This window comes from Microvirga sp. M2, assembly GCF_047497095.1.
In the GTDB taxonomy this organism is placed as follows: Bacteria; Pseudomonadota; Alphaproteobacteria; order Rhizobiales; family Beijerinckiaceae; genus Microvirga.
Map to the genome: position 1 here is coordinate 1054569 of NZ_CP134063.1, position 115343 is coordinate 1169911.

Sequence of the window (115343 nt, forward strand, 5' to 3'; positions counted from 1 at the left end):
CTGTCGCCGGCCCAACGTCCCATCCAGATCACGCGCGACCTGCCGGGGTTCTGGCGCGGCTCCTGGGCGGCTGTGCGCGCGGACATGCGCGGGCAATATCCGAAGCATCCCTGGCCGGACGACCCGCTGACCGCGCCGCCGACGCGGCGCGCAAAGCCGCGCGGGACTTGAGTTCTCGCCATTCGGCGCTCGTCCTCACCCGGAGAAGGGCGCGCAACGGCCGTCTCGGAATCGGAGCCTATTCCCGGAACGACTGGATCAGACGCTCGGCCGTGGCGCGGTTGAGGGCCATCGGGATGTTATAGACGAGCGCCAGACGCATCAGCGCCTTGACGTCGACATCGTGCGGGTGGGGCGAGAGAGGATCGACGAAGAAGAACAGGGCATCGATCCTGCCCTCCGCGATCATCGCACCGATCTGCTGGTCGCCGCCGAGCGGCCCGCTCTTCAGGCGGGTGACGGAGAGGGCAGGGCAGCGTTCCATCACCCGGCTGCCCGTCGTGCCGGTGGCGAAAAGATTGAAGGGGCGAATCTCGTTCTCGAACATGGCGACGAAATCGGCCATGTCGTTCTTCTTGGCGTCGTGGGCCACGAGCGCCAAAGTCAGCTTCTTCATGGGAGGGACTCAATTGCTCCAGCGGTCGCGCCACTGCATCTCGCCGGCCAAGCAGTTCGTGGCGGGCGCGCTCTGGACGCGGTTGATGAGGGGGGGCTTCTCGGGCATGAGACTGGCGACCTCGAGCAGGATCTTGGTCTTGATGGCCTCGACGAATTGATCGCGCTCACGGACGGGAACCGTGAAGGCCCCTTGGCCGCCGATCACGCAGTCCCTGTAATAGAGATCGAGCTCGGCAATGTCGAGATAGCCGGGCTTGCGCATCATGATCGGCAGCCCATTGATGATGATGCCCTTCGCCACCGCGTCGTCGCGGGCCTGCACGATGGCCCGGCCCTGGTTGTTGGGGCCGTCTCCGGAAACGTCGATCACCTGCCGGACCGCCTCGATGCCGCTCTGTTCGAGGAGCTTCACGCCGAAATCGACGGCGCTGGAGATCGACGTGCGCTGAGCCCGGCGCAGGGGTGTCGAGGCAATCTTGTCCGCGAAGGCCATCAGGCTTTCGGAATTGTCGAGGATCGTCCAGGGAATGATCACCTTCTGGTCGGGGGAGCCTGCCCATTCCATGTAGGTGACGGCGATCTTACCCAGCAATCCGCCCCGGATCGCATCATGGACCTGCTGTGAGCGGAACGCCTGCGCGAAGCCCTCGCGCTGCAGGGCCTGCTCGTCCGTGTCCATGGAAAAGGAGATGTCGACGGCGATCACGAGGGCGAGGTCGACCTCGTTGTCGTTCTGCGCCGCGGCCGGCCACGGAAGGCACGTCCAGAGCAAGGCTAGTCCTGCGGCCAGATGGGCGATCGCTGAGCGAACCATCGTAATCTCCTCGGAAAGGGAGGCGGACTGGTTCGCTCAGTGTGCCACCATCTGAGCGTGGCGCAAGGTTGCGTTCTGTTCAGGAACGCCTGGCTTGGACGAGGTCGAGGGCCTTCCGGAAGGCCGCATCCGCGTCGAGATGGGTCGTATCGAGGGTGACCGCGTCGGCCGCCGGCTTCAACGGGGCCGTGCTGCGGTTCATGTCCCGCTCGTCCCGGCGGCGGATATCGTCCAGGATCGTCTCGTAGGCGATCTGCTCGCCTCTCTTCTGAAGCTCGAGATGCCGGCGGCGGGCCCGCTCCTCGGGAGCGGCCGTGATGAAGAGTTTCACATCCGCGCGAGGGCAGACCACGGTGCCGATATCCCGTCCGTCAAGCACCGCCCCGGGCGGCTGCTCGGCGAACTGGCGCTGGAAGGCCAAAAGGGCGTCGCGAACCGGCTGGTAGCCGGAGATGACGGAAGCCGCTTCGCCCATCTGAGCCCCCCGCAGGCGGGGATCGTCGAGATGCGTCACGTCGAGGTCGAGGGCCACCTGATGGGCGGCGTCCCGGTCCGTCAGGTCGAGCTCCCGGTCGAGCATGACCCGGGCGACGGCCCGGTAAAGCAGGCCCGTATCGAGATGCGCGAGGCCGAAATGATCGGAGAGGCGCTTGCCCAGGGTCCCCTTGCCCGAGGCGGCGGGACCGTCGATTGCGATGATCATGGCGGACTCAGTCCTGGATCGTGGCGCCGAGTTCGCGCATGAGGGGGATGAAGGACGGGAAACTCGTCATGATCATCGCCCCGTCGTCCACGGTCACGGGCTCCCGCGTCGCCAGACCCAGGACCAGGAAGGACATGGCGATGCGGTGGTCGAGATGGGTCGCAATCGGGTTGCCGCCGCCACGCACCGTCCTGGAGCCATGCACGATCAGGTCGTCGCCCTGAATTTCGTGCTCGACTCCCGCCTCCGCGAGGCCCGCCGCGACGGCCGCGAGGCGGTCCGATTCCTTCACGCGCAGCTCATGGAGGCCCTGCATGCGGGTGCTGCCTTCGGCGAAGGAGGCTGCGACGGCGAGGATCGGGTATTCGTCGATCATGGCTGGCGCACGCCCATGAGGAACGGTCACGCCGGTGAGCCTGCTGTAGCGCACGCGCAGGTCCGCCACCGTCTCGCCACCCTCGTCACGCTCGTTCAGGCGCTCGATCGATGCACCCATTTCGAGAAGGGTGGTGATCAGGCCCGTGCGGAGCGGGTTCATCATCACGGCTTCGATCACGATGTCCGAGCCGGGGGCGATCAGCGCGGCCACAAGCGGGAAGGCGGCGGAGGAGGGATCGGTCGGCACCACGATGTCGGTTGCGCGAAGCTCGGGCTGGCCATGGAGGGTGATGGCGCGGCCATCCTCCCCATGGGGGACGACATCGACGGTTGCGCCGAAATGGCGCAACATGCGCTCCGTGTGGTCGCGGGTCGCCTCGCGCTCGATGACCGTGGTTCGGCCGGGGGAATTGAGGCCCGCGAGCAGGATCGCCGATTTGATCTGGGCGGAGGCGGCGGGGGTCTCGTAGGTGATCGGGAGAGTCTCCTTGGGGCCGCGCAGGGTGAGGGGCACGCGGCCGCCCTCCGCCTCGCTCACCACCGTGACGCCCATCTTCACCAGCGGGTCGAGAATACGGCGCATGGGGCGCTTGCGCAGCGAGGCATCGCCATCGAAGGTCGAGGTGATCGGGTGGCTCCCCGCAACGCCCATCATGAGGCGCGAGCCTGTGCCCGCATTGCCGAAATCGAGGACGTCCTTCGGCTCGACCAGGCCGCCGATGCCGGCACCTATGACCCGCCAGCGGCCGGGGGCCTCCCGTGTGATGGTGGCGCCGAGGGCTCGGCAGGCTTCCGCCGTGCGCAGAACGTCATCCCCTTCGAGAAGGCCCTCGACCCGGGTTTCGCCGATGGAGAGGAGCCCGAAGATCATGGAACGATGGGAAATGGATTTGTCCCCGGGAACGCGAATGCGTCCTTTCAGGGCATTTCCAGATCTGCTGGAGACGGGGGCGGCCGGGCCATGGGCGTGGGACATTCTCGGATTCCTTGAGCCTTCTCTTTGGGGCGGGCTCTAACACGACCTCCTCCTGTCGTCACGCGCAAGGTGCGCGGCATGAGCCCTCCGGCGCAATTTCTCATTTGACAAGCCTTTCCCTCATGACTAACGGGTGCCTTCCCGATCATTCACTTCCATGAAGGCAATCACCCGTGGCCAAACCGGAACTCGGCTTGAAGCGCCAGTGCATGAGCTGCGGCGCGAAATTCTACGATCTTAACAGGGACCCGGCGGTCTGCCCGAAATGCGGCACCGTCTTCCAGGCCGCGGCTCTGAGCCGCGTCCCTGCTCCCGCAGTCGCTCGCGCCTCCAATGACGAGGAAGACACCGAGCTGGAAACCACCGGTCCGGAGATGGTCTCCCTCGACGAGGTCGAGGCTGGCGAGAACGAGAAGGACATCCCGGTCGATGACGACATCGACGTGGGCGAGGACGACACCGACGACACCTTCCTCGAAGACGAGGAAGAGAGCGACGATGACGTTTCGGATCTGATCGATAGTGACCTGGAAGACGACGAAGAGGCTTGAACCTCGCGTCGGACCTGATTATAGAGACGCCGCGGTGCCCCAAACACCGCGGATTTCAAGTGGGGCTGTAGCTCAGTTGGGAGAGCGCGTGAATGGCATTCACGAGGTCAGCGGTTCGATCCCGCTCAGCTCCACCAAAACTTTCTAAAACAGAACTTTCTAAAAACAGCCGCCTTCGGGCGGCTTTTTTATTGTTCCGTTTCGATTGTGCGCACCAGCCGCCCTTTGCCTCAGGCGAAAGGAGGGCATCTTCATTTTTAGGCGCAGCGCCTTAAGCTAAGGCCAGGAATGTTCACTCCACGAAAGCGGGAACAATGAATCGCGTTCAGACGCATGGGCTGTCGGTAGCGGCGGCTCTTCACGATTTTGTGGTTCGGGAGGCGCTTCCGGGCACGGGGATAGCGGCGGACGCGTTCTTTGCCGGCCTGGCCGGGCTGGTGCGGGATTTCGCGCCGCGCAACCGGGCCCTTCTGGCCACCCGTGACCGCCTCCAGGCCGAGATCGACGCCCATTACCGCGCCCGCGCCGGCCAGCCGCTCGACCCGGCCGCCGACGAGCGCTTCCTGCGCGAGATCGGCTATATCGTGCCCGCGCCGGACGAGGTGGCGGTGTCGACCGCCCCTGTCGACGACGAGATCGCCCGCATCGCCGGCCCGCAGCTCGTGGTGCCGGTCTCCAATGCCCGCTACGCGCTCAATGCCGCCAATGCCCGCTGGGGCAGCCTGTACGACGCGCTCTACGGCACCGATGCGATCCCCGACGAGGGCGCCGCCGCCCGGGCGGCCGGCTACAACACGGTGCGCGGCGCCGCGGTGGTGGCCCGCGCCCGCGCGCTGCTCGACCAGGCCGCGCCGCTGGCGCAAGGCAGCCACGCCGCGGCCGCCGGCTATGCCGTCCGCGCCGGGGCGCTGGTGGTGCGGCTGCAGGACGGGCGCGCGACCGGCCTCGCCGACCCGGCCCGGCTCGTCGGCTACCAGGGCGCGCCGGACAGCCCCTCCGCGGTGCTGCTCGTCCACCACAACCTGCATCTCGAGCTGCGGATCGACCGCACCGACCCGATCGGGGCCGCCGATCCCGCCGGCGTGGCCGATCTCGTGCTCGAGGCGGCGGTGTCGACGATCATGGACCTGGAGGATTCGGTCGCGGCGGTGGATGCCGCCGACAAGGTCGCGGTCTACCGCGCCTGGCTCGGCCTGATGAAGGGCGATCTCGTCGAGAGCTTCGCGAAGGGCGGCCAGACCGTCACGCGCCGGCTCGCCCCGGACCGGGTCTACACCGCGCCCGGGGGCGGCGCGGTGCGGCTTGCGGGCCGCAGCCTGATGCTGGTGCGCAATGTCGGCCATCACATGTTCACCGATGCGGTGCGCGACGAAGCCGGCCAGGAGATCCCGGAGACGCTCCTCGATGCGGCGGTCACGGCGCTGATCGCGCTGCACGACCTCAAGGGCCCGGGGCCGCTGCGCAACAGCCGCACCGGCTCGGTCTACATCGTCAAGCCGAAGATGCACGGGCCGGACGAGGTGGCGTTCGCCGACGCGCTGTTCGCCGCGGTCGAGGACATGCTCGGGCTTGCCCGCGACACGCTCAAGATGGGCATCATGGACGAGGAGCGGCGCACCACGGTCAACCTCAAGGCCTGCATTGCGGCGGCGGCCAGGCGGGTGTTTTTCATCAACACGGGCTTTCTCGACCGCACCGGCGACGAGATCCACACCGCGATGGAGGCCGGCCCGATGCTGCGCAAGGCCGACATGAAGGCGAGCGTGTGGATCCAGGCGTACGAGGACCACAACGTGGATGTGGGGCTGGCCTGCGGGCTGCCGGGCCATGCCCAGATCGGCAAGGGCATGTGGGCGGCGCCCGACCGGATGGCCGCCATGCTGGCCCAGAAGATCGCCCATCCGGAGGCCGGCGCCAGCACCGCCTGGGTGCCGTCGCCGACCGCCGCGACGCTGCATGCGCTGCACTATCACGCGGTCGACGTTTCGGCGCGCCAGGCGGCGCTGCGGGCGCGCGCGCGCCGGCCCCGCTGGCCGCGCTCCTGACGGTGCCGGTGGCGCAGTCGAACTGGGCGCCGGCGGCGGTGCAGGAGGAGCTCGACAACAACTGCCAGGGCATTCTCGGCTATGTGGTGCGCTGGGTCGACCAGGGGGTCGGCTGCTCGAAGGTGCCGGACATCCACGATGTCGGGCTGATGGAGGACCGGGCGACGCTGCGGATTTCGAGCCAGCACATCGCGAACTGGCTGCGGCACGCCATCGTGACGCGCGCGCAGGTGGAGGCGAGCCTGCGGCGCATGGCGGCGGTGGTCGACCGGCAGAATGCGGGCGATCCGCTCTACCGGGCGATGGCGCCCGGCTTCGACGGCCCGGCCTTCCAGGCCGCCTGCGCGCTGGTGTTCGAGGGCGCCGCCCAGCCCAACGGCTACACCGAGTGGATCCTCCATAAATACAGAAGAATGGCCAAGGCCGCGGGCGCGGCGGACCGTTCCGACGAGAGCGGCGTCAAGACCAGGTGAGACAAAGGAGCGCCCGCGAGGCGCTCCAATGCTTTCAGTCCGTGTGATCGGGGATTTTGGGGGCGTGCGCGTCCACCATGCCGCCGATCAGGTTCGTGCTGAGAAGATGTTCCGTCGTGAGTTCGAAGCGCAGCGGAACGAGGGCTGAGGGAAGTGCCCCCAGCCATTCCTTCTGCCGGCGTGCCGCAGCCACGGCTTCATCCCGCGAGACGGCTCGAAAGCGAACAGGGGAGCCGGGGCGCATCTGCGCGAAGCGTCCAAGATCGGCGCTGATGATCGTGGCGATCTTCGGATAGCCGCCTGCCGTCTGACGATCGCGCATGAGCACGATGGGCAGGCCGCTTCCCGGCACCTGGATGTGCCCGTCCACGATTCCGTCGGAGACGATGTTGAAGCCCCTCCCGTGCTCCAGCCGCGGGCCGTCCAGCTGGAAGCCCATGCGGTCGGCCTGAGGGCTGATGGTGAACTCGGCGCTCAGGAAGGTCCGGATCGCCTCCTCCGTAAAGTAGTCGTCCTGCGGCCCCATGATCACACGGATCGGGCCGGGCTCCTCGACCGGCTCGAGCGGCAGATGCGTCGGAGCGCCCTGCTGTGCATCCGGCCGGCAGGGAAGGCGATCTCCAGCCTTCAGGGCCGCTCCGTTCAGCCCGCCGAGACGGGAGCGCGGGTGAAGGGACAGGCTGCCGAGCTGCGGCTCGACCAGGAAGCCGCCTGCGACTGCCAGATAGGCGAATGTGCCGCTGCGCGGATGGCCGACCTGCAGCGTGTCGCCCTCGTTCAGGACGATGGTCGTGTTGGGTTCGAGAGGCTTGCCGTCCAGGCTCGCCGTGCAGCCCGCGCCGACGAGGGCGACATGCAGGCTCCCGCCGTCGCAGGTGAAGCTGCCGCCAAGATTCATGAACTCGATCGCCGCGACCTCCGGCGCATTGCCGACGAGCGCGTTCGCCATGGCAAGGCAACGGCGATCCATGGCGCCGGACGGCGAGACGCCGAAACGCTGATAGCCGATGCGCCCCCAATCCTGCAGGCTCGTCATCGGCCCGCAATTCTTGACGACAAGGTTCGTCATGCCTGCACCGGCTCCGCGACGGGCTCGCCCGCCAGCGCGGCCCTTTCGAGGTCGTTCCACCGTGAGGCATCGATGGGATCGAACACGATCTCGTCCCCGGCTGCGAACAGAAAGGCGGGATCACGCCCGGGGGCATAGCTCAGCACCGGCGTGCGCCCCAGAAGGTGCCAGCCGCTCGGCATCTCCATGGGGACGATTCCGGCCTGCTCGCCGCCGATCATGATCGATCCGCACGGAACCTTCAGGCGGGGCTGGGTACGCCGCGACGTGGCGATCCGGGGGTCGAGGCCGCCGAGATAGGCAAAGCCCGGGATGAAGCCGATCATGTAGATCCGGTACACGGCGGCCGAATGAAGTTCGATGAGCCGGGAGGGCGCCAGGCCATGGCGCTCCGCCACGTCATCCAGGTCGACGCCGTATTCCCCGCCATAGACCACGGGGACGCGCCAGCGTGTGCCCATCGCGGCTTGCGGCTGAAGGCCGACGGTCGCCTCTTCGAGAAGGCGGATGAGCGCGTCGTAATCGGTGGTCGTGGGGTCGAATTGCAGGGTGAGGGAGCGATAGGTCGGGACGGTCTCGATAAGCCCGGCAGGCGGGTTGGCGCGCAGAAGGGAGTCGAGCGCGAGAACCTTGCCGTTCAGGCCGGGGTCGATCGCGCTCCCGAACTCGACGGTCAGAGCGCTATCGCCGCAGGGGAGAAATCGAGGTGTCTGCACTATTCACCCGTCCAATCGTTGCCCCAGATCTCTCTCACATCGACCGAGTTGGAACAATGCGGGAGTTGACCTTGCGCTATGCCTTGGACGCGGGCGAGAGGGCTCCAGGAGAGGGATGAGTGGAGAAGGACGAGTGCTCCTTTTTGCCAGGCTCAACGTGTCTGTCCCCTTCATGTTATGTCATTGTGGCTCGAGAGCCCCGAGGCCAAAGGCTCATGCGGAGTAGATCATGACTTTGAAATCCAAGAATGCCGTCGTTACCGGATCGACCAGCGGGATCGGGCTGGCCATCGCCCGGGCCTTCGCCAAGGAAGGCGCGAACGTGGTCATCAACGGACTCGGCGATGAAGCGGAGATCGAGAGGACCCGTGCCGCCATCGAGAGCGAGTACGGCGTGAAAGCCATCTATTCGCCGGCCAACATGCTCAAAGGCGACGAGATCGCCGACATGATCCATCAGGCCGAGAAAAGCCTCGGCAGCGTGGACATCCTCGTCAACAATGCGGGCATTCAGTTCGTCGCGCCGGTGGAGGAGTTCCCGGTCGAGAAATGGGACCAGATCATCGCGATCAATCTCTCCTCGGCCTTCCACGCCATCCGTGCGGCGGTGCCGGGCATGAAGGCGCGCGGCTGGGGCCGGATCATCAACACCGCCTCCGCCCATTCCCTCGTGGCGTCGCCCTTCAAGTCGGCCTATGTCGCCGCTAAGCACGGCATTGCGGGCCTTACGAAAACCGTTGCGCTGGAGGTGGCGACCCACGGCATCACGGTGAACTGCATCAGCCCCGGCTATGTCTGGACGCCCCTCGTGGAAAGGCAGATCCCCGACACGATGAAGGCGCGCAACATGACCAAGGAGCAGGTGATCAACGACGTTCTGCTCGAGGCCCAGCCGACCAAGCAGTTCGTCACCGTCGAGCAGGTCGCGGCGCTGGCCGTGTTCCTCTGCTCGGACGCGGCCAGCCAGATGTCCGGCGCCAACCTGTCCATGGATGGCGGCTGGACGGCGAAGTAAGGCGCTCGCGAGGGTCAGCCCCTCGCGAAAGCGTCCGTCGCCTCGATGAGATGGTGCAGGATTCCGGGCTCGTTCACGGCGTGGCCCGCATCCGGCACCATGATGAAGCGGGCCTCTGGCCATGCGCGGTGCAGGTCCCAGGCGGTCTTGGCCGGTGTGGCGACGTCGTAGCGGCCCTGGATGATCACGGCAGGGATGCCCTTCAGCTTGTGGGCGTCGCGGATCAGCTGTCCTTCCTCGAACCACCCTTCATTGACGAAGTAGTGGTTCTCGATGCGGGCGAATGCGATCGCGTAATGATCGTTACCGAACTGGTCGGTGAATTCCTGGTTGTGGAGGAGCGTGATGGTCTCGCCCTCCCACAGGCTCCAGGCGCTTGCGGCCTCCTGCCGGACGGCGGGGTCCGCATGGGTCAGGCGCTTGCGGTAGGCGGCCATCAGGTCGCCGCGCTCCTCCGGCGGGATGGGGGCGAGGAAACGCTCCCATTTGTCGGGGAAGATCCAGGATGCGCCCTCCTGGTAATACCAGAGCAACTCCTCACGACGGAGCGTGAAGATCCCGCGCAGCACGAGTTCCGTGACGCGCTCCGGGTGGGTTTCCGCATAGGCGAGGGCGAGGGTCGAGCCCCAGGAGCCGCCGAACACCATCCACCTGTCCACACCGATCATGGCGCGAAGGCGCTCGATATCGGCCACGAGGTGCCATGTGGTGTTGGCCTCCAGGCTCGCATAGGGCGTGGAGCGTCCGCAGCCGCGCTGGTCGAACAGCAGGATTTTGTACTTGTCCGGGTCGAACAGCCGGCGCGCCGCCGGCGAGAAGCCGCCGCCCGGCCCCCCATGGAGGAACACCACGGGCTTGCCGTTGGGGTTGCCGCACAATTCCCAATAGACCCGGTGCCCGTCACCGACGTCGAGCATGCCGCGATCAAAGGGTTCGGTTTCGGGGTAGAAGGTGCGCATGGCTGAAAAAGGCTCCGGAGCAGCGGAGCTTATCCATACCTATGGGGCAGTATTCTGTCACCATGGAGAGGTTCGTGAGCCGGCTTCGGACCCTCTAGCGTGTCGTCGCACTGTCATATAACTTTGCAACTGGGGAACACGGGTAAAAGCCCGACCCTATGGAGGATGACAATGTTGACCAAGCGCGCCGGCCTGAAGCTGGCCACGGCTTTCGCCGCTCTCATGATCGCCGGAACGGCCCAGGCGGCCGAGAAGCTCCGGCTCCTGACCTGGGCGGACTACGCCCCGAAGGAGGTCGTGGATCAGTTCACCAAGGAAACCGGGATCGACGTCGAGATCACGCTCTCGAACAACGAGGAGATGATCTCCAAGCTGCGCGCAACCCAGGGTGCGGGCTTCGATCTGGTGCAGCCGAGCCAGGACCGCATCGCGGGCCCGCAGGCGGAATTCGGAATCTACAAGCCGCTCGACCTGTCGAAACTCAAGTCAGACCAGTTCATCGCCTCCATGCTCGAGGCGACCAAGAAGAACACCACCGTGGACGGCAAGGTCTACGGCGTTCCCCACATCTGGGGCACCGACGGTCTCATCGTGAACACGAAGGCCGCGCCGAAGGTTGCCGACTACAACGACCTTTGCGATCCGTCCCTCGCCGGCAAGACGAGCTTCCGCGCCAAGCGCCCGGCGCTCATCGCCTTCGCGTTCGCCAACGGCATGGATCCCTTCGCGTCCTACGGCGATGCCAAGGCCTATGCCGCGATGATGGACAAGGTCGGCGCCAAGCTCGCCGAGTGCAAGAAGAACGTGAAGTTCTTCTGGGACGGCAAGGATCAGCTTCTCAACGCCCTGCGCTCCGGCGAAGTCGTCGCCGCCATGGCGTGGGACACGGGCGGCTGGAAGCTGAACTCCGAGAACCCGGACATCAAGTTCATCGCCCCGAAGTCCGGCGCTCTGGGCTGGGTCGACACCTTCGCCATTCCGGCCAAGGGTCGCAACGACGATGCCGCCTACAAGTGGATCAACTTCAACATGCGTCCCGAGATCGCCGCGAAGGTGGCCGCTTCCGCCGGCAACTTCACGGCATCCAACGGCGCCGACAAGCTCATGCAGGGCAAGCTGAAGGATCAGTTCGCCGACAGCTTCCCGAAGGCCGCGATCGACAACATCAAGTGGTATCCGGCCGTGCCCGCGGGCATCGAGGAGATCGAAGGCAAGGTCCTCGACCGCCTGAAGGCCGGCTCGTAACATTTGCTTCCTGACGATCAATCATCCCCTGGCGTCGTGCCGGGGGATGACCTTTTTCGGCGCGCGTCCATGGCACAAACCACCGATCTCGATCTCGTTCACGTCATCAAGCGTTTCGGCTCCCATACGGCCGTCAACGACGTGAGTTTCAGCGTCGCTCCCGGCGAATTCTTCTCCATTCTCGGACCTTCCGGCTGCGGCAAGACCACATTGATGCGGATGATTGCGGGTTTCGAGGACCCGACCTCCGGCGACATCCGTATTCGCGGGAAGTCGATGATCGGCGTTCCGGCCAACAAGCGCCCCGTGAACATGGTGTTTCAGAGTCTCGCGCTCTTCCCGATGATGAGCGTGGGGGAGAACGTTGCCTACGGCCTGACCAGCCGCGGCGTCTCCCGCGCCGAGGCCGAGGAGCGCGCCGGCCGCATGCTGGAGCGCGTCGGCCTGAAAGGTTTCGGCAACCGCCGCGTCACGGCTCTGTCCGGGGGGCAGCGTCAGCGCGTGGCCATCGCCCGGTGCCTCGTTCTGGAGCCGACGCTCGTTCTTCTCGACGAGCCGCTCGGCGCCCTCGACCTCAAGCTGCGCGAACACATGAAGATCGAGCTCAAGCAGCTGCAGGCCACCTTCAACACCACCTTCGCCTATATCACTCACGACCAGTCGGAAGCGCTCGTCATGTCCGATCGCATCGCGGTCATGAACCAGGGCAGGTTCGAGCAGGTGGGAAGCCCGCGCGAGCTCTACCACCATCCCGCAACGCCCTTCGTGGCGAGCTTCGTCGGCGAGACGAACAAGTGGCAGGGCGAGGCGGCGGGGGCCGCCCCCGACGGAACCGTCGCCATACGTCTGCCGTCCGGCACGATGGTAAAGGGGCAAGGCAGGGTGGCCGACAGGGCAACGCTCGCCTTCGTACGCCCCGAGGCCATCGCGCTGGCGCAGGATTCATCGTCCCTCGGCGGACTGCCGAACCGGTTCGAGGGCCGCGTCTCGGCCGTGCTGTTCGATGGTGCGAATTCGAGCCTGCTGATCGATGCGGCGGGTTTCGACGAGCCCGTGCGGGCGGTGCTGCCGCAGGCAGGCCCGCTCGCCGGCATTCAGGTCGGCGCGCCGATCCATGTCGGCTGGACGGTCGAAGCCATGAAGGTCTTCGCAGCATGAGCTCGAAACCGGCCCAGCGTCTCACGCTCTTTCTGCTTCTGGCGCCGGCCGTGCTTTGGCTCGGCGTTCTCATCGTTCTGCCGCATGTGGAGATCCTCATCCTTTCCTTCAGCGAGAGGGTGGCCCCGCGCGTCTATGCCTTCGGCTTCGGCAACTACCTCGAATTCTTCACCGAGCCGCTCTATTGGCGCACTTTCGCGCGGACGGCGATCATGTCGATCGTGGTGACGGCGCTCACCCTCGTTCTCGCCTTTCCCATCGCGCTCTATATCGCCCGCGTCGCGCAGGGGCGTCTGAAGGCCATGCTGCTGCTGTTCTGCCTTCTGCCGTTCTGGGTCTCCGAGCTCGTGCGCACGCTCGGCTGGATGATGCTGCTGCGCGAGACCGGCGTGATTTCCTACCTGCTCCAGGCGACGGGAGTGACCGGGGAGCGGATCGAGTTCCTCTACAACGACGGCGCCGTGATCCTCGGCCTCGTCTATGGCGGCCTTCTTTTCATGATCGTGCCGCTCGCCAACGCGCTGGAGAGCCTGGAGCCGGCCGTGGTCGAAGCGGGCTTCGATCTCGGCGGCAGCCGCTGGACGGTGCTGCGCCGGATCGTCATCCCCCACGCGATGCCCGGCATCGTGGCCGGCTCGATCATCGTGTTCATGCTCACCGTCGGCAATTTCGCGACGCCGGTGCTGCTGGGCGGCAAGAACGGGCTGTGGTTCACGGAGCAGATCTACGCGCAGTTCATCACGCGGTTCAACTGGCCGCAGGGGGCAGCCTTCGGCATGCTCCTTCTCCTGCTGTCCTCCGCCATCGTCTGGGCCGGACTTCGCCTCACCGGACAGAGCCTGGGCACCACCTTGAAGCAGGCTTGACCCGTCATGAACCGTCCGTCCCTCGCCTGGAAGCTCTATATCGCGGCGTTCTACGCCTTCCTGTTCGCGCCGCTCCTGGTCGTGGCGATCTTCGCCTTCAATGCCAGCCCGTTCCCGTCTCCTCCCTGGAAGGGCTTCACGCTCGAATGGTTCATCGGCTCGGGCGAGGCTTTCGGAAAGCCGGGCGTGCTGGTCGACCCGATCTGGCTCGACACCATCGCCAACAGCTTCAAGATCGCCGTGCCCGTGGCGCTTCTCGCCGTCATCGTCGGCACCGTGAATGCCTGGGTGCTGGAGCGGGCCGAATTTCCCGGAAAGACGCTCCTGTCGATGATGATGCTCTGGCCGCTCGTCATTCCCGGCGTGGTGCTCGGCATTTCCATCCTGGCCTTCTTCTCGCGGGTGGCGAACGGGCTCGAGGAGTGGCTTCAGACCGATCTCGATTTTCTGCGCCCCGGCCTGCCTCTGGTCGTTCTGGGCCAGCTCTCGTTCATCCTGACGATTTCGACGCTCATCATCGCGGCACGTCTGCGCAAATTCGACCGCTCGCTCGAAGAGGCGGCTTTCGATCTCGGGGCCAGCCGTGCGCGCGTGCTGCGTACGATCACGCTGCCGTTCCTGAGCCCCGCGCTCGTCGGGGCGGGACTTGTGTCCCTGCTGATGTCGTTCGAGAACTTCAACACGACGCTGATGCTCGTGGGGTCCGAGCCGCCGCTGCCGATCACCATGTACGGTCAGATGCGCGAGGGGGCGACGCCGGCGATCAATGCCGTGAGCCTCCTGCTGATGCTCGGCGTCGGCGGCATCGCGACCATCTTCGCGCTCACCGCGAAGGCGGAACGGTAAGCCTGCTCACAAGCACTCTTCGTCATCCCCGGCCTTGTGCCGGGGATCCGCGTCTTGGTCGGGTATGCTTTGGCCGGGTATGGTTAAAGACGTGCATGGCCACATCAAGTGCGGCCATGACGGAGTGCGTCTGATGGGGCGGGATCACCGTCCCCAGGTGCGATCGAGAACGTCGATCCAGTTCTCGTAGCAGAGCTTGCGCAAAGTCGCCTCGTCATAGCCGTGCCTGCGCATGGCATCGACCAGGCGCGGCAATCCGCGCACGTCGCCGATCTCGGCCGGAATGGTGGCGCCGTCGAAGTCGGATCCCAGGCCGACGCCGTCGACGCCCACATGCTCGATGAGGTGATCCATGTGGCGGATCATCTCCTCCAGCGGCGTCTTGTCGTCGCGCTGCCCGTCGGGGCGGATGAACGAGGTGGCGAAGTTCACGCCCACCATGCCGCGGCTTTCGCGGATGGCGGCGAGCTGTTTGTCCGTGAGATTGCGCGAATGCTGGCACACGGCATAGGCGTTCGAATGCGTAGCGACCAGAGGTGCGTCCGACAGCTTGGCGACGTCCCAGAAGCCCTTCTCGTTGAGGTGCGAGAGATCGACCATGATCTTCAGGCGATTGCATGCCTTCACCAGTTCGCGTCCGCGATCGGTCAGGCCGGGGCCCGTATCGGGCGTCGACGGATAACGGAAGGGGACGCCATGACCGAAGATGTTCGGGCGGCTCCAGACCGGGCCGAGGGAGCGCAGGCCGCCTTCATAGAGCACGTCGAGCATGTGAAGATCGGGGTCGATCCCTTCGGCGCCCTCGATATGCAGGATCGCGGCGAGCTTGCCGTTGTCGAGGCAGTGGCGGATGTCAGCAGCCGACCGGCAGATCTTCACCTCGCCCTTCGATGCGCGCTCGATGCGGATCAGAAGCGATGCCATGTGCACCGTCACCTGCTGGCTCGGAGCCAGAGGCAGCGGCGACGGCAGGGGCACGTCGTATTCGGTGCGGGTCATCAGGGCGTCGACGTCGATGCCCATATCCTCCGAGGGCACGTAAACCGCGAAGAACCCGCCGAAGAAGCCGCCCTGCTTCATGCGGGGCCAATCGAGATGGCCGATATTGTCGCCCTCGAGAAACGCCTTCTCCGGCGGGAGCGAGCCGCGCACGAGGCGCAGGAGAACGTCGTTGTGACCATCGAAAACGGGCATCAGAGGAGCGCGGGACATGTTTTCAAACAATCCTATGAAATGGAAACGTCTCAGCCGACCTTGGCGTGAGCGGGCTGCGATTGGTTGCGCGTGAAGCCCTGGCTCGCCTGGATCAGGGACTGGGTATACTCGTTTGCGGCCTTGCCGGAGCGCAGCGACTCCGATGCCGTTTCCTCCACGGCCTCGCCGTGGCGCATGACGAGCAGGCGCTCGCAGAGATGCGCCACCACGGCGAGATCATGACTCACCAGGATATAGGTCAGGCCCATCTTGCGGCGCAGCTCGTCGAGAAGGTTCAGGATCTCCGCCTGCACGGATGCGTCGAGCGCCGAGGTCGGCTCGTCGAGGAGCAGCACCTTGGGGCGCAGGATGAGCGCGCGCGCGATGGCGATGCGCTGGCGCTGGCCGCCCGAGAGCTGATGCGGATAGCGGAATCGGAAGGAAGGGCCGAGGCCTACCTCCTTCAGAGCCTGAAGAATGCGGGCCTCCGCATCCTTCTCGCCGTGAATGGCGAGCGGCTCCGAGAGCGTGCGGTCGACCGTGTGGCGCGGATGGAGCGAGGCATAGGGGTCCTGGAAGACCATCTGCACCGTTCGGTAGAAATCCCGGCTGCGCGGCGTTGTCACTTCCTTGCCGTCCACGAGCACATGCCCGCCCGTGATCGGCGCAAGGCCGCAGATGGCGCGCAGCACCGTCGATTTGCCGGAGCCGGACTCGCCCACGAGACCATAGGCTTCGCCCCGCTTCACCGTGAAGCTTACGTCTTTGACCGCTTCGACCCTGAGGCGGCCCGTGCCGAAGACGACATTGAGGTTCTGAATATCGAGCATGATCAGAGCGCCCAGGATGGATCGCGGTTCAGGGTCGGGAGCGGGCGAACGTCATCCGCCAGGGTCGGCAGACAGCGCATGAGGCCTTGCGTGTAGGGGTGCTGGGCATTGCGGAAGTTCTTGGCCTCCAGCTCTTCCACCACGCGGCCCGCATACATCACGAGCACGCGGTCGCAGAAGGAGGAGACGAGCTTCAGGTCGTGCGAGATGAAGACGAGGCCCATGCCGCGCTCGGCGACGAGTTCGTCGAGAATGCGCAGAACCTCCATCGACACCGTTACATCGAGCGCGGAGGTGGGCTCGTCGGCGATGAGGAGGTCCGGGTCCGTGACGAGCATCATGGCGATCATGGCGCGCTGGCCCATGCCGCCCGACACCTCGTGCGGATAGAGCGAGAAGACCCGTCCCGGGTCGCGCATCTTCACGGCCTCCAGCATGGCGAGCGCCTTGTCGCGGGCTTCCGCGCGGCCGGCTTTCGCATGGGCCCGGTAGGCCTCGATGATCTGCTCGCCGATGGTCATGACCGGGTTCAGCGAGTATTTCGGATCCTGCATCACCATGCTGATGCGGCCCCCGCGCAGGGTTCTCAACGTGCGCTTGGAGGCGGTGAGCAGATCGACACCGTCGAAATTCAGGCGCTTGGCGGTGACCTCCCCGGGAGGGGGCGTGAGGCCAAGGATGGCGCGGCCCGTCTGCGACTTGCCCGAGCCGGACTCGCCGACGATGCCGAGCCGCTCGCGGCCGAGTTGAAAGGACACGCCGCGCACCGCCTCGACGGTGCCGGTGCGCAGGTGGAAGCGGACGCGGAGGTCTTCGACTTCGAGAAGCGGCTTCGTCATTTCGCGGCCTTCGGATCGAGAACGTCGCGCAGGCCGTCGCCCAGCAGGTTGAAGCCGAGGCTCACCACGAAGATGGCCAGGCCCGGCATGGCGGCGACCCACCATTGATCGATGAGATAGTTGCGGCCCGTCGCGACCATGGCACCCCATTCGGGCAGGGGCGGCTGGGCGCCGAGGCCCAGGAAGCCGAGGCCCGCAGCGGTCAGGATGATGCCGGCCATGTCGAGCGTCACGCGCACGACCAGGGACGAGATGCACAGCGGCACCACATGGCCGAGAATGATCCGCGGCGTGGAGGCGCCCTGCAGCTTCACGGCCGCGATGAAATCGCTGTTGCGGATCATCAGCGTCTCCGCACGGGCGATGCGCGCATAGGGAGGCCAGGACGTGATCGCGATGGCAATCACCGCATTCTCGATGCCCGGGCCCAGAGCCGCCACGAAGGCGAGCGCGAGAACGAGGCGCGGAAAGGCGAGGAAAATGTCGGTGATGCGCATCAGCACCGTGTCGACCCAGCCGCCGAGATAGCCGGCGATCGTGCCGACCAGAAGTCCGATGGGCGTTGCGATGACCGACACCAGGACGATGACGAAGAGCGTGATGCGCGAGCCATAAATGATGCGCGACAGAATATCGCGCGCCTGGTCGTCGGTGCCGAGCCAGTACGTCCCGCTCGGAGGCAGCAGGCGCTCCGTGCGCAGGTCGCCCCCGACCACGGGCGAATAGGGCGCGATGACGTCCGCGAAGAGAGCGACAAAAATGAGCAGCACCACGATGCCGAGACCCAGCACCGCGAGCGGGTTCCGGGTGAAGGAGCGCCAGCCGAGATAGAAGCGGCCGAGGCGCGCCTGCCAGCGGGAGGCGGGTTCGGGCGACAGAAGCCAGGCCCGCAGGCCTGTCGGTTGAGAAAGGGCAGGGGAGCCGGCCATCAGCGGGTCCTCGGATCGAGCAGGCGATAGAGCAGGTCGGAGACGAGATTGAGCAGCACGAAAACGGCGCCGATCACGAGCGTTCCACCCAGCACCGCGTTCATATCGGCGTTGCGCAGGGAATTGGTGATGTACTGACCGAGACCCGGCCATGCGAACACGGTTTCGGTCAACACCGACCCTTCGAGCAGGTTCGCATAGGACAGCGCGATCACCGTTACCAGCGGCACCGCGGCATTGCGCAGGGCATGGCGCCAGATCACACGCATCTCGGACAGGCCCTTCACGCGCGCCGCGATCACGTATTCCTGCGCCAGTTCGTTGAGCATGAAGGAGCGCGTCATGCGGCTGATATAGGCGAGCGAGAAATAACCGAGCAGGCACGCGGGCAGGATGATGTGCGACACCGCATCCCAGAACGCATCCCACTGGCCCTGCATGGCGGTATCGATCAGCACGATGCCCGTCACCGGCGTGTAGAGATAGGAATAGGTCACGTCGATGCGCCCTGGACCGGCGACCCAGCCGAGCTTGGCGTAGAACAGCAGCAGGCCCATGAGGCCGAGCCAGAAGATCGGGATGGAATATCCGGCAAGACCGAGAAAGCGCACGACCTGATCGATGAGGCTGCCGCGCTTCACGGCGGCCAGAACGCCGAGCGGAATCCCGACGAGAACGCCGATGAGGGTGCCCAGCGTCGCGAGTTCGAAGGTCGCGGGGAATGCGTTGATGATGTCGGTCATCACCGGGTTCGTGGTGAGAACCGAATTGCCGAAATCGCCCGTGACGGCCTTCTTCACATAGATCAGGAACTGCTCGATGAGAGGCTGATCCAGGCCGAGTTCTTCCCGGACGCGGGCGTAGACCTGAGGCGGGGCTCGATCGCCGACAATGGCGAGAACCGGATCGATGGGAACGATGCGGCCGATGAAGAAGGTGACGGCAACAAGCCCGAGAAGGGTCGTCGCCAGCACGAAAACAAAGTGAGCGGTCTTTGTAAGATAGAAGCGGAGGGCGCTGTGCCCTCCGCCTCCATTCGCGATTGATGATGCCATCGAAAAATTAGTTCTTCTTGGCCTGTGCCACGCTGTTGGTATCGAAGGACGGTCCCATGACGAAACCATCCACGTTCTTGCGCTCCGCAGCCACTTCGATCTGCTGCAGGAACACCACGAACGGGCCGTCGTCCATGACGGCCTGCTGCAGGTCCTTGTACATCTGGGCGCGCTTCTCCGCATCGCGCTCCATCACCGCAGCACGGGTCTTGGCGGTCAGCGGACCCGGATCCCACGCATTGCGCCACGCGAGCGGCTTCGCCTTGGCGTCGTCCGCGTTGTCGTCGTTCGCCGCGAACGTGTCGGCATTGGAGTTCGGATCCTGATAATCCGAGCCCCACTGGCCGATATAGATGTCGTGCTGGCGGGCGCGGTACTTGGTCAGGGTCTGCTTGTTGTCGCCCGGGATGATCTCCAGCTTGACGCCGGCCTGAGCGAAGGTCGCCTGGATGGCCTGGGCGACGCCCGTGATCTCGGGGGTGGAGCGGGTATCCATCGTGACCGTGAAGCCGTCCTTCAGGCCGGCTTTCTCGAGAAGCTCCTTCGCCTTGGCGACGTCGAGCTTGTACGGGGTCTCGCTGATCGCACCCAGGTAGCCCTTGGGAAGGAATGCCTGGTGGACCTCACCCTTGTTCTTCATGATGGTGTCGGCAATGGCCGAGTAGTCCAGGAGATACTTGAGGGCCTTGCGGACTTCGGGCTTGGCCAGGTTCGGGTTCTTCTGGTTGAGGCCGAGATAGTAGACCGTTCCCTTCGGGGCGGAGTCGATCTTGATGTCCGGGTTCTTGGCGAGGGCCGCGAGCTCTTCGGGATTCAGGTTGCGGGCGACGTCGACGTCACCCTTTTCGAGGAGCAGGCGCTGCGTTGCCGTCTCCTTGATGTGACGATAGATCACGCGGGCGAGGGGGGTCTTCTTCTCGTAGTGCGGGTTGCGCTCGAGAACGACCACCTCGTTCGCCTTCCAGTCGCGGATGCTGAACGGGCCCGAGCCGGCATAATGGGTCTTGAGCCAGGCATAGCCGAGGTCGCCGTCCTTCTCGTTCTGCAGCACGAGCTTCTTGTCGACGACGGAAGCGACGGTCGAAGTCAGGCAGTACAGGACAAAAGTCGGAGCATAGGGCTTGTCGACTTCCATCGTGAATTCGTTGGGACCGGTCTGCTTGATCTTGTCCTTCACGTTGTTCTTGTCGAAGCCGAACTGACCGAGGATGAAGGCGGGCGACTTGTCGAGGAGGACGGCGCGCTGCAGCGAGAACACTACGTCTTCGGCCGTGAGCGGGTTGCCGGAGGCGAATTTCTTGTTCTGGCGGATCTTGAACGTATAGGTCTTGCCGTCGTCGGAGACGGTCCAGGACTCGGCGACCTCACCGTAGATCTTCGAGACGTCCTTGACGTCGTAGTTGATCAGCCGCTCGTAGGTGTTGCCCGCGAGTTCCGAGGCGCTGAACTCGAAGATTTCCGCAGGGTCAAGGGAGATGATGTCGTCGATCTGCCAGGCCTGGACCAGAGTGTCCGGAGGCGTCGCCGCCTGAACGGCGTTGAACGAGGTCGCCATCGTGGCCACCATCGCGGCGGATAGGAGGAATTTCGGTAGTCTTTTCATGGGCCAGTCCCCTTCCAGCGCTGGATGCGCTCTTGTGCAGCCGTATGAATGCAAATCACATGGGCGCTGTCGAGTCTAGCGACTGGTTTTAAACTGGCAAACATTGCGCAGTGTGCTTAATGGTCGTGCAGCCCTGTTACGCCTTTGCCTCGGCCGGCGACCTGTGGCAAAGGCTTAGCGAACGTGAATTCCGGGTGAAACACAGTGTCTGAAGAAGCCAAGAAATCTGGTGCCAACACCATGTGGGGCGGGCGGTTCTCGTCCTCTCCGAGTGCGCTCATGGAGGCGATCAACGCCTCCATCGATTTCGACAAGCGCCTCTATGCCCAGGATATTCAGGGCTCCATCGCCCATAGCGCCATGCTGGCCAAGCAGGGCATCATCGCCGACAGCGACCGCGACGCCATCCACCAGGGCCTGCAGAGGGTCCTGGGCGAGATCGAAACCGGCAGCTTCACCTTCTCCAAGGCCCTGGAAGACATTCACATGAACGTGGAGAGCAGGCTTCGGGAGATCGTCGGCGACCCCGCGGCCCGCCTTCACACGGCCCGCAGCCGCAACGACCAGGTGGCGACCGATACCCGGCTCTGGGTGCGCGAAGCCCATGACCGTGCGGACGAGCAGCTCACCAACCTGATCAAGGCCCTGCTGGACAAGGCTGAGGCCCATGTCGCGACCGTCATGCCGGGCTTTACCCATCTCCAGAGCGCTCAGCCCGTGACCTTCGGTCATCATCTCATGGCCTATGTGGAAATGTTCGGCCGCGACCGCAGCCGCTTCCGCGATTCCCGCAGTCGCCTGAACGAATGCCCGCTCGGCGCCGGTGCGCTGGCGGGCACGTCCTTCCCGATCGACCGGCACATGACGGCGCGGGCCCTGGGGTTCGACGGTCCGACCCGCAACTCGCTCGATACGGTTTCGGATCGGGACAGCCTGCTGGAATTCATGGCGGCCGCCTCGATCTGCGCCATGCACCTGTCGCGGCTGGCCGAAGAGATCATCATCTGGATGTCGGCCCCCTTCGGTTTCGTGAAGCTCCCCGACCGCTGGACCACGGGCTCCAGCATGATGCCGCAGAAGCGCAATCCCGATGCGGCGGAGCTGGTGCGCGGCAAGACGGGCCGCGTGATCGGCTCGCTGGTCACCCTGCTCACCGTCATGAAGGGGCTGCCGCTCGCCTATGCCAAGGACACGCAGGAGGACAAGGAGCCGCTCTTCGATGCGGCCGACACCCTCGAGATCGTCCTGGCCGCCACCACCGGCATGATCCAGGACCTCGAGCCCGTGCCGGAACGCATGGCGGCGGTCGCCGGGGCCGGGTTCTCCACGGCCACGGACCTCGCCGACTGGCTCGTGCGCAGCCTCAACATTCCGTTCCGGGATGCCCATCACGTGACGGGCCGCATCGTCTCGGAGGCCGAGAAGCGCGGCTGCAGCCTCGAGGATCTGCCGCTCGACGTCATGCAGGCGGTCGAGCCGCGCATTCACAAGGGCATCTATGACGTCCTGGGCGTCGAGAATTCCGTCCGCTCCCGCACGAGTTTCGGCGGCACCTCGCCGGATCGCGTGGCCGAGCAGGTCGCCTGGTGGCGCGGCCGGGTCTAGAGCATCGGACGCAAAAGTGGGAACCGCTTTTGCGTGGAAAGATGCTCAGAAAACCATAGACTGACAGCATCGGATGTGGGTCCGATTTCACGTCCGATGCTGTCGAGCATCGGACGCGGGAAGCGGATTTGCCCTTTTGGGATTAAATCCGATGTTCCCTTCTTGGAAAGAACGATGCTGTTGGATGGGTCAGCGCCTGCGGCCCCTGGCGGCCCAGGCGCGCGCCGACAGATGGATGCTGCCGTCGGATTGTGTGGGAAGCGTTTCACGCAATCTTTCGCGCAGTGCGGAGCGATCGTCTTCCCTCAGCGTCATGCAATAGACCGGCGCGGGAGACTGCCCTCCCAGGAACGGAGTCCAATAATCGTCGAAGTCGCGAAAGACGGTGGGGACGTCGATGGCGCGAATCTCGATATGCGTGAGCCCGGCTCCCTCCATGAGCCGATAGAGCGGTTCCGGCTGGCAGAACACCGCATGCCAATTGTCCTGGAGTTCCCGCGCATGAGGGTTCAGGGCCGCCGCTGCATCCCAGAAGCGGCGCATCATTTCCATCCTGCCGGTATAGTCCCAGACATAGAGCGCCACCTCGCCGTCCGGCCGTGCGACCCGCGCCATCTCCTCGACGACCCGCTCTCTGTCCGGCACGAAGTTCACCATGAGGCCCGATGCGATCCGGTCGAACTCGGCAGCGGCATAAGGCAGCTTCAGGGCGTCGGCCCGACCCAGTTCGACGGCGATGCCTTCGAGGCGCTGGCGGGCAAAGTCGAGGAAGCCTTCGGACGCGTCGATGCCGGCGAGGCGCCTGGGGGCGCAGCGTTCGGCGATCGCCTCGGTCAGGGCCCCTGTGCCGCAGCCCACATCGAGCCAGTCGAGGGCCGGCGGCGCGTTCAGCCAGACGAGGAATTCCCGGGCCACCATTCGGCTCCAGCGTCCGGCATAAGGCTCGTAGAGACCACCGCTGGCCCAGCGGAACTGCACGTTCTCGGCCATGCCGTTGCTCCTGTCAGGCGACGGAGCGATCATAGGTCAGAACAGGGGGCCGGATAACCTATCTTGGGAGGTAGGCGGGCGGGCCGTTGACTCTTCCCGCACGCCCGTCCGGCAACACGCTGCCGAGGTCTTGATCCGCTCGGGAACCATATCCATATTGCCGATAGCGGCTCGAACAGGGCCGCGTGAGTGCCGCATGAGCGGGCTCACAATCAACCGAAGTGCCTCTAACCTTGGGCTTCGAATATGTCGCGTCAGTCGCCGTTTGGGCATCCGTTTCTGTTAGGCTTCGACGAGATCGAGCAGGCGCTCGACCGGGTCGCGAAAGCAGCTGGAGACGGCTATCCTCCCTATAACATCGAGCGTTTGGCTAGGACCGAGCGCGCTCCCGAGCGTCTGCGCATCACCTTGGCTGTCGCTGGATTTACCCAGGATCAGCTCGAAGTGACCCTGGAGGAGAACCAACTCGTCATCCGGGGGCGTCAGTCCGACGACAAGACCAGGCACTTCCTTCATCGCGGCATCGCCGCCCGTCAGTTTCAGCGCACCTTCCTCCTCGTCGAAGGCATGGAGGTTCTGGGCGCCGACCTGTCCAACGGCCTGTTGTCGATCGATCTTGTCCGGCCCGAACCGGAGCGGATCATTCGCAAGATCAACATCAGCGCCCCGGACAAGCTGTAACGGCAGCGTCCGCATAAGGAGATGGCCATGAACCACGACATCAACAATCATGCCGGTCAGCCTTTGGATGCGGCTGAGCTGGCGACCCTTGGCCTCGGCGAGATGGCTTATGTGAAGCCGCTGCGCTCGGACGATGTGGCGCGGCTCTTCCCGGAGGCTCCCAAGCTCCAGCCGGGAATGGAGCTCTTTGCCCTTCTGTCCGCCAGCGGGCAGCCCATCGTGCTGACGGATTCCCGCGATGCCGCGGTCGCCAACGCCTGGGCGCACGATCTGACCACGGTGAGCCTCCACTAGCATGTCAATGCGGGCCGGAGCCTCCGGCCCGCCTCGGGCCATGGGATCAGGCGATCGCCTCGACCGCTGCGATCAGGCGCTCCAGATCCTCGTCCCGGGAGAGCCGATGGTCGCCATCCTTGATGAGCGTGAGCGACACGCTGTCCCCGGGCAGGTGCTCCACCAGTTCGAGAGCGTGCTCCCATGGGACGTCCGGGTCTTCCATGCCCTGCAGAATATGGACGGGGCAGCCGGCCTGGATCGGTTGCCCGAGGAGAAGATGGCGACGGCCGTCCTCGATCAGCGTCTTCGTGATGGGGTAAGGATCGTCCGAATAGGCGGATGGGCGGTAATAGACGCCCGTCTCCTCGAGGGTTCGCCTGAGGTCCTCCGGAAAGCGGTTCCACATCAGTCTTTCCGTCATGTCCGTGGCCGGCGCGATGAGCACGATGCCCACGGGGGCGAGGGCGGGGTGCTTCTCCAGGAGATGGCGTGTGGCCAGGAGGGCGATCCAGCCGCCCATGGAGGAGCCCACGAGAACGGGGCGTTCCTTGAGGAACTCCTTCATGACGGCAAGCGTCTCTTCCAGCCAGCGGGAGATGGTGCCGGCTTCGAAATCGCCCCCGGATTCGCCATGACCGCTGTAGTCGAAGCGCAGGCAGGCGCGACCTTTGCGTTCCGCCCAGGAATCGACCAAGCTCGCCTTGGTGGCCCGCATGTCGGATTTGAAGCCGCCGATCCAGACCACCGGGGGGGCCTTGCCCTCGCGATGGAGCACGGCGATCCGGCGCTCGTTCGCCCCGGAGCCGACTGTGACGCTTTGCTGCATGGTTAACCTGTCCTCAACTGCTTTGAAGCAAGGGTTTAATGCGATTCTGTCATCATCTTCGAGAAGGCTCTTACATCGGTGAGTTTTTCAGCGCGACCCGGCGGAGGAGCGGCATTCCCGTCGTCAAACGTTCATCCCCTGGCAGGCCGGACCATCCTGCAGATCATCCCGGAGCTTGAGGCCGGCGGGGCGGAGCGCACCACAGTGGATATCGCCGAGGGCATCGCCCATGTCGGCGCGCGCGCCCTGGTCGCCACCGAGGGCGGGCGGCTCGTGGGCGAACTCCAGGCAAAGGGCGGGATCTGGATTCCGTTCCCGGCAGCGACCAAGAACCCTGTCTCCATGCTGCTCAACGTGCGCAAGCTCGCCAAGATCTGCCACAGAGAGGGCGTGTCCCTGATTCATGCCCGGTCGCGGGCCCCGGCCTGGGTGGCGCTCGGCGCCGCGCGCAGCCTCAACCTTCCGTTCGTGACGACCTACCATGGCAGCTATTCCGGCCGCACCTCTGTCAAGGTGCTCTACAACTCGGTCATGGCCCGCGGCGATGTGGTGATCGCGAACTCGCAATATACGAGCAACCTGATCCGCTCTCACTATCCCCAGGCCGCGGACAGGATCGGGGTGATCTACCGGGGAACGGACTTCCTGCAATTCTCGCCTTCGGTCGTGGCGCCGGAGCGGATCGAGGCCTTGCGGCAGGCCTGGAATGTCGCCCCGCACGAGCGCGTGGTGCTGCTCGCCGCCCGCCTGACGGGCTGGAAGGGCCATAAGGTTCTCATCGAAGCCGCGGCCAAGCTGCGCGACGCAGGTGTGACGGATGTCGCCTATATCCTGGCGGGCGATCCGCAGGGCCGGGATTCCTATGTGAGGGAGCTCGAGAACCTGATCGAGGCCAAGAAGCTCAAAGGAATCGTGCGTCGGGTCGGTCATTGCACCGACATGCCGGCTGCCTTCCTGGCCGCGGCGGTGGTGACGGTTCCCTCGACCGAGCCGGAGGCCTTCGGCCGTTCCGCCGTCGAGGCGCAGGCCATGGGCACCCCGGTGGTGGTCTCGGAACTCGGGGCCGTACCGGAGACGGTTCTTGCCCCGCCCGCCGTTTCGCCCCAGGACCGGACGGGCTGGCGGATTCCGCCGGGCGATGCGGACGCCCTTGCCGAAGCGGTCGGGGCCGCGCTGAACCTGGGCGCCAGCGCGAGAATCGCCCTGGGGACCCGGGCGAGGGCCCATGTGGAGCGTCACTTCTCGCTCGAACGCATGGTTTCGAGCACTCTGAATGTGTATTCCGCCCTTCTGGATAGCTGGTCGGCCCACAGAACAAGTTGACTTCCCGCCATTTTGCGCGAAATGTCAGATCATTCATGGCAAGGTTGAGCATGCTGCAGAGGCTTTTGGAAAAAGGTCTCCCCCCTCAACTGAGCCCTCAAACAGGAGATAAAAGCCATTCGCCGTCCCATGAGACCCTTGCCGGTGCCGCAAAAAGAGGGCCCGCGCGCAAACCGTGACATTCGCGGCGTCCGCGAAGTTCAGCTGATCGATGATACCGGACAGAATCGGGGCGTGATGCCCTTCTTCGATGCTCTGCGCATCGCCGAGGACGCTGGCCTCGATCTGGTGGAAATCTCGCCGAACGCGACCCCTCCGGTCTGCAAGATCCTCGATTACGGCAAATTCCGCTTCCTTGAACAGAAGAAGGCCGCCGAGGCGCGCAAGAAGCAGAAGACCGTCGAGGTCAAGGAAATCAAGCTGCGCCCGGGCATCGACGACCACGATTACGACACCAAGATGAAGGCCATGAAGGGCTTCTTCGAGGAAGGCAACAAGGTCAAGATCACCCTGCGCTTCCGCGGCCGCGAGATGGCGCACCAGGATCTGGGCCTGAAGGTTCTCGAGCGTGTGAAGGCCGATGTAGGCGATCTCGCCAAGGTCGAACAGGAGCCCAACTTCGAGGGCCGTCAGGTCGTCATGGTGCTGGCACCCCGTTAAGGGGTTCCATGCCCAGGCAAATTCATGGCCCCTGAGTTTCGGGGCCATTGCTTTTTGGGCGGGCTTCTGCCATAAGCCGCCCTTCATCGAACCGCCCGGCTGTTAGGGCTGCCGTGGCGGTTCGTTTTGCTCACAGCAGCAAAGAATGGGCCGAGGGACGGTTTGAAGCCGCTCCGCAGGCCTGACCAAAGGAGAGCCAAATGCCCAAGCTGAAGACGAAATCGGGCGCGAAGAAGCGCTTCAAGATCACTGGCACCGGCAAGGTCGTTTACGCCCAGGCCGGCAAGCGCCACGGGATGATCAAGCGGACCAACAAGCAGATCCGCAACCTGCGCGGCACCACGACGCTGTTCGAGGGCGACGCCTACAACGTGAAGAAGTACTTCCTGCCGAACGGCTAAGGCGGTCTTCCCACACATCCCGGATTCTGAAGGAGTTTTTCCATGGCCCGCGTCAAACGGGGCGTTACCGCCCACGCCAAGCACAAGAAGGTTTTCAAGGCCGCCAAAGGTTTCTACGGCCGCCGCAAGAACACGATCCGCATCGCCAAGCAGGCGGTCGAGAAGAGCATGCAATATGCCACTCGCGACCGTCGCAACAAGAAGCGCACCTTCCGCGCTCTCTGGATCCAGCGCCTCAACGCTGCGGTTCGCCTGCATGGCCTGACCTATTCCCGATTTATCGACGGTCTCGGCAAGGCTGGGATCGAGGTCGATCGCAAGGTCCTGTCCGAGCTGGCCATCCATGAGCCGGCGGCGTTCGCCGCTTACGTGGAGCGCGCCAAGGCCGCCCTGCCGCAGCAGGCCGCCTGAAGCCGGATAGACTAGCTTCGGTGCGGCTGGCTCGTTCAGCCGCACCGCCTTACCCCCTTCTCCGAGACCATCCGCGCTGACGGCTGAAAGCTGTCGGTTGCGACCACGCGGCTCGGACGACTTCACGGTTCCCGCGCCGCGCCTCACTTGAAAGCGCTTGCATCTGGCAAGGGACCGATGACCGATCTCAATCAACTCGAACGTGACCTGATTTCCCAGGTCGAAGCCGCCGGCGACGAAGCGGCTCTTGAAGCCGTGCGCGTGTCCGCGCTCGGCAAGAAGGGCTCCGTCTCCGAACTCCTGAAAACCCTCGGCGCCATGACGCCGGAGGAGCGCAAGGAACGCGGTCCGCTCATCAACGGCCTGCGTGACCGGGTGCAAGGTGCCATCGCCGGTAAGAAGGAGACGCTCGCCGAGGCGGCGCTCGAGGCGCGCCTTGCCGCCGAGCGCATCGACGTGACGCTTCCCGTGCCGGAGGCGCCGGAGGCCCGCGGTCGCATCCACCCGATCAGCCAAGTGATCGAGGAGCTCACGGCGATTTTCGCCGATATGGGCTTCTCCGTGGCCGAAGGGCCGGACATCGAGACGGACTACCTCAACTTCACGGCCTTGAACTTCCCCGAAGGCCATCCGGCGCGCGAGATGCACGACACCTTCTTCCTCGCCCCCGACGAGAAGGGTGAGCGCAAGGTGCTGCGTACGCATACCTCGCCGGTGCAGATCCGCACGATGACGGGCCAGCAGCCGCCGATCCGCGTGATCATCCCGGGCCGCACCTATCGCCACGACTCGGACCAGACCCACACCCCGATGTTCCATCAGGTGGAAGGCCTCGTCATCGATAAGCAGGCCAATATCGCGCATCTGAAGTGGATTCTCGAAGAGTTCTGCAAGGCGTTCTTCGAGGTCGACCAGGTGAAGATGCGCTTCCGTCCGTCGTTCTTCCCCTTCACGGAGCCGTCGGCGGAAGTCGACATCCAGTGCTCGCGAAAAGGCGGCGAGATCCGCTTCGGCGAAGGCGAAGACTGGCTCGAGATTCTCGGCTGCGGCATGGTCCATCCGAACGTGTTGAGGAATTGCGGGCTCGATCCCGACGAGTACCAGGGCTTCGCCTGGGGCATGGGCATCGACCGCATCGCGATGCTGAAATACGGCATGCCGGATCTGCGCCCGTTCTTCGAGGCCGATGTGCGCTGGCTGAATCATTACGGCTTCCGCCCGCTCGACATCCCGTCCCTCGTCAGCGGTCTGACCGCGTAACAAGGAGGAGAGCATCATGAAATTCACCCTCTCCTGGCTCAAGGATCATCTGGAGACCTCCGCGTCCCTCGACGAGATCGTGGAGACGCTCACGCGCATCGGCCTCGAGGTCGAAGGCGTGGAGGACAAGGCGAAGACGCTGGCGCCCTACACGATCGCCTATGTGATCTCCGCCGAGCAGCATCCCAATGCCGACCGCTTGCGCGTGTGCATGGTCGATACGGGCGCCGACAAGCCGATCCAGGTCGTTTGCGGCGCGCCGAACGCCCGCACGGGCATGAAGAGCGTGTTCGCGCCGCCCGGCACCTATATCCCGGGCAAGAACATCACGCTCGGCGTGGGCACCATTCGCGGCGTGGAAAGCGCCGGCATGCTGTGCTCGGCGGCGGAGCTCGAAATCTCCGACGATCACGACGGCATCATCGAGCTGCCCGGCGATGCGCCGGTCGGCACGGCTTATGCGGCCTATGCGCGCCTCGACGATCCGGTCATCGAGATCAACCTCACGCCGAACCGTCCCGACTGCACCTCGATCCACGGCATCGCCCGGGATCTCGCGGCGGCCGGGCTCGGCACGCTGAAGGGCGATGCCATCCCGTCGATTCAGGGACAGGGCGCATGCCCGGTTTCGGTGACGCTCGATTTCGCCGAGGGCGACGAGAAGCTCTGCCCGGCCTTCGCGCTTCGTCTCGTGCGCGGCGTGAAGAACGGCCCGTCGCCGGATTGGATGCAGCGCCGTCTCCTCTCCATCGGCCTGCGGCCGATCAATGCGCTCGTCGACATCACCAATTACATCACCTTCGACCGGGGCCGGCCGCTCCACGTGTTCGACGCCAAGAAGGTGAAAGGCAATCTCACGGTGCGCCGTGCGAAGGACGGCGAGGAGGTCCTGGCGCTCGACGGCCGCACCTACAAGCTCGATTCCGGCACGGTGGTGATCGCCGACGAGAACGGTGTCGAATCCATTGCCGGCATCATGGGCGGCGAGCATTCCGGTTCGGACGAGGGCACCACGGACGTGCTGATCGAATCCGCGCTCTGGGACCCGCTGAACATCGCCCAATCGGGCCGCAAACTCGGCATCATCACCGATGCCCGCTACCGGTTCGAGCGCGGCATCGATCCCGCCTTCACTCGGCCCGGGCTCGATCTCGCCACGCAAATGGTGATCGATCTCTGCGGCGGCGAGGCGAGCGAGGCCGTGACGGCCGGTCGGGTTCCCGACGATACCTGCGTCATCGAATTCCCATGGTCGGAAGTGCCGCGCCTGTCGGGCCTCGATGTGAAGCCTGCCGAGTCGGAGGAGATCCTCAGGAAGCTCGGCTTCAAGGTGGAAGGTGCGGGTGAGCGCGTGACCGTGACGGCGCCGTCCTGGCGTCCCGACATCGACGGCAAGGCGGATCTCGTCGAGGAGGTCATCCGCATCGCGGGTGTCGACCGTATCGAGCCGCAACCCCTCCCGCGCCTCGAGGCCGCCGTCGCGAAGCCGATCCTGACGCTCATCCAGAAGCGCACCCGCCTTGCCCGCCGGGCGCTTGCCGTACGCGGCCTGGTGGAGGCCATCACCTGGTCCTTCATCGCGAAGGAGGAGGCCGAGCTCTTCGGCGGCGCCCAGCCGCAGCTTGCGCTCGCCAACCCCATCGCGTCGGATCTTTCCGACATGCGCCCGAGCCTGCTGCCCGGTCTCATGAAGGCCGCACAGCGCAACGCGGATCGCGGTTTTGGCGACGTGGCGCTCTTCGAGGTCGGCCAGACCTTCGCGTCGGATGCGCCGGAAGGCCAGTCCATCAAGGCAGCCGCCGTGCGGCGCGGCACGGCCCGCGCCGAGGGCGTCGGCCGCCATTGGGATGGCGGAGCCCCGAGCGTCGATGCCTTCGACGTCAAGGCGGACGCGCTGGCCCTGCTGGGGGCTCTCGGCATTCCGGCCGGCGGCCTCCAGATCGTTCCCGGCGGTCCGGCCTGGTTCCATCCCGGCCGTTCGGGCACGCTCCAGTTCGGCCCGAAGAACGTCATCGGCGCGTTCGGCGAGGTCCATCCGAAGATCCTGAAAGCTCTCGATCTTAAGGGGCCGCTGGTCGCCTTCGAGCTCAATCTCAACGCGCTTCCGCCGCCCAAGGCGAAGCCCACGAAGATGAAGCCGAAGCTGAACCTGCCCGACTTCCAGCCGCTCACCCGCGACTTCGCGTTCGTGGTCGGACGTGACGTAGCGGCAGGCGATATCATGAAGGCAGCCCAGGGTGCCGAGCGTCAGCTGATCGTGGGCGTCGACGTGTTCGACGTGTACGAGGGCACCGGCATCGAGCCGGACAAGAAGTCCGTTGCCATCGCCGTCACCCTCCAGCCCCTGGAGAAGACGCTGACCGACGTGGAGATCGAGGCCGTCTCGGCCAAGATCGTCGCCGAGGTCTCCAAGAAGACCGGCGCGGTGCTCCGGTCGTAGTCGTCGTCAAAGTGTCGTTCCGGGCGCGGTTTAGGCCGCGCCCGTCGTTTTTCTGCCGTTGAGCGGGTTCGTCTCGTCCCATCCGTAGCGGATGGTGTCGAAGCGCATGGAGCGCGCGTCGACCATCAGGAGCCGTCCGACGAGGCTCTCCCCGAAGCCCACGATCTCGCGGACCACCTCCATGGCCATCAGGCTTCCCATCACGCCCGCCAGCGCCCCCAGCACGCCGGCCTCGGCGCAGGTCGGGATCGCGCCCGGCGGCGGCGGGGAGGGGAACAGGCAGCGATAGGTCGGATTCGGCGCGCCGTCAGGGCCGCTTTCATGCGCCTTGATGATCGTCAAAGAGCCGTCGAACTGCCCCAGCGCCGCCGTCACCAGGGGCTTTTTCTCGTTAAAACAGGCATCCGACACCGTATAGCGGGTTTCGAAATTGTCCGTTCCCTCCGCCACGATGTCATAGCGGCGGACCAGTTCGCGGGCATTGCCGGGCGTCAGGCGCAGGCGATGGGCCTCTACCGTAACGTGAGGGTTCAGGCGCAGGACGGCCCTGGCTGCGCTGTCCACCTTCGGGGACCCGATATCGGGGGTTCCGTGGATCACCTGCCGCTGCAGGTTGGAGAGGGACACCGTGTCGTCGTCGACGAGGCCGATGGTGCCCACGCCCGCCGCCGCCAGATACTGGATCAGCGGAGCGCCCAGGCCGCCTGCGCCGACCACGAGCACGCGGGCGGCCTTGAGTTTCAGCTGTCCGGGTCCGCCGACGTCCCTCAGGACCAGGTGGCGGGCATATCGGTCGATTTCGTCGGATGTCAGGGGCATGGAACGACCTTAACGCGGGGACCGCAGCGATCAACCGTTCCCTGCAGGCATTCCTTGCAGGAAAGTAACATCATGGCTTGACAGGGACCTTGGCGTCATGACCCTTCCCGTGCCATCGTCACGGGGCAACCGGAGACGAAAATCCGGCGACAGACACAGGGAACATTGCCGATGACAGTCACCAAGTTCGGCCTCGCGCTCGCAGGCCTCGCCTTCTCCGCTTCGGCCGCCTTCGCGCAGCAGGCGGATTTCAAGCCCGCCGTCGTCTACGACCTGGGCGGCAAGTTCGACAAATCCTTCAACGAGGGCGTTCACATGGGCGCCGAGAAATACAAGAAGGATACGGGCACCGAGTACCGCGATTTCGAGCCGCAGAACGACGCCCAGCGCGAGCAGGCCCTGCGCCGCTTCGCCCGCGACGGATACTCGCCCATCGTGGCCGTCGGCTTCTCCCAGGAGACCGCCCTGAAGAAGGTCGCCGAGGAATTCCCGAACATCAAGTTCGCCATCATCGACGCCGTCGTCGAGAAGCCGAACGTGCAATCCATCGTGTTCAAGGAGCACGAGGGCTCGTTCCTGGTCGGCCTGCTGGCCGCGAAGGCGTCCAAGACCGGCAAGGTCGGCTTCGTGGGCGGCATGGACATCCCGCTCATCCGCAAGTTCGCCTGCGGCTACGTCCAGGGCGTCAAATACGCCAACAAGGACGCCGAGGTGTTCCAGAACATGACCGGCACCACGGGCGCCGCCTGGAACGACCCGGTGAAGGGGGGCGAACTCGCCAAGGGCCAGATCAGCCGTGGCGCGGACGTGATCTACCACGCGGCCGGCGGCACCGGCATCGGCGTGCTGCGCGCGACCGCCGATGCGGGCAAGCTCGGCATCGGCGTCGATTCGAACCAGAACAACCTGCACCCGGGCAAGGTGCTGACCTCCATGGTCAAGCGCGTGGACGTGGCCACCTACAACACCTTCGATCAGGCCAAGAAGGGCACCTTCAAGGGCGGCCTTCAGGTCCTCGGCCTCGCGGAAGACGGCGTGGCCTGGTCGCTCGACGACGACAACAAGTCGCTCATCACGGCCGACATGAAGGCCGCTGCCGACAAGGCCGCCGCCGACATCAAGTCCGGCACCATCAAGGTCCACGATTACATGTCGGACTCCAAGTGCCCGATGTAGGCTGACGCTTGGTTCCGGCCGCAGGCTTCCCCAGAGGGCCTGCGGCCGTATCCATTTTTAGGTTCATGCGTTTTCCGATAAGATCCGCCTTCGCTTTCCTTGCCGGACAACCCCTAGAGGCCGATGTCTCCCGCCATTGAACTGATCGCCGTCAACAAGAGCTTCGGCGCCGTCCATGCCAACCGGGACGTGTCCTTGAGGGTCGAGCGCGGCACGATCCACGGCATCGTGGGCGAGAACGGGGCGGGCAAGTCGACCCTCATGTCGATCCTCTACGGCTTCTACGAGGCGGATACGGGCGAGATCCGCGTGAACGGCACGCCCACCCGCATCCGCTCCTCCAACGATGCGATCGGGGCCGGCATCGGCATGGTTCACCAGCACTTCATGCTGGTCGAGCCGCTCACCGTGGTCGAGAACGTGATGCTCGGCGCCGAAGGCGGCGCCATGCTGCGTGCGGGCGAGGCCAAGGTTCGCAAGGAGCTGGCGCGCCTTGCCAAGGATTACGGCCTCGACATCGATGCGGACGCGACCGTCGGCGAACTCTCCGTCGGCCTGCAGCAGCGCGTCGAGATCCTGAAGGCCCTCTATCGCGGCGCCGACATCCTCATCCTCGACGAACCGACCGCCGTGCTCACGCCGGCGGAGGCGGACGCGCTGTTCGCGCTGCTCCGCTCCCTGAAGCAGCAGGGCAAGACCGTCATTCTCATCACGCACAAGCTGCGCGAGATCATGGCGGTCACGGACCGCGTGTCCGTCATGCGGCGCGGCGAGATGGTGGCGACCGTCGAGACGGCAGGCACCTCTCCGCCCGAACTCGCGGAGCTGATGGTCGGCCGCCGCGTGCTGCTGCGCGTGGAGAAGACCGAGAAGGCGCCCGGCGCGCCCGTCCTGGAGGTGCGAAACCTCTCGGTCGTCGACTCGCGCGGCGTGCTGCGGGTGGCCGATGCGTCCCTGACCGTCCGCGCGGGCGAGATCGTCGGCATCGCGGGGGTCGCGGGCAACGGCCAGAGCGAGCTGCTGGAGACGATCGCCGGCATGCGCCGGCCGGTGCTCGGCGCCATTTCCGTCGAAGGGCGCGAGATCCGATCCTCGCAGCACGATCCCCACCGCATGCGCGAGCTCGGACTGCTGCATGTCCCGGAGGATCGCCTGCGCATGGGTCTCGTTCCGACCTTCCCGGCTTTCGAGAGCGCGATCCTCGGCTTCAGTCACGAGCCGCAGCTCGGTTCGGGCCCGCTGCTCGATCACGACCGCCTCGTCGCGGATCTGGCGAGAAAAATGGAGCAATACGACGTCCGCCCGCCCGCGCCGCGCCTGAAGACCTCGAACTTCTCCGGCGGCAATCAGCAGAAGATCGTGCTGGCCCGCGAGATCGAGCGCAACCCGAAGGTGCTCCTGGTCGGCCAGCCGACGCGCGGCGTGGATATCGGGGCCATCGAATTCATCCACCGCCGCCTGATCGCGCTTCGCGATTCCGGCGTCGGCATTCTTCTCGTGTCGGTGGAGCTCGACGAGATCATGCATCTTTCCGACCGGATCCTGACCATGTGCGGCGGCCGGATCACCGGCGAGCGCAACTCCTCGGAAACGAACGAGCGGGATCTCGGGCTTCTCATGGCCGGCGTCAGCGACGAGGCCGCCTGATGCAGCCGCGCTTGTCGCTCGTCACCCTCGGCGTCTCCGATCTCGCACAATCCCGCGCCTTCTACGAGGCCTGGGGGTGGAAGGCGTCTTCCGCCAGCCAGCCCAGCGTCGCATTCTTCCAGGCGAACGGTCTCGCGCTCGCTCTTTTCGGGCGGGCGGATCTCGCCAAGGATGCGGGCGTCGAGGACAGGCCCACCGGCTTTGCCGCCGTCACGCTCGCCTACAACGCGCGTTCGAAACAGGAGGCCGACGAGGTTTACGCCCGCGCCGTCGCGGCGGGCGCGAAGGCCGTGAAGCCGCTGCAGGATGTCTTCTGGGGCGGCTATTCGGGCTATTTCGCCGATCCCGACGGACACCTTTGGGAGGTGGCCTGGAATCCCTTCTTCCCTCTCGACGAACAGGGCCACCTGTTTCTGCCGGATCATCTGACGTGAGCGCTCCCATCGACATGCCCAAATGGGCCGACACGGTCCTCGTGCCCGCGATCTCGGTCGTGGCGGCCTTTCTGATCGCCGGCCTCGTGGTGCTGAGCATCGGCGAAAATCCGCTCACGGCCACACGCTATCTTCTGCAGGGAAGCCTCGGGAGCGGCGAAGGTCTGGGCTTCACCCTGTTCTATGCCACCGACTTCATCTTCGTGGGGCTCGCGGTGGCCGTCGCCTACCATGCGGGCCTGTTCAATATCGGCGGGGAAGGGCAGGCGACGCTGGCCGGGTTGGGCATCGCGCTCGCGCTCAACAATCTCACCTTCCTGCCGGGCTTCCTGCTCGTCCCCGTCGGCATCCTCGCGGCCGCGGCGTTCGGCGCGGCCTGGGCCGCGGTGCCGGGCTATCTGCAGGCCAGACGCGGCAGCCACATCGTGATCACCACGATCATGTTCAACTGGCTCGCCAGCGTGCTGATCGTGTACCTGCTCGTCAATGTGCTGCGCGAACCGCAATCCATGAATCCGGAAACGCGCGCATTTCCGGACGCCTCGTATATTCCGTTCATGCACGAGGCGTTCGCCTGGTTCGGCGTCACCATCCCGGCTTCGCAGCTCAATCTCACCCTCGTGCTGGCGCTGGTCTCGGCCTATCTCATCTGGCTTCTCGTCTACCGCTCGCGTCTCGGCTACGCGATCCGCGTGGTGGGCTCCAGTCCCACGGCCGCGGTCTATGCGGGCATTTCGCCCGAGCGCATCATCATCATCGCCATGGTCCTGTCGGGCGCGCTCGCGGGAGGGCTCGCGGTCAACGAGCTCATGGGCTACCAGCACCGCCTGCTTCTGGAATTCACCTCCGGCTACGGTTTCGTCGGCATCGCGGTCGCGCTCATGGGGCGCGCGCATCCGGTCGGCATCGTCCTCGCCTCGCTCCTGTTCGGCATCCTCTACCAGGGCGGCGCGGAACTGGCTTTCGAGCAGCCCAACATCACCCGCGACATGGTGGTGGTGATCGGCGGAATCATCATTCTGTTCGCGGGGGCTCTGGACGGCCTCTTCCGGCGGCTCGTGGCGCATCTGCTGTCGCGCCCCAAACTGGCGGGAATGTGAGCATGGATCTCGGCATCATCGCAACCATTCTCGACTCGGCGCTGCGTCTGTCGATTCCGCTGCTCGCCGCGTGCCTCGCCGGTCTCTGGTCCGAGCGGTCGGGCGTCGTGGATATCGGCCTCGAAGGCAAGATGCTGGTCTCGGCCTTCGCGGCCGCCGCGGCGGCTTATGCGTTCGGCTCCGCGTGGATCGGCCTCGTGTTCGGAATCGCCGCCTCGGTCGCGTTCGCCCTCATTCACGGCTTCGCCTCCATCAGCCAGCGCGGCAACCAGATCGTGTCCGGCGTCGCCATCAACATGCTGGCCGCGGGGCTCACGGCCATCGTCGGCAATGCGTGGTACGGGCAGGGCGGCCGCACGCCGCCGCTCGAGGGCGAGCAGCGGTTCGACGGCATCCTCTTCGGCCACTCGGCCCTGGTGTACATCGTGCTGCTCGCCGTGCCGCTCACCTGGTACGTGCTCGGCCGCACGCGCTTCGGGCTTCGCCTGCGGGCTGTCGGCGAGAACCCGGCCGCGGTCGACACCGCCGGCATCTCGGTGGCGGGCCTGCGCTATTCGGCGGTCGTCATCGGCGGCGTTCTCTGCGGGATCGGAGGAACCTATCTGTCGGTCGCGCAGGCGGCGGGCTTCCTGCCCAACATGACCGCGGGACGAGGCTTCATCGCCCTCGCGGCCCTCATCTTCGCCAAGTGGCGCGCATGGCCCGCCCTCGGCGCATGCTTTCTCTTCGGCTTTCTCGATGCCTTCGCCAATCAGCTCCAGGGACGCTCGCTCCCGGGCATCGGCGAGGTGCCGGTGCAGGCCATTCAGGCGCTGCCCTATCTCCTGACCGTCATCCTGCTCGCCGGCGTCATCGGCAAGGCCATCCCACCGCGCGCCGCGGGCGTGCCTTATGTGAAGGAGCGTTGATCATGGCTTCCCTCGACAGCCTGTTCGAAGCGGCCAGGACGATTCAGGCCAAAGCCTATGCGCCTTATTCGCGCTTCAAGGTCGGGGCCGCCATCGCGACGCCCGACGGGCAGGTCTTTACGGGCTGCAATGTGGAGAACGCGGCCTATCCGGTCGGTTCCTGCGCGGAGGCCGGCGCGATCGCCGCCATGATCGCGGGCGGCCAAAGCCGCATCGGCGAGATCGTGGTGATGGGCGAGGGCGAGAGCCTCTGCACGCCGTGCGGCGGTTGCCGTCAGCGCATCCGTGAATTCGCGGCGCCCGACACCCGCATTCACGTGGCGGGCCCGGCGGGAATTCGCCGGAGCTTCACCCTGGACGAGCTGTTGCCCTTCTCGTTCGGGCCCGACAACCTGACGGACCGGTGAGGGACGCTCATGCTTCAGCAAGTTCGAGAGACCGCCGAATTCCTGCGGGCCCAAGGGTTCGACGGCCGCTTCGACGCCGCTTTCGTGCTCGGAACCGGCCTGGGTACGCTGGCCGACGTGGTGAGGGATGCGGTGAGCCTTCCCTATGCTGGGATCCCGCATTTTCCGAGAAGCGGCGTCTCCGGTCACGCGGGCAGGCTCGTGGCCGGCACGCTCGAAGGCAAGCGCGTCCTCCTGTTCCAGGGCCGCGCGCATTACTACGAAACGGGCGACGCCGGTGCGATGCGGCTTCCCGTCGCCGTTGTCAAGGAACTCGGCATCCCGGTGCTGGTCGCCACCAATGCGGCAGGCTCCGTGCGCGCCTCGATCCGTCCCGGCAGCCTCGTGGCGATCGGCGATCATCTCAACCTGTCCGGCGCGAACCCGCTGCTGCGCGATCATACGGAAGGCCGCTTCGTCTCCCTGACGGACGCCTACGATCCCGCTTTGCGCGACGCCCTTCAGCGCGCGGCGAAGCGGAGCGGCATCGACCTGCCCGAGGGCGTCTATGCCTGGCTGTCCGGTCCGAGTTTCGAGACGCCCGCCGAGATCCGCATGGTGCAGATCCTGGGCGGCGATCTCGTGGGAATGTCGACCGTGCCGGAAGTGATCCTGGCGCGATATCACGGCCTGCGCGTCGCCGCGGTCTCGGTCGTGACCAATCTTGCCGCCGGCATCGAGGGCGCTTCGCCCTCGCACCAGGAAACCAAGGATACGGCTGCGGAGGCCTCCGAAAAATTCAAGCGTCTCATTCGTTCATTCATCGCGGAGCTTTGACCATGTCCGATGCGGAAATTGCCCAGCATGCTTTGCGTTGCCTCGATCTCACCGATCTGACGGATAATTGCACCGATCAGTCCATCGATGCCTTGTGCCGGAAGGCGCTCGATCCGCGCGGCCCGGTGGCGGCCGTCTGCGTCTGGCCGCAATTCGTCAAGCGTGCGCAGGAGGTCTTGAGAGGCTCGCCCGTGCGCATCGCGACCGTCGTGAACTTCCCCGCCGGCGGCGAGGATATCGACCGCGTCACCGACGACGTGCAGGAGGCTCTCTCCGACGGCGCGAACGAGATCGATCTGGTGCTGCCCTATGAGGCCGTGCGCCGCGGCGACCTGAAGATCGCGACCGAGATGGTCGAGGCCGTGCGCGATCTCGTCGACCAGGGCCGGCTTCTCAAGGTGATCCTCGAAACGGGCGAGCTGAAGGACCCGAAGCTGATCGAGACGGCGAGCCGCCTGTCCATCGAGGCCGGCGCCGATTTCATCAAGACGTCGACCGGCAAGACGCCCGTTTCAGCGACGCCGGAAGCGGCCAGGATCATGCTCGACGTCATCAGGGCCTCCGGGCGCAAGGTGGGCCTCAAGCCTTCCGGCGGAATCCGGACCCTCGCCGATGCGAAGATCTATCTCGATCTTGCCGAGCGCATCATGGGGCCGGGCTGGGCGATACCGCAAACCTTCCGCATCGGCGCGAGCAGCGTCTACGATACGCTGATGGCGGCGATCGAGGGACGTGACGGCGGCGCCGCCACCGGAGCCTACTGACATGGTTCGTCTTCCGCAGGAAATCATCCGCCGCAAGCGCGACGGCAAAACGCTCGAGGCGGATGAGATCGAGAGCTTCATCCAAGGCCTGACCTCGGGCCAGGTGTCCGAGGGACAGGCCGCTTCCTTCGCCATGGCGATCTTCTTTCGCGGGCTCACCGTGCCGGAGCGCGTGGCGCTGACCCGCGCCATGATGAATTCGGGCGAGGTGCTGCGGTGGGACCTGCCGGGTCCCGTGCTCGACAAGCACTCGACCGGCGGCGTCGGCGACACGGTGAGCCTCGCGCTCGGCCCGGCGGTCGCGGCCTGCGGCGGCTTCGTGCCCATGATCTCCGGTCGCGGCCTCGGGCATACGGGAGGAACGCTCGACAAGTTCGATTCCATTCCGGGCTACGTCACGCAGCCCGATATCGACACCTTCCGCCGTGTCACGCGCGAGGTGGGCTGCGCCATCATCGGACAGACGGCTGACCTCGCGCCGGCCGACAAGCGCCTCTACGCCATCCGCGACGTGACGGGAACGGTGGAATCCATCGATCTCATCACCACGTCCATTCTGTCGAAGAAACTGTCGGCAGGCCTTGATGGGCTCGTGATGGACGTCAAATGCGGCTCCGGCGCCTTCATGGACAACGTGAAGGATGCGCGCGCCCTGGCCGAGAGCCTCGTGCTCGTCGCCAACGAAGCGGGCCTTCCCACGAGCGCCTTGCTCACCGACATGGACCAGCCTCTCGCAACCGCTGCCGGGAACGCCGTGGAGATGGCTTACGCCGTCGACTACCTGACGGGCCGCCGGCGCGAGGCGCGCTTCCACGAGGTGACGGTGGAATTGTCCGCCGAAATGCTCGTGCTCGGCAGGATCGCGGCCGATATCGCCGAGGCGCGCGCGAAGATCGAGGATGCGGTCGTCTCCGGCAGGGCTGCCGAGGCGTTCCAGCGCATGGTGGCGGCGCTCGGCGGACCGGCGGATTTCGTGGAGAGCCACGAAAGGCATCTGCAGGCTGCGCCCGTCATCCGTCCCGTCCATGCGGAGCGCTCCGGAATCGTGCAGCGCGTCGCGACGCGGGATATCGGCATCGCCGTCGTGGCTCTGGGCGGCGGACGCACGCGTCCGCAGGATGCCATCGATCATGCGGTCGGGCTTACCCGGCTCGCCCAGGTCGGCGAGACGGTCGATGCCGACCGTCCGCTCGCCATCGTGCATGCACGCAGCGAAGAGGCGGCCGAAGCCGCCGCCCGCATGGTGCGCGCCGCCTATGTCCTGGGCGATGCGAAAGCTCGGTCCGGGGCCATGATTCTCGAACGTATCGGAGTGAAATCTTGAGCCTGCTCGTCGCCGTCACCTGGGAAACACAGCCATGGGTCGAACGTCTCGGCCGCCATCTGCCGGGCCGCGAAATCGTCGTCCTGGGAGAGGCGTTCGACCGGGACAGGATCCGCTACGTGGCCACGTGGGGGCCGAAACCGGGATGCCTGGACGATCTGCCGAACCTCGAGGCGGTTTTCTCCCTCGGCGCAGGCGTCGATCACCTGATGAGTTATCCCGGTCTTCCCGATGTTCCGATCGTGCGCGTCGCGCAGGATGACCTGACCCATCGCATGAGCGAATACATGGTCATGCATTGCCTCATGTATCTGCGCGACCATGCACGCTTTTCGGCCGCGCAGCGCTCCAGGCGCTGGGAGGACGACCGCTCGCCGCCCATCGCGTCGGATGTGCGTGTCGGCGTCATGGGCTTCGGCGTTCTGGGGCAGGATGCCGCCAGGAAGCTCAAGACGATGGGCTTCGACGTGGCGGGCTGGAGCCGCACGCCGAAAGCCGTGGACGGCTTCACGGTCTATTCGGGCGAGGACGGGCTCTCCGATTTCCTCGCGCGTACGGACATCCTGATCAGCCTCGTGCCGCTCACGCCCGACACCCGCGGCATTCTCAACCGCAACCTGTTCGGACGGCTGGCGCGGGACGGCAGGCTCGGCGGCCCCGTCCTCATCAACGCGGGCCGGGGCGGCCTCCAGGTGGAGAGCGATATCCTCGCCTGTCTCGACGACGGAACCCTCAAGGCGGCAACCCTCGACGTGTTCGAGAAGGAGCCGCTGCCGGAATCCTCTCCGCTCTGGGATCATCCGCGCGTCACGGTCACGCCGCACAACGCAGCCGTGAGCGAGCCCGAGGCGACGGCGCGCTACATCGCCGATCAGATCCGCCGCCACGAGGCGGGCGAGCCCTTCCAGAACCTCGTGGATCGCGTGCGGGGCTATTGACGATGCGGGGGCGAGAGCATCGGACCGGTCATCGAACTCGCGTCCGATGCTTTCACCTTTTGGCCTTGAGCATCTTTTCACGCAAAACCGGCATCCACTTTTGCGGAAAAGGCTCTAGAACGCCCCGTAACCCCGCAACCCGTCCCACAAGAGCTTCAGGGCCGTCAGGGTGAGCAGGGCATAGCAGACGCGATAGAGCTGCCTCTGATCCAGGCGCTCGTGCAGCCTGAAGCCCGACCAGACCCCGAGCGGGATGAGGGGCAGGCACAGGGCCATCAGGGTCCAGAGCTCCGCGCCCGGCCTCGCGAGCGCGAGCCACGGCGCGACCTTCATCAGGTTGCCGGCGGCGAAGAAGCTGCTGCTCGTGCCCGCATAGACGACCTTCGGGAGCCCGAGGGGGAGAAGGTACATGGCGACCGGCGGGCCGCCCGAATGCGCCATCATGGACGATATGCCCGACGCCGTTCCGGCCACGATGGCCTTTGCCTTCGAGCGCGGCTGCCGGACGATCCTGCCGCCGCCGCGAAACCACAGGCCCGTGAAGGCGAGCGTGATCAGCGCGATGAGAATGGCGAAGCCGTGCGGGTCCACCACCTTCATGAGCATGAACCCGATGGCGGTGCCGATGGCGAGCGACGGGACGAGGAGCGCGAGATCGATCTTCGACCAGGTCTTGGGCCGCCAGTAATAGAGCGCCACCGCATCCATCAGCACGAAGAGCGGCGCAAGCAGGGCGCCCGCGGTGATCGGATCCATGACGAGGGACAGAACCGGGATGCCGATGATGGCGAGGCCGCCCCCGAATGCGCCCTTCATGAAGGCGATGAGGAAAACCCCGAAGGCGACGACGAGGAGGGTCGTTGGATCAGGCACGATGATCGGTCAGAGACGCTTGATGGAACTGATCGGTCCGTAGCTGGTCCTGCGGATGCGCTCCTCCGCGACCGACAGCGGCTCGATCATCACGGTCATGCTGTGGCCGGTGGCGTGGATGAAATTCGTCGCGTCCATCATCAGGCCCACATGGCCCTTCCAGAACACCAGATCGCCGCGCGCGAGGCCGCCGAGATCGGGCGTGACCTCGATGGCGGCGCCGAGTTCGCGTTCCTGCATGTCGCTGTCGCGCGGGGCCTTGATGCCGGCCGCCGCCAGCACGGTCTGCGCAAGGCCCGAGCAGTCGATGCCGAGGCTCGTCTTGCCGCCCCAGAGATAGGGCGTGTGCAGGAAGCGCTCGGCGACGCCCACGCAATCGGGCTCCGTCGCATCGAGAGAGGCGAGGTGCGGCGCATGGACCCAGCCCCCATCGGCGAGCCGTGCGTAATCGCCTTCGGTGTCGACGACAGCAAGCCGGGCGTTGAGGGTCAGGTAATCCTGGTAGGGGAGCTTCAGACTGGGGCCGGGATAGACGAAGGTGCGGATGGCCGCGACTTTGTGCGTCGGCGCCGGTCCCGGTTCCCGCAGAACGTCGCTCGGCAGGTAGCCGACATAGCCGTCCTCGTGCAGCTGCACCCAGGCCCAGCCCTCGTGCTCGTCATAGACCGTCACGGTCTCGCCGAAGAGGGCCTGCGTATCCACGGGCGCCTCCCGCGAGGGATGGCGGTGAAGGGGAGCGAAGGAAGCGCCGACGCGCCTGATCGTGCCGGTCGTGTAGCGCTCGGCCTCGACCCGCCCGCGAAGCCTCTCGTCGGCCAGATCGGGGCGGACAGGGGTGATGCGGCGGTCGAAACTCATCAGGCGGCTCCTCGGCGCGGACGGTGAGGAAGTTTCCTAGCCGTTCCCTAGCCGAAGCGCCAGCGGCCATGCGCCTCTCAGGGCGCGTAGCGCTTCTTGAGCAGCGCATACATGAGGCGCGCCGCCTGAACCTCTCCGCCTTCGGGCCGCGCGGGGCGGGTCGAGGGATTCCAGGCGAAGATGTCGAAATGCACATGCGCCTTGGCCTCGGACACGAAGCGGCGCAGGAACAGGGCCGCCGTGACAGAACCGGCCATCGGGCCGCCCGTGTTGTTCATGTCGGCGTATTTCGAGTCGAGCTGGCTCTGATAGGGAGCCCAGAGCGGTAGGCGCCACACGGGATCGTTCACCGCCATGCCGGTGCGGGCGATCTCGGCGGCGAGCTCCTCGTCATCCGTGTAGAAGGGCGGCAGCTCCGGGCCGAGCGCCACGCGGGCCGCGCCCGTAAGGGTCGCGAAATCGACGATGAGGTCCGGCTTCTCCTCGTCCGCCAAGGCCAGCGCATCGGCCAGGATGAGGCGGCCCTCCGCATCCGTGTTGCCGATCTCGACCGTGATGCCTTTCCGGCTGTTCAGGATGTCGCCCGGCCGGAAGGCGTTGCTGGAGATCGCGTTCTCGACCGCCGGAATGAGGACGCGCAGGCGTACCTTGAGCTTCGCGCCCATGATCATGTCGGCGAGCGCGAGGGTGGTGGCGGCGCCTCCCATGTCCTTGCGCATCAGCAGCATGGACGAGGCGGGCTTGATGTCGAGCCCGCCCGTATCGAAGGCGACGCCCTTGCCGACGAGCGTGACGCGCGGCGCGTTGGCGTCGCCCCAGGTGAAGTCGATGAGGCGCGGCGCGATGTCCGATGCGCGGCCCACGGCATGGATCATCGGGAAGTTCTGTTTCAGGAGATCGTCGCCGACGATGCAGGTGAACTGCGCGCCGTGCGCTTCCGCAATCCGGCGCGCGGCGGCCTCGATTCCATCCGGTCCGAGATCGTTCGTCGGCGTGTTGACGAGATCGCGGCTGCGGAATACCGCGTCGGCGATCCTGGTCACCTCATCGGCGTCGACGCCGTCGGGCACGACGAGACGCACGGCTTTCTCCGCGCGCTTGCGGTACCGCGTGAAGCTGTAGGAGCCCAGGATCCAGGCGAGCGTGGCCAGCATCGCGTCGGGCGCAGCGGTCTCGAAGCGATAGACGCCCTCCGGCAGGATCGTCGGCAGCTTGCCGACGATGAAGGGATCGCGGTGCCTGGCATCGTCATTCGCAAGGCCGAACACGACGCCCAGCAGATTGCCGTCCGGGTCCGGCAGAAGGCAGTGGCTGCCCGTCTTCCCCTCGAAGCCTTGAGCCTTCGCGAAGCCCTGCGCGGTCTTCGGCAGCTGCGCGCGGATGCCGTTCCACGTGCTCTCCGTCACGAGCCAGATCGGACGCGAGCTGTCGGCGGACGTGGCGAGAAGAGAATGGGGCATGGCTGAAGCCTTGAGGTTCGTGAGGTCGTTTCGAGGAAAGTTTTAGGGACGCCATGCGGCGGCATGCTGACGCACGATCCGCGCGAGCCCAGCCAGAAGGGCCTGCTGGGTGTTCTTCAGCTCGGTCCTGATGCCGTGGCGGGCAAGGGCATGGGCATAAAGGTCGGCGCGTGCCTGATCCGCGAGAATGGTGACGACCGAAGGGCGTCCGAACTGGGCAAGCGCTCCGTTGATTTCGTCGCCCGTGAGGAGGCCGGAGAGGTAGGGCCCGAGGAGGTTGCTCGCCATGCGCCCGGAGACCACGGCGGCCCGCGCTCCGAACAGAAGATGAAGAAGTCCCACGCGCGCTGCGCCATCCGTGCCGCCGTTGCGCTCGGCCGCGTCGAGCCCCATGTCGAAGCCCTTCGGGTCGGCGGGTTCCGTCGCAGGGCGCCCGATCATGGAGTGCTCCCGCAGCAGGGCATACATCTCGCCGGTCATGAAGGTGGCGAAACGCTCGATGCGCGCGTCGCGCATGTGAATCCATTTGGGATGCGTCCCGGCCGAGCAGACGAGACCGTTCTCGACGCCGGCGCCCAAAACCAGCGTTTCCTCGCCGCGCATCACATCCGCGGCGCCGGGAGCCGGTTCGCAGAAAAGGCCCGGAACGATGTGGCCCTTGCGGCCACCGCCGAGATCCACCGGAATCAGCGCCCGTGCAATCTCGTCCGGACCGGCAGGGCAGGAGGCGTAAGGCGCTTCCTGCCATCCTTCGCGGCTGCCCACCATGCCGACGAGCAGCACGGGCGCATTCGGCTCGGCTTCCAGCCAGCGCCCGCATTGCCGCAGGAAAACGCCTTGATGCTCGCCCTTCTGCAGGGCGGATACGCCCTCGTCCGACGAGACCTGATCGAGAATGGTTTCGTTCTCGACCAGATAGCCCCGGAAGCGGGTGGTTCCCCAATCGGCGACGATGAAGCGCACGGCCTGATCCTTGTTTCGATCTGTGGAGGACGACAGCATCGGGTGTGACATCGAGCCCGAATCCGATGCCGTCAGTCTCTGTTCTCGAGCATCTTTTCACGCAAAATCGGTTCCCGCTTTTGCGTTCGATGTTCTCTTTACTTGAGCATCTTTTCACGCAAAACCGGTGCCCACTTTTGCGTTCGATGCTCTAACCGGACGAGGCTTCAGCGCGTTCCATACATGCGGTCGCCGGCATCGCCGAGGCCGGGCACGATATAGCCGTGGTCGTTGAGGCGCTCGTCGATGGAGGCGGTCCAGATATGCACGTCCGGATGGGCGCTGCGCAGCCGCTCGATGCCTTCGGGCGCCGCCAGAAGACAAACGAAGCGGATGTCCTTCGCTCCGCGCTCCTTGAGGCGCTCGATGGCGGCGACGGCCGAATTGGCGGTGGCGAGCATCGGATCGAGCACCAGCACCATGCGGTCGCCGAGATCGGACGGGGCCTTGAAATAATATTCCACCGCCTGGAGCGATTCCGGATCGCGATAGAGGCCGATATGCGCCACGCGTGCGGCGGGCACGAGGGTGAGCATGCCGTCGAGGAAGCCGACGCCCGCACGCAGGATGGGGGCGAAGACGAGCTTCTTGCCGGCGATCTGCGCGCCTTCCATCTTGGTGAGCGGCGTGTCGATCTCGATGCGCTCCATGGGCAGGTCGCGGGTCACCTCGTAGCAGAGAAGCATGCCGATCTCGTTGAGGAGCTGGCGGAAGCCCTTCGTCGAGCGCTGCTTGTCCCGCATCAGGGTAAGCTTGTGCTGAACCAGCGGATGATCGACCACCGTCACGCCTTCCATCCTCATTCCTCCCTGGGTCGTCATAGGCTGATTCATCAAAACACCGTTCCGTCACTGATTACGCTGAGAGGCGGCGAGCCGTCGCCGCGCTTCTCCTTGGCCAATCTGCGCCCCGTGGCCCAGGTGCCGCCTTCGAGCACCTTCGCGAGAGGGAAGGTCTCGGCGGAAAGCCCGAGCCGGGCGCGAACCGGATCGGCAATGCGGTCCAAAAGGGCAACCGTCAAGGCCCGCCACTCGACCACGAGGGTTGAATCCACCGTATGCGCATGCCGCGCGTCTTCAGGATTCTTCAGCGCGATCACGCCCGTATCGAGAAAAAGGCCGCCGTTGCGATATTCCGGCAGGCCCGTGAGCCCGTCGATCTCCGTGACGGCGTATCCGGCCCATTCCAGCGGTTCGATCAGCGAATAGGAGAGCCATTGGGAGAGCTTGTGGAAGGGAATGAGCTCCTTCGTGGCGTCGGGCGCCTCGACCAGCGGATGGCGCCAGGTATCGCCGAGATCGATCCCGCCCAGGCTGATCCGCCCCGGCCAGATCGGCCCGAGATAGGTCAGAAGCGCATCCAGGATCGACGTCGCCCGGACGGCCTCGTCCTCGGCGCCCGCCGCAATCACGTCGAAGAGCCCGCCGGGGCGGGGATCGTCGACCTGCCCGAAAATGTCGGGGTTGGTGGCCACCACGCGCCCGAGACGGTTGAGAAGGGTGGCGCGGCCCTCCAGCCCGACGAGCGGGTTGTCCGCCGACACCTGGAAGCCGGCCGCGAGATCATCCGCCGTCAGCGCCATCAGCACGTCCGCGTCGACCCGGAACGGATCCTCCGGCCGGCTCGAAAAGGCCCCGCTCACGAACATGTCGAAGCTCGCCACGGCCAGGCCCTCGGAGCGGGCGTAAGTGTCGCCCGTACGGCCTTCCTGGTAGCGCCATTGCGGCCCCGCGCCCGCGTCGAGCAGCACGGACACGATGGCGAGATCGAAGGCCGAGCGGGCCATCTCGGCGGCCTCGGTCCATGGGGCGCCCGCCATCACGGCCTCCAGGCGGTCATGGCCGCCGGCCGTGAAGTGCCGCCAGCGCGCATGGAAGGGAATGTCGAGCGAGGGATAGGCCTCGCGGATCGTCGTCGCTACCTCGTCGGCGCAGGCCTCTAGGCGGGTCGGGTCCACGGTGAAATGCCGAAGGCGGCCCGCAAGTCCCGCATCGAGCAATTGGTGCGCCCGTTCGCGCACCGCCGCGGCCGTCAGGAGCTTGCGGGCGGCTTGGGTCTCGGGGGAGGGATTCGACTGGTCCGTCACGCGGGGCTCCGATGCTCTCTGGGGGAGAAGCGATAGCACAGTCTTCGGGAGGCCAGCACCCTCGAGCCCGGCCGGTTGTGGAGAAGGTTAAAAGCGCTCGAGGTCGCGGCCCTTCACCCTGTCGAGTTCCGCCGCATCGGGGGCTCCGTCCGGGGTGTAATAGCCGGCGGCCTTCTTGGCCTCGATCTCCACCTGGGCATCCGGCGGCACCAGTTCCGGCAGGATCGGCACCCGTTCGCCCACCTCGATGCCCGATTCCGTAATGGCGTCGTACTTCATGTTCGACATGGACATGAGCCGGTCGATGCGGCGGATGCCGAGCCAGTGGAGCACATCGGGCATGAGCTGCTGGAAGCGCGCGTCCTGCACGCCCGCCACGCATTCCGTGCGTTCGAAATAGGTGGCGGCCGAGTCGCCGCCTTCCTGGCGCTTGCGCGCGTTGTAGACGAGGAACTTGGTGACCTCGCCCAGCGCACGGCCCTCCTTGCGGTTATAGGCGATCACGCCGACCCCGCCGTTCTGAGCCTCCTTCACGCATTCCTCGATGCCGTGCACGAGATAGGGCCTGCACGTGCAGATGTCGGAGCCGAAGACGTCCGAGCCGTTGCACTCGTCGTGCACGCGGCACGCGATGCGGGTTCTCTCGTCGCTCAGGCGTGCGACGTCGCCGACGACGTAAAGGGTCGTGTTGCCGATGGGCGGCAGGAATATGCTCATATCCGGGCGCGTCACGAGCTCGGGGAACATGCCGCCGGTCTGCTCGAACAGGGTGCGGCGCAATTCGCCTTCCGAACAGCCGAAGCGCTCCGCGATGCCGGGCAGATGCCAGACGGGATCGACCGCGATCTTCGTGACCGAGATATCGCCGGATTCGTGCAGGAAGCCGCCGTCCGCCTTCAGGCGCTTCGCCCCCATGGCCGAGCGGATTTCCGGCATGTTGAGGCGCGCCTTCGTGACCGCGATGGAGGGACGGACGTCGAGGCCGCCCGCGATGTCGTCCGCGAAAGCCTGGCCGACCAGATGGCCCCAGGGGTCGAGCGACACGATCCGGCCCGGCTCGAACCATTGCGGGTGCGGGCCGATCTCGGCGGTGGGATGGGTGTTGTGGAGATCGGGCCGCGACAGCGGATTGAGCGCACGCGCCGAGATCGCCAGGGCCCGGTAGAGCGAATAGGAGCCGCCATGCGCGCCGATTACGTTCCGGTCGCCGGGACTGGTGACGGTGCCGATGATCGGGCCGCGCGCCGTCGGGTCCTTGGCGCCCCATTTGATCGGATGCTTGATGGTGCCTGCATTCGGCTCGGGGTGGGACGTGAGCCTGATATGGGTCGAGCGGTTAGGCGTGCTCATGAATGATCTTCCACGCGTGAACGGGAAGACTCCCCCAACGATCGTCAGGAAAGTCTCCTTACGATCCTTGGCAGACTGAGCCAAAGTTGCGTTGCCGTCAACGGCTTAAGAGAAGGGTGCGACGCCCCGGAATGACGGCGGTCAAATCCAGGATTGTCCCTTTCTCGCGGGCCCAAGGCCCAGATGGGTCAGGATGCTCGCTCCGATATCGGCGAAGCTGTCCCGCCGCCCGATACGGCCCGGCTTCACCCCGGGTCCGAAGCAGAGGATCGGCACATGCTCGCGGGTATGGTCCGTGCCGGGCCAGGACGGGTCGTTCCCGTGGTCGGCCGTGACGATGACGAGATCGCCGTGCCTCAACGCGGCTTCGATCTCCGGCACCCGCCTGTCGAAGGCCTCGAGCGCCGCCGCATAGCCCGGGATGTCGCGGCGATGGCCGAATTCGCTGTCGAAATCCACGAGATTGGCGAAGACGAAGCCGCCCTCCGGGAGGGTCCTCATGGCCTCGATCGCCGCCGACAGACAGGCGTCGTTGCCGTTCGGCTTGACCTCCTGGCCGGTGCCGCGATGCGCGAAGATGTCGCCGATCTTGCCGACGCTCACCATCGGGCGTCCCGCCCTCGCCAGCGCATCGAGAAGGGTATCGGAGGGTGGGGGCGTCGCGAAATCCTTGCGGTTTCCCGTGCGTGTGAAGCCGGTTTCGGGAGTGCCCTGGAAGGGCCTCGCGATCACGCGCCCGATCCTGTATTCGTCACAGAGCTCGCGGCAGATCCCGCAGAGATCGTAAAGACGCTGCAGGCCGAAGAACTCTTCGTGCGCCGCGATCTGCAGCACGCTGTCCACCGATGTGTAGCAGATCGGCTTTCCGGTGCGCAGATGCTCGACGGCGAATTCTTCGATGATCGCCGTGCCGGATGCGTGCTTGTTGCCGAGAATGCCGGGAAGGCGGCCGCGCTCGATCAGCGCCGTCGTCAGCGTCTCCGGAAAAGCCGGAACCGTATTCGGGAAATAGCCCCAATCGAAGGCGACGGGAACGCCCGCGATCTCCCAGTGGCCCGAAGGCGTATCCTTGCCCCTGGAGGTCTCGACGCCGTAGCCCCAGACTCCCGTGAGAGCGCCGCGCGGCGCAAGGTTCGGCGGCATGCGGCCCGTGGAGGCCTCGCAGGCCAACCCCAAGCCGAGGGCGCTCATGTGAGGAAGATCGAGCGGTCCTTGACGCAGGCCCGGCCGGTCGCCCCGCCCCTGCGCGCAGGCCTCGGCGATGTGACCGACGGTGTCGGCGCCGACATCGCCATAGGTCTTCGCATCTTCCGCTCCGCCGATGCCCACGGAGTCGAGAACGATGAGGAGAGCGCGCGCCATGAATCCTGGTCCTTCAAGCGGTTCGAATCAAAGATGATACGGCATTACGGCGAGCGACGCGATGCCCCGGTTCCATGGGGGTGTCCCCCAGGACCATGCCCCTGATCATGCACCTCGTGACGGTCGAGGGGACATTCGCGCCCGTGATCGTGGGCGCCGGGGAGATGGATCTCGATCTGCAGGGTCGCATGCCCGATCCCGAACCGCTCCCTCAGCTCGTGCTGCGTCCCGGCGAGAAAACGATCGCCAGGGTGGCCGTCCGGCATGACGAGATGAGCGGTCAGCGCCGTTTGCGTCGTGCTGATGGCCCAGATGTGGAGATGATGGACGCGCGAGACGCCCGGGCGTCCCGCCAGGAATTCCCGCACGCGCGACACGGATATTCCGCTCGGCACGCCATGAAGCGAGAGCCTGAGCGACTGGCGCAGCAGGTCCCAGGTTCCCCAGACGATCACGGCCGAGATGACGAGGCTCAGAACCGGGTCGATCCAGGTTGCGCCCGTCCAGAGAATGGCGAGGCCGCCGAGCACGACGCCGAGGGATACGACGGCGTCGGCCACCATGTGCAGGAACGCCCCGCGAATGTTGAGGTCATGGTGTCCGCCTATGAAGAGAAAGGCGGTAAAGCCGTTTACGAGAATGCCGATGCCCGCCACGACCATCATGGTGCCGGCCATCACGGGCGCGGGCTCGATCAGGCGCTGGATGGATTCCCACACGATTCCGCCGACGGCGACCATCAGGAGAAGCGCGTTGAGGAGGGCCGCCAGAATGGAGCTTGCGCGCAGGCCGTACGTATAGCGCTCGTTGGGCTCGCGCCTGGCCAGGGCCGCCGCCCCCCAGGCGATGCCGAGTCCCAGCACGTCGCTCAGGTTGTGGCCCGCATCCGACAGAAGCGCCATGGAGCCCGCAAAAAACCCGTAGCCTGCCTCGATGGCCACGAAGGCGAGATTGAGCGTAATCCCGATCAGAAAGGCACGGCCGTGAGTCGCGTCACGGGCGCGGGCATGGTGATGCCCGTGATGGGAATGACCTGACGAGTGATGATGCGCCTGCATGGGCTTCATGCGTCATTGCCGGACGGCGTCGGCTCCGACCGTCTCGAGGTTGAAGGCTGCTGCGAACAGGGCTCGCGTGTACGCTGTCCGAGGTGCGGCGAAGATGCTCTCGGCGGAGCCCTCCTCGACCACCTTGCCGTTCTGCATCACGATCACATGGTTCGCGAGAGCCCGCACCACCTTCAGATCGTGGCTGATGAACATATAGGCCAGGTCGCGGTGCTTCTGAAGATCGCGCAGAAGCTCGACGATCTGCGCCTGAACGGACATGTCGAGAGCGGAGGTCGGCTCGTCGAGCATGATGAATTGCGGCTCCAGCGCCATCGCCCGGGCGATCGCGATGCGCTGGCGCTGGCCGCCGGAGAACTCATGCGGGTAGCGGTCCATCGTCGCGGGGTCGAGCCCCACGTCGTGCAGTGCCTTCGCCACCACGTCGCGGCGCTGGCGATAGTTCAGGTTCTTGTCCTGCACCAGAAGCCCTTCCTCCACGATCTCGGCGACGGACATGCGCGGCGACAGAGAACCGTAGGGATCCTGGAACACGACCTGAAGATCCTTGCGCATGGGACGGATCTCCCGGGAACGCAGGCCGTCGATGCGGTTCCCGAGGAACACGATGGGGCCTTGCGACTGGACGAGGCGCAGGATCGCCAAGCCAAGCGTCGTCTTTCCCGAACCCGACTCGCCCACGACGCCGACCGTTTCGCCCCGCCGCACGCGGACGGATACGCCGTCGACGGCCTTCACGTGACCGACGGTCTTCCGGAAGAAGCCGCGCCTGATCGGGAACCACACCTTGATGGGGCCCGCCTCGACCACCGTGGGGGCACCGGCAGGCAGAGGATTGGCGCGGCCCTTCGGCTCGGCTGCGAGAAGGCGCTGCGTATAAGCGTGCTGCGGGTTGTCGAAGACCTCCGCTGTCGTGCCGTGCTCCACGATCTTGCCGTTGAGCATCACGCAGACGCGGTCGGCGATCTTGCGCACGATGCCGAGATCGTGGGTGATGAACAGCATGGACATGCCGAGCTTGTTCTTCAGCTCGGCCAGGAGCTTCAGGATCTGCGCCTGCACCGTCACGTCGAGCGCCGTCGTCGGTTCGTCGGCGATGAAGAGGTCGGGCTCGTTCGCCAGCGCCATGGCGATCATCACGCGTTGCCGTTGTCCGCCGGAGAGCTGATGCGGATAGGATTTGAGGCGGCTCTCAGCATCGCGGATGCCGACAAGCTCGAGCAGCTCCAGCGTTCGGGTGAGGGCCTCCTTGTCGGAGAGGCCGCGATGGAGCTTGAGGATTTCGCCGATCTGCCGGTCGATGGTGTGGAGCGGATTGAGCGACGTCATCGGCTCCTGGAACACCATGGTGATATCGTCGCCGCGCACGCGGCGCATCTCGTCCTCGTTCAAGGCGATCAGGTCCTTGCCCTTGAACAGGATGCGGCCCGACGGATGATGGGCGGAAGGGTAGGGCAGGAGCTTGAGCACCGAGAGGGCCGAGACCGACTTGCCCGATCCCGACTCGCCCACCAGCGCCACGGTCTCGCCGGGCAGGATGTCGAAGGAGACGCGGTCCACCGCCAGCATGTCGCGCTCGCCCTGGCGGAACGCGACGGAGAGATCTTTGACGGAGAGGAGGGGCTCTGTCATCGGAATGTCTTTCTCGGGTCGAAGGCGTCACGCACCGCTTCGCCGATGAAGATGAGAAGGCTGAGCATGAGGGCGATCACGAAGAAGCCCGCGAGGCCGAGCCATGGAGCCTGGAGATTGGCCTTGCCCTGGGCCAGGAGCTCGCCGAGCGACGGCGAGCCGGGCGGCAGGCCGAAACCGAGGAAATCGAGCGAGGTCAGCGTCGTGATCGAGCCGTTGATGATGAACGGCAGGAAGGTGAGCGTCGCGACCATGGCGTTGGGCAGGAGGTGCTTGAACATGATGGTGGCGTTCGAGAGCCCAAGCGCGCGTGCGGCGCGCACATATTCGAAGTTTCGCGCCCGCAGGAATTCCGCCCGCACGACGCCCACCAGGGATACCCAGGAAAAGAGCAGCAGGATGCCGAGCAGCACGAAGAAGCTCGGCGTGATGATCGCCGAAATGATGATGAGCAGATAAAGCGAGGGAATGGCGGTCCAGATCTCGATGAAACGCTGGGCGATGAGATCGATCCATCCGCCGTAATAACCCTGCACGGCGCCGGCGAAGATGCCGATGACGGACGAGATGCCCGCGAGGATCAGGCCGAACAGCACGGAGATGCGAAAGCCGTAGATGAGGCGCGCCACCACGTCGCGGCCCTGGTCGTCCGTCCCGAGCCAGTTCCACTCGATGTCCTTGCAGCCCGTGCCGCCGGTGCGTTCCGCGATGGGGCGGCATTGTTCGTCGGTGAGCATCCAGGTCGGCGGCGCCGGAGCGGGAACGGGAAGGTCGAGATTATGGGTGTTGTACGAGAAGTGGATCGGCGCCCAGAGCATCCATCCGTTGTCCTGGATCTCCTTCGCGATGACCGGATCGCGATAATCGGTCTGTGCCAGGAAGCCGCCGAATTTCTCTTCGGGGTAGTCGACGAAGGCCGGATAGAGCAGCTCGCCCTTATAGGAGGCGAGGATCGGCTTGTCGTTGGCGATGAGCTCCGCGAACAGGCTGAGCACGAACAGGACGGTGAAGATCCAGAACGACCAATAGCCGCGACGGTTCGCCTTGAAGTTCGACAGGCGGCGGCGGTTGAGCGGCGAGAGCTTGATGAAGTCTTCCTTCGGCAGCGGCGGCGCGACCGGCGCTGCGGCTGGGGAGACGACGGGGACGTTCTCGTTCATCTCACGCCTCCCTGGTCTCGAAATCGATCCGCGGATCGATCCAGGTATAGGTGAGATCGGACAGCAGGTTCACCACCAGGCCCATGAGGGAGAAGATGTAGAGATTGGCGAACACCACCGGGTAGTCGCGGTTCACGATGGATTCGAAGGAGAGCAGGCCCAAACCGTCGAGGGAAAAGATCGTCTCGATGAGGAGCGAGCCCGCGAAGAAGGCGCTGATGAAGGCCCCCGGAAAGCCGGCGATCACGATCAGCATGGCGTTGCGGAACACGTGGCCGTAGAGAACCTGCCGCTCGGACAAGCCCTTCATGCGCGCGGTGAGCACGTATTGCTTGCGGATCTCGTCGAGGAAGGAGTTCTTCGTCAGCAGGGTCGAGGTGGCGAAGGCGCCCAGCGCCATGGCGGTGATCGGCAGCACCAGATGCCAGAAGTAATCGGCGATCTGCATGTACCACGGCAGGAAGGCGAAGTTCTCCGAGGTCAGGCCGCGTAAGGGGAAGATCTGCCAGAACGATCCGCCCGCGAACAGGACGATGAGCAGGATCGCGAACAGGAAGCCCGGAATCGCATAGCCGACGATGACGACCGCCGACGTCCAGATGTCGAAGGACGAGCCGTCATGCACCGCTTTCCTGATGCCGAGCGGAATCGAGATGGCATAGGACAGAAGCGTCATCCAGAGACCGAGACTGACCGAAACCGGCAATTTCTCCTTGATCAGCTCCAGCACGGAAATGTCCCGGAAATAGCTCTTGCCGAAGTCGAACCGCGCGTAGTCCCACAGCATCTTGAGAAAGCGCTCGTGGGCCGGCTTGTCGAAGCCGAACTGCGCTTCGAGCTGCTTGATGAACTGGGGGTCGAGGCCCTGTGCGCCGCGATAGCGGGACGAGGACGATTCACCTCCGCCGCCGGGGCTCCGGCTCCCGCCCGAGAAATCTCCGCCACCCCCCGAAATGCGCGAGGTCGCGCCCGTGTCCTGTCCCTGCAGCTGCGCGATGATGCGCTCGACGGGGCCGCCGGGCGCGAATTGCACGAGCACGAAGGAGATGAGCATGATCCCGAGAATGGTCGGGATCATGAGAAGGATGCGGCGTGCGATATAGGCCAGCATCAAGCGCCTGCACGGTTGCGGCCGATACGGCCGAGATGGGTGTCGCTGAAAGCGGTGGCGTATTTCAATCCGTATCCGAGCATGCGGTCAAACCCGATATGCGCCGCCCAGATGGCGGCTAACCCGAGAAAGATAGGGGAATTCAGCGCCAGCCCAATGCCGAGCAGGATTGCGGGCCCGAGGAGGGTGTGGGCCGCGTTGTAGACGACCGCTCCGACCTTGGGACCCGCCAGGTAGCCCGCGAAGCTCAGATCCGGGCTGAAGAACAGGACCGCATAGAGCCACCAGGACAACCCCATGCGGGAGAACGCCCCTGTGGCGAGGATGAGCAGCGCCGTGCCTTCGAGACGCAGGAGTAGGCGGGGCGGGCCCGCCACGGCCGGGGCCGTCATGATCGTGTCCAAACCCTACCCTCGCCCGATCCGCTTGGCCTTTTCGGCATCGTACCACCAGGTTCCCGGAGCGCCCGAGGTGAAGCGGGGCTTCTGTTCGGGGCGGGAGAACTGGTCCCAATAGGCGATCCAGTCACTGGCTCGATACCACATGGGCACCCAATAATGGCCCGAACGGAGAACCCGGTCCAGGGCGCGGCAGGCGGTGTTGAGGTCCTGCCGGGACTTGGCGTTGGCGATCGTTTCGATCAGGGCGTCCACGGCCGGGTCGCTGATGCCGGCGATGTTCTGGGAACCCGGCGTCTTCGCCGCCTCCGAGCCGTAGACCACCCGCAGGCCGTCGCCCGGCGTCGATCCGCCGGAGAGGTTCCGGCTCGCCATGTCGAAATCGAACTCCTCCATGCGGCGCTGGTACTGGGCGGCATCGACGACGCGGGAGAACGCATCGATTCCGAGCCGCTTGAGATTGGTCTGGAAGGGTTGCGTATGCGGCTGGAGCGCGGCCTGGAAATCGAGGAACTCGATTCGGAACGGCTGCCCGTTCGGCAGCTTCAGCGCGCCGCCCTCGCGCTTGCAGCCGGCCTCGCGCAGCAACTCGTCGGCGCGGCGCAGCAGTTTTCTGTCCTGGCCCGATCCGTCGGAGACCGGCGGCACGGGCGGTTCGCCGAACACGGAAGCCGGGAGCCCGCCGCGGAAAGGCTCCAGAAGGGCAAGCTCCTCGGGAGGCGGCGGACCCGCGGCCTTCATGTCGCTGTTCTCGAAATACGACGTGGTGCGCTTGTAAAGGCCGAACATGATGTTGGCGTTCGTCCACTCGAAGTCGAAGACGAGTCCGATGGCCTCGCGGATGCGCGGGTCCTTGAATGCCTCGCGGCGGGTGTTGAAATACCAGCCCTGGACGGAAGAAGGCGCGTCGTTTTCGATCTCTTCCTTCTTCACCTTGCCGTCGCGGATGGCGGGAAAGTCGTAGCCGGTCGACCAGATGCGCGACGTGTATTCCTCGTGATAGTTCAGCGTTCCGTTCTTGAAGGCCTCGAAGGCCACCGTCCGGTCGCGGAAATACTCCCAGCGGATGCGGTCGAAATTGTTCTGGCCCACATTCACGGGCAGGTCCTTGGCCCAGTAATCGGGGACGCGCTCGAACTCGATGAAGCGTCCCACTTCGAACTTGCCGACCTTGTAGGGTCCGGAGCCGAGCGGCGCTTCCAGGGTCGAGGCCTCGAAGTCCTTGCCCTGCCAGTCACGCTCCGAAAAGATCGGGAGCGCGGCGACGACGAGATGCAGGTCCCGGCTGCGCTTTTGCGTGAACCGGACGCGCAGCACGTCGTCGGCCTCCGGTTCGGCGGAAGCCATCTGGGTCAGCAGGGCGCGATAGACGGGATGGCCCTTCTCCTTCAGGATGTTGAGGGAGAACGCCGCGTCCTTCGCGGTGAGCCGCGAGCCGTCGTGAAAACGCGCCTCGGGGCGCAGGATGAAGCGGTAGGTCAGCTTGTCGGCGGAAACGCGCACGCTTCTCGCGACCAGTCCGTAGAGAGCATCCGGCTCGTCGCCCGATCCTGCCATCAGCGTATCGAAGGTGGCGCCCATGCCGGCGGCGCCGTCGCCCCGCAACACATAGATGTTGAGCGTATTGAAGGTGTCGAAATTCTGGTTGCCGGAGGTCTGCTTGATCTGGAGCGCCAGCGTGCCGCCCTTCGGGGCCGCGGGATTCACATAGGCGAAATGCTGGAAGTCCGGCGGATATTTCAGGTCGCCGAAGGCCGAGAGACCGTAGGTTTCCGTCTCTTCCGGCGATTGGGCGAGGCTGCTTCTCGGGAGGAGGCTCAACACCGCGCCGGCGGCGCCGGTCTTGAGGAGGGTACGCCGATCGAACGTTCTCATCGCGGCGCTCCCACCTTCGCGGCCTTGGCCTCGTCATGCCACCAGACGGTCGGAAAGGCCGCGCCGCCATAGCGCGGCATGGCCTCCGGGTGGCTGTAGCGATCCCAGCGGGCCGTGCGCTGCTTCAGCGACGTCCATTGCGGAACCACGTAATGATGCGCGAGCAGAACGCGGTCGAGGGCCTTCGTGGCGGCCACGAGCTCAGCGCGATCCTTGGCGTAGATGATCCTGTCGATCAGGACGTCGACCGCCGGATCCGAAATGCCCGCGAGGTTGCGCGAGCCTTCGCGCCGGGCCGCCTGAGATCCCCAGAACTCCCGCTGTTCGTTGCCCGGCGAAAGCGATTGCGGCCAGACCGCCGTGGTGATGTCGAAGTCGAAGGAGCGGGTGCGGTTGGTATACTGCACGTCATCGACCGTGCGGACCGAAACGACGATGCCGAGCCGCTCGAGCACCGACTTGTAGGGCAGGAAGACGCGCTCGTCGTTGGGGCTGCTGCTGAGAAGCTCGACGCTCAGGGGTTCGCCGCTCGCATTGACCCTCCGGCCGTTCTTCACCTCCCAGCCGGCTTCGCGCAGCAGGCGGTCCGCTTCGCGCAGGTTGCCGCGGATGCTTTCCGGCGTGTCGTTGATCGGATTCTTGTAGGGCGTCGTGAACACCTCGGGCGGAACCTTGTCGCGCAGCGATTCGAGAATCTCCAGCTCCTTGCCCTCGGGCAGGCCGGAGGAGGCGAGCTCGAGGCCGTAGAAGTAGCTGTTCACGCGTTCATAGAGCCCGTAGAAGACGGCCTTGTTGAGCTCCTCGAACGGAAACGCGAGGTTGAAGGCGCGCCGCACGCGCTCGTCCTTGAACTTGTCGCGGCGCAGGTTCAGCACGAAGGCCTGCATGATCCCGGTGGCGCGAAAGGGGAATTCCTCGAGAACGACGCGGCCCTCGCGCCGCGCCGGGAAATCGTAGCCCGTCGCCCAGTTGCGGGCGCTGTTCTCCGTGCGGAAATCGATCCGGTCCGCCTTGAAGGCCTCGAGCAGCACCGTCGCGTCGCGATAATATTCGTAGCGGATCTCGTCGAAATTGTTCTGACCGACATTCACGTTGACCGCCTGGCCCCAGTAATCCTTGACGCGCTCGTAGGCGGCGTTGCGGCCCGCGTCGAAGCTCTTGAGGCGATAAGGGCCCGAGCCCAGCGGCGCCTCCAGCGTCGTCTGCGTGATGTCGCGCCTGCGCCCGTCCGGGCCGTTGCCCTCCCACCAGTGCTTGGGCAGCACGATCAGCTGGCCCATGATCTGGGGCAGCTCCCGGTTGCCCTTTTCGTTGAAGGTGAACGTCACGTCGCGCTCGCCCGTCTTCTCGGCCTTCGTCACGTTGGCGTAATAGAAGGCATAGGTCGGGCTGTTCGCCTTGAAGGCCTCGAAGGAGAAGATCACGTCGTCGGCCGTGACGGGCTGCCCGTCGTGCCACCTGGCCTCCGGACGCAGCCGGAACGTGACGGAGGAATAATCCTCCGGATAGGAGAACGTTTCCGCGAGCAGGCCGTAGGAGGCGCTCGGCTCGTCGAGGGATGACGTGGTCAGCGTCTCGTAGATCAGGCCGAGGCCCTGTTCGGGCGATCCCTTCACGCCTGCGACCACGATGTTGAAGCTGTCGAAGGTGCCCTGCGCCCCGAGCCGGACCAGTCCGCCCTTGGGGGCGTCCGGGTTCACATAATCGAAATGCGGGAAGCCGGGCTGGTATTTGGGCTCCCCGAGGAGGGCCGCGCCATGCCGCCACCGGGCTTCCTGGTGGGCCTCCTGGGCTGCGAGAGGGCTGAGGCCAAGGCAGGCGGCCAGGAGGCTGAGCAGAAGGGTACGGATCACGAAGCGTCTCCTGATGGGCGGGGCGTCTGGCGGCAGGTTACATTTTTGGGCGGACCGGGGCGAGCGCAAGGGAGGAGGGATAAAACAAAAGCCGGGCACAAGGCCCGGCTTCTCTCAAATTCAGGTTTGTCCGCTGGGCCTTACTGGGCCGGGAACGGAACGGGGCTGTCCGACAGGGTCCGCAGGTAAGCGAGCAGATCGGCGCGCTCCTTGTCGCTCGCGATGCCGGCGAAGGCCATGATGGTGCCCGGCGTCGCCTTCTTCGGGTTGTGAACGAAGTCGTTCAGCGCCTCGTAGGTCCAGTTGCCGCCATGGGCCTTCATGCCGTTGGAGTAATTGAAGCCCTCGTGCGAGGCGACCGGACGGCCGACGACGCCGTAGAGGTTCGGGCCGACCTTGTTCGGTCCGCCCTTCGTCAGATCGTGGCAGGCGGCGCACTTCTTGGCTGCGGCCTGGCCCTTGGCCGGATCGGCGTTGGCCAGAAGGACGGGGAGCGGCTCGGCCGGTGCAGCCGGCGCGCCTGCGCCCCCGGTGGAAGCCTCTTCGGCTGCCGGAAGATCATAGCCCGGAACGGCCGGTGCATGAGGCGAGAACAGACCTTCGGCAACGACTTTGACGCCGACCACGAAGAGAAGCGTACCGAAAAGGGCACCCAGGATCTTATTGGTCTCGATATTCATAAGTTAGGCTCTCCTCGCCTGGTCACGGCGAACCCAGCGCAAACAGAACGGCTTCGCGGGCGGGCGCCCACGGTTACGCGGCGTTGCTTAGCCGTTATGAAGGGGTTTTGACAATGGGGTTGTTGCAGGTTTTGCCGCTCCATTGGTCGCAGCGCGGTTCAAAACACCGGCCGGGGCGCCCGGGTTCCCGTCGTCAAGTGCCGCACGGCCCATGACAAACGGGAGCCGCCTTGGTAAGGACGCGCAGCTTTTTCTCAGCAGACTGCGCCATGTCCGACCCTCTCGTTCTCATTCCCGCCCGCCTCGCAGCGACCCGCCTGCCGAACAAGCCCCTGGCGGAGATCGCCGGCGAGCCCATGATCGTCCATGTCTGGCGGCGGGCCGTGGAGGCCGGGATCGGACCGGTCGCGATCGCGACCGACGCCCCCGAGATCGCCGAGGCCGTGGCGCGCGCCGGGGGGCAGGCCGTCATGACGCGATCCGACCACGCCTCGGGTTCCGACCGGATCTTCGAGGCTGTGGAAAAGCTCGATCCCGAGGGGCGGCACGACGTGGTGGTGAACGTGCAGGGGGATCTGCCGACCGTCGATCCGGCCGCCATCGCGGCCTCGGTTGCGCCTCTCTCGGACCCCGATGTCGATCTGGCCACCCTGGTGGCGGTGATCGATCGCGAGGAGGAGAGGACCAATCCGAACGTGGTGAAGATGGTGGGAGCCCAGGTCTCGCCGGGCCGCTTCCGGGCGCTCTACTTTACCCGCGCCACGGCCCCTTTCGGGGAGGGCCCGCTCTATCATCACATCGGTCTTTACGCCTATCGCCGCAAAGCCCTGCAGCGCTTCGTCGCCATGCTGCCGTCTCCGCTGGAGATGCGCGAGAAGCTGGAGCAGCTGCGGGCCCTGGAGGCCGGCATGCGCATCGACGCGGTCGTGGTCGAGGGCGTGCCGCTCGGCGTCGATACCCCTCAAGACTTGGACAGAGCCCGCGAGATCATCGCGGCCCGGAGGACAGCATGAAGAAGGTTATTTCGTTCCAGGGCGAGCCGGGTGCCAATTCCCACATCGCCTGCTCGGAAATGTATCCCGGCTGGGAGGTGCTGCCGTGCCCGACCTTCGAGGACGCCTTCGCGGCCGTGAGCGAAGGTGACGCGGGGCTTGCCATGATCCCCATCGAGAACTCGATCGCGGGCCGCGTGGCGGACATCCATCACCTTCTGCCGACCTCCGGCCTCCATATCGTCGGCGAGCACTTCCTGCCCATCCATTTCCAGCTGATGGCGCTGCCCGAGGCCGATCTCGGCACGATCAAGAGCGTGTACAGCCACGTCCATGCCCTGGGGCAATGCCGCAAGATCATCCGCAAGCTCGGCCTGAAGGCGAATGTCGCGGGCGATACCGCCGGGTCCGCCCGGCAGGTCGCGGAGTGGAAGGATCCGACCCGCGCCTCGCTTGCCCCCCGCATGGCGGCCGACATCTACGGCCTGAAGATCCTGGCCGAGGACGTGGAGGACGAATCGCACAACACCACGCGCTTCGTCATTCTGTCGAAGACGCCGCAATGGGCTCCGGCCGGCAAGGAGCCGACCGTCACGTCTTTTGTCTTCCGCGTGCGCAACCTGCCCGCAGCCCTCTACAAGGCCCTGGGCGGCTTCGCCACGAACGGCATCAACATGACGAAGCTCGAGAGCTACATGGTCGAGGGCTACTTCAAGGCCACGCAGTTCTACGCCGAGGTGGACGGCCACCCGGAAGACCGCAACCTCAAGCGCGCTCTCGAAGAGCTCGAGTTCTTCTCCCGCGAGCTGCGCATCCTCGGCGTCTATCAGGCGGCGCCCTTCCGCGAGCATATCCAGGAAGCGGCGGAGTGAAGACCATCATCCGCGACGGGGGCGTGGCCGACATCGAAGGCATCGCCCGCGTCCATGTGCAGGGCTGGCGGGAATCCTACAAGGACATCCTGCCCGCTCCCGCGCTGGCGGGTCTGACCGTCGAAGCGCGGATCAGCGGCTGGCGACATGTCATGGAGCAGGCTGACGACCGATCGCTTCTCCTCGTGGCGGAGGATCCGGACGGCGACATCGTCGGCTTCGCGCAAGGCGGCCCCGTTCGGCCCGACCATGCCGCGATTTTCGAGGCGGATGCCGAGATCTACGCCATCTACCTGCTCGACACAGTGAAGCGTCAGGGGCTCGGGCGAGCCCTTCTGGGGCAGGTTTTCGCCCATCTCGCCCGACAAAACTTCCGCTCCGCCGGGTTATGGGTGCTGAAGGACAACCACGCCGCGCGAGGCTTCTACGAGACTTTCGGCGGCAAGGCGGGGCGGGAACAGGAGCTGTCCTTCGGCGAGTGCTCCGTGACCGAGATCGCCTATCGATTCGACCCGATCCCGCAGCCGGATCATTAATCCTTCACCCACTCCCGCAGCAGGTGGTTCGCAATGGCGATGGGCGAGGGCGCCGCGAAGTGCTCATGCACGCCCTCCAGCATGCGGCGCACGTCGTCCTTCGTGAACCAGCGGGCATCCTCCAGTTCGTCCCGGTCGAAGGCGATCTCTTCGCTGATCGCCTCGCCGACGCATCCGATCATGATGTTCGACGGGAAGGGCCAGGGCTGCGAGGTCGAGTAGCGAACCTTGCCTACCCGGATGCCGGCTTCCTCGAAGGTTTCGCGGCGCACCGCGTCCTCGACGGTCTCGCCCGGCTCCAGGAAGCCCGCGAGACAGGAATACATCTTCTCCGCAAAGCGCTGCTGACGGCCCATGAGGCATTTGTCGCCGCGGGTGATCAGCATGATCACGACAGGGTCGGTGCGGGGGAAATGCTGCGCGCCGCAAGCCGAGCAATCTCGCCGGAACCCGGCCTGAGCGGCCTGGGTGGGGGCGCCGCAATTGGCGCAGAAGCGATGGCGGTTGTGCCAGTCGAGGATCGACTTCGCCATGGCCAGAATGCCGAGGTCCTCCGCCGGCACGAGGCCGCGAACCGCAATCGAGCGCAGATCCGTCACGGTATAGGCGGGATCGCCCTGAAACAGCTCCGCCGCTTCAGGCGCAGCCAGGGTCGCGATCACGGGGCGCTCCTGCAGGGTGCCGAGGAAGACCTGCTCCTTGTGCGACGGCAGGCGGCTCAGGGTGGAGAAGGGGAGGAGACCCGTGCCGGGCTCCCCGGCCTTCAGGATCGGCAGATCGCCTGCCAGGAGGATCAGGGCGCTCTCCGGGTTTCGGGCCGCATTGGCAAGAGCTTCCGGGTCTCCCTCCGCGCTGTGGCGGACGAGAGGATTGGTGATGTAGCCGATGGAACGCGTCATGGGGCGGGCTTTTAGGTTCAGGCTTCGGCAAAAAGAACGGCTGCGCGCTCGATGAGCGCGGTTGCCGCATGGTCCGGGTATGGCGTGCGCGTGCCGTGGCCCCAGACGGGCCCGGGCCAGGCGGGGTCCGAGCGGAAGCGGCCGATCACATGGACATGAAGCTGCGTCACGATGTTGCCCAGCGCGCCCACATTCACCTTGTCCGGTTTGGACAGGGCCAGCATGACCTTGGTCGCAATGCGAATCTCCTGCGCCAGCCGGGCGTAATCCGCGTCCGACAGATCGGTGAATTCGCTCACGTTCGGGAGGCGCGGCACCAGCACGAACCAGGGGAAGCGGGCGTCGTTGAGGAGCAGGACCGATGAAAGAGCGAGATCCCCGATGGGGATCGTGTCGGCTTCGAGCCGGGAATCGAGCTGGAATATCATAAGCTCTATCTAGCCGAGGTCGCGGCACTCTGTCAGCCGTCATCCCTGCGTTCCGGGTCATTCCCGCCTCGACCCGCCTCATCCGGCCCGCTGCCGGATAGAGATCGCGCGCCTTCCCGCAACGGGATCTCCGGCCGGGCCGGGCAAGGAACCCACAGGAAGAAGTTTCCAACTTGCGTTCCTGATCCGAAACGCCCATATAGCGATTGGGAGGTTGGCGAGGGACGTCTCACTCGCCAACCGGGTCAGGTCCGGAAGGAAGCAGCCCTAACGAGACCGAACGGGTCTTCGTCCAGCCTCCCACCTTAAAGTTTCCCAAAGCCTTGCAGCCGATGGACAACACCACAGCCGGCACGCCCATGAACGACGAGCCGGCTTTGCCGGGTTTCCCCGCCGCGCCGCAACCGGCCGCGCCGTCCTCGCCTTATCGCGTTCTCGCCCGTAAATACCGCCCCCGGACCTTCGACGATCTGATCGGTCAGGAGGCGATGGTGCGCACCCTCTCGAACGCCTTCGAGACCGGGCGCATTCCCCAGGCCTGGATGCTCACCGGCGTCCGCGGCGTGGGCAAGACCACGACGGCGCGCATCCTGGCCCGGGGCCTCAATTACCAGAAGCCCGAGGGCTCCGGCGGCCCCACCATCCACATGCCCGAGCTCGGCGTGCATTGCGAAGCCATCATGGAATCGCGGCACGTGGACGTGCTGGAAATGGATGCTGCGTCCCATACCGGTATCGACGACGTCCGCCAGATCATCGACGGCATCCGCTATTCGCCGGTCTCCGCGCGCTACAAGGTCTACATCATCGACGAGGTTCACATGCTCTCGGAGAAGGCGTTCAACGCCTTCCTGAAGACGCTGGAGGAGCCGCCGCCGCACGCGAAGTTCATTTTCGCCACCACCGAGATCCGCAAGGTCCCGGTCACGATCCTGTCCCGCTGCCAGCGCTTCGACCTGCGCCGGGTGGAGGCGGACAAGCTCGTCGGCCACCTTTCCCGGATCTGCGCCTCCGAAGGCGTGCAGGCCGAGCAGGAGGCTCTTGCCGCCGTCGCCCGCGCGGCCGAGGGCTCGGTACGCGATTCGCTGTCGCTGCTCGACCAGGCCATCGCTCACGGCGCGGGCGTGGTGACGCCGGACACGGTGCGCGACATGCTGGGGCTCGCGGACCGCACCCAGGTGATCGATCTCTTCGAGGCCGTGATGCGCGGCGACGTCCCCGCCGCTTTCGCCGGACTTCGCTCCCAATACGATGCGGGCGCGGATCCGGCCGTGATTCTGTCCGACCTCGCCGCCTTCTCCCATGTGGTCACGCGCCTGAAGCTCATTCCCGAAGCCGCGAAGGATCCGGCTTTGTCGGAGATCGAGAAGACGCGCGGTCTGGATTACGCGCAGAAGCTCTCGGTGCGCACGCTCTCCCGCGCCTGGCAGATGCTTTTGAAGGGCATTCCCGAAGTCCAATCCTCCAGCCGTCCGATCTCGGCCGCCGAGATGGTGCTCGTGCGTCTGGCCTATGCGGCCGATCTGCCGACGCCCGACGAGGCGCTGCGCGCGCTGAAGGACGGCGCTCCTCCGCTCATGCCCAGCGGGCCCGCGCCGTCACGTCCGTCCGGCGGTCCCGCGACCTCCGGCAACATGGCGCTCGCCACGTCGCAGCCCCATCCGCAGCCCCGTCCGCAGGCCCCGCCCGCCGAACCGGCCATGCGCCTGCGCCGTTTCGAGGATGTGGTGGCGCTCGCCGGGGAGAGGCGGGAGATCGTCCTGAAGGCGGCGTTGGAGCGTGACGTTCGTCTCGTGCGCTTCCAGGAGGGCCATATCGAGCTCAGCCTCGCGGAAAACGGCAGCCGCACCATCGCCAATGATCTGGCGCGCGCCCTTCAGCAATGGACGGGCGAACGCTGGATGGTCTCTCTCTCGTCGGAAGAGGGGGCGCCGACATTGCGCGAACAGGCGGTGGCGGCCGAGCGCGAGCGCAAGGAAGGCGCCGCTAGCCATCCGCTCGTGCAGGCGGTCCTGTCCAAGTTCCCCGGTGCGCAGATCGTCAACGTGATCGAGCGCGCGGAGAAGCCGGCCGAGGACGCGGAGACGGACATCTTGGGCGAGGCCGATGCGCTGGCAGCGCATGAGGCGGAAGCCGACGACGATCTTTTCTAATCAAGGAGCGCGGTCATGAAGGACATCATGGGATTGATGAAACAGGCTCAGGCGATGCAGCAGAAGCTGCAGGACGCCCAGGCCGAGCTCGACAATCTCGAGGTCGAGGGCTCCGCCGGCGGCGGCGTCGTCGCCGTGAAGATCACGGGCAAAGGCAACCTCAAGGCCATCAGCATCGATCCGTCGCTCATGAACCCGGACGAGAAGGAGATCCTCGAGGATCTCATCGTGGCCGCCATGAACGACGCGCGCGGCAAGGCGGACCGCGCCGCGCAGGAGCGCATGGAGAGCCTGACGAAGGGACTTCCCCTGCCGCCCGGCCTGAAGCTGTTCTGAGGTGATTGAATGGCCCAGCACGTTGCCGGCCCCGAGATCGAGCGCCTGATCCAGTTGCTCGCGCGCCTGCCGGGTCTCGGGCCGCGCTCGGCGCGCCGGGCCGCACTCCATCTCATCAAGAAGCGGGACACGCTGCTCAATCCGTTGAGCGATGCGATGCGCATCGCCAACGAGCGCATCGTCGTGTGCTCGTCCTGCGGCAACGTGGATACGTCCGATCCCTGCACCGTCTGCCGCGATCCCAAGCGCGATCCGTCGATTCTGGTGGTGGTCGAGGACGTGTCCGATCTCTGGGCGCTCGAGCGTGCAGGCGCGATCAACGCGAAGTACCATGTGCTGGGCGGCGTGCTCTCGCCGCTCGACGGCGTGCGTCCGGAGCATCTCAATCTCGACCGCCTCGTCGCGCGCGCATCGGAGCCCGGCGTGACGGAGGTGATCCTCGCACTCAACGCAACGGTCGACGGACAGACGACCGCACATTACATCACCGAGCTTCTCGGGCATCCGCCCGTGAAAGTGACGAAGCTCGCCCATGGGGTGCCCGTCGGCGGCGAGCTCGATTACCTCGATGAGGGAACGCTCTCCGCAGCCATCCGCCAGCGGACGTCGTTCTAGAGCATCGAGCGCAAAAGTGGGCACCGGTTTTACGTGAAAAGATGCTCGGGCAAGTGAAGCATCGAACGTGAAAAGTGGGAACCGGTTTTGCGTGAAAAGATGCTCAGGCAAGTGAAGCATCGTGCGGATCCGGCGGGCCCCTTCACGCTGGAATCACGAGCCTGTAGACCGCGCCTCCGTTGCTCTCCAACGTGAAATTTCCTCCGAGTTGCGAAGCAAAGGCGCGGATCAGCTTCATGCCGAGCGAAGAGGCATTTTCCGTGATGCCGGATACGCCCTTGCCGTTATCCCGCACCACGATTTCGATCCGGCCGTCGAGATGCCGGGCGATGACCTGAACCTGTCCGCCGCGACCCGGCTCGAAAGCATGCTTGAAAGCGTTCGTGATGGCCTCCGTCACGACAAGGGCAAGAGGGGCCGCGCGTTCGAGATCGACCGCAATGGGCTCGGCATCGAGCGACACCGTGATGTCTCGAGCCGTCGCTCCGTAGGTCGATGATATCTCCTCGACGAGGCGGTCGAGATAATCGTGCAGGTTGATCGTGCTGCCGGTTTCCTTCCGGTAGAGGAGATCGTGGATCAGCCCTACGGATTGCAGGCGATTCTGCGTCTCCTGGAACGCAGCCTTCACGGTTTCGTCCGAGAAGCGTCGGGCCTGCATCTGCAGAAGGCTCGACGTGATCTGCAGGTTGTTCTTCACCCGATGGTGGATCTCCTGCAGCAAGGTGACTTTATCGGCGAGCGCCTGAGCCAGTTCGTCATTGACGGCCCGAAGCTGCTGCTGGCTCTGTTCCGTCTGGCGGCTGAGGCGGACGCCGAGCCAAGTCAGCCATCCGAAAGCCGCCAGAATAACCACCGCAATCGCGGCACTCCAGTAAAGCCCTTTCGTCCAGGAGGCCAGGGCCACGCTCAATGGTGTGCTGGCCGTTGCGATGACGGGCCAGCGCTCCAGGCGCCGGAAGGAGATGATCCGCGTCACGCCGTCGTTAGGATCCTTCTCACGATAGGTGCCTGTCCGCTGCGCTTCCTTTTCGTTGAAGAGAGCCGTGTGGCCGATGCCGGAATCGACTTGTTGCTGTGTCAGCCCCGTGCGGGCGATGACTCGTCCGTCCCGTCCCCAAAGTCCCAATGTGGCCTGCTCGGTGGTGTCATCGGGCCGTGAGAGGCCCTGCAGGAAGTTGGGACGCAGCCCGATATGGGCTACGCCGTCGAAGTTCCCGTTCAGGTCCGAGATGCGTCGTGAATAGGTATAAAGGAGTTCATGGCTGAAACGCCCGAAAACGGCGCTGCCGACATAGCTCTCCGCTCCTGCTCGGAGCGCCTTGAACCATGCCCGGTCCGCGAACGATATGGCGCCGCTGATCTGCGGGATCGAACTGGCCACCAGCTGACCGTTCCGATCGGTGATGAGCAAGATATGGCTGAGGGACGATCGCCGCGCCAGCTCGGAGAGAAACTCGGCTGCCTCCCCGGTCTCATGCAACGTATCGGTGCCGCCCCTCGATTGTACGAACGTGACGATGTCGTCCAGGAGGAGATCGCTCGTCTCCAGGGTCCGTTTCGTATATTCCTCCATCAGCAGAGAAAGATCCTGCGTCGCGGCCTCCGCCCGGGTGAGGGCGGCCTGGTACTCGATCCAGAGAAAGGCGCCTCGCAGTCCAAGCACGGCAACAGCGAAAAGGATGGCCGTGGCGTAGAGAATGCTGCGCATGTCACGGACGGGGATCATGAGACGCCGTCTCGGGCTTCGGGAACGTCCGAGGGATCTAGGGTCGATGAGGCGCTCTGCTAGGCAGTGGGTCTCCTGCGCAGGTGACAGAGGCGGATCTCGTTGCTAAGCAAGGCGCCAATAATCCCTTTTCTCCGAGTGATGCCATGACCCTGACCGATCTCGCCCGCACCATCGATGCCGCCTGGGAGGACCGCGCCAATGTCGGCCCTGCGACGACCGGCGCCGTGCGCCAGGCCGTGGAGGAGGCGATGCATCGGCTCGACTCCGGCAAGGCCCGTGTGGCCGAGAAGGTCGAAGGTGGCGAGTGGCAGGTCCACCAATGGCTCAAGAAGGCGGTGCTCCTCTCCTTCCGCCTCAACGACATGTCCGTGATCAAGGGCGGTCCCGGCGAAGCCACGTGGTGGGACAAGGTTCCGTCCAAGTTCGACGGATGGACCGAGGCCGAGTTCAAGGCGGCGGCGTTCCGCGCCGTGCCGAACTGCACTGTACGGCGCGGAGCCTATGTCGCGCCCGGCGTGGTGCTGATGCCCTCCTTCGTCAATCTCGGCGCCTATGTGGACGAGGGAACCATGGTGGACACCTGGGCCACGGTCGGATCCTGCGCGCAGATCGGCAAGAATGTGCATCTCTCCGGCGGCGTCGGCATCGGCGGCGTGCTCGAGCCGCTCCAGGCCAATCCCACGATCATCGAGGACAACTGCTTCATCGGCGCCCGTTCCGAAGTGGTGGAGGGCGTGATCGTGGGCGAGGGATCCGTGCTCTCCATGGGCGTGTTCATCTCCGCCTCCACCAAGATCGTCGATCGCAACACGGGGGAGGTCTTCGTGGGCCGCGTGCCGCCTTACTCGGTGGTCGTTCCCGGCTCTCTTCCCGGCAGGCCGCTGCCGGACGGCACTCCGGGTCCGTCGCTCTACTGCGCCGTCATCGTCAAACGCGTGGATGCTCAGACCCGCGCCAAGACGGGCATCAACGAGCTCCTGCGGGATTGATCGATGAACTCCACACCCCTGTCCCTCGCTCAGTCGCTCCTCCGCTGCCCCTCCGTGACGCCCGAGGAGGGCGGCGCGCTCGCCTTCATCGAGAGCGTCCTGAAGGAGGCGGGGTTCGAGGTGCATCGCCCGGTCTTCTCCGAGCCCGGCACGGCGGATGTGGAGAACCTTTACGCACGCTACGGCACGGGCGGGCCATACCTGCTCTTCGCGGGCCACACCGATGTGGTGCCGCCCGGTGACCTCGGCCGCTGGCGGCATGACCCGTTCAGCGGCGAAATCGAGAACGGCGAGCTCTATGGGCGCGGCGCCGTCGACATGAAGGGCGGCATCGCCTGCATGATGGCGGCCGCGCTCGAGTTCATCCGGGCGAACCCCGATTTTTCCGGCTCAGTCGGCTTTCTCATCACCGGCGATGAGGAGGGCCCCGCCGTCAACGGAACGGTCAAGCTTCTCGAATGGGCGAAAGGACGCGGCGAGCGCTTCGATCACTGCATCCTCGGTGAGCCGACCAATCCCGGTCAGCTCGGCGATATGATCAAGATCGGGCGGCGCGGTTCGCTCACGGGCAGGATCGTCGTCGACGGCAAGCAGGGGCACGTGGCCTATCCGCATCTCGCGGACAATCCCATCCCCGGCCTGCTGCGCCTCCTCGAAGGGCTCCTGCGCGAGCCGCTCGATCACGGCACCGAGCATTTCGACGCCTCGAACCTCGAGGTGACGACGGTGGACGTGGGAAATGCCGCCTCCAACGTGATTCCCGCCGAGGCGAGGGCCACCTTCAACATCCGCTTCAACGATCTCTGGACCCCCGAGAGCCTGGAGGCGGACATTGCGCGGCGCCTGAGCGAGGCCGCGGGCAACAGCGTTCGCTATACCCTGCGCATGGAGCCGACGAACGCCGTCGCGTTCCTCACGCCTCCCAACCAGTTCGTGGGCTTCATCGCCGATGCCGTGGAAGCCGAGACGGGGCTGCGTCCCAAGCTCTCCACCACGGGCGGGACGTCCGATGCCCGCTTCATCGTGAAGGATTGCCCGGTGGTGGAGTTCGGGCTTGTCGGCCAGACCATGCACCAGGTCGACGAGCGCGTGAGCGTGGCGGATCTCGACCGGCTCACCGCCATCTATCGCAAAGTATTGAACGCCTATTTTTCGAGCGCTCCCTAGCAGAAGCGAGGCCATATTCAACTAAAGTCGCAACAGGCCGGAACGTTTTTCGGTTCCAGCCTGTTTTCGTGAGCATCCCAATCCATGTGAGGCTGCTCATGATCGTGACGGCGGAAGAGGTCAATCGCTCGTTCAGGGGAACGCTCGAACTGCTTCACAGCAGGGCGGAAGGATTGAAATCCTTCGACATGAGCGAGCAGGGATTCTGGCGCTCCTTCGCGGCGATCTGGCTGACGCTGCCCGCCTATATCGTGTCGCTCGCCTTCGAGCGTCTGCGCCTCGGCCTGCTGCAGCCGGACCGCTCGCTGCTCGGCAATCTCTGGATCGACCTCGTCGTGGCCCTGGGGCATGTGGCGAGCTTCGTCGCGCTGCCTCTCGCCATGATCTGGGTCGCCCGCCGGTTCCATCTGACGAGAGCCTACGTGCCTTTTGTCATCGTCACGAACTGGGTCACGGTCGTCGGCCTGCTCCTTTTGTCCGTACCGGCCATGCTCCTGCTGCTCGGCTGGGCCACTCCGCCGCTCGCCAGCCTCTTCAGCCTCGCTTTCGCGATCATCATCGTGCGGATGCAGTGGTTCGCCACGAAGGCGACGCTCGGGATATCGAGCCTGGCGGCCTTCGGAATCGTGCTGCTCGGGATCGTCCTCAATTCCTGCGTGGCAAGCCTCACCCGGGCTCTGCTCGGCTAGAGCATCGGGCGTGAAACCGAACCCACATCCGATGCCGTAAGCCTATGTTCTCCTGCATCTCTTCACGCAAAACCGGCTCCCGCCTTTCACGCCCGATGCTCTAATCCGGATAATCCACGCCGATCAGATAGAGACCCGCCGACGGCGCCATGGGGCCGCAGCGGGTTCTGTCGCGGGCATCGAGGGCGGCGCGCACATCGGCAACCGACCACCGCCCGGCTCCGGCTCTCTCCAGGGTCCCCGTCATCGAACGCACCTGATGGTGCAGGAAGGAGCGGGCGGAGGCGTAGATCCGGATTTCGTCACCGATCCGCTCCACATCCAGCCGGTCGAGCGTGCGGATCGGGCTGTTCGCCTGGCACTCCGCCGCCCGGAAGGTGGTGAAGTCGTGCCGGCCCAGAAGGGTCTGCGCAGCCTCGTGCATGACGGCCGCATCGAGAGGCCAGGCCACATGCCAGACCCGGGAGGCGTCGAGAGTCGGCGGGGCACGGCGGTTGAGGATGCGGTAGACATAGTGCCGCTTCGTGGCGGAGAGGCGCGCGTTGAACGTCTCGGGCACGATCCGGGCCGAAACGACCGCGACGGGCGCGGGCTTCAGGTGAGCGTTGGTGGCATCGCGGACCGTGTCGGGCCGCCATTCCTTCCCCAGGTCCACATGGACGACCTGATGGGTCGCGTGGACGCCCGAATCCGTGCGCCCGGCGCAATGGATGCGGACGGTCTCGCCGGCAAAGCGCGCGATGGCATCCTCCACGGCCTGCTGCACGGAGAGGCCGTTCGTCTGATGCTGCCAGCCTGTAAAGGGCGTGCCGTCGTATTCCACGACGAGCTTGTAGCGGGGCATGTCACTTCAATTCTGCAAAGGCCCGGGCATAGGATGCCGGGCCATGGGCCACTTTCCCCTTCTCGGACAGAGCGAGGGCCTGGAGATAAGGCCCGTCATAGGGAGTTTTCAACCGGCTCGCCAGAGCGGGCGTGAAACCGAAGCGCCGATAGTAAGCCGGCTCGCCGAGCACCACGACGAGATCGTATCCGTCCTCCGCAAGCCTCTCGAGCCCCTGCCGGACGAGCGCGGAACCGATTCCTTGGCCCTGGAATTCGGGCATGACGGCCAGCGGGGCCAGCGCGCAACCTGCCAGGGCAGGAGCGTCATGAAGTAACAGACGTGAGAAGGCGATGTGACCGGCGGGCCTGTCGGCATGGGCGGTCAGGGACAGGACCAGATCCCCGTCGTCACGCAGGCGCCGCACGAGTTCGGCTTCGGCCGTTCGCCGGAAGGCCGCCGCGTGGATGGCATGGGCCGCGGGCCAATCGGCGGTGTCCTCCACGCGGATTCCCATGATCGCACCTTACGAGAAGCGGGCACCCGGGGCGATCCTCACGCCCCGAAGGAACTCGTCGAAAGCGACGGGTCCCTTGCCGGCTCGCTGGACCTGAACCAGGCGCACGGCTCCGTCTCCGCAGGAGACGGCACCGTCGCCGCCGAGAAGCGTCCCCGGCTCGCCGGAGCCTTGCCCCAGCACAGCTTTGAGGACTTTCACGCGTTCGTCGCCCTTGCCGAAATCGGCCGTGAAGAAGGCTCCCGGAAAGGGGGACAGCCCCCGGATCCGATCGTGCACGGCCTGCGCGGACCGCGTCCAGTCGATGCGGGCGTCCTCGTTCTTGAGCTTGTGAGCGTAAGTCACGCCCTCGTCGGGCTGCGGCGTGAAGCCCAGGCCTCCGCGCGAGAGGGCTGCAAGGGCGCGGACCATCAGGTCGGCGCCGAGAACCATGAGCCGGTCGTGGAGTTCCCCTGCGGTCATGTCGGGTCCGATCGCCACCTTCTCGACCATGGCGACGGGACCGGTATCGAGACCCTCCTCCATTTTCATGACGGCGACACCCGTTTCCCTGTCGCCCGCCATGATCGCGCGCTGGATCGGAGCCGCACCGCGCCAGCGGGGGAGGAGCGAGGCGTGAAGGTTGAGGCAGCCGAGCTCCGGCGCCTCCAGGATCGCCTTCGGCAGGATCATGCCGTAGGCCACCACCACGGCCACGTCGGCCTCGAGGCTGCGGAAGGTTTCGGCTGCTTCCTCGGTACGCAGGGTCTTGGGCGTGAAGACAGGCACGCCGAACCGCTCCGCCATCCGGTGCACGGGGGAGAGCTTCAACTCCATCCCGCGGCCGGCGGCTGCCGGTTCGCGGGTATAGACGGCGACGACCTCGTGGCCCTGCCCGACGATTTCGGCCAATGTGGGCACCGCGAAATCCGGAGTGCCCATGAAGACGACGCGCAGACTCATGCTCCCGCCTCGCGCTTGGCGGCCTTCTTGAACTTGGTCATCACCCTGTCCCGCTTGAGCTTCGACAGGTAGTCGATGAAGAGAACGCCGTTCAGGTGATCGATTTCGTGCTGCACGCAGGTCGCCATGAGGCCGTCGGCGTCCTGCTCGATGACGTCGCCCTTGAGGTTCATGTAGCGGAAGCGCACCCGGTCCGGCCGCTCCACCTCTTCGTAATATTCCGGGATCGACAGGCAGCCTTCCTCGTAGGCCCGCGTCTCCTCCGAGGCCCAGACGATCTCCGGGTTGAGCAGGACCATGGGCTCCCGCTCGTCCTCCGATTTGGAGACGTCCATCGTCACGATCCGCAACGGCACGCCGATCTGGATCGCCGCCAGGCCGACGCCGGGGGCGTCGTACATGGTCTCCAGCATATCCTCGGTCAGCTGGCGGATCTCCTGCGTGATTTCCTTAACGGGCTCGGAAATCAGGCGGAGCTTGGAATCGGGAAGGATGACAAGGGGTTTGATGCTCATGATTGCGGGAAATAAGGGCTTGCAAGTGGATGGTCAAATCGTTCGTGATATGTTCGGATGCCGCCGTCAATCGAAAGCGTGACCATGAACGATATCGTCCTGATCCTCGGCGCCCACGCCCTGACCTGGGGACATCTCGTGGCCGGCATGGCGGCATCGAGCCTGCTGCTCCTGACCCTCGTCACGGTGCTGCTCCTGCGGACGGGCCGGGAGAAGGCCGTGGAGGCTGCGGTCGCGGAGGAGCGGGCCCGGGAGATGGACGACAAGGTCGCCGAACTCACCCGCATCCAGGCGGAGATGACCGGGCGGATGCGGACCATGGCGGAGGTCTTCGGATCCCGCCAGAGCGACTTCGTCCGCGTGATTTCGGAGCGAATCGACGGGCTGCAGCACCGGGTCGGGCAGGGGCTCGAGGCCTCGACGCGCCATCAGAGCGAGAACCTGTCGAAGCTCAACGAGCGGCTCGCGGTGATCGACGTGGCGCAGCAGAACCTCAGCAATCTGACCGGCGAACTCGTCGGCCTGAAGGATATTCTCTCCAACAAGCAAAGCCGGGGCGCCTACGGCCAGGGACGGATGGAGGCCATCATCCGCGACGGTCTTCCCGCCAGCGCTTTCGCGTTTCAGGCAACGCTCTCGAACCGCACGCGCCCGGATTGTCTTGTGCGGCTTCCCGGAGACGCGCGTGGCCTCGTGATCGATGCCAAGTTCCCGCTGGAAGGGTTCACGTCGTTCCGCGACGCAAAAGGCGAGGAGGCGCGGCTCCGCGCCGCCGCGAAGGTGCGCAGCGACATGCTCGTGCACGTGAAGGACATCGCCGAGAAGTATCTCATCCCCGGCGAGACCCAGGACATCGCCATGCTGTTCGTGCCGGCGGAGTCGATCTATGCGGATCTTGCCGAGCATTTCGACGACGTGATCCAGAAGGCTCATCGGGCGCGCGTCGTCATCGTCTCTCCGTCGCTCCTGACCCTCGCCATTCAGGTCATGCAGGCGCTCGTGCGCGATGCCCGCATCCGGGAGGAGGCGCGCGTGATCCAGGTCGAAGTTCAGAAACTGCTCGAAGACGTGGGTCGGCTCGACAACCGCGTGGCCAAGCTCGACGCCCATTTCCGGCAGGCGCAGGAGGATGTCGCGCAGATCCGGGTGTCCACGGAAAAGATCACGAGGCGCGGCGAGCGAATCGAGACCCTGGAATTCGAGGATGGCGATGCGACGGCTCGTGCAGAGATGCTGCGGCTGAACGGGCGGGATCTTCGGATCGTCGAATAGCCCGGAACCGCCTTTCCCCGGCGACGTTCTTCCAGTTCTAGCCGATGCGCCAGGCGGATGCCGGCGCTTGCATATTCCATGAGATCACAACACGGGAAGGATTAGGCGCTATGGGCCTCCTGTCGAAAGACATCAAGTCGCTGGACGATCTCTTCGTTCATACTCTTCAAGATATTTATTATGCCGAGCAGCAGATCACGAAGGCGCTGCCGGATATGATCGAGCAGGCTTCGGACCCTCAGCTGAAGCAGGCTTTTCAGACGCATCTGGGCGAGACCCAGCAGCAGATCCAGATGGTCGAACAGGTTTTCCGCATGCATGGACAGGATCCCAAGGGCGTGACCTGCCCGGCCATCGACGGCATCATCGACGAGGCGCAGGACATCGCGGGCGACATCGACGATCCGCAGGTTCTCGATGCTGCGCTGCTGGCAGCCGCTCAGGCCGTCGAACATTACGAGATCACGCGCTACGGGACGCTTGTCGCCTGGGCCAAGCAACTCGGTCGCGATGATTGCGCCGGCGTTCTGCATCAGATTCTCGATCAGGAGAAAGCCACCGATCAGAAGCTCAACCGCATTGCCGAGAGCAAGATCAACACGCGCGCGGCGTAAGGTCTTCCCGGTCAAATGCGAAATGGCCTCCTTGGGGAGGCCATTTTCATAATCCGCGGCGAGGCGGCTTATTTCAGGGGCAAAGCATATTGCCGTAAGAACTCCGCAAGATCGTTCGTGATGTAGTCGATCTCCGGAGTCTTGACCGCCTCCTGTTCGAAACTCTCCCGGAATGGATCGATCGTCTTCGGCACGATCAAGGTCGTGGTCATGCCGAGTTCGTGCGGAACCGTGAGATTCTTGGCAATATCTTCGAACATGGCCGACCGTGAGGGGTCGACGCCATGCTTGTCGAGGAAGCTCTCATAGGCGCGCCGCTCAGGCTTGGGCACGAAGTTCGACGCGGCAATATCGAAGACGTCCTCGAAATGGTCGAGGATGCCGATCTTCTTCGCCACGTTCTCGGCATGCCTGCGCGAACCGTTGGTGAGGATCAGCTTGCGGCCCGGCAGTTTTTCGATCGCGGCGCCCAGGCTGGAATTCAGCTCGATGTCGGTATGATCGATGTCGTGCGCGAAATCCAGGAAGTCCTGCGGGTCGATATCGTATTCGTCGATCAGCGCCCGCAGGGTCGTCCCGTATTTATGGTAGAAATATTTCTGCAAGGCCTTCGACGAGATGCCGTCGAGGCCGAACAGATCCGCAACGTAGAGGGTGATGCGCTCATCGATCTGGGGCCACACCCGCGAGGTGTGCGGATAGAGCGTATTGTCGAGGTCGAAGACCCACGTGTCCACATGCGAGAAGGCGCGGGATTCAGGCGATGACAGGTGGTTCTCGACAGGCGGTTTCGCGTTCATGGGTCCTTAGCGCATCGTGCGGAAATGTGGACCCGGTTTTCCGCTCAAACGATGCGCTCCTCTCAGAAGGGAGCGTCGGATGCGATCCCAAAAGTGCAAATCCACGTCCCGCGTCCGATGCTCTAGAGACGACAATGGGGCCGTGTGGCCCCACTGCTGATAATATAGTGACGGTCCGGGCACAGGGGAAGGGGGCTCAGCCCCGCCGGATCAGCGTTCCCGCGCCGTGGTCCGTGAACAGCTCCAGAAGCACCGCATGGGGCACCTTGCCGTCGAGGATGACCACGGCTTCCACGCCCCGTTCGAGGGCATAGATGCAGGTTTCGATCTTCGGGATCATGCCGTCCGTGATGGTGCCGTCGGCGATGAGGCGGCGGCAATCCTCGATCGTCATTTCCGGAATGAGGTTCTTGTTCTTGTCCAGAACGCCCGGAACGTCCGTCAGCAGCAGAAGGCGCTTGGCCGTCATCGCTCCGGCGATGGCTCCTGCGAAGGTGTCCGCATTGACGTTGTAGGTCTGGCCGTCATGGCCGATGGCCACAGGGGCGAGGACCGGGATCAGCTCGGCGCTGAGCACCTGGTCCAGAACCTCCCGGTTCACCTTCTCGGGCTCGCCGACGAAGCCGAGGTCCACGACCTTCTCGATATTGGAATCCGGGTCCACGGCGGTGCGGGTCGCCTTGCGGGCGATCACCATGTTGCCGTCCTTGCCCGACAGGCCCACGGCCTTCCCGCCCTCTGTGCCGATCCAGCCCACGATCTGCTTGTTGATGGAGCCCGCGAGCACCATCTCGACGACCTCGACCGTGGCTTCGTCCGTCACCCGCAGGCCGCCCTTGAACTCGGACTTGATCCCGAGCTTTTCCAGCATCTTGCCGATCTGGGGCCCGCCGCCATGAACCACGATGGGCTTGATGCCCGATTGTTCGAGCAGGACGACGTCCTCGGCGAAGTCTTCGGCGGCGGCGCGGTCGCCCATGGCATGGCCGCCGTACTTGATCACGACGACCTGCTGGTCGTAGCGCTGCATGTGCGGCAGGGCCTGCACGAGCACCTCGGCCTGGACATGGACGTCGGGGAGCTGTTTGGAATCGGACATAGGCGGCTCCAGCGGGAGGAATAAAGACGAAACGGCCTGCGTTCTAGAGCATCGGGCCTCAAAGTGGAATGCACTTTCGGGTTTGTTCCGATGCTGATTTCCCGGAGTGGCGCACCCAATCGCGCGAACCGGGGCCCTTTTCGCGGGTCCGGGCTTCAGCCTCGCAGGCGGAGCAGGGCGGCCAGCGCCACCAGAACCCAGCCGAGCATCAACAGGATCCCGCCCGTGGGCGCGGCCCTGGGGAAAAGGGCCATCCCCGCGAAGGCGCGCCGGGAAAGATCGCCGCAGAACAGCGCGAGCCCCAGGACAAGGACATAGCCCGCAACCTGGGCGAGGGTCGGATGGACGGACCCGGTCGCGATCAGGGCCGCGAGGGCGAGCAGCGCCGGAGCATGGAAGAGGAGGAACTGGGCCGCCGTAGTCAGGTTGCCTCCCGTGATGTGGGCGGCGGCCGCAGACAGGGCCACGCCCAAGGCGCCGGAGAGGCCCGCCAGAACAATCAGGAGGCGGGCTCCCAGGTTCACAGGGCACCTCTTTCGGTGAGCAGCCGGGCGATTCCCGCGCGCAGCTCGGGAATGCCGAAGCCCGTACGGCTCGACGTCGGCAGGATTTCGGGAAAGGCCGCCGCCCGCTTCGCGATCTGCTCCATCGTCGTGCCGATGCGTTTTTCGAGCTCGTCCTTCTTCAGCTCGTCCGCCTTGGTCAGCACGATCTGGTAGGATACGGCGGCGGTGCCGAGGGTCTCGAAGACGCCCTCGTCCACGGGCTTGATGCCGTGGCGGGCGTCGATCAGCACATAGACGCGAGCAAGGCTCGCACGACCCCGCAGATAGTCGTGGATGAGCTGCGTCCAGGCATGCACCTTCCCCTTATCCACGGCCGCGTAGCCGTAGCCGGGCATATCCACCAGGTGGAGGCGGTCGCCGATATTGAAGAAATTGAGCTGCTGCGTCCGTCCGGGCGTGTGCGAGGTGCGGGCCAGGGTGTTGCGCCCCGTAAGCGCGTTCACGAGGCTCGATTTGCCCACATTGGAGCGCCCGGCAAAGGCAATCTCCACCTTGCTCATGGGCGGGAGGTTCTTCAGGGAATTGGCGGCCCAGATGAAATCCGCCTCGCCCGCGAAGAGCTTGCGGCCGATCTCAAGGAAGGGGTCGATTTGGGGGTCCGTGTCGGTCATGGGGTTCTTATCGGGGGTTGGGGCGCATTCTTCAAGACATCAATCCCGATCTTCCCCGACGCCGGGCGGGATGAAAGCGATTCAGGTCCAAAATGGGTCGGCCTTTCGCAGTTTCCGGGCCGTTTTCTCCGCCCCTGAAAGGAGCTTCTTCTCGCGTGCCTTTCTTCGCTTGGGATCGGACTGAGACAAGGCCGGGAAACGCTCCGAGGCGACGGCGATGTCGTTCATCTCGCCCAATGAATCCTGGAGGCGCTTGAGCCGGGCGAGCCACCAGGCGTGGCGTTTCTTCGCGGGGTTCCGCCCGTACAGGCTTTCAAGGAACTCGACGGTGTAGCGCAGTTTCTTGGCCTTGATCCTCACCCGGTGCCGCCGGTCCGGTTCCAGGGCGGCGAGCCGTTTCGCTCCCTTTCGAATGGATTTCCAGCGCCGGGGAAGCTCCTTGGCGACGTGGTCCGCGATGGAGCGCCGTCGCATCGCTGCCTTGCCGCGCGTGCGCCATCGGCCTGTCTCGATCCACGCGGCCGTCTTCAGGATGGCGCGTGTGAACCGGGGAGAGCCGAGGGTCTCGAGCAGAGCGTCATAGGCTTCCGTTCTCGCCCTTTCGGCCTTCATCCTCTCGAGGTGGGCTTCCTGAGCCGTCGTGGCCGGCGCATTTGCCAAGAGCACGTCGAGATCGCGCGCCGGGCCGAGCTGGCGGCCCGCCCAGCGCAGCTCCGCCTTGATCGTCTCCGTTTCCCGATTGTCCAGCATTCCCTTGAACAATGACAAGGACGCTTTGAGCCGCCGGAAGCCGACGCGCATCTGATGAAGGGCCGGGGCATCCCGGGTCCGGCGAAACAGGGCTTCGTTCCCGACGATCTGCGACAGGCAGGAGCGGGCGATTCTCTGGAAGGCTTCCGCGCAGGGCGTGCCGGACGAAAGCGCGAGCTCCCCGGAGGTCGAGGGGCGGGAGGCTGCGGCGCCGGTCAGGGCGTAGCCGCGTTCGGATTTGGTCGTGAGCGACAGTCGAAGGGCTGCCGCCTCGGCCAGTTTGCCCGCAAGATCGAAGAGGCCGGAGACCTTTCCCTCCTTGAGTTCGAGCTCCAGTTCCGAGAAGGAGGAATTCTGGGAGCCCGCAGTCGCGACGCCCTGATCGAGCGCCAGCTCGATCAGGGCTCCCGCGTGCTCGATCAGGAAGATGTGCCTGTTCGTTTCGACCGTAAATGCGGGCCGGATCAGCTTGCGGCCCTCGATGTCCCCGATGAACGGAGCGAGGGGGGTCTCGGCCGCTGCGGCGAAATCGAGTCGACCATCGACCTCGCATTCCCATTCCGCGCGGTCGAGAGCAAGGCCGCTCTCGCCGTTCTCGGCCTTGATGGTTTGGACCTGACGCCCTTTGCTGCTGCGGATCCGCAGAGACAGCCCGGCCCGGCGCAGAGCATGATCGACCGTGTCGTAATAGACGGCGTACAGGGTGCCGCCCTGGTCCGGGGCCGGCTTGGCCCGAGCGAGCAGGGGGTGATCGAGGAGATCGTCCATGCGGCCGGAAGCGAGTTCGAGCTTCATCTCGACCTCGCGCGGGGCATTCTGCTCCGAAACATGCTGCTCGATCATGGGGTTGCGCGTTTCCATGGCCAGACCGTCATGGGACGGGTTCTTCTCGGGACGGGTTCTTCTTAAAGATATGGCGCAGCCGATCGGAAGGTCTCGCATTTGCACGAATTTTCGCCTGTCGAGGGATCCGGCCCGCAGAGGCCCCATGCTCCTCCGTCGATCCAGGCGATAGGCCTCCAGCATCGGACGTGACATCGAACCCACATCCGATGCCGTCAATCTATGGTTTTGAGCATCTTCTCACGCAAAACCGGTTCCCACTTTTCACGTTCGATGCTCCAAAAAAGAAAATCCCCGGGTGGCGCCCGGGGATGATCGTCTGAGGTGCATCAATCTTTAACTGCGGACCGGACTGTCGCGGCGGCTGAAGGTCTTCCGCAGGTTGTCCCACAGCTCGATCTTCACGCCGTTGCGCCTCATGATGAAGGCCTGCTGCGTCACGGAGAGCAGGTTGTTCCAGGCCCAGTAGATCACCAGACCGGCCGGGAACGAACCGAGCATGAAGGTGAAGATCACCGGCATCCACGAGAAGACCTGCTTCTGCACCGGGTCCGGAGGCTCCGGGTTCATCTTCATCTGGAGCCACATGGTGACGCCCATGAACAGGGGCCAAGCGCCGAGCATGAGGAAGTGGCCGATCACCGGCACCGCCCCCGGGTTGTAGGGCAGCAGGCCGAACAGGTTGAAGATGGAGGTCGGGTCGGGTGCCGCAAGGTCACGGATCCAGCCGAAGAACGGCGCGTGGCGCATCTCGATGGTGACGAAGAGCACCTTGTAGAGAGCGAAGAACACCGGGATCTGGATCAGCACCGGCCAGCAGCCTGCGACCGGATTGATCTTTTCCTTGCGGTAAAGCTCCATCAGCGCCTGCTGCTGCTTCATCTTGTCGTCGGCATAGCGCTCGCGAATCGAGGCCATTTCCGGCTGAACCGCCTTCATCTTGGCCATGGAGGCGTAGGACTTGTTGGCGAGCGGGAAGAAAAAGATCTTCAGGATCACCGTCACGAGCAGGATCGCGATGCCGAAATTGCCGAACAGCTTGTAGAAGAAGTCCAGGACCTTAAACAGCGGCTTGGTGATGAAGTAGAACCAGCCCCAGTCGATCACCAGATCGAAATTCTTGATGCCGAGCGAGTTCTGGTAGGCGTCGACCGTCGCCACCTCCTTGGCGCCTGCGAAGAAGCGCTGCGTGGCCTCGGCATTGCTGCCGGGCTCGATCGTCTGAGGCGTGCCCTGCATGATCGCATGGTAGGTGCGGCCCGACTGGCTCTGCTGAGACGTGAAGGCGCCCTGGTACGTTTGCGCCTGGTCGGGAATGACGGTGGCGGCCCAGTACTTGTCGGTAATGCCGAGGAAGCCCCCCTGCACGTTGTCCCATTTCTTCTCGGAAACGGTCGAGCCTGCGGCGGGCGCCTCCTTGTCCAGGGTGTCGTACTTGATCTCCTGGAGGCCGTGGTCGCCCAGAACGCCGATCATGCCCTCGTGCAGCACATAATAGCCCAGGGTCGTGGGCCTGCCGTGCCGCGACACGAGGCCATAGGGCTGCAGTGCGACAGCCGCGGAGCCGCGGTTCTCGACGGAATTCTTGACCGTGAACATGAACTTGTCGTCCACCGAGATCGTGCGGTGGAAGACGAGGCCCTGGCCGTTGTCCCAGGTCAGGGTCACGGGTGTGGAGGGAGTGAGCCGATCACGATCTGCCGTCCACTCGGTCGTGGCGTTGGGCAGGCCCCCTGCCTGGGCGCCGACCCAGCCGAAATCCGCGTAATACGGGTTCTGCGAGCCCTCGGGCGACAGGAGGACGATGTTGGCGCTCTTAGGATCGACGGTTTCGCGATAGTTCTTCAGCGCCACGTCGTCGATGCGGCCACCGCGCAGATTGATCGAGCCCGCAATGGCCGGGGTATCGATCGGCACCCGCTTCGTACCGGCGAGCGCGGCCTCGCGGGACATGATGACGGGAGCTGCCGGAGTGCTCGGCACGGTACCGGGCACGGTGGGCGAGGCGCCGCCGGCCTGGCTCGGGCTCGGGGGCGGATTGGGCGCGGTGGGGTTCACCTGCGTGGATTGCTGCTGGAGGGCCGCCTGGCGCTGCTTTTCAGCCTGGGGAGCGGCGAAGAAATACTGCCAGCCCAGCAGAACCGCCAGTGACAAGGCGATGGCAACGATCAGGTTTTTATTTTCTTCACGCATGGGAATGTCCGCGACGCTCGCCTTTGGGATGAGGTGAGGAGGGGAGGGGACGATCAGAGATGTGGGCGCTTTTCGGCTTGGTGACAACCCGCAGAGCGCGCCGAAGATCGTCGATGAGAACGTCGTAATCCGCGGTCAGAATTTCGCGCCGGCCGATGATGACGATATCCGCATTGATGGTTGCGTAGTCCAGCCCTGCCAGAGGGACGACAGCTCGGAGCCGACGCTTGATCCGATTGCGCTCGGTCGCATGGCCAACCCGTTTCGTAACGGTCAGGCCGATCCGAAGACCAAGAGCCGAGCTGCTGGAATCCGTAGGTGGGCGCAGGCGGGCCTGCACCGTCATCCGCTCCGTATGAAAGCGGCGGCCCGAGGCCGCCGCGACGAAGTCGGGTCTTTTCGTCAGACGCCCGATGGTCATATGTGCGCGAGCGTCGCGCATCGGGTGTCCTTAGGCTGCTTACGCCGAAAGGCGCTTGCGGCCATGGGCGCGGCGAGCGGCAATGACCTTGCGGCCACCCTTGGTCGCCATGCGCGCACGGAAGCCGTGGCGGCGCTTGCGAACCAGCTTGCTCGGTTGATACGTCCTCTTCACGGCACATCTCCGGTCGAAAGGGGCAGCGGTGCTCGAAGGCTCGCGCCCGTCTGGTAAAGAAAGGGGTTGCCCCCGAAACTGTCTCGAAAAAACGATCAGCGCCCACGAAGAGCGCTGTCAGCTTGCGGGCTTATGACGGAAGAGAAGGGCAAAGTCAACGCTGCTCTGGCCCTTCTGCGGCAATCCGGCAGCCCGAGTCTTTCGTGAGGGGCCCGGTAGGATCGGATCTATGGGGCGCTATATAGGAGCGCCCCGACTTGAGGAAGCGTGGCGGATCGGAATATCATGGCAGAAGGAGCGCCCACCCATCGGAATTTCGGGAGCTATCTGTCTCTTGCGGTGCTGCTGATCGCCCTCGTAACGGCCTTTGCCACAGGGCTGCACCGGTCCCTGAGCTTCGCCACCTTCCTGCACTACCAGGTTGAGCTTCGAGAGCTCGTGGGGGAGCACCGCCTGGCCATGCTGGGGCTGTATATGGCGGTTTACGTGGCCGCCGTTTCCTTGTCCCTGCCGGCCTCCGCCTTCCTGACCACCATCGGAGGATATCTGTTCGGCTGGGCCCTGGGCGGTCTTGCGGCCTCCATGGCTGCCACCCTGGGAGCAACCTGCATTTTCGCCCTTGCCCGGACCTCCTTGGGCGGGCCGCTTCTGGAGCGGGCCGGCGCCAGGATCCGGAGCCTGGCCGCCGGCTTTCAGAAGCAGGCGTTCTCCTACCTTCTTTTTCTGCGATTGATGCCGGTCATGCCGTTCTGGCTGACCAACCTGGCCGCAGCCTTCTTCGGCATGCGGCTGAAAAGCTACGCGCTGGCGACTTACCTCGGCATTCTCCCGGCCTGTTTCGCCTTCGCCTTTGCCGGTTCAGGTCTCGACGAGGTCATCGCCGGCCACGAACTGGTCTACCGGCAATGTCTCGCGGGCGGGCAGGCGGATTGCTCCATGGGCCTCGATGCCAGGAGCCTTTTGACGCCCGAACTGACCATGGCGCTTTCGATCCTGGGCGTTCTGGCCCTGGCGCCCCTTGCCGTCCGGTACTGGCGAGAACGAAAGGAGCCGTGAGGGGGGAGACCCGCTGGGCTTTCGAGACCCGGTCAGGGGGCGGAGCCGCCGGAATCGATCCGGAGATCTTTCAAAGACAGTGGGTTACGGGCGATAATGAAGGGATTGAAGGTTTGCGATCTCGCCGGCTTGGTCTATCCCTACCTCACTCCTCCAATCCGACGCAGATCACGGGGTGGAGTTTCTGAGGCCTCCGGCTCGGAATTTCTGATTGCGGCGGAGCATTGGGCTGCTCTGCCGTTGAGGACAAGGCGGGCATGAGTGTCGAGCAGCCGCATTCTCTGACGTGGCGAATCTTGAGCCAGTTCGGGCTCTCCGCCCGCCTCCTGCTGCTGACCGTTCTCTTCGTCATGATCGCGGAGGTGCTGATTTATGTGCCCTCCATCGCCAGTTTCCGCCAAACCTGGCTGCATGACCGTATCGCCGCAGCCCAGATTGCGGCCATGGTGCTCGATGCCGCGCCGGAAGAAAGCCTGTCCGAAGAGCTTGAAATGCGCCTCCTGCAGGGTGTCGGGGCCCAGGCCATCGCCCTTCGCGGCGGCGGGCGCAGGAGCCTTCTCGCCATCAGCGAGGTTCCGCCCGAGGTCAGCAAGAGCATCGACCTGCGCGATGCAAACTGGACGACCCTCGTGACGGATGCCTTCGCGGTTCTTTTCAATCCGGCCGACAAGCCGATTCGGGTGATCGGCCATGGCATGGGGGTCGAGTTCGTCGAGATCATCCTCGATCAGCGCCCCTTGCGGGCCGCCATGCTCGAGTTCTCGCGCAATATTCTTCTGGTGTCGCTCCTCATTTCGATCATCACGGCAAGCCTCGTCTATCTCACCCTGCAATGGGTGATTGTGAGGCCCGTGCGGCGGCTGACCGGGAATATCGCGGAATTCTCCGGAAATCCGGAGGATGCCTCCCGGGTCATTCAGCCGTCGGACCGGGCCGACGAAATCGGCCTGGCGGAGCAGGCCCTCGCACGCATGGAAACGACGCTTGCGGATGAGCTTCGCCAGAAGCGTCGGCTCGCGCAGCTTGGCCTTGCGGTCAGCAAGATCAATCATGAGCTGCGCAATATGCTCACGACCGCTCAGCTGCTCACGGACCGCCTTGACCGGGTGAACGACGAGACGGCGCAGCGGGTCGCGCCCCGGCTCGTCGCGACCCTCGACCGGGCCATTGCCTTCTGTGAAACGACGCTGGCCTATGGGCGCGCGACGGAGCCTTTGCCGCAGCGCCGGCTCATTCCGCTGGCGCCTCTCATCGAGGAGCTCTCGCATCTCAAGGATCTGGCTCCCGAGGTCGGCATCGCCTTCAATGCTCACGTGCCCGAGGACTTGATGATCGATGCCGACAGGGACCAGCTCTCGCGGGTTCTCGTGAATCTCGTTCGCAACGCCGTGCAGGCCTTGAGCCAGGCGGGCTCTTCCGAAGGGCGGCCGTGCATCGACGTTACGGCGAAGCGCGAGGGAAATAACGTTATTATTCTGGTCGAGGATAACGGGCCCGGAATCCCGGAGCGGCTCAAGGCCGATCTCTTTACGCCGTTCCAGAGCTCGGCCCGCAAAGGAGGGACGGGGCTGGGGCTGACGATCGCCGCGGAGCTGATCCAGCTCCATGGCGGCACGATCAGCCTCGATGATAACGGCGGCCACACCCGTTTTCGTATCCAGATCCCCGATCGGGCCTCCGCTCAGGAATAAACGCGGCTTGTGCAAAATCTCTTCAAAGGAGGCTTGCCAAGCGCGTCAGAACCCTTTAAGTCACCCGCCTCGGCCGATGTTGCTTCCCGCAACGATCTGCCGGTCAGGCGCCCGTAGCTCAGCTGGATAGAGCACCAGACTACGAATCTGGGGGTCAGAGGTTCGAATCCTTTCGGGCGCGCCATTTTTCCCTTCATATTGATCGTCTGATCGTCGAGATCGCCCGCGCCGAGAGGCCGGCTCGTGATCCGGCCCGATGCCGGCTGGAACGAGCGGCCCAAGATGGTCTGCGATGACGGGCTGCGATTCGGGCTGGGCCGCAGCTTTCCCGCGCAGATTCGGCTTGCGGAGTCTGCCCCTCTGGACATAGGGCAGGATTCATTCAGTCGGCGCGGCCTTCCGCGATCCCGGTCAGACATTTCTCATGCTCTGCCGATTGCGGGGCTTGGAGCATCGAACGCAAAACCGGTTCCCGGTTTTGCGTTCGATGCTCGAAAACATGGACTAAAGGCATCGGATGCGGGTTCGATTCCACGCAAGGGGAAACAGCTCTGGATGCGCGAGAATGCGGAGAGGTGGAATGAAGGTCTTCATCAGTGCGGATATCGAGGGTTGCGCGGCGATCGCGACCTGGGACGAGGTTCATAAGGGCGGGACCGGATACCAGGAATTTCGCGAGCAGATGACGGCCGAAGTGATCGCGGCCTGTGAAGGCGCGCGTGCCGCCGGCGCGACCGACATTCTGATCAAGGATGCTCACGAGAGCGGCTGCAACCTGATCGTCTCGCGTCTGCCGGAATACGCCCGAATCGTTCGCGCGTGGAGCGGTCATCCCTACGTGATGATGTTCGGACTGGATTCGAGCTACGACGCGGCACTCTTTATCGGTTACCACGACGCGGCAGGGTCGGACACCAATCCGCTTGCCCATACGATGAATGAGCGGATCGCTCGGCTTTCGATCAATGGCGAGCTTGCTTCGGAATTCACGGTCAATGCCTACACGGCGGCTCTGAACGGCGTGCCTCCGGTGTTCCTCTCGGGCGATCGGGGGATCTGCGCCGCTGCGAAACGGCTCGTCCCTGGGATGAAGACCATCGCTCTCAGCGAGGGCTTCGGGCGCGCCACGATGTCGGTCGCACCCGCGAAGGCCGTTCGGATGATTCGCGAGGGTGTCGAGGAGGCGCTGACGGAAGGTCGTTCGCAATGCGCGCTCACGCTCCCCGACCGATTCGAGGTCGAGCTCGAGTTCAACAATGCCAGCGACGCGTACCGCTCCAGTTTCTATCCGGGCGTGGAGCACCCCAAGCCCTGCATGCTGCGCTTCGTCTCGAACGACTACTTCGAAGTCTTAAGGGCGATCCGATTCATCACGGTGTGACTAGAGCATCGAACGCAAAAGTGGGAACCGGTTTTGCGTTCGATGCTCAACGACAGAGACTGACGGCATCGGATGTGGGTTCGATGTCACGTCCGATGCTCTAGGACGCTACGGAGGCCGGCGGCTCTCCAGAACTCGTCCACGATGGGCCGTGCCCGCTGGGCGTGCCGGTAGAGGCGGATCTCGATTGTCAGGGACCAGGCGGGATCGTCGCTTGCGGACACCAGGGTGCCTTCAGTCAATTCCTGCCTGACGAGGCTCAAGGGCAGCCACGCGACGCCCCAGCCCGCGAGCGCCATGGCCTTGTGGCCGATGGAGATGGTGTTCTCGTGGACAACCTGCCTGTTCAAGGCCGGCCGGTTGGCGAAGAGCTTGTTCAGGGCGACGCCGAAGAACGAGAAGTCGCCGTAGCTGATGAAGGGCACGGAATCCGTGCTTTCAACCGCGCGGTCGAGAATCGGCCCGGCCGGTTGCGGGCGTGAGACCGGCAGCACTTCCTCGGTGCCGAGCACGAGATATGGGAACCGCGCCTGATCGAGAAGGAACGGGACGGACGCATGCGCATAGGTCAACAGGAAATCGCAGTTGCCGTCGACGAGGGATGCGATGTTGTCCTCAATGCCGCCCTTGTCCGGGCTGAGATGTGAGCTGAAGGCCGGCAGAACATCCTGGATCGATTGAAGCCAGTCCGGAAAGAACGTGACCGTCAGGGTGTGGAGCGCCGAGAATGTCAGCCGGTGCCGTTCGGCGGTCGGGTCCGGTCGCAGCGCCGTTCGATGCTCATGCCATTCCCGAACGGTCTGCTCCGCAATGGGCAGAAACCGCCTGCCTTCATGGGTGAGCTCAGATGGAAAAATCGCGCGGTTGATGAGCGTCACGCCCATCCATTCTTCCAGTTGTCGAATTCTCCGGCTGAAAGCGGGTTGCGAGACGCCGCGGAGGGACGCGGCTTTCGAGAAGCTCAGATGCTCCGCAAGGCAGCAGAAATCCTCCAGCCATTTCAGTTCCATGATCCCCTCGTGCCCCCTGCGGGAGCGAATGCCGGTCGAAACTCCCTAACATTATGCGTTTTCTGCATCATGATCAGAGAAACATGGCATTAGCAATAGGCAGGTGATCTCACTAGCGTTCGCGGCACGCCTCAGTCTCAAAGGGGAAACGCGTTGCCGAGAACAATCTATATCAACGGACGCTATGTGCCGGAATCCGAGGCGCAGATCTCGATCTTCGATCGAGGCTTTCTGTTCGGAGACGGCATCTACGAAGTCAGCGCGGTGATCGGCGGCCGTATGATCGACAACGACCTCCATCTCGATCGGCTCGAACGCTCCTTAAGTGAACTCGGCATTCCGATGCCCGTGTCGAGAGACGACATCGTCGCCATGCAGAACAGCCTCATTGCTCGCAACGAGCTCAACGAGGGCGTCGTCTATCTCCAGGTGACGCGCGGGAGCGAGGACAGGAATTTCGATTACGGTGACGCGCTGAAGCCGAATTTCATCGCCTTCACCCAGGTCAAGAAGCTCGTCGATACGAACGCCCACAGGACCGGAGTCAAGGTCGCGCTGGTCGATGACATTCGCTGGGGACGCCGCGATATCAAGACCGTCATGCTCCTGGCCCAGGTCCAGGCGAAGCGCGAGGCCAAAGCGCAGGGCTGCTCCGAAGCATGGATGGTTCAGGACGGCTTCATTACGGAGGGAGCGTCCTCGACGGCGTTCATCATCACGCAGGCCGGCAAGATCATCACCAGGCCGAATTCGCGGGCCACATTGCCGGGATGTACGCGGCTCGCCGTGCTGCAGGTCGCGGCCGATCACGGGCTGCAGGTTGAAGAGCGCCTGTTCACGGCAGACGAGGCGCGCCTTGCCCGCGAAGCGTTTCTCACGAGCGCCTCGAGCCTCGTCACGCCGGTCATCGAGATTTCCGGCCACCGGATAGGGGAGGGAAGACCCGGTCCGGTCACACGCCGCATTCAAGAGATCTACCTGAACCTCGCCCTCGACCGGGCCGCGGTTCAATAGATAGTGCCACCACAAAAGCCAAAGGGGACTAAGACAATGAAGTTCAAGGCCATCAAAACCGCGCTGCTCGCCTCGGCGCTCACATTCATGGCGGCCGGTATCGCTTCCGCCGAGACGGTCGGCTACGGACAATGCGAGGTGACCGGCAAGAAGGGCGCCCATTCGATCAAGCCTGCGGTGCCGGGCCAGTTCACGGTGATCATCAACCTGCCTGCGGTCGGACAGTTCAACGGCGATACGCCCGAGAGCATCCGCGACGGCTACGAATTCTGCATGGCCGTCAACATCGCCCACCGTCTTGGCCTCGACAAGGTGAAGCTCGTCAATGCTTCGTTCGACTCCATCGTGGCCGGGCAGAACAAGGATTTCGACATCGCGCTTGCCCTGATCTCGGTCACCGAGCCGCGCAAGAAGGTGGTCGACTTCTCGACGGTCTACATGAATTCCAGCTACGGCGTCGCCACGAAGGCGGATGCGAACGTGACCGAAGCCTCGATCAAGTCGGGACGCGTCGGCGTCCAGGCCGGCACGACGCTGGTGCCCTTCGCCCAGGAGACGCTGAAGGCTTCCAAGGTCGACGTCTATGACGACACGGCCTCCATGTTCACGGCCGCAGCCGCCGGCAAGGTCGATGCCGTCATGACGGATCTCACCATCGTTCTGGGTCAGGTCGCAAACTCCAAGGGCAGGTTGAAGGTCGTCGGCCAGTATCCCAGCGGCGGAGAGACGGCGGGCATCTATCCCAAGGGATCGGCCAACAAGCCCGTCATCGATGCGATCATTCAGGAGCTCAAGGACGACGGTACCCTGAAGAAGCTCGAGGCCGCTTACCTTCTGCCGTCCTGGGGCGGAGTCTCGCCCGACAACGTTCCGACCTGGAAGCACTGAGACAGGTATCGGAAGCGATGAACAAACCGGCTTTTCAGGCCAGTGTCGAGCGCGCCAATCAATGGCGCGCTCGTAGCAAGGTTCGCGTCTACGGCGCTCAGACCTGGGCCGCACTCTCGATCACCGCCCTCACTTTCATAGCCGTGGCGGCAACGGTCATCTCGATCGGTCGCTTCGCGATCGAAGAGGGATGGGCCGCATGGCCTGTCCGGATTCTGGGACTCCTTCCTGCCGCCCTGTCCTTCCTCGTCGTCGCGTTCGCGGCACAGGCGACCCGCCTGTCGATGAAAGCCAAGTCGTCGTCCGACGTCTATGAGGCCCGCGCCCTCGGCGCGAGGGCGTCAGAGATGTCCTGGAAGGCCATTTCGTATTCCGTCGCCTTCTTGATCCTGTGCGCGCTTGCCTGGTTCATGGTGGTGAACGATGCTGCCGTCAGCCGCACATTCTTCGACATGGAGTTGATCATCCGCTCGGCAGCGACGGTGCTCAAGGCCTTCGGAACCAATGTGCTCATCTTCGCGGTCTCCGCGGCGCTGATCCTCGTCTGGGCTCTCGTGGTCGCGATTGCCCGCACGTTGCCGGGCGAAGCGGGCCGCCCGATTCGGACGATCGCCATCATCTACAGCGATCTCTTCCGCGGCCTGCCCGCCATCATCACCATCTATCTGATCGGCTTCGGACTGCCGCTCACGAATTTGCCGATCCTGAAGGATCTCTCCTCGAACGCCTATGCCATCATTGCGCTGACGCTCACCTACGGCGCCTATACCTCCGAGGTCTATCGCGCCGGCATCGAAAGCGTGCATCCAAGTCAGATCGCCGCCGCGCGCTCGCTCGGCCTCTCCTATTTCAGGACGATGCGCTACGTGATCGTTCCTCAGGCGGTTCGCGGCATCATTCCGCCCTTGATGAACAACTGCATCAGCCTTCAGAAGGATACGGCGCTTGTCGCCATCATCGGGACGATCGACGCTTTCAACCAGTCGAAGATCATTGCCAGCAACAACTTCAATCTCTCGGCGGTGACGACGGTCGCCATCATCTTCATTCTGATCACGATCCCGCAGGCCCGCTTCGTCGACAAGCTCATCGAGCGCGACCGCAGCAAGCGGCGTTCCGGTTGAGCACCGGCCCAAGGCGACAACGGAACGGCGGAAGGGACAACACCATGGCACTCGTTGAGATCGACAAGGCCTACAAGCATTATGGGAGCCTGGCCGTGCTGAACGGCCTCTCCCTGGATATCGAGGAGCATCAGGTCGTCTGCCTGATCGGACCGTCGGGCTGCGGCAAGTCCACCTTGCTTCGGTGCATCAACAGGCTCGAGACCATCCAGGGCGGCGAGATCCGCCTGCATGGCGACCGCATCACCGGTCCCGGTGTGGACCTCGACGTACTGCGCCGTGAAATCGGCATCGTGTTCCAGGGCTACAATCTGTTCCCGCATATGAGCGTGATCGAGAACATCACGCTCGGCCCGCTCAAGGTGCTCGGAATGGATCGCGGCGAGGCCCGCGACAAAGCCATGGCGCTTTTGTCGCGCATCGGCCTGGTCCACAAGGCGGACGAGTATCCCGACCGGCTCTCGGGCGGGCAGCAGCAGCGCGTCGCCATCGTCCGCGCTCTGATGATGGATCCGGCGCTGCTTCTGCTCGACGAAATCACCTCGGCCCTCGATCCGGAACTCGTCTCCGAGGTGCTCGATATCGTGCGGGATCTTGCCGCCAAAGGCATGACGATGGTACTCGCCACGCACGAGATGGGGTTTGCCCGCGAAGTGGCCGACAAGGTGTGCTTCCTGCAAGAGGGGATCGTCTACGAGGAAGGACCGCCCTCCCAGATTTTCGGGAACCCTCAAGGCGACCGGACCAAGGCATTCCTCAAGCGGATCATCGATGCCGGGCGCCTCTGACGCCCGTCATCACAGCGTGAGGCAGGCATGAGCCGAACAGTCAATGACTTCAATCTGGCCTGCGGAATCCTTCCGCAGGGTCGATGGAACGCGATCACGGATGTGCCGGGTGTCCGGGTGGGGCACTGCACACTGCGCGACCGCGACGTCAATACCGGCGTCACGGCGATCCTGCCGCATTCCGGCAATCTCTTCCGGCGTAAGGTCGGCGCCGCCTCTCATGTGATCAACGGCTTCGGGAAATCGACGGGGCTGGTGCAGATCGACGAGCTGGGGACGATCGAGACCCCCATTCTTCTCACGAATACGCTCTCGGTCGGCACCTGCGCGACGGCCCTGATCAGAGATGCGATCTCGCGCAATCCGGATATCGGCCGCTCGACATCGACGGTCAATCCGGTAGTGGGCGAATGCAACGACGGGCCCTTGAACGACATTCAGGCTCTGGCCGTGACGGAGGATCATGCAAGGGCGGCCCTCGAGGCCGCTCAGGACGGGCCGGTCGCTCAGGGCAGCGTCGGCGCGGGAACCGGCATGACCTGCTTCGGCTTCAAGGGCGGCATCGGATCGTCCTCGCGCAGGATCGAGCTTGACGGCACTGAACATCATGTGGGCGTGCTGGTCCTGACCAACTTCGGCAATGCCGGCGACCTCGTGCTCCCGGATGGCCGCCGTCCCGGCCCGGAGATGGCGGAGCCCCCCGTCAAGGCGCAGGAGAAGGGTTCGATCATCATCGTTCTCGCCACGGATGCGCCGCTCGAGCACCGCCAGCTCAACCGCGTCGCCAAGCGCGCGGGAGCAGGGCTTGCCCGACTCGGTTCTTTCTGGGGCCATGGCAGCGGCGATATCGCCATTGCCTTCACGACCGCCAATGCGGTGGACCATGACAGCGCTGCCGATATTCTCGACATGCGGGTCCTGAATGAGAACAGGATCGACCTCCTGTTTCGCGCCGCCGCCGAGGCGACCCAGGAAGCCGTGTTGAATTCGATGCTCTCGGCGGATTCCTTCGTCGGCCGGGACGGCAGAACGCGTGTCTCGCTGGCTGACGTTCTGCGAGGCTGAACCACCAGCCCGACGACCAACCCCTCGCGGCAGCCGGGCGTGGCCGGCTGCCTGAAAGGCAGTCTCATCATGACCCAACGGTCAGGTTCGAAGCCCATCGTAGGAATTCTCGGCAACCGAACCTACGACGGATTGTTGCCGACACAATCCGTGGACGAGAAGTACCTTCGCGCCCTCGTCGACCTGTCGGGCGTCGATGTGATCATCCTGCCCGCGCTCGAGAACCATTCCGGGCTCGAGAATATCCTCGACCATGTCGACGGCGTTCTTTTCACGGGCGCGGCAACGAACGTCCATCCGAACTATTTTGAGCCCGGCGCCGAGGAGGCCCGATACAAGCCCTTCGATGCCGGCCGGGACGACGCCGCGTTCAGGCTGATCGGGCTGGCGTGTGAGCGCGATCTCCCGATGCTGGCCATATGCCGTGGCATCCAGGAGCTCAACGTCGCCTTCGGCGGCAGTCTCCATGCCGATATTGCCACGGACGAGGAGCACCACTGCCATGGCCCCTGGGTTTCCGGCGCCCCGCTCGAACAGCTCTACGGCCCGGCCCACGAACTGCTCGTCACGCCGGGCAGCGCGATGGCGGCACTGACCGGAGGTAAAACTCCCATCGTGAACTCTCTGCACGTCCAGGCCATCGACAGGTTGGGAAACGGCCTCACCGTCGAGGCAAGGGCGCCGGATGGAACGGTCGAGGCGGTCAGCGTCGACGGACGCACCTTCAGCCTGGGCGTTCAATGGCATCCGGAGTTCCAGGCTTCCGAGAACGAATTGTCGCGCAGGATCTTCCAGGCCTTCGGAGATGCGGTGCGAGCTTTCCGCCGGAAGAGAACGCCTTAGCGCATCGTGCGAAAAAGCGGATCCGGTTTTTCGCAAGAACGATGCGCTAACCCATTGTCTCGGGGATGACTCGCGTCAGGCTTCCCGTTGCGGGGAAGAGAGGAATGAGGCAGGCCTGCAGGGCATGGTACAGGTCGGGCTTTCCCGTGAACAATGTGCTGGCCGGCTGGAGATCCTCGGAGAGTTCCGGATGCCAGCCGCCCCGCTCGTGGTCGATCAGGTGCCGGTCCGCGAAGCTCCAGATGTGCCGGTACCAGGTTTCGTGAAACTCGCTCGGGCTGTGTTCGCACAGGAAGGCGGCTGCCCCGATGGCTTCCGCACAGGGCCACCAGAGCTTCTGCGGCAGCCTCGGCCGGTCGTCCCAATCGAGGGCATAGAAGAATCCGCCCCTCTCTTTATCCCATCCGAGCGCGACAGCTTGCTTGAACAATTCGCGGGAGGCCTCGGGCATCCAGCCATGCCGCTTGCCGCCCAGCACCCAGAGCTGCAGCAGAAGGCGCGCCCATTCGAGCCAATGCCCCGGCGTCGTGCCATAGGGGCGGAACACATCGTAGCCGCGATAATCCCGATCCAGGGACCAGTCCGCATGGAAGTGCTCAGCCACCCGGTAGCCGAGCGACGCGGCGTGTCGCCCGACGATCAGCTCCGCGATGCGCTCGGCCTTTGCGAGATAGGCTCTTTCGCCTGTCGCCTCGAAAGCGGCCATCGACGCTTCGGTGAGGTGCATGTTCGAGTTCTGGCCGCGATACTGGCTGACCGGTGACCAGTCGCGGGCGAATTCTTCCGCAACGGCACCGTGCCTCTCCTCCCAGAAGCGCTCATCCAGCACCTCTGTGACGTCGGTCAGCAACCGGTCGGCGAGAGGGTGCCCGACGACCTTGGCGCTCGCGGCGGCCAGCAGCACGAAGGCATGACCGTAGGCCTGCTTCGTATCGTCCTTGGGTCCATCGTCGTCGAGCGACCAGACATAGCCTCCGTGCCTGGCGTCGCGGTGGCTCTTCCAGAGATAGTTCATGCCGTGATCGACGATCGCGTCGCATCCGGGGCGACCCAGAAGGACGCCGATGGAGAAGCAATGCACGAGACGCGTCGTGCTGTGGATCTGCCGGACTGAATTGGCGCCGTCGAGAGGACGGCCGGCATCGTCGAGATTGAAGAACCCGCCCGCCGGATTGATGCTGCCGTGCTGGAAGAGCGCGAACAGAGTGTCTGCCTGCTCCATCAGCCATCGGCGGTGAAAGGGGCGGGTCGGCCAGCTCGAGCCGGTTGCGGGAAGAATGGGAAGAGGCATCTCCATGTCGATCTCCAACAAGCCCTTGCTAAGCACGCTCTGCCATGAAACGGGTCACTTCCTCCCATGTCGGGGGATTCGCGCCTCGCCGGGTACAGACGATGGCTGCCGCCGCTGCCGCGAAATCAAGGCCTGCCGTCACATGGGCTTCGTTCAATCCGGCAAAGCCCTGAGGCGTGAGAAGCTCGTTCGCATCGAGCCAGGCGAGCAGGCCGGCGTGGAAGGTGTCACCCGCGCCGACCGTGTCCACCACATCCACGCGAGGCGCAGGGCGCTCGATGACGGAGGGGCCGAAGACGCATAGGGGCCCCTGCGCACCCCGCGTCACGACGACGAGCTTCGGGCCGTACTGAAGCCACGTCCGCGCGACCGGGACGAGGTCCTGACCGGGATAAAGCAGACCGACGTCTTCGTCGCTCGCCTTGACGATATCCGCATATCCCATGAGCCGCTCGAAGCGCTCCCGGTAGATCGCCAGGTCGCCGACCACCCGGGGACGGACGTTCGGGTCGAGCGAGATCACGCGCGATCCGGCTTCACGGCGGATGAGCGTTTCGATCGCGCTGGCGATAGGCTGCACTCCGAGCGCATACGAGCCTGCCGCAATCGCATTCACGTCAGGCGGAAGTTGCGGGGGAAGCCTCTCGGGAGCAAGCGCGCGGTCCGCGCTGTCCGGAGCATAGAAGGAATATTGCGGTTCGCCGGATGGGGTTGTCGCGACAACGCTCAGAGTGGTCGGATTGGGGCACCGCAGCAGGTAGGATGCGCTGACGCCCGCATCGGCGAGCCTGCTCGCCAGGAAGGACCCGAAGGTGTCTTCCGAGAGGGTCGACAGAAAGGCGGCCGGACGGCCGAGGCGGCCGATCCCGATCGCCACGTTGAAGGGCGAGCCGCCCGCCACGGCCTCGGCCGACAGCCCGACCGGAGACGGCGCTCCGACAAACAGGTCGATCAGGGCTTCGCCACAGACCAGGATCATTCTTGACTCCCATATCAAAACGGCGCCGGAGCCTCCGGCGCCGCACGAACTGGCGCAAAAGGATCAGGAGCGGGGTGCGGACCATCCTTGATACTGGCCGACATTGTCCCGCGTGATCAGCTTCGAGGGCATCAACGTTACCGTATTCTCCGGCTTCTTACCATTCATGGCGTCGTTGCCCAAACGGACGGCGAGCTGCGCCATGGCATAGGGGTCCTGGCTGGCGGAAGCCTGGATCATGGGGCTGCCGGGATCCTTCAAAGCCGCTTCGATGTCGGGAGCGCCGTCGACCGACGTGATGATGATGTTGTTCCGGTTGAGCTGCTTGGCGGCGAGATTCGTCCCGATGGCCTGGGGATCGTTGATGGCGAAAACCGCGTTGATGTCCGGGAAGCGGGTGAGATGGCTCTGCATGACCTGGAGGCCGCCTTCGCGGGAGCCCTTCGCGTCCTGATCGTCCGACAGGATCTTGATGCCGTTGTTCTTCGCGAATACCTCCTTGCAGCCCTTCACCCGGTCGATGACCGCCGAGACCTGGGGGCCGTTCTGGATGATGACATTGCCTTTGCCCTGAAGCTTGTCGACGATGAACTGGCAGGCGATCTGTCCGGCCTGAACGTTGTCGGTCGTCACCGTCAGGTCCGCGCCCTTCGCGGCCGTGTCGACCGCGACAACCATGATGCCGGCGGCCTGAGCCTTCTTGATGGCAGGTTCGACCGCATTCGGATCCCCCGGATTGAGAAGGATCATATCGACGCCGGCCGCAATGAAGTTGTCGATCTGCGTGAACTGCTTGTTGAGGTCGTAATCATAGCCGACGGCCGTGACCCTGACGTTCGGATTGATCTTCTTCGCCTCGGCTTCGGCGCCACGGGCGAGGGCGACGAAGAACGGGTTGCCCATGGAGCCGAGCGAGATGCCGAGGGATTTCAGCTCCTTGGCCTGAGCCGCGCCGGCGCTGAGCGCCGCGGCGGCGACAGCCACCAGAAGAATACGCTTCATGTGTCTTCCTCCACGTGAGTTGGTCTTTGTTGCGCCGCGTCGGGACGACCAAACCTCGATCGCGGTGACCGTGCGGCACGAGCTTCATGTGCGCGCGGAACCCTTCAAACGATAACGGTCGAGAGCCACTGCGCCGATGATGACGAGGCCCTTGATGATGAATTGCCAGATATCGGAGACGCCCACGAGAATGAGGCCGTTCGTCAGGACCGCGATGATGAGTGCTCCGATCAGCGTGCCCCAGATCGAGCCGATGCCGCCGACGAAGCTGGTTCCCCCGAGAATAACGGCCGCGATGGCGTCGAGCTCGTAGGACTGGCCGAGCTGAAGTCCGTTCGCCGCATAGAGCCGTGCTGCGGCCATCACGCCGCCCAACCCGCTGGTAAGGCCCGAGGCGCAGTAGACGAAGAGGAGCACGGCCCAGACCTTGATCCCTGTCAGGCGGGCCGCATCGGGGTTGCCGCCGACCGCATAGATATGCACGCCGAGCACCGTCCGGCGCAGGATGAACCAGGAAATCAGCACGACGACGAGAGCGATCACCACCAGCCATGGCACGCCGAACAGATCTCCGTTGCCGATGAATGCGAAGGGCAGTTCCGAATTGAACTGAGTGGTATCGGCTCCGAGAAGGCGCGCGAGGCCGCGCACGGCGGTCAGTGATCCGAGCGTTACGATGAACGGCGGCAGCCCGATGAAGGCGATGAGCGCGCCGTTGACGAAGCCCAGCGCAAGTCCCATCAGCATGGCGGCGGGAATGCCGAGCATGCCCCAATCGGGAATTTTCGACGCGAGGATCGCCACCATGGCGGCTGCCGCGAGAATGGAGCCGACGGAGAGGTCGATGCCGCCGGTGAGAATGACGAAGGTCATGCCGGCGGCGAGAACGATATTGATCGACGCCTGCTGCGCGACGATGGAGAGGTTCTGTACGCTCAGGAAGCGCCCCGACATGAGGTCGAACGCGATGCCGAGAATGATGAGCACGGGCAGCATGCCGACGGCCTGCAGGGTGGATCGCCATGCAAGGCGTCGCTGCAGGCTTCGCTTTCCCGCATCCGCGCTCATGGCTCCTGAACTCTGAAGGGATGTGCTGGTCTCGTTGGGAGATGTCATGCGGCGGCTTCCTTTACCCCGGTCGCGATCGCGACGATGTTCTCCTGGGTCATGGGCGGGTGACCGGCCCCCCCCACTTCGCCGGCGATCCTTCCCTCGCGCATCACCAGAACGCGGTCGCAGATGCCGACGATCTCGGGAAGCTCGCTCGAAATGACGATGACGCCGACGCCGCCTCTGACAAGCGCGTCGATCAGTCGATAGATCTCCGATTTCGCGCCGATATCCACCCCGCGCGTCGGCTCGTCGAGAATGAGAACACGAGGCTTCGTTTCGAGAAGGCGGGAGAGCAGAACCTTCTGCTGATTGCCGCCGGAGAGGCTGCCGACGGGCACGATGTCCCCGGCAACCCGGATGGTGAGAGAGCGGATCGCCTCGGCGGCCCGACTCCTGGCGGTCTTCTGGTTCAGCACTTTCCCGGCGCGGGCATCTCGCCCGAGCACGTTCATGTTGATGTTGTCGCGGACCGTCATATCCAGAAAGAGGCCAAGGTGCTTTCGGTCCTCCGTCAGATAGACGATGCCGGCATCGATCGAGTCCTCGGGATGGTGGATCGAGAGCGGCCGGCCCTGGAGCATGATCTCGCCGCCGGTTCGGGCATCGGCTCCATAAAGAAGGCGGGCGAGCTCGGTTCTTCCGGCTCCGACAAGCCCCGCAATTCCGAGCGTCTCTCCCAAATGCAGATCGAAAGAACAATCGTGGACCCGCCGCCCGTCACCCACGTTGCGGACGGAGAAGATCACCGGGCCCCGGCTTCCCTTCGCGTCATGGTCCTTCTTGTAAAAGGATGAAAGGTCGCGCCCCACCATCATGCGGACGAGGCGATCGGCCGAGATGTCGCGGCGCTCGAGCGTTCCGACATAGGCGCCGTCCCTCAGCACCGAGACTCTGTCCGCGAGTTCGTAGACCTCACCCATGCGGTGGCTGATATAGATGATGGCCAAGCCCTCCGCCCGAAGCTGCCGCACGAGCGCGAACAGGGCGTCCGTTTCCCGGGACGAGAGGGATGTGGTCGGCTCGTCCATGATCAGGATGCGGGCATTGGCGATGAGGGCGCGGGCGATTTCCACCAGTTGCCGTTCGGCCATCGACAATTCGCTGACCCTGGTCGACGGTCCGAAGGAGACCCCCAGCCTCGCGAGCACATTCCGGCAGGCGTTCTCCATCGAGCGGCGGTCGATCATGGGGCCGCTTCGGTGCTCGCGCCCCAGCAGCATGTTCTCGGCGACCGATAGGTTCGGCGCGAGGGCGAGTTCCTGATAGATCGTCGATATCCCGTGGTGAAGAGCCGCGAGGGGGCCGTTGATCGTCGCGGGCTTCCCGTCGATCCGGATCTCTCCGCCGCTGTCGGCCTGGTATGCCCCCGAGAGAATTTTCATCAGGGTCGATTTGCCGGCGCCGTTTTCCCCCATGAGGGCATGGATTTCGCCGGGGTAGACCGTGAGCGACACATCGGAGAGTGCCCTCACGCCCGGGAAGGTTTTTGAGATCCCGGACATTTCGAGGATTGGGGATGATCCGGTCATGAGCCCTCCCTGTGCGGCATTGCGCCAGAATGGGCGCTGGGAGGTTCATTCTCCGGACGGCATCGGTCGGCATGCCGCTGCTTAAGAGCAGCCAACAGCATGCCCTGCCTGGATTCTCCAGGAACGGCGGCAGTGGTATCTGGGGATGCGACGACAGAGCCCCGGCCCACGGTTCTTTCCTCCCTGACGTCCTCGGCTTTGCAAGAGGCGACTTGATCGTTCAGGATGAAAAAAGACTAGGGCCGCTCAGAATACTTTCAATTACCATCCCGTCTGCGCATTCCGAAACTCCGGCTCGAGCGCCCGGTAGAGGCGGCGGAAGGCATCGACGCGCGGGCCATACTGATCGACCAAGCGAGGCTCTGGCTCGATCGTCTCGATCACCGCAGGCGCCGAGCAGACTGTTTCCGGAGCCTCTCCGGTCGCGGCGAGCCGCGCCAGGCGCGCGGCGCCGAAGGCGGGGCCCGTTTCACTCCCTTCGTACCGGGAGAGCGGAATGTTCAGGACATCGGCGAAAATCCGCGCCCAGAAGGCGCTGCGGGACCCGCCGCCAATCAGGCCCGCGTAAGACAGTTGCGTGCCCGCCTGTGCAAGGCATGCCTTGGCATCCGCGAAGCTGAAGGCGACGCCTTCCAGAACGGCTTGGACCAGATCGGCCGGCTCTGTCTCGGGAGAGAGCCCGAAGAAGACGCCTCTCGCATAGGGATTGTTGTGCGGTGTGCGCTCCCCGGCGAGATAAGGCAGGAAGATCAGGGGAGAGGGGCCGCGATAGGCGGCCTCGGTTTGGCGCAGAAGCCCGGAGACCTCCGCCTTGAGGAGCCCCGCCGCCCAAGCGAGGCAGCTGGCCCCGTTCAGCATGGCCGCCATCTGGAACCAGCGCCCCGGAAGGGCATGGCAGAAGGAATGGACCAGGGTTTCGGGGGCGGGGCTAAAGCGATGCGTGGTGACGAAGAGCTGCCCGGATGTGCCGAGAGAAATAAAGGCGGAGCCGTCGTCGATCGCCCCCAGGCCGACCGCTCCGGCCGCCGCATCGCCCGCACCCCCGGAAACCATGACGTCGCTCCGCAGCCCCCATGTCCGGGCGATTTCCGGGCGCACCATGCCGGACGGCGCCGATCCCTCGATCAGGTCAGGCATTCGGGTGCGATCGAGCCCCGTTGCCGCGAGCGCCTCGTCCGACCAGTCGCGCGCCGCTTCGTCGAGCCACCACGTGCCGGCGGCATCGGACATCTCGGTGATGCAGGCGCCGGTCAGCTTCAGGCGGATATAGTCCTTCGGCGAGAGAACCGTTCGCATGGCACGAAAGGTTTCAGGTTCGTGCCGGGCGAGCCAGAGGAGCTTCGGTGCCGTGAAGCCGGGCATCGGGATGACGCCTGTCGTTTGGGACAGCTCGGGATGGAGCCTCCTCAGCTCCTCCGCCTCCTGAAAGGACCGGCCGTCATTCCAGAGGATGGCCGGCCGCAAAGGCTGCCCGCGCGCGTCGAGCAGCACGGCGCCATGCATCTGTCCCGACAATCCGATTCCCTCGATGCCGGAAAAAGCGGCTGGAGCCCGGACGCGGAGGCGTTCGAGGGCTGCCTGAACGGCGATCCACCATGTCTCGGGATCCTGCTCTGACCAGAGATCCTTCGGGCGAGATGTCTCCAGAGGGATTGTCGCGTCGGCCATGGTGCGTTGCTCCTCGTCGACGAGGAGCGCTTTGACCGCCGAGGTCCCCACATCGATACCGAGATAGCAAGGCATGCGAAGGCTCCAACAGACCCGCCCGACGGGCTGCGGACCCAACTATAGATGGGCACGTCGCATCTTGCGATGCCCGGATCCTTTAAGGGGGATGCGGGTCCTTCGGGGCCTGCCGTCCTATGGGTTCTTCAGGATTCGGGCGATGCGACTTCTTCAACATCGAGGTTCCTGAGGGTGAAGTGGAACGTGGTTCCCACAGCCGGGTCCGAATCCGCCCAGATCTTTCCCCCATGGGACTCCACGATGGTCCGGCAGATCGACAAGCCGACGCCCATGCCGCTCGTCTTCGTCGTCGTGAACGGTGTAAAAAGCTTGCTCAGGACCTCTGGAGGAATGCCCGGGCCCGTGTCCCTCACGCTGACCTGGACCAGGGTCCCATCCTGAACCACGCGTGCCTGGATTGCCAGGAAAGGATTCCGAGCATCGTGCATGGCTTCGACCGCGTTGCGGAGAAGGTTGATCAGAACCTGCTGGATCTGAACGCGGTTGACGATGACCTGCGGACTCTCCTGCGGAAAATCGAACTCAACCTGGACACCCTTCTCCTTGGCTCCGACAAGTCCGAGGGCACTGGCCTCTTCGACGAGGCGTTGAAGGTCTTCGATCCGGTGCTCGGTCTCTCCCCGCGCAACGAACTCGCGCAACTGGCGGATCACCTCGCCGGCACGCAAAGCCTCCTCGGCGGCCTCATGCACGGCAAGTTTGAGCATGGCCACATGCTCGCCTTCCATGCGGTCCAGGATCAGGCCGCACCCGTTGAGATAGCTGGCGATCGCGGTCAAAGGCTGATTGATTTCGTGAGCAAGCGTCGATCCCATTTCGCCCATGGCGGTGAGCCGCGACATGTAGGCGAGTTCGGCCTGCAGCTCTTGCATACGCATTTCCGTATTCTGCCGGTCCGTGAGATCGCGAATGAACGCCGTGAAGTAGCGCTCTCCTTCCCATTCCATTTCGCCCACCTGCACTTCCATGGGGAAGGTGCTGCCGTCCTTCCGTTGAGCCATCGCGATGCGGCCAGGAGTGACGATACGGCGTTCCTCGGAACCGCGACGATGGCGAACGAAGTCGTCATGCTGCTCGCGGGCTTTCTGCGGCATCAGGAATTTGACATCCGTGCCGATCACCTCTTCGGGCCGATACCCGAAGATATGTTCCGCCGTGGCGCTGAACGATCTGACGATGCCCATCTCGTCGGAGACGATCATCGCATCGGGAACGGTCTCGAGGATCGAGCGAAGATGGGCTTCACTGCGGCTCAGCTTGTCCTTGCTGGTCTTCAAGGCGATTTCGGCAAGTTTGCGCGCCGTAATGTCTTGAGCCGTGCCGATCTTGCGAACAGCCCTTCCATCCTGGTCCAGGACCGTACGGCCGGTCACCGAAATCCAGCGCTCTTCACCGTTGTCGGCGCGGAAAATTCGGAACGTATCGCTGTACGCCAAGGCTCCGGCGGTTTCGCCGGTATGGAAAATGTCCTCAAATCGGCCGCGGTCATGCGGATGAACGAGCTTGAGGATGAAAGTCGTGTCGATCCTGGTGTGCGGATCGAGGCCCAGGAGGTGATGAGCCTCCGGCGTCCACTGGTGCTGGCCGGTGACGAGGTCGAAGTCCCAGATGCCCAAGCCGGTCGTTTCCACAGCCAGGCGCAGACGCTCCTCGCTCGCCCGCAGTTTTTCTTCGGCGGACCGTCGATCATGAATATCGGCGATCGTGCCGGTCCACTCCTGAACCTCTCCCGCTTCATCCAGGAGCGGAAGAGCGCGACAGAACACCCACCGATATTCGCCGGCCGGGCCCAGCATTCTGTGAGTGATCCTTGCCGCCTTCTTCCGGATGACGGCCTCCAGCCATGCGGAAGCCGTCTTGTCGCGATCGGCGGGATGGATCAGATCCAACCAACCGAGCGGGGCTCCAACCATCGGTTCATGGCCGCAGAATTCACGCCACCCCCATCCTTCGATGTACCTTCCCTGTGCGTTCGCGCGCCAGACGATTGCAGTGCTGGTTTCGATCAATGCGCGGTATCGCTGCTCGCTCATGCGGAAATGTTCGGCCGCAGCTTTCTGCTCATGGATATCCGTAAGCGTGCCGATCCACTCCTGGACGTCCCCATGAAGGTCGATCAGCGGTATTCCCGTGACAAGGACCCATCGATAATCGCCATTCGGAAGCAAAACGCGACACTCGGCCCTCCCGAGTTCTTCCGACCGGATGAGATCCTCCCAGGACTCCATGACGCGAGCACGGTCGTCGGGATGCACGGCATCCAACCAGCCGTTCCTTTTGAAGTCCTCCGGGCTTTGACCCGTGAACTCCTGCCATCCGGGACTTTCGAGCAGGACACCCTTTGCATCCGCACGCCACACGATGGCCGTGCTGGCTTCGACCAGCGCGCGGTAGCGGTCGTTACTGAGACGCAGATCCTGCTCAGCGTCCCGGAACTTGCTGGAATCTCTTGCAATCGCGAGAAAAGTCTCGAGCTTTCCTTCGCCATTCAGAACGGGGGTGACTGTGACATCCCACCACTTCGTCGCGTCGCGACGAAGCGTATCCTGTGCCTGGAAGCGTTCCGTTCTTCCGGATCTGACCGCCTCAAAGGCAGCACTCACATCCCGCTGGGCGGCATCGTTCCAGAAATCATGCCAAAGGCAGCCGTCGACCCTGGAAAAATCGTCGATCTCCATAGCCTGCTGACCGCGTTCATTCATGAACAGGAGCCGGCCATCGAGACCGAAGACCATGGCACAGCCGTCGAAGCTCGCGAGCAGGCGGTCGGCGAATTCCTGACTCGTTGAAAGGGCATGTTCGACTTCGTTAACGGCATTGATGTCGACGCTCGTACCGATCCACCGCTCGACATGCCCCTCGCTGTTTCGCAAAGGCTGAACGCGGGAGGAAACCCATCGATAGCCGCCCGAGTGATGCCTCAAACGATATTTTACGTCATCGAACCCGGCCGCGGCCGTCGCCTGCACTCGGTTTGAAGCGTCAGCCTCGAAGGGGCCGGAGGTCGGGCTTTCCCGTTGCTCCTGCCTATGGGGGGAATTCATCACACTCAGCCGTTTCGCCATAAGCTCGCGTGTCACCAGGCGCGAGAGCGCGAGAAGATTTTCCGACTGCTTTCGGCTGAGAGGGCCGGGGTGAGGGGCCGTGTCAAGGACGCAAAGAGAGCCCAATGCAATCCCGTCGTCGCTCCATAGCGGGACGGCAGCGTAGAAACGCGCATGGGGTTCGCCTGCAACGAGACGCTTGGCCTTGAACTCAGGATGTCGAGAGAGCTCGCCGATGCTGATCACGTCCGCTCCCTGGAGAGCATGGGCGCAGATGGAAGCGTCGATGGGGATTTCGCGCAGGTCGATTCCCGTTGCCGCACTAAACCATTGACATTCCTGCCCAATGAACGTGACGGCCGCCATCGGGCATCCGCAGACGTGTGCGGCCAGTTGCGCAATGTCGGCAAAAGCCGGTTCAGGGCTTGAAGCGCTGATCCCCCATTGGCTGAGGATAGAATGACGATGAGCACGAAAGGCTGAGAAGAGCCCATCCTTGGTCGATTGGTGGGTCATAGATGGGGCCGGCCGAGGAGCGTTATTGTTCTTTTTTCACCTTGAGCGGTTCGGCCATCAAAGGGAACAGGAAATTTCAATGAGTTCGTCTTTATGGAGATGCCGCGACGCGCCATTTGCCGCTGGAGCATCGGGCGTGAAAAGGGGAATCCACGTGTGGGATCAATGCGATGCTCCGCTATAGAACAGTGCATCGTTCTTGCGAAAAACCAGGTCCGCATTTTCGCACGATGCTCCAAGAGGCGATTAACGTCCCTTAAACCCCTGCGCTCTATGGCAGGGGTTATCCGCCCGAACGATGCGCTGTTCCAACCTGGGAGCATCGCATCGATCCCAAAAGTGGAACCCACTTTTCACGCCCGATGCTCCGGGACGCGCGAGATTGGAGCAAGGTTGGCAAGTTATGACCAGCTGCTCGCCCAGAAAGTCTTCCTGGGCGAGGCAGGATGAAGGCGCCCGGCGAATCGGCCCAAAATGGGCGCTGCCGGGACCAGGGCGAAACAAGCGCGCTTGAACGGCCGGATAAGCAGGATTACGTAGCGTTCTATTTCGCATAACCCTTAGTTATGAAACAACGTATATAGAATTGTCGGCCATTATTCACCTGACGATCGAGGCGTCCTTCAGCCAAGGAAAATGTTGAGCCTCAGTAGGTTGGCCTTTCAGCCGGCAATTTACCCGATTCGGGTTAAGCGGCCATGAGCAGACGCTGGGGCAGGAAACCCGAAACTTAACACTCATTAACTTTCTGGGTCTTGACTCTCTGTTTCAATACGTATTGCCCGCCATAACGAATGGGCATAATTTCCAATCGCCGAACAAAAATATCCGCCGATTGCGGCGAGAAAACGGCAAGTATGACATTGTGTTGAGTAAGTATTTCTAAATACAGGCTGGGGGCCTATCATGTATATCGTTGTCGATGATCGGCAAATTGTGACGTCTGGGTATGTGGCAAGCTTCAAACGCGAAGGTGTATCTTCGATCGGCTTGTACTCGAGCGAATTCAGCGAGTGGCTGGAAACGGCGTCCGATACCGACATGGAAGCAATTCAGGGCTTCGTTCTCGGCACCTTCGAGCAGCGCGCCAGCTTCGCAGAGAGCATCCGGCGCCACTCCAAAGCTCCCATTATCGCATTGAGCGATGTTCGCTCCCTGGAGGAGACGCTGGAGCTCTTTACGGCCAAATTCGACGATGTCGTTCGCAAGCCGGTTCACGTGCGTGAAATTCTGGCCCGTTCCGAGGCCGTGTGGCGACGGGTCAATGCGAGCCTTGGACGGTCAAACCAGAACGATAAGGATCGTCTCAAGGTCTTCTTCGACGGACGCGATCCCGAGATCGACGGAATTCCGCTCGCATTGCCTCGTCGTGAGCGTCATATCCTTGAGTACCTGGTTCGCAAGAAGGGCCATCGCCTGACGAAGAAGCAGATCTTCGACGCGGTTTATGGCCTTTATAGCGACGATGTCGAGGACAGTGTCGTCGAGGGGCATATCAGCAAGCTCCGCAAGAAGCTGCGGCAGCGTCTGGGTTACGACCCGATCGATGCAAAGCGCTATATCGGCTATTCCTATACGGGTCCGGTCTCGTAAAAACACGGGCTGCCGCAAGCATTGGCGCTTCCGCCCAAAAATGGCGGTTGCTGAGATCGACGAATGGGCGAGCCGGGTTCACGCGGACCCGGCTTTTCACGTTAAAGGCTCGCGGCTCGCGGCTCGCGATAATCGCACGGCGATAACGAGCCTTCGGTAAGCCAGCTTGACGCAAGATAGACTGGGTAAGGTCGGACAAGCTATTCGGAACGTCAAGTTTTCTGCCCATGTCTCGCCCGATTTCCCGCTTCCCGGGGGTGCCTACGATCGCTGCCCCGGCTGCCTGCAATCCTGTCGCCGCTGCTCGCCCGCAGGAGGCTCTGAGCGATGTCTCGACATGGCGAAGCATCGATGATCGAGGATCTGGCGCTTCACGACATGGGATTGCCGCAAGCAGGTCTTCGTCGCGTGAAGAGAAAGTTCTCGCCCCGATGCCCGATATCGAAGCCACCTAGCCCAAGCCTCATGCGAACACGCGGCACCAATTACTCTAACCGAGATGAGACACGGTGATGGACGACCTTCTCCTTGAGTTCCTGACGGAGACCAACGAACACCTCGAAACGGTCGATGTGGAGATGGTCCGTTTCGAGCAGGATCCCAATAATCAGGCCATCCTCAGCAATATCTTTCGACTGGTCCATACCATCAAGGGCACCTGCGGCTTCCTGGGGCTGCCCCGGCTCGAGGCTTTGGCCCATGCGGCGGAGACGCTCATGGGCAAGTTCCGTGATGGTATGCCCGTCACGACGAACGCGGTGTCGCTGATCCTGAAAACCCTCGATCGCATCAAGGATATTCTTGGTGAACTGGGGCGCCATGGCGTAGAGCCGCAGGGGACGGACGATGATCTGATTGCAACGCTCGACCGCATGGCGAATGCACCGGATCCCGTTCTGGAGCCGGCCGCTTCCCAGACCGCGAAGGAAACCGTGGGAGCAGCGGTCTATCAGGTGCTGGAGCGCGAGCTGAAGCCTGGGGAGGTCTCGCTCGATGAGCTGGAGCGCGCTTTCCAGGAGGCGCCGGGTCCCGATACGGAGGCAGCATCCGGAACGCTCGTCTATCAGGTGTTGGAAAGGGCGTTGAAGCCGGGCGAGGTTTCCCTGGACGAGCTGGAGCGCGCTTTCCAAGAGGCTCCAGGACCTGAATCGGCGGTTGCCGCCAAGCCACCTGCTCAACTAACCCCGAAGGCGAATGCGCCGAAGAAAGCCTCCAAGAACGACGCCGAGACGCCCGAGCAGGGCGAGACCGGAGAAGGCATTGCCGGAAAAGTTCAAACGATCCGCGTGAACGTCGATACGCTCGAACACCTGATGACGATGGTGTCCGAGCTGGTGTTGACGCGCAACCAATTGCTGGAAATCGCGCGGCGGAGTTCCGAAGATCACGGCTACAAGGTGCCGCTGCAGAGGCTGTCCCAGGTTACGGCCGAGTTGCAGGACGGCGTCATGAAGACGCGCATGCAACCCATCGGCAATGCCTGGCAGAAGCTGCCGCGTGTCGTGCGCGACCTCTCGAACGAATTGTCCAAGCAGATCGAGCTGATCATGCAAGGGGCCGATACCGAGCTCGACCGTCAGGTCCTGGAGGTCATCCGGGACCCCCTGACCCATATGGTCCGCAACTCGGCGGATCACGGGATCGAGAGTCCTGCCGAGCGTCGCGCGGCCGGAAAGCCGGAAAAGGGCATCATTCGGCTGAACGCCTATCACGAGGGGGGATCGATCACGATCGAGATCTCCGACGATGGCAAAGGTTTGAACAACGCCGCTATTCGTAAAAAGGCCCTCGAGAGAGGGATCGTGAGCGACGCGGAACTGGAGCGGCTGAGCGACGCCCAAGTGGCGAAGTTCATTTTCCACCCCGGCTTCTCGACGGCTGCCTCGGTCACGTCGGTGTCCGGACGCGGCGTCGGCATGGATGTGGTGAAAACCAACATCGAACTGATCGGCGGAGCTGTCGATATCAGATCGGAGCAGGGACGCGGAACGACCTTTACCATCAAGATCCCCCTCACGCTCGCGATCGTCGCTGCCCTGATCGTGTCCTCCAAGGATCAGCGGTTCGCCATTCCGCAGCTTGCGGTCTCGGAGCTCGTTCGGGTTTCCCCCTCATCCGAGCATTCGATCGAGCGGATCAACGGTACGCCGATCCTGAGGCTGCGGGAGCGTCTGCTGCCGATCGTTCCTCTGTCAAAGATCATGCTTCTGTCGGATGACGAGGAGGTCGATACCGGCTTCGTGGTGGTCACGCAGGTTGCGCAACAGCGCTTCGGAATTCTCGTCGACGGCGTCTTCCACACCGAAGAGATCGTCGTCAAGCCGATGTCTTCCAAGCTGCGGCATATCCAACTCTTCTCGGGAAACACCATCCTCGGCGATGGGGCCGTCGTGTTGATCGTGGATCCGAACGGACTCGCCCGCATGGTCGGATCGGGAGCGCAGAGCGACGAATTCCAAATGGACGCCTCCCTCGATCAAACGGTGGTCGCCGTGGTGGAAACGACAAGCCTGCTCGTCTTCCGCGGCGGAGGAGAAAGCCTGAAGGCGGTGCCTTTGTCGCTTGTGACGCGCCTTGAGGAAATCGATGCCTCGACGATCGAATGGGCGAGCGGCCGTCCGGTTGTCCAGTATCGTGGGCGCCTTATGCCCATCGTATCGTGTGACGATGAGCTCGAGATCAAAAGGCAGGGAACGCAGTCCCTTCTCGTGTTCTCCGACGGCGAGATCTCCATGGGGCTGGCTGTCGCGGAAATCGTCGATATCGTCGAGGACAAGCTGGAAGTGGAACTCCTCGCCGAGCGATCCGACCTCGTTGGATCTGCCGTCGTGAGAGGGCGGACAACGGAGATCGTCAACATTGCACACTATCTCCCTCTTGTTCTCGAGACCTGGTCTCGCTCCGGGCAGAAGAGCAAAAGCGCGAACTCGCTGCTGCTGGTCGACGGCTCGAACTTCTTCAGGGATATGCTCGTTCCGGTTCTCAAGGCATCGGGGTATCGCGTCCAGACCGCAGCGACAGCTCAGGAGGCTGCGCGCATGCTTGCAAACGGTATGCAGCCCGACTTCATCGTTGCGGATCTCGAACTGCCCGGGCATTCCAGCTTTGCATTCATCGCGACCCTGAGAGCCGACGATCAGTATCGCTCGACGCCCATCATTGGTATGACGTTACGGCCAGATCCTCAACTCATCGCGCTGGCCCGCCGGTTCAAGATCACGGATGTCGTATCGAAGGTAGACCGGCGCGGATTGCTGTCTGCGCTTGCGGAGCTGGGTCAATCTCTTGAGGAGGCTGCATAGCCATGAATACGGTCGCCCTGAACGAACCCAGGAATTTCTCCCGAGAGTCGGAGTTCATCACAGTCACCGTCATGGGACAGTTGCTCGGCCTCCCTATAAGCCGTGTCCATGACGTTTTTGTCGTCAGCGAAATGACTCAGGTTCCGCTGGCGCAGGCGGAGATCGCAGGGCTTCTCAACCTGCGCGGACGTGTGGTTACTGCAGTGTCCCTGCGTAGCCGCCTCGGCCTCCGGGAGGAAGGCAGGGCAGGGCGCCGAATGGCGGTAGGGCTCGAGTATCAAGGTGAGGCTTACGGGTTGCTCGTCGATGAAGTCGGAGACGTCCTCAAGTTGAACCAGGATGAGATTCAGCCGAACCCGGTTCATATGGACCGGCGCTGGGCGAAACTGTCTCAAGGAGTTCATCAGCTTCAGGACGTGCTGATGATCGTTCTTGACGTCGATGCAATTCTGTCCTTTGAGGCTGAGCGCGAGGCCGCATAGAGAGCTACGCTCGAACCATTCTCATTCATACAACCAGATAGGATACGCTGCTGTGAGCTTAGACCTTTCAACCCCTGTCCTCGTCGTTGACGATTATCAGACCATGGTGCGCATTCTCCGCAATCTGCTGAAGCAGATCGGCTTTACGGATGTCGACGACGCGTCGGATGGACAGGCTGCCTTGGAGAAGCTTAAGGCCAAGAAGTACGGTCTTGTGATCTCCGACTGGAACATGGCGCCGATGACCGGATATGAGCTGCTTCAGCAGGTGAGAGCCGATGCGGAGTTGAGCGCCTTGCCTTTCATCATGGTGACGGCCGAGGCAAAGACCGAGAACGTGGTTGCGGCCAAGAAGGCGGGAGTGAACAACTATATCGTCAAGCCCTTCAACGCCGAGACGCTTCGTTCGAAAATTAGCGCCGTCATTGGCGCATGATGAAATGTGATACGCATCATGAACCCACGTAAGAGCTATCGCATTGAGGCAAACATGACCTCTGCTCCGCCGGACGAGGAAGCTCTCGATCGTCATGCCGAGATTATGGACCTGCTTGGATCCATAAAGGAGGCGATTGTTCCGGCCCGGGAGCTGTCCGCATCGCTAGTCGAGGAGCATCGGAGGGACATGCAGGAGGCGATGCGCCTCAAGGTCGAACTGGATTCGATCTATGAGGCAATCGAGCGCACGAAGCGAGAGATCGCGACGCTTCGCTATGCCGGCGCTCAGGGCCAGGAGATCAACCGGGTCACTGACGAGCTCGGCGCCATCGTTCTTGGCACGGAGACTGCGACCAACGCGATCCTCGCCGCCGCGGAACGGATCGACGAGTTGTCGGGTAATCTCGCGGCTCGCTTGTCGGGCGGCGATCAGGAGATCGCCCGTGAGATATCCGATCAGGTTGTCAGCATTTTCGAGGCCTGCAACTTCCAGGACATTACCGGCCAGCGTATCGGCAAGGTCGTCGGTGCCATGAAATTCGTGGAAGAGCGCGTTCACGAAATGATTGAAATCTGGGGAGGCCTCGAGGGCTTCAAGGATGTTGAGACGTTAGAGCAGGCGCGCGACGGCGATGACGCCTTGTTGAATGGGCCCGCCCTGTCCACTGACAAGGGGATCACTTCGCAGGACGCAATCGACGCATTGTTCGGGTGAGTGATACCTACAGCATCGAACCTGACGTCGAACCCACGTCCGATGCTGTCAGTCTCCGGTCTCGAGCATCTTTTCACGCAGAACCGGTTCCCACTTTTTACGTGCGATGCTCTGGATGATGGACGCCTGATCCGATCGGGCGCCCACATTCTAGGATGGCATTTCTTTCATCGGGCGCTTTCGCCTGGAAGTCGTGCGAGAATGGCCCTGACCGCGTCCGTTTCCAGCAGTCTTGAAAGGCTGTCCGCGGCCTGATCGCTGGTCGTGAGAAGAACGCCGCCGCAGACGGTGCCCTGGCCGGAAAATCCGTAGCGGAAAACATTGGCGGGCTGCAGGCCGCCCGAGGGGCGAGCCACAAATCCCTGAGCCGATGCCGGCACGTCGTTGCGTCCGATTTCGATGCCCATGCCGCTGAAGTGGCCCGTTCTCCGATAGGGAATGATTCTGAGTTTCTCATTCTTCCGGTAGGCAGCCCCCATTCCCGCATTCGCAATGGCCACGACGATAGCAGGGTCGAAATGGAGAAGCCCTTCGAACGAGATCGGGCCCGACCGCGTCGCAAAGTGATCGAGGACCGCGATCGCATCGAGCTTGTCCAGAGTGATGAAGACGCGATGGTGCTCATAGAGCGGTCCATAGACGGTGCTGCCGAGATGGAAGATGCTTGCGCCGTCGAGTTCCTCAAAAGCCTCGATCCAGGCAAGCCCGGCGAGTTGCTCCCGACCATCGGGAAGGGCGACGTTGTGAGCTCTCGAGGCAGTGAGGTACTGACGCGGGGTGCCAGTTTCGTGAAGAGTGGAACCGCGGGGATCGACGATCCAAGGTGCCCCGCCTGTCGCGTAGACGAACGACGTGCAGTCATGGTGGCCGCGTTCATTGAAGCGGCCGGATAAAGAGGCGCAGAAGTAGCTCCATCGGGCGTCATGGTCATAATGTCGGGCAGCGATCAGGCCGGCTCGTGTGGAGGCGAGGACCTTTTTTCCAGTCGGATAGGAAAGCTCGGTCGCAAGTTCGGGATCGGAGAGCAGACTGGTGCCGTAACCTGAAAGAAGGCGCCGTAGCCAGGACGCATGATGGAAGCCGTAAGGAGCATCTCCGAAGGGAGGCAGCGAACCGGAAGGGTCCGTCACGGCCACCAATGTCTGAAGGCCTTTCCGGAGCCGCTCCGTCAGATCGTCGCGAAACTCGCGTGTCTCGGGCATCTCCCCGAGGTGGCGAGCCAGGATGAGGCCCAAGGAGACCAGCTCGAGTTGAAAGTGAGGAGATTGCTCGGTGAAAGTGCCATTCTCATCGATCAACTGCTTGAAGCCATCACTGAGATGGATGAGGGCGAGCGAGTTCCAGTATTCTGCGAGCGGTAGGCGCGAGAACGCACGCGACAGAGCCAGAAGAGCACATGCGGCATGAAGATGGACGCTGGAATGTGAAAAGACGTTCTGCCCAAGGACCTCCGCCAAAGCGACCGCATGACGCACGGTTTCGGCAAGAATGGTGAGATGGTTTTCGGAGGTTGTCGATCGCGGCGCCTTGGCAACCGATGAGAGGAGGGAAAGCAGTGTCTCGGCGCGAGCCGACAGGGCTTGAGGATGCGCGCTGAGCGGATCGCTCGGATGGCCCCAGGGGTTGGCGCGCGACCAGGATGCTGCCAGGTCAATGGCATGAGAAAGACCTGTAGGGGCTCTGCTCTCAGCCAGCTTGCGCAGCCATGTGAGAGAATGGAATTCGAGCCGCCAGGCGAGCGATTGAAAAGGATCCTCCGTCCATTGCGGTTCGTCGGGAAGAGGCCAGGACGGAAAGCTGCCGAGTGCGAGGCCATTTTCCGTGATGGCGGCCTTTCTGCCGTGCTGCACCGCGTCGAGTTTGTCCCGGAAGGTGAATGCGGTTGCCAGTGCGTCTGAAGTCGTGAACCAGCCCGGCTGAGCGCCGTCATGCATTTGTTCGCCCAACGGGGTGGTACTATTGAGCTTTTCCGTGATCCGCTTGAGGAAAGTCGGAGCATTCGATCGGTCGTCGCCCGAGTTGGCCTCCAAGGTCAGATCGTCTTCGAGCGAAACTTCGAGAGGAGTGACCAGTTCGACCCGCGTTTCGGCATGCCATGTTCGAAAGCCGATCTCGACCCGCGTGGCCTCTGCCGGTGGGATAAGGTCCAGCGTGAAGCGCCGCGCCTGCCGGTGGACTGGAATATCAACGAAGGCACCGACTTCCGGAGCAACCGGCAGTTCCGGATAAGGAGGAGGCAGCTCTTCTCCCTTGGCGTTGCGATAGACGATGCGGGCCAGCACCCCCTCAGGGGCAAGGCTTTCATTGATGATCTGCCCGCGGATCAACAG

107 protein-coding genes, 2 tRNA genes, 1 other RNA gene and 2 pseudogenes (1 of these 112 only partly in view) are annotated in these 115343 nt (G+C 64.2%); 55 read left to right on the forward strand and 57 right to left on the reverse strand.

The window, feature by feature from the left end; translation table 11 throughout:
• Positions 1-171, forward strand: partial view of an ATP-dependent helicase HrpB gene (hrpB, locus tag RE429_RS04915; protein WP_414473231.1) — the end only. It extends 2295 nt beyond the left edge of the window; the window shows 171 of its 2466 coding nt (coding positions 2296-2466); the start codon falls outside the window, past its left edge; its stop codon occupies positions 169-171.
• A gap of 67 nt (positions 172-238) precedes the next feature.
• Here the strand turns inward: hrpB and RE429_RS04920 are convergent, their stop codons facing one another.
• From RE429_RS04920 to aroA, 4 genes are all read right to left on the reverse strand, one after another.
• Positions 239-616, reverse strand: a complete 378-nt coding sequence (locus RE429_RS04920; protein ID WP_414473232.1) for a methylglyoxal synthase — start codon at positions 614-616, stop codon at positions 239-241.
• A gap of 9 nt (positions 617-625) precedes the next feature.
• Complete coding sequence (locus RE429_RS04925; protein WP_414473233.1) at positions 626-1432, reverse strand: DUF1194 domain-containing protein; 807 nt, start codon at positions 1430-1432, stop codon at positions 626-628.
• 79 nt (positions 1433-1511) lie between these two features.
• Complete coding sequence (gene cmk / locus RE429_RS04930) at positions 1512-2135, reverse strand: (d)CMP kinase (protein ID WP_414473234.1); 624 nt, start codon at positions 2133-2135, stop codon at positions 1512-1514.
• A gap of 7 nt (positions 2136-2142) precedes the next feature.
• Entirely contained in the window at positions 2143-3489 is a 1347-nt protein-coding gene (aroA, locus tag RE429_RS04935; RefSeq protein WP_414473235.1) for a 3-phosphoshikimate 1-carboxyvinyltransferase, read from the reverse strand.
• Between the two features lie 173 nt (positions 3490-3662).
• Between aroA and RE429_RS04940 the strand changes: the two genes are divergently transcribed.
• The 3 genes and pseudogenes from RE429_RS04940 (at position 3663) to RE429_RS04950 (ending at position 6558) form a co-directional block, all read left to right on the forward strand.
• Positions 3663-4040, forward strand: a complete 378-nt coding sequence (locus RE429_RS04940) for a TIGR02300 family protein (protein WP_414473236.1) — start codon at positions 3663-3665, stop codon at positions 4038-4040.
• Positions 4041-4101: 61 nt separating this feature from the next.
• Positions 4102-4177, forward strand: a tRNA-Ala gene (locus RE429_RS04945).
• Positions 4178-4354: 177 nt separating this feature from the next.
• A pseudogene (locus RE429_RS04950) lies at positions 4355-6558 on the forward strand (malate synthase G).
• Positions 6559-6592: 34 nt separating this feature from the next.
• On the opposite strand, the gene RE429_RS04955 reads toward RE429_RS04950, so the two are convergent.
• The gene (locus RE429_RS04955) at positions 6593-7627 is read right to left on the reverse strand and encodes a biotin-dependent carboxyltransferase family protein (RefSeq protein WP_414473237.1); all 1035 of its coding nucleotides are present in this window, start codon (positions 7625-7627) and stop codon (positions 6593-6595) included.
• Entirely contained in the window at positions 7624-8343 is a 720-nt protein-coding gene (gene pxpB / locus RE429_RS04960) for a 5-oxoprolinase subunit PxpB (RefSeq protein ID WP_414473238.1), read from the reverse strand. Before pxpB ends, RE429_RS04955 begins: the two co-directional genes overlap by 4 nt.
• A gap of 229 nt (positions 8344-8572) precedes the next feature.
• On the opposite strand from pxpB, the gene RE429_RS04965 reads away from it, so the two are divergent.
• Complete coding sequence (locus tag RE429_RS04965) at positions 8573-9358, forward strand: 3-hydroxybutyrate dehydrogenase (RefSeq protein ID WP_414473239.1); 786 nt, start codon at positions 8573-8575, stop codon at positions 9356-9358.
• Positions 9359-9372: 14 nt separating this feature from the next.
• Here RE429_RS04965 and pip read toward each other — a convergent pair whose 3' ends face one another.
• Positions 9373-10317, reverse strand: a complete 945-nt coding sequence (gene pip / locus RE429_RS04970) for a prolyl aminopeptidase (RefSeq protein ID WP_414473240.1) — start codon at positions 10315-10317, stop codon at positions 9373-9375.
• A 171-nt stretch (positions 10318-10488) separates the two neighbouring features.
• Between pip and RE429_RS04975 the strand changes: the two genes are divergently transcribed.
• The 4 genes from RE429_RS04975 (at position 10489) to RE429_RS04990 (ending at position 14432) form a co-directional block, all read left to right on the forward strand.
• Positions 10489-11562: an extracellular solute-binding protein gene (locus RE429_RS04975; protein WP_414473241.1), complete on the forward strand. Its 1074-nt coding sequence runs from the start codon at positions 10489-10491 to the stop codon at positions 11560-11562.
• Positions 11563-11631: 69 nt separating this feature from the next.
• A complete protein-coding gene (locus RE429_RS04980; protein ID WP_414473242.1) occupies positions 11632-12720 on the forward strand; it encodes an ABC transporter ATP-binding protein in 1089 nt (362 codons plus the stop codon).
• A complete protein-coding gene (locus RE429_RS04985) occupies positions 12717-13586 on the forward strand; it encodes an ABC transporter permease (RefSeq protein WP_414473243.1) in 870 nt (289 codons plus the stop codon). Before RE429_RS04980 ends, RE429_RS04985 begins: the two co-directional genes overlap by 4 nt.
• A gap of 6 nt (positions 13587-13592) precedes the next feature.
• Positions 13593-14432 (forward strand): ABC transporter permease, encoded by an 840-nt coding sequence (locus RE429_RS04990; RefSeq protein WP_414473244.1) that lies wholly within the window; start codon positions 13593-13595, stop codon positions 14430-14432.
• 144 nt (positions 14433-14576) lie between these two features.
• On the opposite strand, the gene RE429_RS04995 is transcribed toward RE429_RS04990, so the two are convergent.
• From RE429_RS04995 to RE429_RS05020, 6 genes are read right to left on the reverse strand one after another with little or no spacing between them, the layout of a single operon-like run.
• The gene (locus RE429_RS04995) at positions 14577-15644 is read right to left on the reverse strand and encodes a dipeptidase (protein WP_414473245.1); all 1068 of its coding nucleotides are present in this window, start codon (positions 15642-15644) and stop codon (positions 14577-14579) included.
• A gap of 32 nt (positions 15645-15676) precedes the next feature.
• Positions 15677-16456 carry an ABC transporter ATP-binding protein gene (locus RE429_RS05000; protein ID WP_414473246.1) on the reverse strand — a complete coding sequence of 260 codons (780 nt, stop codon included), beginning with the start codon at positions 16454-16456 and terminating at the stop codon, positions 15677-15679.
• Between the two features lie 2 nt (positions 16457-16458).
• Positions 16459-17295 carry an ABC transporter ATP-binding protein gene (locus RE429_RS05005; protein ID WP_414473247.1) on the reverse strand — a complete coding sequence of 279 codons (837 nt, stop codon included), beginning with the start codon at positions 17293-17295 and terminating at the stop codon, positions 16459-16461.
• Positions 17292-18224, reverse strand: coding sequence for an ABC transporter permease (locus RE429_RS05010; RefSeq protein WP_414473248.1), 933 nt, complete (start codon positions 18222-18224; stop codon positions 17292-17294). The genes RE429_RS05005 and RE429_RS05010 overlap by 4 nt, the downstream gene beginning before the upstream one ends.
• Positions 18224-19279 carry an ABC transporter permease gene (locus RE429_RS05015; protein WP_414473249.1) on the reverse strand — a complete coding sequence of 352 codons (1056 nt, stop codon included), beginning with the start codon at positions 19277-19279 and terminating at the stop codon, positions 18224-18226. Before RE429_RS05015 ends, RE429_RS05010 begins: the two co-directional genes overlap by 1 nt.
• 7 nt (positions 19280-19286) lie before the next feature.
• A complete protein-coding gene (locus tag RE429_RS05020; protein WP_414473250.1) occupies positions 19287-20882 on the reverse strand; it encodes an ABC transporter substrate-binding protein in 1596 nt (531 codons plus the stop codon).
• Between the two features lie 204 nt (positions 20883-21086).
• Here RE429_RS05020 and argH point away from each other — a divergent pair, with 204 nt between their 5' ends.
• The gene (gene argH / locus RE429_RS05025; RefSeq protein ID WP_414473251.1) at positions 21087-22487 is read left to right on the forward strand and encodes an argininosuccinate lyase; all 1401 of its coding nucleotides are present in this window, start codon (positions 21087-21089) and stop codon (positions 22485-22487) included.
• 189 nt (positions 22488-22676) lie between these two features.
• Here the strand turns inward: argH and RE429_RS05030 are convergent, their stop codons facing one another.
• Positions 22677-23477 (reverse strand): class I SAM-dependent methyltransferase, encoded by an 801-nt coding sequence (locus RE429_RS05030; RefSeq protein WP_414473252.1) that lies wholly within the window; start codon positions 23475-23477, stop codon positions 22677-22679.
• A gap of 246 nt (positions 23478-23723) precedes the next feature.
• Between RE429_RS05030 and RE429_RS05035 the strand changes: the two genes are divergently transcribed.
• On the forward strand, positions 23724-24158 hold the full coding sequence (locus tag RE429_RS05035) for an Hsp20 family protein (RefSeq protein ID WP_370436267.1): 435 nt from the start codon (positions 23724-23726) through the stop codon (positions 24156-24158).
• 27 nt (positions 24159-24185) lie between these two features.
• Complete coding sequence (locus RE429_RS05040) at positions 24186-24452, forward strand: DUF1150 family protein (RefSeq protein WP_414473253.1); 267 nt, start codon at positions 24186-24188, stop codon at positions 24450-24452.
• 46 nt (positions 24453-24498) lie between these two features.
• Here the strand turns inward: RE429_RS05040 and RE429_RS05045 are convergent, their stop codons facing one another.
• Positions 24499-25260: an alpha/beta hydrolase gene (locus RE429_RS05045; RefSeq protein ID WP_414473254.1), complete on the reverse strand. Its 762-nt coding sequence runs from the start codon at positions 25258-25260 to the stop codon at positions 24499-24501.
• Between the two features lie 78 nt (positions 25261-25338).
• Between RE429_RS05045 and RE429_RS05050 the strand changes: the two genes are divergently transcribed.
• The 6 genes from RE429_RS05050 to pheT all read left to right on the forward strand — a co-directional run bounded on the left by RE429_RS05050 (position 25339) and on the right by pheT (position 31755).
• Entirely contained in the window at positions 25339-26583 is a 1245-nt protein-coding gene (locus RE429_RS05050) for a glycosyltransferase family 4 protein (RefSeq protein ID WP_414473255.1), read from the forward strand.
• A gap of 129 nt (positions 26584-26712) precedes the next feature.
• Complete coding sequence (gene infC / locus RE429_RS05055) at positions 26713-27243, forward strand: translation initiation factor IF-3 (RefSeq protein ID WP_370436271.1); 531 nt, start codon at positions 26713-26715, stop codon at positions 27241-27243.
• Positions 27244-27443: 200 nt separating this feature from the next.
• Positions 27444-27644, forward strand: coding sequence for a 50S ribosomal protein L35 (rpmI, locus tag RE429_RS05060; RefSeq protein ID WP_036362945.1), 201 nt, complete (start codon positions 27444-27446; stop codon positions 27642-27644).
• Between the two features lie 42 nt (positions 27645-27686).
• Positions 27687-28055, forward strand: a complete 369-nt coding sequence (gene rplT / locus RE429_RS05065) for a 50S ribosomal protein L20 (protein WP_047187696.1) — start codon at positions 27687-27689, stop codon at positions 28053-28055.
• Between the two features lie 177 nt (positions 28056-28232).
• The gene (gene pheS / locus RE429_RS05070; RefSeq protein WP_414473256.1) at positions 28233-29315 is read left to right on the forward strand and encodes a phenylalanine--tRNA ligase subunit alpha; all 1083 of its coding nucleotides are present in this window, start codon (positions 28233-28235) and stop codon (positions 29313-29315) included.
• Positions 29316-29331: 16 nt separating this feature from the next.
• A complete protein-coding gene (gene pheT, locus RE429_RS05075; protein ID WP_414473257.1) occupies positions 29332-31755 on the forward strand; it encodes a phenylalanine--tRNA ligase subunit beta in 2424 nt (807 codons plus the stop codon).
• A 30-nt stretch (positions 31756-31785) separates the two neighbouring features.
• Here pheT and RE429_RS05080 read toward each other — a convergent pair whose 3' ends face one another.
• Complete coding sequence (locus tag RE429_RS05080) at positions 31786-32574, reverse strand: HesA/MoeB/ThiF family protein (RefSeq protein WP_414473258.1); 789 nt, start codon at positions 32572-32574, stop codon at positions 31786-31788.
• Positions 32575-32745: 171 nt separating this feature from the next.
• On the opposite strand from RE429_RS05080, the gene RE429_RS05085 reads away from it, so the two are divergent.
• The 10 genes from RE429_RS05085 to RE429_RS05130 all read left to right on the forward strand — a co-directional run bounded on the left by RE429_RS05085 (position 32746) and on the right by RE429_RS05130 (position 42088).
• Positions 32746-33750, forward strand: a complete 1005-nt coding sequence (locus RE429_RS05085) for a BMP family lipoprotein (RefSeq protein WP_414473259.1) — start codon at positions 32746-32748, stop codon at positions 33748-33750.
• Positions 33751-33873: 123 nt separating this feature from the next.
• Positions 33874-35397: an ABC transporter ATP-binding protein gene (locus RE429_RS05090; protein ID WP_414473260.1), complete on the forward strand. Its 1524-nt coding sequence runs from the start codon at positions 33874-33876 to the stop codon at positions 35395-35397.
• The gene (locus RE429_RS05095; RefSeq protein WP_414473261.1) at positions 35397-35831 is read left to right on the forward strand and encodes a VOC family protein; all 435 of its coding nucleotides are present in this window, start codon (positions 35397-35399) and stop codon (positions 35829-35831) included. The genes RE429_RS05090 and RE429_RS05095 overlap by 1 nt, the downstream gene beginning before the upstream one ends.
• Complete coding sequence (locus RE429_RS05100; protein WP_414473262.1) at positions 35828-36931, forward strand: ABC transporter permease; 1104 nt, start codon at positions 35828-35830, stop codon at positions 36929-36931. The genes RE429_RS05095 and RE429_RS05100 overlap by 4 nt, the downstream gene beginning before the upstream one ends.
• Before the next feature lie 2 nt (positions 36932-36933).
• The gene (locus RE429_RS05105) at positions 36934-37839 is read left to right on the forward strand and encodes an ABC transporter permease (protein WP_414473263.1); all 906 of its coding nucleotides are present in this window, start codon (positions 36934-36936) and stop codon (positions 37837-37839) included.
• Between the two features lie 2 nt (positions 37840-37841).
• Entirely contained in the window at positions 37842-38246 is a 405-nt protein-coding gene (locus RE429_RS05110) for a cytidine deaminase (RefSeq protein WP_414473264.1), read from the forward strand.
• A 9-nt stretch (positions 38247-38255) separates the two neighbouring features.
• Complete coding sequence (locus tag RE429_RS05115; RefSeq protein ID WP_414473265.1) at positions 38256-39062, forward strand: purine-nucleoside phosphorylase; 807 nt, start codon at positions 38256-38258, stop codon at positions 39060-39062.
• A 2-nt stretch (positions 39063-39064) separates the two neighbouring features.
• Positions 39065-39826, forward strand: coding sequence for a deoxyribose-phosphate aldolase (gene deoC, locus RE429_RS05120; protein WP_414473266.1), 762 nt, complete (start codon positions 39065-39067; stop codon positions 39824-39826).
• Between the two features lies 1 nt (position 39827).
• A complete protein-coding gene (gene deoA, locus RE429_RS05125) occupies positions 39828-41150 on the forward strand; it encodes a thymidine phosphorylase (RefSeq protein WP_414473267.1) in 1323 nt (440 codons plus the stop codon).
• Positions 41147-42088, forward strand: a complete 942-nt coding sequence (locus RE429_RS05130; protein ID WP_414473268.1) for a 2-hydroxyacid dehydrogenase — start codon at positions 41147-41149, stop codon at positions 42086-42088. The genes deoA and RE429_RS05130 overlap by 4 nt, the downstream gene beginning before the upstream one ends.
• 114 nt (positions 42089-42202) lie before the next feature.
• Here RE429_RS05130 and RE429_RS05135 read toward each other — a convergent pair whose 3' ends face one another.
• From RE429_RS05135 to RE429_RS05210, 16 genes are all read right to left on the reverse strand, one after another.
• Complete coding sequence (locus tag RE429_RS05135) at positions 42203-42904, reverse strand: sulfite exporter TauE/SafE family protein (RefSeq protein WP_414474127.1); 702 nt, start codon at positions 42902-42904, stop codon at positions 42203-42205.
• A gap of 66 nt (positions 42905-42970) precedes the next feature.
• Complete coding sequence (locus RE429_RS05140) at positions 42971-43819, reverse strand: C40 family peptidase (RefSeq protein ID WP_414473269.1); 849 nt, start codon at positions 43817-43819, stop codon at positions 42971-42973.
• A gap of 77 nt (positions 43820-43896) precedes the next feature.
• Positions 43897-45279 carry a leucyl aminopeptidase family protein gene (locus tag RE429_RS05145; RefSeq protein WP_414473270.1) on the reverse strand — a complete coding sequence of 461 codons (1383 nt, stop codon included), beginning with the start codon at positions 45277-45279 and terminating at the stop codon, positions 43897-43899.
• Positions 45280-45321: 42 nt separating this feature from the next.
• Positions 45322-46293 (reverse strand): 2-dehydro-3-deoxygalactonokinase, encoded by a 972-nt coding sequence (locus RE429_RS05150; protein ID WP_414473271.1) that lies wholly within the window; start codon positions 46291-46293, stop codon positions 45322-45324.
• Positions 46294-46448: 155 nt separating this feature from the next.
• A complete protein-coding gene (gene upp, locus RE429_RS05155; RefSeq protein ID WP_414474128.1) occupies positions 46449-47084 on the reverse strand; it encodes a uracil phosphoribosyltransferase in 636 nt (211 codons plus the stop codon).
• Positions 47085-47113: 29 nt separating this feature from the next.
• Positions 47114-48367, reverse strand: coding sequence for a URC4/urg3 family protein (locus RE429_RS05160; RefSeq protein ID WP_414473272.1), 1254 nt, complete (start codon positions 48365-48367; stop codon positions 47114-47116).
• Positions 48368-48454: 87 nt separating this feature from the next.
• Positions 48455-49717, reverse strand: coding sequence for a GTP cyclohydrolase II (locus RE429_RS05165; protein ID WP_414473273.1), 1263 nt, complete (start codon positions 49715-49717; stop codon positions 48455-48457).
• Between the two features lie 141 nt (positions 49718-49858).
• Positions 49859-51079, reverse strand: a complete 1221-nt coding sequence (locus tag RE429_RS05170; RefSeq protein ID WP_414473274.1) for a phosphopentomutase — start codon at positions 51077-51079, stop codon at positions 49859-49861.
• Positions 51080-51123: 44 nt separating this feature from the next.
• Positions 51124-52137, reverse strand: a complete 1014-nt coding sequence (locus RE429_RS05175; protein ID WP_414474129.1) for a cation diffusion facilitator family transporter — start codon at positions 52135-52137, stop codon at positions 51124-51126.
• Positions 52138-52149: 12 nt separating this feature from the next.
• Complete coding sequence (locus RE429_RS05180; protein ID WP_414473275.1) at positions 52150-53778, reverse strand: ABC transporter ATP-binding protein; 1629 nt, start codon at positions 53776-53778, stop codon at positions 52150-52152.
• A complete protein-coding gene (locus RE429_RS05185) occupies positions 53775-54938 on the reverse strand; it encodes an ABC transporter permease (protein ID WP_414473276.1) in 1164 nt (387 codons plus the stop codon). The genes RE429_RS05180 and RE429_RS05185 overlap by 4 nt, the downstream gene beginning before the upstream one ends.
• A gap of 1 nt (position 54939) precedes the next feature.
• Positions 54940-56049 (reverse strand): microcin C ABC transporter permease YejB, encoded by a 1110-nt coding sequence (locus tag RE429_RS05190; protein WP_414473277.1) that lies wholly within the window; start codon positions 56047-56049, stop codon positions 54940-54942.
• Positions 56049-56441, reverse strand: a complete 393-nt coding sequence (locus RE429_RS05195) for a DUF4260 domain-containing protein (RefSeq protein ID WP_414473278.1) — start codon at positions 56439-56441, stop codon at positions 56049-56051. Before RE429_RS05195 ends, RE429_RS05190 begins: the two co-directional genes overlap by 1 nt.
• 15 nt (positions 56442-56456) lie before the next feature.
• On the reverse strand, positions 56457-58322 hold the full coding sequence (locus tag RE429_RS05200) for an extracellular solute-binding protein (RefSeq protein ID WP_414473279.1): 1866 nt from the start codon (positions 58320-58322) through the stop codon (positions 56457-56459).
• The gene (locus tag RE429_RS05205) at positions 58319-60175 is read right to left on the reverse strand and encodes an extracellular solute-binding protein (RefSeq protein WP_414473280.1); all 1857 of its coding nucleotides are present in this window, start codon (positions 60173-60175) and stop codon (positions 58319-58321) included. Before RE429_RS05205 ends, RE429_RS05200 begins: the two co-directional genes overlap by 4 nt.
• 140 nt (positions 60176-60315) lie before the next feature.
• A complete protein-coding gene (locus tag RE429_RS05210; RefSeq protein ID WP_414473281.1) occupies positions 60316-60855 on the reverse strand; it encodes a c-type cytochrome in 540 nt (179 codons plus the stop codon).
• Positions 60856-61124: 269 nt separating this feature from the next.
• Between RE429_RS05210 and RE429_RS05215 the strand changes: the two genes are divergently transcribed.
• From RE429_RS05215 to RE429_RS05225, 3 genes are read left to right on the forward strand one after another with little or no spacing between them, the layout of a single operon-like run.
• Complete coding sequence (locus tag RE429_RS05215; RefSeq protein ID WP_414473282.1) at positions 61125-61868, forward strand: 3-deoxy-manno-octulosonate cytidylyltransferase; 744 nt, start codon at positions 61125-61127, stop codon at positions 61866-61868.
• The gene (locus RE429_RS05220; protein ID WP_414473283.1) at positions 61865-62719 is read left to right on the forward strand and encodes a prephenate dehydratase; all 855 of its coding nucleotides are present in this window, start codon (positions 61865-61867) and stop codon (positions 62717-62719) included. Before RE429_RS05215 ends, RE429_RS05220 begins: the two co-directional genes overlap by 4 nt.
• On the forward strand, positions 62716-63255 hold the full coding sequence (locus RE429_RS05225) for an N-acetyltransferase family protein (protein ID WP_414473284.1): 540 nt from the start codon (positions 62716-62718) through the stop codon (positions 63253-63255). Before RE429_RS05220 ends, RE429_RS05225 begins: the two co-directional genes overlap by 4 nt.
• Here RE429_RS05225 and nudC read toward each other — a convergent pair.
• Positions 63252-64154: an NAD(+) diphosphatase gene (nudC, locus tag RE429_RS05230; RefSeq protein WP_414473285.1), complete on the reverse strand. Its 903-nt coding sequence runs from the start codon at positions 64152-64154 to the stop codon at positions 63252-63254. The genes RE429_RS05225 and nudC overlap by 4 nt on opposite strands.
• A gap of 17 nt (positions 64155-64171) precedes the next feature.
• Positions 64172-64582, reverse strand: coding sequence for an HIT domain-containing protein (locus RE429_RS05235; protein WP_414473286.1), 411 nt, complete (start codon positions 64580-64582; stop codon positions 64172-64174).
• Between the two features lie 207 nt (positions 64583-64789).
• On the opposite strand from RE429_RS05235, the gene ffs reads away from it, so the two are divergent.
• The 4 genes from ffs to recR all read left to right on the forward strand — a co-directional run bounded on the left by ffs (position 64790) and on the right by recR (position 67686).
• Positions 64790-64888: signal recognition particle sRNA small type (ffs, locus tag RE429_RS05240), an RNA gene on the forward strand.
• A 26-nt stretch (positions 64889-64914) separates the two neighbouring features.
• Positions 64915-66735 (forward strand): DNA polymerase III subunit gamma/tau, encoded by a 1821-nt coding sequence (locus tag RE429_RS05245; RefSeq protein ID WP_414473287.1) that lies wholly within the window; start codon positions 64915-64917, stop codon positions 66733-66735.
• Positions 66736-66750: 15 nt separating this feature from the next.
• The gene (locus tag RE429_RS05250) at positions 66751-67071 is read left to right on the forward strand and encodes a YbaB/EbfC family nucleoid-associated protein (protein ID WP_414473288.1); all 321 of its coding nucleotides are present in this window, start codon (positions 66751-66753) and stop codon (positions 67069-67071) included.
• 9 nt (positions 67072-67080) lie between these two features.
• Complete coding sequence (recR, locus tag RE429_RS05255) at positions 67081-67686, forward strand: recombination mediator RecR (protein ID WP_414473289.1); 606 nt, start codon at positions 67081-67083, stop codon at positions 67684-67686.
• Positions 67687-67828: 142 nt separating this feature from the next.
• Here the strand turns inward: recR and RE429_RS05260 are convergent, their stop codons facing one another.
• Entirely contained in the window at positions 67829-69415 is a 1587-nt protein-coding gene (locus tag RE429_RS05260) for a sensor histidine kinase (protein ID WP_414473290.1), read from the reverse strand.
• A 146-nt stretch (positions 69416-69561) separates the two neighbouring features.
• Between RE429_RS05260 and dapD the strand changes: the two genes are divergently transcribed.
• The 3 genes from dapD to RE429_RS05275 all read left to right on the forward strand — a co-directional run bounded on the left by dapD (position 69562) and on the right by RE429_RS05275 (position 72263).
• Entirely contained in the window at positions 69562-70407 is an 846-nt protein-coding gene (gene dapD, locus RE429_RS05265) for a 2,3,4,5-tetrahydropyridine-2,6-dicarboxylate N-succinyltransferase (protein ID WP_414473291.1), read from the forward strand.
• A gap of 3 nt (positions 70408-70410) precedes the next feature.
• Entirely contained in the window at positions 70411-71574 is a 1164-nt protein-coding gene (gene dapE, locus RE429_RS05270; protein WP_414473292.1) for a succinyl-diaminopimelate desuccinylase, read from the forward strand.
• Between the two features lie 98 nt (positions 71575-71672).
• Positions 71673-72263, forward strand: coding sequence for a hypothetical protein (locus tag RE429_RS05275; protein WP_414473293.1), 591 nt, complete (start codon positions 71673-71675; stop codon positions 72261-72263).
• 100 nt (positions 72264-72363) lie between these two features.
• Here RE429_RS05275 and truA read toward each other — a convergent pair whose 3' ends face one another.
• Genes truA through def form a run of 4 tightly spaced genes read right to left on the reverse strand, consistent with a single transcriptional unit; the run spans position 72364 to position 75060 of the window.
• The gene (gene truA / locus RE429_RS05280; protein ID WP_414473294.1) at positions 72364-73107 is read right to left on the reverse strand and encodes a tRNA pseudouridine(38-40) synthase TruA; all 744 of its coding nucleotides are present in this window, start codon (positions 73105-73107) and stop codon (positions 72364-72366) included.
• A 1-nt stretch (position 73108) separates the two neighbouring features.
• The gene (locus tag RE429_RS05285; protein WP_414473295.1) at positions 73109-73603 is read right to left on the reverse strand and encodes a GNAT family N-acetyltransferase; all 495 of its coding nucleotides are present in this window, start codon (positions 73601-73603) and stop codon (positions 73109-73111) included.
• A 9-nt stretch (positions 73604-73612) separates the two neighbouring features.
• Positions 73613-74545, reverse strand: coding sequence for a methionyl-tRNA formyltransferase (gene fmt / locus RE429_RS05290; RefSeq protein ID WP_414473296.1), 933 nt, complete (start codon positions 74543-74545; stop codon positions 73613-73615).
• Positions 74542-75060 (reverse strand): peptide deformylase, encoded by a 519-nt coding sequence (gene def / locus RE429_RS05295; protein ID WP_414473297.1) that lies wholly within the window; start codon positions 75058-75060, stop codon positions 74542-74544. The genes fmt and def overlap by 4 nt, the downstream gene beginning before the upstream one ends.
• A gap of 84 nt (positions 75061-75144) precedes the next feature.
• On the opposite strand from def, the gene RE429_RS05300 reads away from it, so the two are divergent.
• Together RE429_RS05300 and RE429_RS05305 are read left to right on the forward strand one after the other, a co-directional pair.
• Positions 75145-76332, forward strand: a complete 1188-nt coding sequence (locus tag RE429_RS05300; RefSeq protein WP_414473298.1) for a DNA recombination protein RmuC — start codon at positions 75145-75147, stop codon at positions 76330-76332.
• Positions 76333-76442: 110 nt separating this feature from the next.
• The gene (locus RE429_RS05305; protein WP_414473299.1) at positions 76443-76946 is read left to right on the forward strand and encodes a ferritin-like domain-containing protein; all 504 of its coding nucleotides are present in this window, start codon (positions 76443-76445) and stop codon (positions 76944-76946) included.
• 68 nt (positions 76947-77014) lie between these two features.
• Here RE429_RS05305 and RE429_RS05310 read toward each other — a convergent pair whose 3' ends face one another.
• The 8 genes from RE429_RS05310 to rpmH form a co-directional block, all read right to left on the reverse strand.
• Positions 77015-77746, reverse strand: a complete 732-nt coding sequence (locus tag RE429_RS05310) for a pyrimidine 5'-nucleotidase (RefSeq protein ID WP_414473300.1) — start codon at positions 77744-77746, stop codon at positions 77015-77017.
• A 196-nt stretch (positions 77747-77942) separates the two neighbouring features.
• Positions 77943-78845 (reverse strand): acetylglutamate kinase, encoded by a 903-nt coding sequence (gene argB, locus RE429_RS05315; RefSeq protein ID WP_414473301.1) that lies wholly within the window; start codon positions 78843-78845, stop codon positions 77943-77945.
• Between the two features lie 155 nt (positions 78846-79000).
• Positions 79001-79369 (reverse strand): DUF423 domain-containing protein, encoded by a 369-nt coding sequence (locus RE429_RS05320; protein WP_414473302.1) that lies wholly within the window; start codon positions 79367-79369, stop codon positions 79001-79003.
• Positions 79366-80022, reverse strand: a complete 657-nt coding sequence (yihA, locus tag RE429_RS05325; protein WP_414473303.1) for a ribosome biogenesis GTP-binding protein YihA/YsxC — start codon at positions 80020-80022, stop codon at positions 79366-79368. The genes RE429_RS05320 and yihA overlap by 4 nt, the downstream gene beginning before the upstream one ends.
• Positions 80023-80103: 81 nt before the next feature.
• Complete coding sequence (locus RE429_RS05330; protein ID WP_414473304.1) at positions 80104-81810, reverse strand: CHAD domain-containing protein; 1707 nt, start codon at positions 81808-81810, stop codon at positions 80104-80106.
• 141 nt (positions 81811-81951) lie between these two features.
• The gene (yidC, locus tag RE429_RS05335; protein WP_414473305.1) at positions 81952-83808 is read right to left on the reverse strand and encodes a membrane protein insertase YidC; all 1857 of its coding nucleotides are present in this window, start codon (positions 83806-83808) and stop codon (positions 81952-81954) included.
• Entirely contained in the window at positions 83801-84250 is a 450-nt protein-coding gene (gene rnpA / locus RE429_RS05340) for a ribonuclease P protein component (protein WP_414473306.1), read from the reverse strand. Before rnpA ends, yidC begins: the two co-directional genes overlap by 8 nt.
• A gap of 18 nt (positions 84251-84268) precedes the next feature.
• A complete protein-coding gene (rpmH, locus tag RE429_RS05345) occupies positions 84269-84403 on the reverse strand; it encodes a 50S ribosomal protein L34 (protein WP_027314822.1) in 135 nt (44 codons plus the stop codon).
• A gap of 285 nt (positions 84404-84688) precedes the next feature.
• Here rpmH and RE429_RS05350 point away from each other — a divergent pair, with 285 nt between their 5' ends.
• The 4 genes from RE429_RS05350 (at position 84689) to RE429_RS05365 (ending at position 88531) form a co-directional block, all read left to right on the forward strand.
• A complete protein-coding gene (locus RE429_RS05350) occupies positions 84689-85459 on the forward strand; it encodes a TVP38/TMEM64 family protein (protein ID WP_414473307.1) in 771 nt (256 codons plus the stop codon).
• Between the two features lie 257 nt (positions 85460-85716).
• Positions 85717-87150 carry a sensor histidine kinase gene (locus tag RE429_RS05355; RefSeq protein WP_414473308.1) on the forward strand — a complete coding sequence of 478 codons (1434 nt, stop codon included), beginning with the start codon at positions 85717-85719 and terminating at the stop codon, positions 87148-87150.
• A 107-nt stretch (positions 87151-87257) separates the two neighbouring features.
• A tRNA-Arg gene (locus tag RE429_RS05360) sits at positions 87258-87334 on the forward strand.
• 396 nt (positions 87335-87730) lie between these two features.
• A complete protein-coding gene (locus tag RE429_RS05365) occupies positions 87731-88531 on the forward strand; it encodes a M55 family metallopeptidase (RefSeq protein WP_414473309.1) in 801 nt (266 codons plus the stop codon).
• A gap of 86 nt (positions 88532-88617) precedes the next feature.
• On the opposite strand, the gene RE429_RS05370 is transcribed toward RE429_RS05365, so the two are convergent.
• Positions 88618-89541, reverse strand: a complete 924-nt coding sequence (locus tag RE429_RS05370) for a LysR family transcriptional regulator (RefSeq protein WP_414473310.1) — start codon at positions 89539-89541, stop codon at positions 88618-88620.
• A 153-nt stretch (positions 89542-89694) separates the two neighbouring features.
• Between RE429_RS05370 and RE429_RS05375 the strand changes: the two genes are divergently transcribed.
• The 6 genes from RE429_RS05375 to RE429_RS05400 all read left to right on the forward strand — a co-directional run bounded on the left by RE429_RS05375 (position 89695) and on the right by RE429_RS05400 (position 95263).
• Entirely contained in the window at positions 89695-90555 is an 861-nt protein-coding gene (locus RE429_RS05375) for a D-amino-acid transaminase (protein WP_414473311.1), read from the forward strand.
• Between the two features lie 36 nt (positions 90556-90591).
• On the forward strand, positions 90592-91443 hold the full coding sequence (locus RE429_RS05380; RefSeq protein ID WP_414473312.1) for an ABC transporter substrate-binding protein: 852 nt from the start codon (positions 90592-90594) through the stop codon (positions 91441-91443).
• A 17-nt stretch (positions 91444-91460) separates the two neighbouring features.
• The gene (locus RE429_RS05385) at positions 91461-92567 is read left to right on the forward strand and encodes an amino acid ABC transporter permease (protein WP_414473313.1); all 1107 of its coding nucleotides are present in this window, start codon (positions 91461-91463) and stop codon (positions 92565-92567) included.
• A 44-nt stretch (positions 92568-92611) separates the two neighbouring features.
• Positions 92612-93355, forward strand: coding sequence for an amino acid ABC transporter ATP-binding protein (locus RE429_RS05390; protein ID WP_414473314.1), 744 nt, complete (start codon positions 92612-92614; stop codon positions 93353-93355).
• Positions 93356-93382: 27 nt separating this feature from the next.
• Entirely contained in the window at positions 93383-94420 is a 1038-nt protein-coding gene (locus RE429_RS05395; RefSeq protein ID WP_414473315.1) for a P1 family peptidase, read from the forward strand.
• Positions 94421-94489: 69 nt separating this feature from the next.
• Positions 94490-95263, forward strand: a complete 774-nt coding sequence (locus RE429_RS05400) for a gamma-glutamyl-gamma-aminobutyrate hydrolase family protein (protein WP_414473316.1) — start codon at positions 94490-94492, stop codon at positions 95261-95263.
• 46 nt (positions 95264-95309) lie between these two features.
• Here the strand turns inward: RE429_RS05400 and RE429_RS05405 are convergent, their stop codons facing one another.
• The 8 genes and pseudogenes from RE429_RS05405 to RE429_RS05440 all read right to left on the reverse strand — a co-directional run.
• Positions 95310-96560 (reverse strand): AGE family epimerase/isomerase, encoded by a 1251-nt coding sequence (locus RE429_RS05405; RefSeq protein WP_414473317.1) that lies wholly within the window; start codon positions 96558-96560, stop codon positions 95310-95312.
• Between the two features lie 22 nt (positions 96561-96582).
• Entirely contained in the window at positions 96583-97533 is a 951-nt protein-coding gene (locus tag RE429_RS05410; RefSeq protein WP_414473318.1) for a carbohydrate kinase family protein, read from the reverse strand.
• Positions 97534-97596: 63 nt separating this feature from the next.
• Entirely contained in the window at positions 97597-98535 is a 939-nt protein-coding gene (locus RE429_RS05415) for an ABC transporter substrate-binding protein (protein ID WP_414473319.1), read from the reverse strand.
• Positions 98536-98619: 84 nt separating this feature from the next.
• Positions 98620-99603, reverse strand: coding sequence for an ABC transporter permease subunit (locus tag RE429_RS05420; protein ID WP_414474130.1), 984 nt, complete (start codon positions 99601-99603; stop codon positions 98620-98622).
• Positions 99604-99647: 44 nt separating this feature from the next.
• Positions 99648-101177, reverse strand: coding sequence for a sugar ABC transporter ATP-binding protein (locus RE429_RS05425; RefSeq protein WP_414473320.1), 1530 nt, complete (start codon positions 101175-101177; stop codon positions 99648-99650).
• A 261-nt stretch (positions 101178-101438) separates the two neighbouring features.
• Positions 101439-102920, reverse strand: a complete 1482-nt coding sequence (gene xylB, locus RE429_RS05430; RefSeq protein ID WP_414473321.1) for a xylulokinase — start codon at positions 102918-102920, stop codon at positions 101439-101441.
• Between the two features lie 128 nt (positions 102921-103048).
• Positions 103049-104200 (reverse strand): sensor histidine kinase, encoded by a 1152-nt coding sequence (locus RE429_RS05435; RefSeq protein WP_414474131.1) that lies wholly within the window; start codon positions 104198-104200, stop codon positions 103049-103051.
• Positions 104201-104260: 60 nt separating this feature from the next.
• Positions 104261-106483: pseudogene (locus RE429_RS05440) on the reverse strand (PAS domain-containing protein); the annotation flags it as partial.
• 906 nt (positions 106484-107389) lie between these two features.
• Here RE429_RS05440 and RE429_RS05445 point away from each other — a divergent pair.
• From RE429_RS05445 to RE429_RS05465, 5 genes are all read left to right on the forward strand, one after another.
• Positions 107390-108076, forward strand: a complete 687-nt coding sequence (locus RE429_RS05445; RefSeq protein WP_414473322.1) for a response regulator transcription factor — start codon at positions 107390-107392, stop codon at positions 108074-108076.
• A 512-nt stretch (positions 108077-108588) separates the two neighbouring features.
• Positions 108589-111378, forward strand: coding sequence for a chemotaxis protein CheW (locus tag RE429_RS05450; protein ID WP_414473323.1), 2790 nt, complete (start codon positions 108589-108591; stop codon positions 111376-111378).
• A 2-nt stretch (positions 111379-111380) separates the two neighbouring features.
• A complete protein-coding gene (locus RE429_RS05455) occupies positions 111381-111860 on the forward strand; it encodes a chemotaxis protein CheW (RefSeq protein ID WP_414473324.1) in 480 nt (159 codons plus the stop codon).
• Positions 111861-111912: 52 nt separating this feature from the next.
• Positions 111913-112296, forward strand: coding sequence for a response regulator (locus tag RE429_RS05460; protein WP_414473325.1), 384 nt, complete (start codon positions 111913-111915; stop codon positions 112294-112296).
• 54 nt (positions 112297-112350) lie between these two features.
• A complete protein-coding gene (locus RE429_RS05465; protein ID WP_414473326.1) occupies positions 112351-113013 on the forward strand; it encodes a protein phosphatase CheZ in 663 nt (220 codons plus the stop codon).
• Between the two features lie 167 nt (positions 113014-113180).
• On the opposite strand, the gene RE429_RS05470 is transcribed toward RE429_RS05465, so the two are convergent.
• Positions 113181-115340 carry a heparinase II/III family protein gene (locus tag RE429_RS05470; protein ID WP_414473327.1) on the reverse strand — a complete coding sequence of 720 codons (2160 nt, stop codon included), beginning with the start codon at positions 115338-115340 and terminating at the stop codon, positions 113181-113183.
• Positions 115341-115343: the final 3 nt, after the last annotated feature.

Coding starts and splice junctions, on each gene's coding strand:
- RE429_RS05080 (WP_414473258.1), bottom strand. CDS start 32,574: ATGCCCCTGACATCCGACGAAATCGACCGATATGCCCGCCACCTGGTC.
- RE429_RS05165 (WP_414473273.1), bottom strand. CDS start 49,717: ATGAGCACGCCTAACCGCTCGACCCATATCAGGCTCACGTCCCACCCC.
- RE429_RS05250 (WP_414473288.1), top strand. CDS start 66,751: ATGAAGGACATCATGGGATTGATGAAACAGGCTCAGGCGATGCAGCAG.
- RE429_RS05020 (WP_414473250.1), bottom strand. CDS start 20,882: ATGAAAAGACTACCGAAATTCCTCCTATCCGCCGCGATGGTGGCCACG.
- RE429_RS05030 (WP_414473252.1), bottom strand. CDS start 23,477: ATGGCCGAGAACGTGCAGTTCCGCTGGGCCAGCGGTGGTCTCTACGAG.
- RE429_RS05450 (WP_414473323.1), top strand. CDS start 108,589: ATGGACGACCTTCTCCTTGAGTTCCTGACGGAGACCAACGAACACCTC.
- dapE (WP_414473292.1), top strand. CDS start 70,411: ATGAACTCCACACCCCTGTCCCTCGCTCAGTCGCTCCTCCGCTGCCCC.
- RE429_RS05195 (WP_414473278.1), bottom strand. CDS start 56,441: ATGACGGCCCCGGCCGTGGCGGGCCCGCCCCGCCTACTCCTGCGTCTC.
- upp (WP_414474128.1), bottom strand. CDS start 47,084: ATGAGGATGGAAGGCGTGACGGTGGTCGATCATCCGCTGGTTCAGCAC.
- dapD (WP_414473291.1), top strand. CDS start 69,562: ATGACCCTGACCGATCTCGCCCGCACCATCGATGCCGCCTGGGAGGAC.
- RE429_RS04920 (WP_414473232.1), bottom strand. CDS start 616: ATGAAGAAGCTGACTTTGGCGCTCGTGGCCCACGACGCCAAGAAGAAC.
- RE429_RS05390 (WP_414473314.1), top strand. CDS start 92,612: ATGGCACTCGTTGAGATCGACAAGGCCTACAAGCATTATGGGAGCCTG.
- yidC (WP_414473305.1), bottom strand. CDS start 83,808: ATGCGTGAAGAAAATAAAAACCTGATCGTTGCCATCGCCTTGTCACTG.
- RE429_RS05395 (WP_414473315.1), top strand. CDS start 93,383: ATGAGCCGAACAGTCAATGACTTCAATCTGGCCTGCGGAATCCTTCCG.
- rplT (WP_047187696.1), top strand. CDS start 27,687: ATGGCCCGCGTCAAACGGGGCGTTACCGCCCACGCCAAGCACAAGAAG.
- RE429_RS05190 (WP_414473277.1), bottom strand. CDS start 56,049: ATGCTGGCCTATATCGCACGCCGCATCCTTCTCATGATCCCGACCATT.
- RE429_RS04955 (WP_414473237.1), bottom strand. CDS start 7,627: ATGACGAACCTTGTCGTCAAGAATTGCGGGCCGATGACGAGCCTGCAG.
- RE429_RS05235 (WP_414473286.1), bottom strand. CDS start 64,582: ATGATATTCCAGCTCGATTCCCGGCTCGAAGCCGACACGATCCCCATC.
- RE429_RS05425 (WP_414473320.1), bottom strand. CDS start 101,177: ATGACCGGATCATCCCCAATCCTCGAAATGTCCGGGATCTCAAAAACC.
- RE429_RS04995 (WP_414473245.1), bottom strand. CDS start 15,644: ATGTCCCGCGCTCCTCTGATGCCCGTTTTCGATGGTCACAACGACGTT.
- RE429_RS05015 (WP_414473249.1), bottom strand. CDS start 19,279: ATGGCATCATCAATCGCGAATGGAGGCGGAGGGCACAGCGCCCTCCGC.
- RE429_RS05260 (WP_414473290.1), bottom strand. CDS start 69,415: ATGATCCCCGTCCGTGACATGCGCAGCATTCTCTACGCCACGGCCATC.
- xylB (WP_414473321.1), bottom strand. CDS start 102,920: ATGCCTTGCTATCTCGGTATCGATGTGGGGACCTCGGCGGTCAAAGCG.
- RE429_RS05145 (WP_414473270.1), bottom strand. CDS start 45,279: ATGCCCCATTCTCTTCTCGCCACGTCCGCCGACAGCTCGCGTCCGATC.
- RE429_RS04985 (WP_414473243.1), top strand. CDS start 12,717: ATGAGCTCGAAACCGGCCCAGCGTCTCACGCTCTTTCTGCTTCTGGCG.
- RE429_RS05135 (WP_414474127.1), bottom strand. CDS start 42,904: ATGAAGGGCGCATTCGGGGGCGGCCTCGCCATCATCGGCATCCCGGTT.
- nudC (WP_414473285.1), bottom strand. CDS start 64,154: ATGACGCGTTCCATCGGCTACATCACCAATCCTCTCGTCCGCCACAGC.
- RE429_RS05085 (WP_414473259.1), top strand. CDS start 32,746: ATGACAGTCACCAAGTTCGGCCTCGCGCTCGCAGGCCTCGCCTTCTCC.
- RE429_RS05445 (WP_414473322.1), top strand. CDS start 107,390: ATGTATATCGTTGTCGATGATCGGCAAATTGTGACGTCTGGGTATGTG.
- aroA (WP_414473235.1), bottom strand. CDS start 3,489: ATGTCCCACGCCCATGGCCCGGCCGCCCCCGTCTCCAGCAGATCTGGA.
- RE429_RS05380 (WP_414473312.1), top strand. CDS start 90,592: ATGAAGTTCAAGGCCATCAAAACCGCGCTGCTCGCCTCGGCGCTCACA.
- truA (WP_414473294.1), bottom strand. CDS start 73,107: ATGCCCCGCTACAAGCTCGTCGTGGAATACGACGGCACGCCCTTTACA.
- RE429_RS05300 (WP_414473298.1), top strand. CDS start 75,145: ATGAACGATATCGTCCTGATCCTCGGCGCCCACGCCCTGACCTGGGGA.
- RE429_RS04980 (WP_414473242.1), top strand. CDS start 11,632: ATGGCACAAACCACCGATCTCGATCTCGTTCACGTCATCAAGCGTTTC.
- deoA (WP_414473267.1), top strand. CDS start 39,828: ATGGTTCGTCTTCCGCAGGAAATCATCCGCCGCAAGCGCGACGGCAAA.
- RE429_RS05420 (WP_414474130.1), bottom strand. CDS start 99,603: ATGAGCGCGGATGCGGGAAAGCGAAGCCTGCAGCGACGCCTTGCATGG.
- RE429_RS05010 (WP_414473248.1), bottom strand. CDS start 18,224: ATGGCCGGCTCCCCTGCCCTTTCTCAACCGACAGGCCTGCGGGCCTGG.
- RE429_RS05400 (WP_414473316.1), top strand. CDS start 94,490: ATGACCCAACGGTCAGGTTCGAAGCCCATCGTAGGAATTCTCGGCAAC.
- RE429_RS05175 (WP_414474129.1), bottom strand. CDS start 52,137: ATGCAGGCGCATCATCACTCGTCAGGTCATTCCCATCACGGGCATCAC.
- rpmI (WP_036362945.1), top strand. CDS start 27,444: ATGCCCAAGCTGAAGACGAAATCGGGCGCGAAGAAGCGCTTCAAGATC.
- yihA (WP_414473303.1), bottom strand. CDS start 80,022: ATGACCGACACGGACCCCCAAATCGACCCCTTCCTTGAGATCGGCCGC.
- RE429_RS05455 (WP_414473324.1), top strand. CDS start 111,381: ATGAATACGGTCGCCCTGAACGAACCCAGGAATTTCTCCCGAGAGTCG.
- recR (WP_414473289.1), top strand. CDS start 67,081: ATGGCCCAGCACGTTGCCGGCCCCGAGATCGAGCGCCTGATCCAGTTG.
- RE429_RS05090 (WP_414473260.1), top strand. CDS start 33,874: ATGTCTCCCGCCATTGAACTGATCGCCGTCAACAAGAGCTTCGGCGCC.
- RE429_RS05385 (WP_414473313.1), top strand. CDS start 91,461: ATGAACAAACCGGCTTTTCAGGCCAGTGTCGAGCGCGCCAATCAATGG.
- rnpA (WP_414473306.1), bottom strand. CDS start 84,250: ATGCGCGACGCTCGCGCACATATGACCATCGGGCGTCTGACGAAAAGA.
- RE429_RS05040 (WP_414473253.1), top strand. CDS start 24,186: ATGAACCACGACATCAACAATCATGCCGGTCAGCCTTTGGATGCGGCT.
- RE429_RS05185 (WP_414473276.1), bottom strand. CDS start 54,938: ATGAACGAGAACGTCCCCGTCGTCTCCCCAGCCGCAGCGCCGGTCGCG.
- RE429_RS05365 (WP_414473309.1), top strand. CDS start 87,731: ATGAAGGTCTTCATCAGTGCGGATATCGAGGGTTGCGCGGCGATCGCG.
- RE429_RS05330 (WP_414473304.1), bottom strand. CDS start 81,810: ATGTCACGTCCGATGCTGGAGGCCTATCGCCTGGATCGACGGAGGAGC.
- RE429_RS05045 (WP_414473254.1), bottom strand. CDS start 25,260: ATGCAGCAAAGCGTCACAGTCGGCTCCGGGGCGAACGAGCGCCGGATC.
- RE429_RS05095 (WP_414473261.1), top strand. CDS start 35,397: ATGCAGCCGCGCTTGTCGCTCGTCACCCTCGGCGTCTCCGATCTCGCA.
- fmt (WP_414473296.1), bottom strand. CDS start 74,545: ATGAGTCTGCGCGTCGTCTTCATGGGCACTCCGGATTTCGCGGTGCCC.
- deoC (WP_414473266.1), top strand. CDS start 39,065: ATGTCCGATGCGGAAATTGCCCAGCATGCTTTGCGTTGCCTCGATCTC.
- RE429_RS05355 (WP_414473308.1), top strand. CDS start 85,717: ATGAGTGTCGAGCAGCCGCATTCTCTGACGTGGCGAATCTTGAGCCAG.
- pheT (WP_414473257.1), top strand. CDS start 29,332: ATGAAATTCACCCTCTCCTGGCTCAAGGATCATCTGGAGACCTCCGCG.
- RE429_RS05310 (WP_414473300.1), bottom strand. CDS start 77,746: ATGAACGCGAAACCGCCTGTCGAGAACCACCTGTCATCGCCTGAATCC.
- RE429_RS04975 (WP_414473241.1), top strand. CDS start 10,489: ATGTTGACCAAGCGCGCCGGCCTGAAGCTGGCCACGGCTTTCGCCGCT.
- RE429_RS05105 (WP_414473263.1), top strand. CDS start 36,934: ATGGATCTCGGCATCATCGCAACCATTCTCGACTCGGCGCTGCGTCTG.
- pip (WP_414473240.1), bottom strand. CDS start 10,317: ATGCGCACCTTCTACCCCGAAACCGAACCCTTTGATCGCGGCATGCTC.
- RE429_RS05305 (WP_414473299.1), top strand. CDS start 76,443: ATGGGCCTCCTGTCGAAAGACATCAAGTCGCTGGACGATCTCTTCGTT.
- RE429_RS05005 (WP_414473247.1), bottom strand. CDS start 17,295: ATGACGAAGCCGCTTCTCGAAGTCGAAGACCTCCGCGTCCGCTTCCAC.
- argB (WP_414473301.1), bottom strand. CDS start 78,845: ATGTCCGATTCCAAACAGCTCCCCGACGTCCATGTCCAGGCCGAGGTG.
- pheS (WP_414473256.1), top strand. CDS start 28,233: ATGACCGATCTCAATCAACTCGAACGTGACCTGATTTCCCAGGTCGAA.
- RE429_RS05405 (WP_414473317.1), bottom strand. CDS start 96,560: ATGGAGATGCCTCTTCCCATTCTTCCCGCAACCGGCTCGAGCTGGCCG.
- RE429_RS05410 (WP_414473318.1), bottom strand. CDS start 97,533: ATGATCCTGGTCTGTGGCGAAGCCCTGATCGACCTGTTTGTCGGAGCG.
- RE429_RS05170 (WP_414473274.1), bottom strand. CDS start 51,079: ATGGCGCGCGCTCTCCTCATCGTTCTCGACTCCGTGGGCATCGGCGGA.
- RE429_RS05370 (WP_414473310.1), bottom strand. CDS start 89,541: ATGGAACTGAAATGGCTGGAGGATTTCTGCTGCCTTGCGGAGCATCTG.
- RE429_RS05000 (WP_414473246.1), bottom strand. CDS start 16,456: ATGCTCGATATTCAGAACCTCAATGTCGTCTTCGGCACGGGCCGCCTC.
- cmk (WP_414473234.1), bottom strand. CDS start 2,135: ATGATCATCGCAATCGACGGTCCCGCCGCCTCGGGCAAGGGGACCCTG.
- RE429_RS05465 (WP_414473326.1), top strand. CDS start 112,351: ATGACCTCTGCTCCGCCGGACGAGGAAGCTCTCGATCGTCATGCCGAG.
- RE429_RS05200 (WP_414473279.1), bottom strand. CDS start 58,322: ATGAGAACGTTCGATCGGCGTACCCTCCTCAAGACCGGCGCCGCCGGC.
- RE429_RS05275 (WP_414473293.1), top strand. CDS start 71,673: ATGATCGTGACGGCGGAAGAGGTCAATCGCTCGTTCAGGGGAACGCTC.
- RE429_RS05140 (WP_414473269.1), bottom strand. CDS start 43,819: ATGAGTTTCGACCGCCGCATCACCCCTGTCCGCCCCGATCTGGCCGAC.
- RE429_RS05210 (WP_414473281.1), bottom strand. CDS start 60,855: ATGAATATCGAGACCAATAAGATCCTGGGTGCCCTTTTCGGTACGCTT.
- RE429_RS05285 (WP_414473295.1), bottom strand. CDS start 73,603: ATGGGAATCCGCGTGGAGGACACCGCCGATTGGCCCGCGGCCCATGCC.
- RE429_RS05110 (WP_414473264.1), top strand. CDS start 37,842: ATGGCTTCCCTCGACAGCCTGTTCGAAGCGGCCAGGACGATTCAGGCC.
- RE429_RS05245 (WP_414473287.1), top strand. CDS start 64,915: ATGGACAACACCACAGCCGGCACGCCCATGAACGACGAGCCGGCTTTG.
- RE429_RS04925 (WP_414473233.1), bottom strand. CDS start 1,432: ATGGTTCGCTCAGCGATCGCCCATCTGGCCGCAGGACTAGCCTTGCTC.
- def (WP_414473297.1), bottom strand. CDS start 75,060: ATGAGCATCAAACCCCTTGTCATCCTTCCCGATTCCAAGCTCCGCCTG.
- RE429_RS05150 (WP_414473271.1), bottom strand. CDS start 46,293: ATGTCACACCCGATGCTGTCGTCCTCCACAGATCGAAACAAGGATCAG.
- RE429_RS05035 (WP_370436267.1), top strand. CDS start 23,724: ATGTCGCGTCAGTCGCCGTTTGGGCATCCGTTTCTGTTAGGCTTCGAC.
- RE429_RS04965 (WP_414473239.1), top strand. CDS start 8,573: ATGACTTTGAAATCCAAGAATGCCGTCGTTACCGGATCGACCAGCGGG.
- RE429_RS05415 (WP_414473319.1), bottom strand. CDS start 98,535: ATGAAGCGTATTCTTCTGGTGGCTGTCGCCGCCGCGGCGCTCAGCGCC.
- RE429_RS05220 (WP_414473283.1), top strand. CDS start 61,865: ATGAAGAAGGTTATTTCGTTCCAGGGCGAGCCGGGTGCCAATTCCCAC.
- RE429_RS05215 (WP_414473282.1), top strand. CDS start 61,125: ATGTCCGACCCTCTCGTTCTCATTCCCGCCCGCCTCGCAGCGACCCGC.
- RE429_RS05115 (WP_414473265.1), top strand. CDS start 38,256: ATGCTTCAGCAAGTTCGAGAGACCGCCGAATTCCTGCGGGCCCAAGGG.
- RE429_RS05350 (WP_414473307.1), top strand. CDS start 84,689: ATGGCAGAAGGAGCGCCCACCCATCGGAATTTCGGGAGCTATCTGTCT.
- RE429_RS04990 (WP_414473244.1), top strand. CDS start 13,593: ATGAACCGTCCGTCCCTCGCCTGGAAGCTCTATATCGCGGCGTTCTAC.
- RE429_RS05180 (WP_414473275.1), bottom strand. CDS start 53,778: ATGACAGAGCCCCTCCTCTCCGTCAAAGATCTCTCCGTCGCGTTCCGC.
- infC (WP_370436271.1), top strand. CDS start 26,713: ATGAGACCCTTGCCGGTGCCGCAAAAAGAGGGCCCGCGCGCAAACCGT.